Source organism: Rhizobium sp. SG_E_25_P2 (assembly GCF_029892285.1).
Lineage (GTDB): Bacteria > Pseudomonadota > Alphaproteobacteria > Rhizobiales > Rhizobiaceae > Rhizobium_E.
Window position 1 is genome coordinate 346,030 of the sequence record NZ_JARXVM010000001.1, and the last position, 111,471, is coordinate 457,500.

111 protein-coding genes, 1 tRNA gene and 2 pseudogenes (1 of these 114 only partly in view) are annotated in these 111,471 nt (G+C 62.5%); 63 read left to right on the top strand and 51 right to left on the bottom strand.

What is annotated here, in order from left to right; genetic code table 11:
- Window positions 1–186: 186 nt before the first annotated feature.
- Genes M2360_RS01555 through M2360_RS01565 form a run of 3 tightly spaced genes read right to left on the bottom strand, consistent with a single transcriptional unit; the run spans window position 187 to window position 2,289 of the window.
- A complete protein-coding gene (locus M2360_RS01555; RefSeq protein ID WP_280772608.1) occupies window positions 187–1,134 on the bottom strand; it encodes an acetyl-CoA carboxylase carboxyltransferase subunit alpha in 948 nt (315 codons plus the stop codon).
- Window positions 1,135–1,186: 52 nt separating this feature from the next.
- Window positions 1,187–2,128 carry a site-specific tyrosine recombinase XerD gene (locus tag M2360_RS01560; RefSeq protein ID WP_280772609.1) on the bottom strand — a complete coding sequence of 314 codons (942 nt, stop codon included), beginning with the start codon at window positions 2,126–2,128 and terminating at the stop codon, window positions 1,187–1,189.
- An 11-nt stretch (window positions 2,129–2,139) separates the two neighbouring features.
- The gene (locus M2360_RS01565) at window positions 2,140–2,289 is read right to left on the bottom strand and encodes a hypothetical protein (protein WP_280772610.1); all 150 of its coding nucleotides are present in this window, start codon (window positions 2,287–2,289) and stop codon (window positions 2,140–2,142) included.
- A 180-nt stretch (window positions 2,290–2,469) separates the two neighbouring features.
- On the opposite strand from M2360_RS01565, the gene M2360_RS01570 reads away from it, so the two are divergent.
- The 7 genes and pseudogenes from M2360_RS01570 (at window position 2,470) to M2360_RS01600 (ending at window position 10,804) form a co-directional block, all read left to right on the top strand.
- Window positions 2,470–3,066, top strand: a complete 597-nt coding sequence (locus M2360_RS01570) for a shikimate kinase (RefSeq protein WP_280772611.1) — start codon at window positions 2,470–2,472, stop codon at window positions 3,064–3,066.
- Window positions 3,063–4,181, top strand: coding sequence for a 3-dehydroquinate synthase (aroB, locus tag M2360_RS01575; protein WP_280772612.1), 1,119 nt, complete (start codon window positions 3,063–3,065; stop codon window positions 4,179–4,181). The genes M2360_RS01570 and aroB overlap by 4 nt, the downstream gene beginning before the upstream one ends.
- A 135-nt stretch (window positions 4,182–4,316) precedes the next feature.
- Window positions 4,317–5,051 (top strand): annotated as a pseudogene (locus M2360_RS01580) (transporter associated domain-containing protein); the annotation flags it as partial.
- 54 nt (window positions 5,052–5,105) lie between these two features.
- Window positions 5,106–6,719: a glucose-6-phosphate isomerase gene (gene pgi / locus M2360_RS01585; protein WP_280772613.1), complete on the top strand. Its 1,614-nt coding sequence runs from the start codon at window positions 5,106–5,108 to the stop codon at window positions 6,717–6,719.
- A gap of 52 nt (window positions 6,720–6,771) precedes the next feature.
- A complete protein-coding gene (locus M2360_RS01590) occupies window positions 6,772–7,650 on the top strand; it encodes a LysR family transcriptional regulator (RefSeq protein ID WP_280772614.1) in 879 nt (292 codons plus the stop codon).
- Between the two features lie 148 nt (window positions 7,651–7,798).
- Window positions 7,799–9,700 (top strand): hypothetical protein, encoded by a 1,902-nt coding sequence (locus M2360_RS01595; RefSeq protein ID WP_280772615.1) that lies wholly within the window; start codon window positions 7,799–7,801, stop codon window positions 9,698–9,700.
- 108 nt (window positions 9,701–9,808) lie between these two features.
- Window positions 9,809–10,804: an adenosine kinase gene (locus tag M2360_RS01600; RefSeq protein ID WP_280773060.1), complete on the top strand. Its 996-nt coding sequence runs from the start codon at window positions 9,809–9,811 to the stop codon at window positions 10,802–10,804.
- Here M2360_RS01600 and M2360_RS01605 read toward each other — a convergent pair.
- Window positions 10,794–11,336 (bottom strand): SH3 domain-containing protein, encoded by a 543-nt coding sequence (locus M2360_RS01605; RefSeq protein ID WP_280772616.1) that lies wholly within the window; start codon window positions 11,334–11,336, stop codon window positions 10,794–10,796. The genes M2360_RS01600 and M2360_RS01605 overlap by 11 nt on opposite strands.
- Window positions 11,337–11,502: 166 nt before the next feature.
- Here M2360_RS01605 and M2360_RS01610 point away from each other — a divergent pair, with 166 nt between their 5' ends.
- Window positions 11,503–12,507, top strand: coding sequence for a D-glycerate dehydrogenase (locus M2360_RS01610; protein ID WP_280772617.1), 1,005 nt, complete (start codon window positions 11,503–11,505; stop codon window positions 12,505–12,507).
- On the opposite strand, the gene M2360_RS01615 is transcribed toward M2360_RS01610, so the two are convergent.
- Window positions 12,508–13,110, bottom strand: coding sequence for a DNA-3-methyladenine glycosylase 2 family protein (locus tag M2360_RS01615; RefSeq protein ID WP_280772618.1), 603 nt, complete (start codon window positions 13,108–13,110; stop codon window positions 12,508–12,510).
- Between the two features lie 199 nt (window positions 13,111–13,309).
- On the opposite strand from M2360_RS01615, the gene M2360_RS01620 reads away from it, so the two are divergent.
- On the top strand, window positions 13,310–14,014 hold the full coding sequence (locus M2360_RS01620; RefSeq protein WP_280772619.1) for a L,D-transpeptidase: 705 nt from the start codon (window positions 13,310–13,312) through the stop codon (window positions 14,012–14,014).
- Window positions 14,015–14,045: 31 nt separating this feature from the next.
- On the opposite strand, the gene phaZ is transcribed toward M2360_RS01620, so the two are convergent.
- Complete coding sequence (gene phaZ / locus M2360_RS01625; protein ID WP_280772620.1) at window positions 14,046–15,260, bottom strand: polyhydroxyalkanoate depolymerase; 1,215 nt, start codon at window positions 15,258–15,260, stop codon at window positions 14,046–14,048.
- Between the two features lie 114 nt (window positions 15,261–15,374).
- Between phaZ and M2360_RS01630 the strand changes: the two genes are divergently transcribed.
- On the top strand, window positions 15,375–16,028 hold the full coding sequence (locus M2360_RS01630) for a glutathione S-transferase (protein WP_280772621.1): 654 nt from the start codon (window positions 15,375–15,377) through the stop codon (window positions 16,026–16,028).
- A 31-nt stretch (window positions 16,029–16,059) separates the two neighbouring features.
- On the opposite strand, the gene M2360_RS01635 is transcribed toward M2360_RS01630, so the two are convergent.
- Together M2360_RS01635 and rirA are read right to left on the bottom strand one after the other, a co-directional pair.
- Window positions 16,060–16,986: a carbohydrate kinase gene (locus tag M2360_RS01635; protein WP_280772622.1), complete on the bottom strand. Its 927-nt coding sequence runs from the start codon at window positions 16,984–16,986 to the stop codon at window positions 16,060–16,062.
- Between the two features lie 114 nt (window positions 16,987–17,100).
- The gene (gene rirA / locus M2360_RS01640) at window positions 17,101–17,556 is read right to left on the bottom strand and encodes an iron-responsive transcriptional regulator RirA (RefSeq protein ID WP_280772623.1); all 456 of its coding nucleotides are present in this window, start codon (window positions 17,554–17,556) and stop codon (window positions 17,101–17,103) included.
- A 207-nt stretch (window positions 17,557–17,763) separates the two neighbouring features.
- Between rirA and M2360_RS01645 the strand changes: the two genes are divergently transcribed.
- Window positions 17,764–18,777 (top strand): Fe(3+) ABC transporter substrate-binding protein, encoded by a 1,014-nt coding sequence (locus M2360_RS01645; RefSeq protein WP_280773061.1) that lies wholly within the window; start codon window positions 17,764–17,766, stop codon window positions 18,775–18,777.
- Window positions 18,778–18,868: 91 nt separating this feature from the next.
- Here M2360_RS01645 and M2360_RS01650 read toward each other — a convergent pair whose 3' ends face one another.
- From M2360_RS01650 to M2360_RS01665, 4 genes are all read right to left on the bottom strand, one after another.
- On the bottom strand, window positions 18,869–20,365 hold the full coding sequence (locus tag M2360_RS01650) for a CoA-acylating methylmalonate-semialdehyde dehydrogenase (protein ID WP_280772624.1): 1,497 nt from the start codon (window positions 20,363–20,365) through the stop codon (window positions 18,869–18,871).
- Window positions 20,366–20,470: 105 nt separating this feature from the next.
- Complete coding sequence (locus M2360_RS01655; protein ID WP_280772625.1) at window positions 20,471–20,992, bottom strand: GNAT family N-acetyltransferase; 522 nt, start codon at window positions 20,990–20,992, stop codon at window positions 20,471–20,473.
- A 9-nt stretch (window positions 20,993–21,001) separates the two neighbouring features.
- Window positions 21,002–21,562, bottom strand: a complete 561-nt coding sequence (locus M2360_RS01660; protein ID WP_280772626.1) for an XRE family transcriptional regulator — start codon at window positions 21,560–21,562, stop codon at window positions 21,002–21,004.
- A gap of 42 nt (window positions 21,563–21,604) precedes the next feature.
- Window positions 21,605–22,084 (bottom strand): hypothetical protein, encoded by a 480-nt coding sequence (locus M2360_RS01665; RefSeq protein WP_280772627.1) that lies wholly within the window; start codon window positions 22,082–22,084, stop codon window positions 21,605–21,607.
- A 145-nt stretch (window positions 22,085–22,229) separates the two neighbouring features.
- Here M2360_RS01665 and polA point away from each other — a divergent pair, with 145 nt between their 5' ends.
- Complete coding sequence (polA, locus tag M2360_RS01670) at window positions 22,230–25,217, top strand: DNA polymerase I (protein ID WP_280772628.1); 2,988 nt, start codon at window positions 22,230–22,232, stop codon at window positions 25,215–25,217.
- 13 nt (window positions 25,218–25,230) lie between these two features.
- Here the strand turns inward: polA and M2360_RS01675 are convergent, their stop codons facing one another.
- Window positions 25,231–26,649: a helix-turn-helix transcriptional regulator gene (locus M2360_RS01675; RefSeq protein WP_280772629.1), complete on the bottom strand. Its 1,419-nt coding sequence runs from the start codon at window positions 26,647–26,649 to the stop codon at window positions 25,231–25,233.
- Between the two features lie 171 nt (window positions 26,650–26,820).
- Between M2360_RS01675 and M2360_RS01680 the strand changes: the two genes are divergently transcribed.
- From M2360_RS01680 to M2360_RS01695, 4 genes are all read left to right on the top strand, one after another.
- On the top strand, window positions 26,821–28,353 hold the full coding sequence (locus M2360_RS01680; RefSeq protein WP_280773062.1) for an acyl-CoA carboxylase subunit beta: 1,533 nt from the start codon (window positions 26,821–26,823) through the stop codon (window positions 28,351–28,353).
- Between the two features lie 154 nt (window positions 28,354–28,507).
- Window positions 28,508–28,816 carry a hypothetical protein gene (locus tag M2360_RS01685; RefSeq protein ID WP_280772630.1) on the top strand — a complete coding sequence of 103 codons (309 nt, stop codon included), beginning with the start codon at window positions 28,508–28,510 and terminating at the stop codon, window positions 28,814–28,816.
- Between the two features lie 24 nt (window positions 28,817–28,840).
- The gene (locus tag M2360_RS01690; RefSeq protein ID WP_280772631.1) at window positions 28,841–29,185 is read left to right on the top strand and encodes a hypothetical protein; all 345 of its coding nucleotides are present in this window, start codon (window positions 28,841–28,843) and stop codon (window positions 29,183–29,185) included.
- Window positions 29,182–31,185 carry an acetyl/propionyl/methylcrotonyl-CoA carboxylase subunit alpha gene (locus tag M2360_RS01695; RefSeq protein WP_280772632.1) on the top strand — a complete coding sequence of 668 codons (2,004 nt, stop codon included), beginning with the start codon at window positions 29,182–29,184 and terminating at the stop codon, window positions 31,183–31,185. Before M2360_RS01690 ends, M2360_RS01695 begins: the two co-directional genes overlap by 4 nt.
- Before the next feature lie 121 nt (window positions 31,186–31,306).
- Here M2360_RS01695 and M2360_RS01700 read toward each other — a convergent pair whose 3' ends face one another.
- A complete protein-coding gene (locus tag M2360_RS01700) occupies window positions 31,307–31,657 on the bottom strand; it encodes a type II toxin-antitoxin system RelE/ParE family toxin (RefSeq protein WP_280772633.1) in 351 nt (116 codons plus the stop codon).
- The gene (locus M2360_RS01705; protein ID WP_280773063.1) at window positions 31,647–31,916 is read right to left on the bottom strand and encodes a type II toxin-antitoxin system ParD family antitoxin; all 270 of its coding nucleotides are present in this window, start codon (window positions 31,914–31,916) and stop codon (window positions 31,647–31,649) included. The genes M2360_RS01700 and M2360_RS01705 overlap by 11 nt, the downstream gene beginning before the upstream one ends.
- Before the next feature lie 111 nt (window positions 31,917–32,027).
- Here M2360_RS01705 and scpA point away from each other — a divergent pair, with 111 nt between their 5' ends.
- Together scpA and mce are read left to right on the top strand one after the other, a co-directional pair.
- Complete coding sequence (gene scpA / locus M2360_RS01710; RefSeq protein ID WP_280772634.1) at window positions 32,028–34,166, top strand: methylmalonyl-CoA mutase; 2,139 nt, start codon at window positions 32,028–32,030, stop codon at window positions 34,164–34,166.
- An 8-nt stretch (window positions 34,167–34,174) separates the two neighbouring features.
- Window positions 34,175–34,591, top strand: coding sequence for a methylmalonyl-CoA epimerase (gene mce / locus M2360_RS01715; RefSeq protein WP_280772635.1), 417 nt, complete (start codon window positions 34,175–34,177; stop codon window positions 34,589–34,591).
- 215 nt (window positions 34,592–34,806) lie between these two features.
- On the opposite strand, the gene M2360_RS01720 is transcribed toward mce, so the two are convergent.
- Entirely contained in the window at window positions 34,807–35,238 is a 432-nt protein-coding gene (locus tag M2360_RS01720) for a MarR family transcriptional regulator (protein ID WP_280772636.1), read from the bottom strand.
- A 289-nt stretch (window positions 35,239–35,527) separates the two neighbouring features.
- Here M2360_RS01720 and M2360_RS01725 point away from each other — a divergent pair, with 289 nt between their 5' ends.
- Together M2360_RS01725 and M2360_RS01730 are read left to right on the top strand one after the other, a co-directional pair.
- The gene (locus tag M2360_RS01725; RefSeq protein WP_280772637.1) at window positions 35,528–36,718 is read left to right on the top strand and encodes a polysaccharide biosynthesis/export family protein; all 1,191 of its coding nucleotides are present in this window, start codon (window positions 35,528–35,530) and stop codon (window positions 36,716–36,718) included.
- Between the two features lie 82 nt (window positions 36,719–36,800).
- A complete protein-coding gene (locus M2360_RS01730) occupies window positions 36,801–38,288 on the top strand; it encodes an MFS transporter (protein WP_280772638.1) in 1,488 nt (495 codons plus the stop codon).
- A gap of 76 nt (window positions 38,289–38,364) precedes the next feature.
- Here M2360_RS01730 and M2360_RS01735 read toward each other — a convergent pair whose 3' ends face one another.
- Together M2360_RS01735 and argB are read right to left on the bottom strand one after the other, a co-directional pair.
- Window positions 38,365–39,099, bottom strand: a complete 735-nt coding sequence (locus tag M2360_RS01735; protein ID WP_280772640.1) for a glycoside hydrolase family 16 protein — start codon at window positions 39,097–39,099, stop codon at window positions 38,365–38,367.
- Between the two features lie 61 nt (window positions 39,100–39,160).
- Window positions 39,161–40,048, bottom strand: a complete 888-nt coding sequence (argB, locus tag M2360_RS01740; RefSeq protein ID WP_280772641.1) for an acetylglutamate kinase — start codon at window positions 40,046–40,048, stop codon at window positions 39,161–39,163.
- A gap of 146 nt (window positions 40,049–40,194) precedes the next feature.
- Here argB and M2360_RS01745 point away from each other — a divergent pair, with 146 nt between their 5' ends.
- The 5 genes from M2360_RS01745 (at window position 40,195) to M2360_RS01765 (ending at window position 42,825) form a co-directional block, all read left to right on the top strand.
- Complete coding sequence (locus M2360_RS01745; protein ID WP_280772642.1) at window positions 40,195–40,728, top strand: sigma-70 family RNA polymerase sigma factor; 534 nt, start codon at window positions 40,195–40,197, stop codon at window positions 40,726–40,728.
- Window positions 40,725–41,447 carry an anti-sigma factor gene (locus M2360_RS01750; RefSeq protein WP_280772643.1) on the top strand — a complete coding sequence of 241 codons (723 nt, stop codon included), beginning with the start codon at window positions 40,725–40,727 and terminating at the stop codon, window positions 41,445–41,447. The genes M2360_RS01745 and M2360_RS01750 overlap by 4 nt, the downstream gene beginning before the upstream one ends.
- A gap of 75 nt (window positions 41,448–41,522) precedes the next feature.
- Window positions 41,523–41,804 carry a type II toxin-antitoxin system RelB/DinJ family antitoxin gene (locus M2360_RS01755; RefSeq protein WP_280772644.1) on the top strand — a complete coding sequence of 94 codons (282 nt, stop codon included), beginning with the start codon at window positions 41,523–41,525 and terminating at the stop codon, window positions 41,802–41,804.
- On the top strand, window positions 41,716–42,099 hold the full coding sequence (locus M2360_RS01760) for a type II toxin-antitoxin system YafQ family toxin (RefSeq protein WP_280772645.1): 384 nt from the start codon (window positions 41,716–41,718) through the stop codon (window positions 42,097–42,099). Before M2360_RS01755 ends, M2360_RS01760 begins: the two co-directional genes overlap by 89 nt.
- 165 nt (window positions 42,100–42,264) lie before the next feature.
- The gene (locus M2360_RS01765) at window positions 42,265–42,825 is read left to right on the top strand and encodes a fasciclin domain-containing protein (protein ID WP_280772646.1); all 561 of its coding nucleotides are present in this window, start codon (window positions 42,265–42,267) and stop codon (window positions 42,823–42,825) included.
- Between the two features lie 98 nt (window positions 42,826–42,923).
- On the opposite strand, the gene yihA is transcribed toward M2360_RS01765, so the two are convergent.
- From yihA to rpmH, 5 genes are all read right to left on the bottom strand, one after another.
- Entirely contained in the window at window positions 42,924–43,580 is a 657-nt protein-coding gene (gene yihA, locus M2360_RS01770; RefSeq protein ID WP_280772647.1) for a ribosome biogenesis GTP-binding protein YihA/YsxC, read from the bottom strand.
- Window positions 43,581–43,635: 55 nt separating this feature from the next.
- A complete protein-coding gene (locus M2360_RS01775; RefSeq protein ID WP_280772648.1) occupies window positions 43,636–44,604 on the bottom strand; it encodes a DMT family transporter in 969 nt (322 codons plus the stop codon).
- Window positions 44,605–44,710: 106 nt separating this feature from the next.
- Complete coding sequence (gene yidC / locus M2360_RS01780) at window positions 44,711–46,501, bottom strand: membrane protein insertase YidC (protein WP_280772649.1); 1,791 nt, start codon at window positions 46,499–46,501, stop codon at window positions 44,711–44,713.
- A complete protein-coding gene (gene rnpA, locus M2360_RS01785) occupies window positions 46,485–46,880 on the bottom strand; it encodes a ribonuclease P protein component (protein WP_280772650.1) in 396 nt (131 codons plus the stop codon). Before rnpA ends, yidC begins: the two co-directional genes overlap by 17 nt.
- A 23-nt stretch (window positions 46,881–46,903) precedes the next feature.
- Entirely contained in the window at window positions 46,904–47,044 is a 141-nt protein-coding gene (rpmH, locus tag M2360_RS01790) for a 50S ribosomal protein L34 (RefSeq protein ID WP_280772651.1), read from the bottom strand.
- Window positions 47,045–47,303: 259 nt separating this feature from the next.
- Here rpmH and M2360_RS01795 point away from each other — a divergent pair, with 259 nt between their 5' ends.
- Both M2360_RS01795 and M2360_RS01800 read left to right on the top strand, forming a co-directional pair.
- Complete coding sequence (locus M2360_RS01795) at window positions 47,304–48,761, top strand: HAMP domain-containing sensor histidine kinase (protein ID WP_280772652.1); 1,458 nt, start codon at window positions 47,304–47,306, stop codon at window positions 48,759–48,761.
- A gap of 143 nt (window positions 48,762–48,904) precedes the next feature.
- Window positions 48,905–48,981, top strand: a tRNA-Arg gene (locus tag M2360_RS01800).
- Window positions 48,982–49,841: 860 nt separating this feature from the next.
- Here the strand turns inward: M2360_RS01800 and mutS are convergent.
- A complete protein-coding gene (gene mutS, locus M2360_RS01805) occupies window positions 49,842–52,556 on the bottom strand; it encodes a DNA mismatch repair protein MutS (RefSeq protein WP_280772653.1) in 2,715 nt (904 codons plus the stop codon).
- A 135-nt stretch (window positions 52,557–52,691) separates the two neighbouring features.
- On the opposite strand from mutS, the gene M2360_RS01810 reads away from it, so the two are divergent.
- On the top strand, window positions 52,692–54,977 hold the full coding sequence (locus M2360_RS01810) for an NADP-dependent malic enzyme (protein WP_280772654.1): 2,286 nt from the start codon (window positions 52,692–52,694) through the stop codon (window positions 54,975–54,977).
- Here M2360_RS01810 and M2360_RS01815 read toward each other — a convergent pair.
- The 6 genes from M2360_RS01815 to M2360_RS01840 all read right to left on the bottom strand — a co-directional run bounded on the left by M2360_RS01815 (window position 54,959) and on the right by M2360_RS01840 (window position 62,098).
- A complete protein-coding gene (locus tag M2360_RS01815) occupies window positions 54,959–55,885 on the bottom strand; it encodes a LysR substrate-binding domain-containing protein (RefSeq protein ID WP_280772655.1) in 927 nt (308 codons plus the stop codon). The two genes, M2360_RS01810 and M2360_RS01815, sit on opposite strands and share 19 nt — an antisense overlap.
- Before the next feature lie 384 nt (window positions 55,886–56,269).
- Entirely contained in the window at window positions 56,270–57,148 is an 879-nt protein-coding gene (locus M2360_RS01820) for a GNAT family N-acetyltransferase (protein ID WP_280772656.1), read from the bottom strand.
- 96 nt (window positions 57,149–57,244) lie between these two features.
- Complete coding sequence (locus tag M2360_RS01825) at window positions 57,245–59,503, bottom strand: ATP-binding protein (RefSeq protein ID WP_280772657.1); 2,259 nt, start codon at window positions 59,501–59,503, stop codon at window positions 57,245–57,247.
- Between the two features lie 138 nt (window positions 59,504–59,641).
- Window positions 59,642–60,142 carry a signal peptidase II gene (lspA, locus tag M2360_RS01830; protein ID WP_280772658.1) on the bottom strand — a complete coding sequence of 167 codons (501 nt, stop codon included), beginning with the start codon at window positions 60,140–60,142 and terminating at the stop codon, window positions 59,642–59,644.
- 1 nt (window position 60,143) lies between these two features.
- Complete coding sequence (locus M2360_RS01835; RefSeq protein WP_280772659.1) at window positions 60,144–60,995, bottom strand: RNA methyltransferase; 852 nt, start codon at window positions 60,993–60,995, stop codon at window positions 60,144–60,146.
- A complete protein-coding gene (locus M2360_RS01840) occupies window positions 60,992–62,098 on the bottom strand; it encodes a class I SAM-dependent rRNA methyltransferase (protein ID WP_280772661.1) in 1,107 nt (368 codons plus the stop codon). The genes M2360_RS01835 and M2360_RS01840 overlap by 4 nt, the downstream gene beginning before the upstream one ends.
- A 116-nt stretch (window positions 62,099–62,214) precedes the next feature.
- On the opposite strand from M2360_RS01840, the gene M2360_RS01845 reads away from it, so the two are divergent.
- Window positions 62,215–62,688, top strand: coding sequence for a carbon monoxide dehydrogenase subunit G (locus M2360_RS01845; protein WP_280772662.1), 474 nt, complete (start codon window positions 62,215–62,217; stop codon window positions 62,686–62,688).
- 25 nt (window positions 62,689–62,713) lie between these two features.
- Here M2360_RS01845 and M2360_RS01850 read toward each other — a convergent pair whose 3' ends face one another.
- The 3 genes from M2360_RS01850 to sppA form a co-directional block, all read right to left on the bottom strand.
- Window positions 62,714–63,055 carry a DUF1049 domain-containing protein gene (locus tag M2360_RS01850; RefSeq protein ID WP_280772663.1) on the bottom strand — a complete coding sequence of 114 codons (342 nt, stop codon included), beginning with the start codon at window positions 63,053–63,055 and terminating at the stop codon, window positions 62,714–62,716.
- A 114-nt stretch (window positions 63,056–63,169) separates the two neighbouring features.
- Window positions 63,170–63,478: an integration host factor subunit beta gene (locus M2360_RS01855; RefSeq protein ID WP_280772664.1), complete on the bottom strand. Its 309-nt coding sequence runs from the start codon at window positions 63,476–63,478 to the stop codon at window positions 63,170–63,172.
- A gap of 35 nt (window positions 63,479–63,513) precedes the next feature.
- Complete coding sequence (gene sppA, locus M2360_RS01860; RefSeq protein ID WP_280772665.1) at window positions 63,514–64,476, bottom strand: signal peptide peptidase SppA; 963 nt, start codon at window positions 64,474–64,476, stop codon at window positions 63,514–63,516.
- Window positions 64,477–64,651: 175 nt separating this feature from the next.
- Between sppA and lptC the strand changes: the two genes are divergently transcribed.
- From lptC to ptsN, 6 genes and pseudogenes are all read left to right on the top strand, one after another.
- Window positions 64,652–65,317 (top strand): LPS export ABC transporter periplasmic protein LptC, encoded by a 666-nt coding sequence (gene lptC / locus M2360_RS01865; protein WP_280772666.1) that lies wholly within the window; start codon window positions 64,652–64,654, stop codon window positions 65,315–65,317.
- Between the two features lie 4 nt (window positions 65,318–65,321).
- Window positions 65,322–65,858 carry an LptA/OstA family protein gene (locus M2360_RS01870; RefSeq protein WP_280772667.1) on the top strand — a complete coding sequence of 179 codons (537 nt, stop codon included), beginning with the start codon at window positions 65,322–65,324 and terminating at the stop codon, window positions 65,856–65,858.
- 88 nt (window positions 65,859–65,946) lie between these two features.
- Window positions 65,947–66,675: pseudogene (gene lptB / locus M2360_RS01875) on the top strand (LPS export ABC transporter ATP-binding protein); the annotation flags it as partial.
- 198 nt (window positions 66,676–66,873) lie between these two features.
- Entirely contained in the window at window positions 66,874–68,418 is a 1,545-nt protein-coding gene (gene rpoN / locus M2360_RS01880; RefSeq protein ID WP_280772668.1) for an RNA polymerase factor sigma-54, read from the top strand.
- Between the two features lie 364 nt (window positions 68,419–68,782).
- Window positions 68,783–69,367, top strand: coding sequence for a ribosome-associated translation inhibitor RaiA (raiA, locus tag M2360_RS01885; RefSeq protein WP_280772669.1), 585 nt, complete (start codon window positions 68,783–68,785; stop codon window positions 69,365–69,367).
- 71 nt (window positions 69,368–69,438) lie between these two features.
- A complete protein-coding gene (ptsN, locus tag M2360_RS01890; protein WP_280772670.1) occupies window positions 69,439–69,903 on the top strand; it encodes a PTS IIA-like nitrogen regulatory protein PtsN in 465 nt (154 codons plus the stop codon).
- A gap of 13 nt (window positions 69,904–69,916) precedes the next feature.
- Here ptsN and M2360_RS01895 read toward each other — a convergent pair whose 3' ends face one another.
- Window positions 69,917–70,861, bottom strand: coding sequence for an AEC family transporter (locus M2360_RS01895; protein WP_280772671.1), 945 nt, complete (start codon window positions 70,859–70,861; stop codon window positions 69,917–69,919).
- 152 nt (window positions 70,862–71,013) lie between these two features.
- On the opposite strand from M2360_RS01895, the gene M2360_RS01900 reads away from it, so the two are divergent.
- From M2360_RS01900 to guaA, 3 genes are read left to right on the top strand one after another with little or no spacing between them, the layout of a single operon-like run.
- Complete coding sequence (locus M2360_RS01900; RefSeq protein ID WP_280772672.1) at window positions 71,014–71,457, top strand: PaaI family thioesterase; 444 nt, start codon at window positions 71,014–71,016, stop codon at window positions 71,455–71,457.
- Window positions 71,454–72,092 carry a 5'-methylthioadenosine/S-adenosylhomocysteine nucleosidase gene (locus M2360_RS01905; RefSeq protein ID WP_280772673.1) on the top strand — a complete coding sequence of 213 codons (639 nt, stop codon included), beginning with the start codon at window positions 71,454–71,456 and terminating at the stop codon, window positions 72,090–72,092. Before M2360_RS01900 ends, M2360_RS01905 begins: the two co-directional genes overlap by 4 nt.
- 56 nt (window positions 72,093–72,148) lie before the next feature.
- Window positions 72,149–73,711: a glutamine-hydrolyzing GMP synthase gene (gene guaA, locus M2360_RS01910; RefSeq protein ID WP_280772674.1), complete on the top strand. Its 1,563-nt coding sequence runs from the start codon at window positions 72,149–72,151 to the stop codon at window positions 73,709–73,711.
- Window positions 73,712–73,781: 70 nt separating this feature from the next.
- On the opposite strand, the gene M2360_RS01915 is transcribed toward guaA, so the two are convergent.
- A complete protein-coding gene (locus M2360_RS01915) occupies window positions 73,782–74,624 on the bottom strand; it encodes an alpha/beta hydrolase (RefSeq protein WP_348529521.1) in 843 nt (280 codons plus the stop codon).
- Between the two features lie 266 nt (window positions 74,625–74,890).
- On the opposite strand from M2360_RS01915, the gene M2360_RS01920 reads away from it, so the two are divergent.
- Window positions 74,891–75,877 (top strand): GlxA family transcriptional regulator, encoded by a 987-nt coding sequence (locus tag M2360_RS01920; RefSeq protein WP_280772676.1) that lies wholly within the window; start codon window positions 74,891–74,893, stop codon window positions 75,875–75,877.
- Window positions 75,878–75,902: 25 nt separating this feature from the next.
- Here M2360_RS01920 and M2360_RS01925 read toward each other — a convergent pair whose 3' ends face one another.
- A complete protein-coding gene (locus M2360_RS01925) occupies window positions 75,903–77,108 on the bottom strand; it encodes a GGDEF domain-containing protein (protein WP_280772677.1) in 1,206 nt (401 codons plus the stop codon).
- Window positions 77,109–77,265: 157 nt separating this feature from the next.
- Here M2360_RS01925 and M2360_RS01930 point away from each other — a divergent pair, with 157 nt between their 5' ends.
- Both M2360_RS01930 and ybaK read left to right on the top strand, forming a co-directional pair.
- A complete protein-coding gene (locus M2360_RS01930) occupies window positions 77,266–77,616 on the top strand; it encodes an arsenate reductase (protein ID WP_280773065.1) in 351 nt (116 codons plus the stop codon).
- A gap of 3 nt (window positions 77,617–77,619) precedes the next feature.
- Complete coding sequence (gene ybaK, locus M2360_RS01935; RefSeq protein ID WP_280772678.1) at window positions 77,620–78,093, top strand: Cys-tRNA(Pro) deacylase; 474 nt, start codon at window positions 77,620–77,622, stop codon at window positions 78,091–78,093.
- An 11-nt stretch (window positions 78,094–78,104) separates the two neighbouring features.
- Here ybaK and grpE read toward each other — a convergent pair whose 3' ends face one another.
- A complete protein-coding gene (gene grpE / locus M2360_RS01940) occupies window positions 78,105–78,710 on the bottom strand; it encodes a nucleotide exchange factor GrpE (protein ID WP_280772679.1) in 606 nt (201 codons plus the stop codon).
- 114 nt (window positions 78,711–78,824) lie between these two features.
- Window positions 78,825–79,880, bottom strand: coding sequence for a heat-inducible transcriptional repressor HrcA (gene hrcA, locus M2360_RS01945; RefSeq protein WP_280772680.1), 1,056 nt, complete (start codon window positions 79,878–79,880; stop codon window positions 78,825–78,827).
- Between the two features lie 170 nt (window positions 79,881–80,050).
- Between hrcA and rph the strand changes: the two genes are divergently transcribed.
- The 5 genes from rph (at window position 80,051) to M2360_RS01970 (ending at window position 84,153) form a co-directional block, all read left to right on the top strand.
- Window positions 80,051–80,767, top strand: coding sequence for a ribonuclease PH (gene rph, locus M2360_RS01950; protein ID WP_280772681.1), 717 nt, complete (start codon window positions 80,051–80,053; stop codon window positions 80,765–80,767).
- 11 nt (window positions 80,768–80,778) lie between these two features.
- Window positions 80,779–81,186: a VOC family protein gene (locus M2360_RS01955; RefSeq protein ID WP_280772682.1), complete on the top strand. Its 408-nt coding sequence runs from the start codon at window positions 80,779–80,781 to the stop codon at window positions 81,184–81,186.
- 13 nt (window positions 81,187–81,199) lie between these two features.
- Window positions 81,200–81,844 carry an RdgB/HAM1 family non-canonical purine NTP pyrophosphatase gene (rdgB, locus tag M2360_RS01960; RefSeq protein WP_280772683.1) on the top strand — a complete coding sequence of 215 codons (645 nt, stop codon included), beginning with the start codon at window positions 81,200–81,202 and terminating at the stop codon, window positions 81,842–81,844.
- 7 nt (window positions 81,845–81,851) lie between these two features.
- Entirely contained in the window at window positions 81,852–83,024 is a 1,173-nt protein-coding gene (gene hemW / locus M2360_RS01965) for a radical SAM family heme chaperone HemW (RefSeq protein WP_280772684.1), read from the top strand.
- 157 nt (window positions 83,025–83,181) lie between these two features.
- Window positions 83,182–84,153, top strand: a complete 972-nt coding sequence (locus M2360_RS01970) for a fatty acid desaturase (RefSeq protein ID WP_280772685.1) — start codon at window positions 83,182–83,184, stop codon at window positions 84,151–84,153.
- Here the strand turns inward: M2360_RS01970 and M2360_RS01975 are convergent.
- The 6 genes from M2360_RS01975 to M2360_RS02000 form a co-directional block, all read right to left on the bottom strand.
- Window positions 84,135–84,950, bottom strand: coding sequence for a PhnD/SsuA/transferrin family substrate-binding protein (locus tag M2360_RS01975; protein WP_280772686.1), 816 nt, complete (start codon window positions 84,948–84,950; stop codon window positions 84,135–84,137). The two genes, M2360_RS01970 and M2360_RS01975, sit on opposite strands and share 19 nt — an antisense overlap.
- Window positions 84,951–84,957: 7 nt before the next feature.
- Window positions 84,958–86,517 carry a chromosomal replication initiator protein DnaA gene (gene dnaA, locus M2360_RS01980; RefSeq protein WP_280773066.1) on the bottom strand — a complete coding sequence of 520 codons (1,560 nt, stop codon included), beginning with the start codon at window positions 86,515–86,517 and terminating at the stop codon, window positions 84,958–84,960.
- Between the two features lie 808 nt (window positions 86,518–87,325).
- Window positions 87,326–87,592: a 30S ribosomal protein S20 gene (gene rpsT / locus M2360_RS01985; RefSeq protein ID WP_280772687.1), complete on the bottom strand. Its 267-nt coding sequence runs from the start codon at window positions 87,590–87,592 to the stop codon at window positions 87,326–87,328.
- Between the two features lie 211 nt (window positions 87,593–87,803).
- A complete protein-coding gene (locus M2360_RS01990; protein ID WP_280772689.1) occupies window positions 87,804–88,577 on the bottom strand; it encodes an enoyl-CoA hydratase in 774 nt (257 codons plus the stop codon).
- Between the two features lie 15 nt (window positions 88,578–88,592).
- Window positions 88,593–89,480 (bottom strand): bifunctional DNA-formamidopyrimidine glycosylase/DNA-(apurinic or apyrimidinic site) lyase, encoded by an 888-nt coding sequence (gene mutM, locus M2360_RS01995; protein WP_280772690.1) that lies wholly within the window; start codon window positions 89,478–89,480, stop codon window positions 88,593–88,595.
- Between the two features lie 76 nt (window positions 89,481–89,556).
- Complete coding sequence (locus tag M2360_RS02000; protein ID WP_280772691.1) at window positions 89,557–90,555, bottom strand: murein L,D-transpeptidase family protein; 999 nt, start codon at window positions 90,553–90,555, stop codon at window positions 89,557–89,559.
- Window positions 90,556–90,804: 249 nt separating this feature from the next.
- On the opposite strand from M2360_RS02000, the gene ubiE reads away from it, so the two are divergent.
- On the top strand, window positions 90,805–91,581 hold the full coding sequence (gene ubiE / locus M2360_RS02005) for a bifunctional demethylmenaquinone methyltransferase/2-methoxy-6-polyprenyl-1,4-benzoquinol methylase UbiE (protein WP_280772692.1): 777 nt from the start codon (window positions 90,805–90,807) through the stop codon (window positions 91,579–91,581).
- Between the two features lie 4 nt (window positions 91,582–91,585).
- Window positions 91,586–93,169: a 2-polyprenylphenol 6-hydroxylase gene (gene ubiB / locus M2360_RS02010; protein WP_280772693.1), complete on the top strand. Its 1,584-nt coding sequence runs from the start codon at window positions 91,586–91,588 to the stop codon at window positions 93,167–93,169.
- Here the strand turns inward: ubiB and M2360_RS02015 are convergent.
- On the bottom strand, window positions 93,139–93,729 hold the full coding sequence (locus M2360_RS02015; protein WP_280772694.1) for an isochorismatase family cysteine hydrolase: 591 nt from the start codon (window positions 93,727–93,729) through the stop codon (window positions 93,139–93,141). The genes ubiB and M2360_RS02015 overlap by 31 nt on opposite strands.
- 81 nt (window positions 93,730–93,810) lie before the next feature.
- Window positions 93,811–94,734 carry a pca operon transcription factor PcaQ gene (gene pcaQ, locus M2360_RS02020; RefSeq protein WP_280772695.1) on the bottom strand — a complete coding sequence of 308 codons (924 nt, stop codon included), beginning with the start codon at window positions 94,732–94,734 and terminating at the stop codon, window positions 93,811–93,813.
- Window positions 94,735–94,825: 91 nt separating this feature from the next.
- Between pcaQ and pcaD the strand changes: the two genes are divergently transcribed.
- The 4 genes from pcaD to pcaG are packed head-to-tail and all read left to right on the top strand — an operon-like array spanning window position 94,826 to window position 97,398.
- A complete protein-coding gene (pcaD, locus tag M2360_RS02025) occupies window positions 94,826–95,614 on the top strand; it encodes a 3-oxoadipate enol-lactonase (RefSeq protein ID WP_280772696.1) in 789 nt (262 codons plus the stop codon).
- Window positions 95,615–95,619: 5 nt separating this feature from the next.
- Window positions 95,620–96,033, top strand: a complete 414-nt coding sequence (gene pcaC / locus M2360_RS02030) for a 4-carboxymuconolactone decarboxylase (protein ID WP_280772697.1) — start codon at window positions 95,620–95,622, stop codon at window positions 96,031–96,033.
- A complete protein-coding gene (gene pcaH / locus M2360_RS02035) occupies window positions 96,030–96,773 on the top strand; it encodes a protocatechuate 3,4-dioxygenase subunit beta (RefSeq protein WP_280772698.1) in 744 nt (247 codons plus the stop codon). Before pcaC ends, pcaH begins: the two co-directional genes overlap by 4 nt.
- 1 nt (window position 96,774) lies before the next feature.
- Complete coding sequence (gene pcaG / locus M2360_RS02040; RefSeq protein ID WP_280772699.1) at window positions 96,775–97,398, top strand: protocatechuate 3,4-dioxygenase subunit alpha; 624 nt, start codon at window positions 96,775–96,777, stop codon at window positions 97,396–97,398.
- A 37-nt stretch (window positions 97,399–97,435) separates the two neighbouring features.
- Here pcaG and M2360_RS02045 read toward each other — a convergent pair whose 3' ends face one another.
- Window positions 97,436–98,200, bottom strand: a complete 765-nt coding sequence (locus M2360_RS02045; protein ID WP_280773067.1) for an IclR family transcriptional regulator C-terminal domain-containing protein — start codon at window positions 98,198–98,200, stop codon at window positions 97,436–97,438.
- A gap of 140 nt (window positions 98,201–98,340) precedes the next feature.
- On the opposite strand from M2360_RS02045, the gene M2360_RS02050 reads away from it, so the two are divergent.
- The 8 genes from M2360_RS02050 (at window position 98,341) to nadS (ending at window position 105,802) form a co-directional block, all read left to right on the top strand.
- Window positions 98,341–99,048, top strand: coding sequence for a 3-oxoacid CoA-transferase subunit A (locus M2360_RS02050; protein ID WP_280772700.1), 708 nt, complete (start codon window positions 98,341–98,343; stop codon window positions 99,046–99,048).
- Window positions 99,045–99,734, top strand: a complete 690-nt coding sequence (locus tag M2360_RS02055) for a 3-oxoacid CoA-transferase subunit B (protein WP_280772701.1) — start codon at window positions 99,045–99,047, stop codon at window positions 99,732–99,734. Before M2360_RS02050 ends, M2360_RS02055 begins: the two co-directional genes overlap by 4 nt.
- 10 nt (window positions 99,735–99,744) lie before the next feature.
- Window positions 99,745–100,947 (top strand): 3-oxoadipyl-CoA thiolase, encoded by a 1,203-nt coding sequence (gene pcaF / locus M2360_RS02060; protein WP_280772702.1) that lies wholly within the window; start codon window positions 99,745–99,747, stop codon window positions 100,945–100,947.
- Between the two features lie 58 nt (window positions 100,948–101,005).
- Window positions 101,006–102,067, top strand: coding sequence for a 3-carboxy-cis,cis-muconate cycloisomerase (locus M2360_RS02065; RefSeq protein WP_280772703.1), 1,062 nt, complete (start codon window positions 101,006–101,008; stop codon window positions 102,065–102,067).
- 66 nt (window positions 102,068–102,133) lie between these two features.
- A complete protein-coding gene (locus tag M2360_RS02070) occupies window positions 102,134–102,835 on the top strand; it encodes a type 1 glutamine amidotransferase (protein WP_280772704.1) in 702 nt (233 codons plus the stop codon).
- Between the two features lie 59 nt (window positions 102,836–102,894).
- Window positions 102,895–104,031, top strand: a complete 1,137-nt coding sequence (gene recF / locus M2360_RS02075) for a DNA replication/repair protein RecF (protein ID WP_280772705.1) — start codon at window positions 102,895–102,897, stop codon at window positions 104,029–104,031.
- Window positions 104,032–104,418: 387 nt separating this feature from the next.
- Window positions 104,419–105,276, top strand: coding sequence for a hypothetical protein (locus M2360_RS02080; RefSeq protein WP_280772706.1), 858 nt, complete (start codon window positions 104,419–104,421; stop codon window positions 105,274–105,276).
- A gap of 241 nt (window positions 105,277–105,517) precedes the next feature.
- Complete coding sequence (gene nadS, locus M2360_RS02085) at window positions 105,518–105,802, top strand: NadS family protein (protein ID WP_280772707.1); 285 nt, start codon at window positions 105,518–105,520, stop codon at window positions 105,800–105,802.
- Between the two features lie 142 nt (window positions 105,803–105,944).
- Here the strand turns inward: nadS and M2360_RS02090 are convergent, their stop codons facing one another.
- From M2360_RS02090 to pxpB, 4 genes are read right to left on the bottom strand one after another with little or no spacing between them, the layout of a single operon-like run.
- Window positions 105,945–106,979, bottom strand: coding sequence for a proline racemase family protein (locus tag M2360_RS02090; protein WP_280772708.1), 1,035 nt, complete (start codon window positions 106,977–106,979; stop codon window positions 105,945–105,947).
- Window positions 106,980–107,007: 28 nt separating this feature from the next.
- The gene (locus M2360_RS02095) at window positions 107,008–108,252 is read right to left on the bottom strand and encodes an FAD-dependent oxidoreductase (RefSeq protein ID WP_280772709.1); all 1,245 of its coding nucleotides are present in this window, start codon (window positions 108,250–108,252) and stop codon (window positions 107,008–107,010) included.
- 9 nt (window positions 108,253–108,261) lie between these two features.
- The gene (locus M2360_RS02100; RefSeq protein ID WP_280772710.1) at window positions 108,262–109,218 is read right to left on the bottom strand and encodes a biotin-dependent carboxyltransferase family protein; all 957 of its coding nucleotides are present in this window, start codon (window positions 109,216–109,218) and stop codon (window positions 108,262–108,264) included.
- Entirely contained in the window at window positions 109,215–109,874 is a 660-nt protein-coding gene (gene pxpB, locus M2360_RS02105) for a 5-oxoprolinase subunit PxpB (protein ID WP_280772711.1), read from the bottom strand. The genes M2360_RS02100 and pxpB overlap by 4 nt, the downstream gene beginning before the upstream one ends.
- 144 nt (window positions 109,875–110,018) lie before the next feature.
- On the opposite strand from pxpB, the gene M2360_RS02110 reads away from it, so the two are divergent.
- The 3 genes in view from M2360_RS02110 to M2360_RS02120 are tightly spaced (at most 6 nt apart) and all read left to right on the top strand, a layout consistent with a single transcriptional unit that may run on beyond the window.
- Window positions 110,019–110,777, top strand: a complete 759-nt coding sequence (locus M2360_RS02110) for a 5-oxoprolinase subunit PxpA (protein WP_280772712.1) — start codon at window positions 110,019–110,021, stop codon at window positions 110,775–110,777.
- A gap of 6 nt (window positions 110,778–110,783) precedes the next feature.
- Window positions 110,784–111,215 (top strand): biotin/lipoyl-containing protein, encoded by a 432-nt coding sequence (locus M2360_RS02115; RefSeq protein WP_280772713.1) that lies wholly within the window; start codon window positions 110,784–110,786, stop codon window positions 111,213–111,215.
- A protein-coding gene (locus tag M2360_RS02120) for a hypothetical protein (RefSeq protein ID WP_280772714.1) crosses the window boundary here: on the top strand, window positions 111,212–111,471 show its 5' portion. The gene runs 76 nt beyond the window's last position; 260 of the gene's 336 nt are visible here — the first part of the coding sequence; it begins with the start codon at window positions 111,212–111,214; its stop codon lies off the right edge, out of view. The genes M2360_RS02115 and M2360_RS02120 overlap by 4 nt, the downstream gene beginning before the upstream one ends.

The following is a 111,471-nucleotide window of genomic DNA, read 5'->3' on the forward strand; positions in this document are numbered from 1 at the left end:
CACTTCAAGGGCCCTGTCAGGGCCGGGAATCACGTCAGCTACGCCTTATAGGACAGAATTCGTTAACGGAATATTCACATCCCGTTAATCATATCAAAGCCCTAGCGCGGACAGGCCGCATTTTCGGCGACGCCATGACAGAGCGGCGCGAATATGGCCGAGTTTTGGCGGCCCTCGACGAAAAGCTTACAGATTGCGGCCCATTTCGAGAAATTTCTGCCGACGCTCGGCGCGCAGGTCGTTTTTCTGCGCCAGATCGGCCAAGGCGGCGGCGATCACGTCGCCGGTCGCGGCGATCACCCGCTCGGGATCGCGATGGGCGCCGCCCACTGGCTCAGGGATGATGCCGTCGATCACGCCGAGCGCCTTGAGGTCTTCGGCGGTGATCTTCATGTTGGACGCGGCTTCCTTGGCGCGCGCTGAATCGCGCCACAGGATCGAGGCCGCGCCTTCTGGCGAAATCACCGAATAGATCGAATGCTCCAGCATATAGACTCGGTTGCCGGTGGCGATCGCGATCGCGCCGCCGGAGCCGCCTTCGCCAATCACCACGGACACAATCGGCGAACGCACATTGAGGCACATTTCGGTGGAGCGGGCGATGGCTTCGGCCTGGCCGCGCTCCTCGGCGCCAACGCCGGGATAGGCGCCCGCCGTATCGACCAGCGTCACCACCGGCATGTTGAAGCGGTCGGCCAGCTCCATGATGCGGATCGCCTTGCGATAGCCTTCCGGACGGGCCGAGCCGAAATTATGTTTGAGGCGAGCCTTGGTGTCGCTGCCTTTTTCCTGACCGATCAACGCCACCGGCTGACCGCGAAACCGGGCGAAGCCAGCCTGGATGGCGTCGTCATTGGCGAATTTCCGATCGCCGGCGAGCGGCGTGAATTCGGTGAACAGCGCCTTCTGATAGTCCATGAAATGCGGACGCTGCGGATGGCGCGCGACCTGCGTCTTCTGCCATGGCGTCAGCTTGGAATAGATGTCGGCCATGGCGTCCCGGGCGCGGGTTTCCAACCGGGCAATCTCTTCCGACGTGTCGATGCTTTCGTTCTCGGTCGCGATATTCTTCAGTTCGAGAATCTTGCCTTCGAGATCGGAGATCGGTTTTTCGAAATCGAGATAATTGTACATCAGCTTCCGTTCCGGCTTTCCAGTTCAGCGTCTGGCCGTGGGTTTTGCGGGTCTAATCCCTGTTTTTGGCCTGTTTGGCAAGAGGGTGATGCGTTTCCACCAGTTCCCTGAGCTTTTCATCCAATACATGGGTATAGATTTGTGTCGTGGAAATGTCGGAATGTCCCAACAGTTCCTGCACCACGCGCAGATCGGCGCCATGGGCCAGCAGATGGCTTGCAAAGGCGTGGCGGATCACATGCGGAGACAGCTTGTCGGCGGAGATGCCCGCGCGCGCGCCGAGCGCCTTGAGATCCCTGGCGAAGACCTGGCGAGCGAGATGGCCGGACGCGCTGTCGGCCGGAAACAGCCAGTCGAATTCCCGGTCGCCGTGAACGCGTCGCAATTCTTCTCCGAAAGCCGCGATCGCCGCAATCGCCGGCTTGGTCAGTGGCACCAGCCGCTCCTTGTTACCCTTGCCCCTGATGATGAGAAAACGGCCCTCTTCGGCCAGCACCCGCGCCGGCAGCGAGACCAGTTCGCTCACACGCATGCCTGTGGCGTAGCAGAGTTCCACCAGAGCCAGCAGCCGGAGCCGCTCCAGCCGTCCCGGCCCCTCCGCCTTCGCCTCTTCGGCAGACAGCGCGAGCAGCCTGACAACGTCCTGTTCGCTCAGCGTCTTGGGCAGAGGGCGGCCCTTTTTCGGAGCGTCGAGAATGCCGGTGGGATCGTCGCCGCGCAGATTTTCGGCATAGAGAAACTTGTAGAATTGCCTCAGCGCCGAAAGCCGCCGCGCCTGCGAAGACGCCTTATAGCCCTCCTGGGCCATATAAGCGAGAAAGGCCTTGAGATCCTCTGATGTCGCCGACAACAGCGTCACGCCGCGACTCTTCAAAAAGGACCTGACTTCCTCGATATCCTTTTCATAGGATATCAGCGTGTTCTGGGCGGCGCCGCGCTCGGCGCTCATCATTTCGAGAAAGGCTTCCGCATGCGCCGCCGATAAATCCATCATGCATTTACGTCCTATGGGGCGGGATTGGTGCGGGCGGCAGGTATCTCGATCACCGCCGCCCGCTCGCGCGGTTCAACCAGATAGGCGAGCGAAAACAGAATGGCGTAGACGAATCCGACGAGAATGGCGCACCAATAGAGAAATCTGAAAAGGGTGGGCATGGGCCTCGACATCCGGCGGACTTGGATACAAGCCGCGAAACTAGTTCCCCAACTCTTTACAGACTCCTTCGAAATTGAGCAAATCCCTGTCGTCCTTTCCCGCCGCCGCTTGACGCCAGCGCCAGTTTTTCCGATAGGAACCAAGGATGATGGCGGCCGTGAGGCCGGAGAAAGGGTCAGATGGACGTGTTCAGCCACGCCGGCGACGACAGCGCCGAACGCGCGCGCCGTGCGCTCGGCAAGCGCAATCTCGTTCTCGTCGGCCTGATGGGCGCGGGCAAGTCGGCGATCGGCAAGATCGTCGCCCATGAACTCGCCATTCCCTTCGTCGATTCCGACCACGAGATCGAGCGCGTCTCGCGCATGACGATTTCAGAATTGTTCACCGCCTATGGCGAGCCGGAATTTCGCAAGCTCGAAAGCCGGGTCATCCGGCGCCTGCTTCGCACCGGGCCGCGGGTGCTATCGACCGGCGGCGGCGCCTTCATGACCGCCGAGACCCGCGACGCCGTCCGGCAGAACGGCTTGTCGCTCTGGCTCGACGCCGATCTTGACACGCTGTGGGACCGGGTCAGCAAACGCGACACGCGCCCGCTGCTGCGCACGGAAAATCCGAAGAAAACGCTCGAAGACCTGATGATCGCCCGCTATCCGATCTATGCCGAAGCGCATCTGAGGGTAAAATCGCGCGACGTCAAAAAAGAACAGGTTGCCGACGAAGTGATCGCCGCCATCGCCGGGACCCTTGTCGAGCCCGAGAACGGAAAAGACATATGAGCATTGAAGCTGCCAGCACCGTCCATGTCGATCTCGGCGAGAGGTCCTATGACATCCTGATCGGGCCAGGGCTGATCGGCAATGCCGGCGAGGCCATCGCCAGCCGCCTCAAAGGCAAGCGCATGGCGGTGATCACCGACGAGCATGTCGGCGCGATCTATCTCGGCCCGCTGACCGAAAGCCTGGCGGCCCAGGGGATTTCGGTGCATCCGCTGACCCTGCCGGCCGGCGAGAAGACCAAGAGCTTCGCGCATCTGATGACGGTGACCGATCATGTGCTCGACGCCAAGATCGAGCGCAATGACGCGGTGATCGCGCTGGGCGGCGGCGTGATCGGCGATCTCACCGGCTTTGCCGCCGGCATTGTGCGCCGTGGAACCCGCTTCATACAGATCCCGACCTCGCTCTTGGCCCAGGTCGATTCCTCCGTCGGCGGCAAGACCGGCATCAATGCCCGCCAGGGCAAGAACCTGATCGGCGTGTTCCACCAGCCCGATCTGGTGCTGGCCGACAGCGACACGCTGACCACGCTGTCGCCGCGCGAATTCCGCGCCGGCTATGCCGAAGTCGCCAAATACGGTCTGATCGACAAGCCCGATTTCTTCGAGTGGCTAGAGACGAACTGGCGCGACGTTTTCGCCGGCGGCGACGCCCGCATCCACGCCATCGCCGTCTCCTGCCAGGCCAAGGCCGATGTCGTGGCCAAGGACGAGCGTGAAAACGGTTTGCGCGCGCTTCTCAATCTCGGCCACACCTTCGGTCATGCGCTGGAAGCCGCCACCGCTTACGATTCCGCCCGGCTCGTGCATGGCGAAGGTGTGTCGATCGGCATGACGCTCGCTCACCAGTTCTCGGCGCGCATGAATTTGGCCAGCCCCGATCTCGCCGCGCGCGTCGAGGCCCACCTCAGGGCGGTTGGCCTGCCGACGCGCATGGACGAGATCCCCGGCGAACTGCCGCCGGCCGAGATACTGCTCGAGGCGATCACCCAGGACAAGAAGGTCAAGAGCGGCAAGCTCACTTTCATCCTGACGCGCGGCCTGGGCGAAAGCTTCGTCGCCGACGACGTTCCGGCGTCAGAGGTGCTTACCTTCCTCCGGGAAAAGCGAGGCTGAGGCATGAGCGATACCGGCTTCTGGCGACGCTTTTGGTCGTCCCTGTTGGGACGGCCCGACCCTGTCGCGGAAACCGAACGCCATGACGACGGCGGATCGCCGGCCCAGAACGGGCGCAACGGAGCGCAGAACGGCCGCGACAGACCGCATGGCTGGGCGGAACTCGACGAGCGCGAGATCGCCGACATCCTGATCCATCGCACCCGGATGAAGGCGCTGAACGCCGACGATCCGCCCGAGGTCAATATCAGGGCGATTCTCGACAGTCCCTTCACCCGCATGCCCGTCTGGCGCGGCTCGATCGACAATATCATCGGCGTCCTGCATTCCAAGGATCTGCTTCGAGCGCTCGCCGAATCCGGCGCGACGCCCGAGACGCTCGACATCGTCAAAATCGCCGACAAGCCCTGGTTCGTGCCCGAGACCACCAGCCTGCGAGACCAGCTCGGCGCTTTTCTCAAGCGCAACACGCATTTCGCCATCGTCGTCGACGAATATGGCGACATGCAGGGCATGGTCACCATGCAGGACATTCTCGAAGACGTGCTCGGCGACATGACCGACGACCGCGATATCGGCCTGCAGGGCGTGCGCAAGGAGGCCGACGGCTCGATCGTCGTCGATGGCGCTGTTACGGTGCGCGATCTCAACCGCGCCATGGGCTGGAGCCTGCCGGACAGCGAAGCGACCACCATCGCCGGCCTTGTCATCCACGAATCCCGTTCGATTCCTGACGAACGTCAGGCCTTCACCTTTCACGGCAAGCGCTTTATCGTGATGAAACGGCTTAAGAACCGCGTGACCCGCCTGCGAATCCGCCCTGCCGAGGCAGTTTCGACGCCCAAGGCAAAGCCCGCCGCGCAGCCTTGATTTAATCGATTGAAATAACTAGTTTCCGGCCAGCATGAACATCGGGAGAAGACCGTGCAGACCATCCTCGCCAAGTTGAAGGACGTAGCCCACGCCACCCAGGCCACCGATATCCGCGCCGCCTTCGCCGCCGACGCCGGACGATTCGACGCCTATCACGCCTGGTTCGAAGACCTCTTGATGGATTATTCGAAGACGGCTGTGAATCAGGAGATCATGGCGCTCCTGACCGAGCTCGCCGCCGCCGCTGATGTCGCGGGCAAGCGCGAGGCGATGTTCAAGGGCGAGATCATCAATTTCACCGAAGGCCGCGCCGTTCTGCACACCGCGCTGCGCAACCGATCCAACGCCCCCGTGCTCGTCGACGGCCGGGATGTGATGGGCGACGTCAACGCCGTCATCGCCGCCATGGGCAAGTTTGCCGAAGGCGTGCGCTCGGGCGCGATCACAGGCGCCACCGGCAAGAAGATCACCGATGTCGTCAATATCGGCATCGGCGGCTCCGATCTCGGTCCCGTGATGACAACGCTGGCGCTCGCACCCTATCACGACGGCCCGCGCCTGCATTACGTCTCCAATATCGACGCCGCCCATATCGCCGACACGCTGAAGCTTCTCGATCCCGAGACCTCGCTGTTCATCGTCGCGTCCAAGACCTTCACCACCATCGAGACGATGACCAACGCGCAGACCGCGCGGGCCTTCATCGCCAAGGCGCTGGGCGAAGGCGCCGTGCAGCATCATTTCGCCGCCGTGTCGACCGCGCTCGACAAGGTCGCCGCCTTCGGCATCGACGCTGCCCGTGTATTCGGCTTCTGGGATTGGGTCGGCGGTCGCTATTCGATCTGGTCGGCCATCGGCCTGCCCCTGATGCTCGCCATCGGCGAAAAGGCGTTCGGCGAATTCCTCGACGGCGCGCATGCGATGGACAACCATTTCCGCTCCGCGCCGCTCAACAAGAATATCCCGATGCTTCTCGGCCTGATCGGCTATTATCAGCGCAACGCGCTCGGCTACACATCGCGCGCCGTCATTCCCTATGACCAGCGCCTCAGCCGCTTCCCGGCCTATCTGCAGCAGCTCGACATGGAATCCAACGGCAAGGGCGTGACCATGGACGGCAGCCCAGTCGCCGGTTCTTCCGGCCCCGTCGTCTGGGGCGAACCCGGCACCAATGGCCAGCACGCCTTCTTCCAGCTCCTGCATCAGGGCACCGACACGATCCCGGTCGAATTCATGATCGCCAAGACCGGCTTTGAGCCGGAGTTGCGCTATCAGCACGAGTTGCTGATGTCGAATTGCCTGGCGCAGTCGCAGGCGCTGCTCAAGGGTCGCAGCCTTGAAGAGGCCAAGGCGCAGCTGTCGGGCATGGGCTGGGATCAGGCCAAGATCGACCATATCGCGCCGCATCGCGTCTTCACCGGCAATCGTCCGTCGATCACCTTCGTCTATGACCGGATGACGCCGTTCGCGCTCGGCCGGCTGATTGCGCTCTATGAGCATCGCGTCTTCGTCGAAGGCGTGCTGTTCGGCATCAACTCGTTTGACCAGTGGGGCGTCGAGCTCGGCAAGGAACTCGCGACCGGCCTCCTGCCGGTGGTGCAGGGCAAGAAGGCAACAGACGGCCTCGATTCCTCGACCGCCGGCCTCGTCGCCGCTCTGTCCTGATCATGATCACGCGCGGGAGCATCCTGTTCCCGCGCCATTCCGGTGAGCGCCGATGAATTGGGACGACATCCGCATCTTCCTCGCCGTCGCCCGCACCGGCCAGATCCTCGCAGCCTCCCGGCGCCTCGGCCTCAATCACGCCACGCTGTCGCGGCGGTTGACATCGCTGGAAGAAGCGCTGGAAACCCGCCTTTTCATCCGCCGCACCAATGGCTGCGAGCTCACCGCCGAAGGCGAGACCTTCCTTCTTTCCGCCGAGCGGATGGAAAACGAAATGCTGGAGGCGCAGGCCCGGCTCGGCCGCACCGACGCGGCGATCGCCGGCACGGTGCGCATTGGCGCGCCCGACGGCTTTGGCGTTTCCTTCCTCGCCCCGCGCATCGGACGTCTGATCGAGCGGCATCCGGAACTGCGCATCCAGCTCGTGCCGGTGCCGCGCTCCTTTTCGCTGTCGAGCCGCGAGGCCGATATCGCCGTCACGCTGGAGCGACCGGAACAAGGCAGGCTCGTTTCCTCAAAGCTCACCGACTATACGCTCGGGCTCTATGCGTCGCGCGGCTATATCGAACGCTTCGGTCTTCCGACGAGCGCCGATGACCTCAAGGCGCACCGGCGCATCGGCTATGTCGAGGACCTGATCTTCTCGCAATCGCTGAACTTTACCGGCGAAGTCATGCGCAATTGGTCGGCAGGCTTCGAGATCTCCTCGGCGATCGGCCAGACCGAGGCTGTCAGGGCGGGCGCCGGCGTCTGCATCCTGCACAATTATATCGCTCGCCATCATGCCGATCTCGTGCGGGTTCTGCCTGAAATCGCCATCACCCGAAGCTACTGGACGATCTTTCACGAAAGCGTTCGTGATCTCGCCCGTGTCCGCATTGTCGCAGACTTCCTGCACGAGATCGTGCGGGAGGAAAAAGGCGCATGGTGAGACAATTGATGCCTCAAAAAGCTCTTAGCCGGCGAATAAACCTTCGCCATTAACCGTCATTTTTGGGTATGGTTTCAAAAGTCTTGCGCTTTCGTCGGCGATAGTGCTGTAAGGCCGCAAGAGCCGCAGTCGTTTTCCGGGGGCACACGTGAAAAACAACGTCAAATTCACCAGCAAACTTCGCTACTGGTTCGACCAGACCATGGCGGCGGGCACGGGCGCGCTGATCGGCTGGCTCGGCATCATCTCGCTTGTTATCATCATGGTGTTCGGTGCGATCATCGCGCTGACCGGTCTGACGCAGGCCGATGGCGAATCGTTGACTTTCAGCGAAGCCATGTGGGCATCGCTGATGCGCACGCTGGACGCTGGCACCATGGGCGGCGACACCGGCTGGGTGTTCCGCTTCGTGATGCTGCTCGTCACGCTCGCCGGCATCTTCGTCGTCTCCACCCTGATCGGCATCCTGTCCTCCGGCATCGAGAACAAGCTCGACGAGCTGCGCAAGGGCCGGTCCCAGGTGCTGGAAGAAGAGCACACCATCATTCTCAACTGGTCGCCGTCGATCTTCGACGTGATCGCCGAACTGGTGATCGCCAATGAGAGCCGCCGCAATCCGCGTATCGTCGTCATGGCCGACCTCGACAAGGTCGAGATGGAAGACGAGATTGCCGCCAAGATCGATGATCTCAAAAATACCAAGGTCATCTGCCGCTCGGGCGATCCGACCGATCTCACCGATCTCGCCATCGTCAATCCCAATGCCTCGCGTTCGATCGTCATTCTCTCTCCGGATGCGACAGATCCCGATTCCAGCGTGATCAAGACCATTCTGGCCATCACTCAGAATCCCCATCGCCGCACCGAGAAATACCGGATCGCGGCGGAAATCCGCGACGTCCACAATGCCGAACTCGGCGCGATCGTCGGCGGCGACGAAACGCAACTGGTGCTGGCCGACGATCTGATCTCGCGCATCGTCGTTCACTCCAGTCGCCAGCCAGGTCTCAGCGCCGTCTATACCGAACTTCTCGATTTCGACGGATCGGAAATCTACACGATCCCTGCCGAGCCGCTCTCCGGCCGTTATTACGGCCAGGGCTGCCTCGCATTCGAAACCTCGACGCTGATCGGCCTGGTCACGGTTGACGGCAAGGTGGAGCTGAACCCGGCCAAGGATCGCAAGATCCTCGCCGAGGAACGCCTGGTCGTCATCGCCGAGGATGACGACGCCATCGAGGTCAAGGGCTTGCAGGGAACTATCGACACGTCGATGTTCAACGCCGCCCGCTCCAATGTGATCCAGCCGGAACGCACGCTGCTGCTAGGCTGGAACCGTCGCGCCCCGCTGATCGCCACGGAATTGTCGCGCTTCGTGGCGCCGGGCTCGGTCCTGACCATTGTTGCCGATACGCCTGATCTCGCTGGCAAGACTGCGGGCATCCGCCTCGCCTCCGACAATCTCACGCTCGACATCCGCAACGCCAATTCGTCATCGCGGGCCGAAATTCGCGCCCTCGATCCGCTCTCCTACGATCATATCCTTGTCCTCGGCTATAACGAGGATCTCGACCCGCAGCCGGCAGACACGCGCACATTGGTCACGCTGTTGCATCTGCGACAGGTCGCCGAGGAGGCCGGCCGCCGCTCGAGCGTCGTCTCGGAAATGATCGACGTGCGCAACCGCGAACTGGCCGAAGTCTCCAAGGCCGACGATTTCGTGGTCAGCAACAAGCTGGTCAGCCTGATGCTGGCTCAAGCCGCCGAAAACGAATTCATGTCGCGCATCTTCGGCAGCCTGCTCGACGAGGAAGGCGCAGAACTCTATCTCCGTCCGGCTTCCAACTATGTGCAACCGGGCGCGACGGTGGATTTCTATCAGCTGACGCTGGCCGGCCTGATGCGCGGAGAAACGGTGATCGGCTATCGCCAGCGCGGCGTGACTGTGGATGAGCGCCGCCTTGGGGGCGTAAAGATCAACCCGTTCAAGTCCCAGAAGGTAACCTTCTCCGAGGGCGATCAGGTGGTCGTGCTGGCGTCAAACGGCTGAGACGACGATATTTCTGCGGAGGGCGGGTGTTCGCGCCGCCCTCCACCCTTTTCCAGGTCCTGGAAATAGGCCATAGCTTGCGTGAAAAGAACAATGCAAGGCTTGGCAATGACCGCTTTCGATGTGCTCACGATCGGCAACGCGATCGTCGACATCCTCTCCCGCTGCGAAGAAGATTTCCTCGTCGACAATGAAATCGCCAAGGGCGCGATGAATCTCATCGACGCCGAACGATCGGCGCTGCTCTATTCGCGCATGGGACCGGCGATCGAAGCCTCCGGCGGCAGCGCCGGCAACACCGCCTCGGGCGTGGCCAGCTTCGGCGGCAAGGCCGCCTATTTCGGCAAGACCAGCCGCGACAAACTGGGCGAGATCTTTGCGCATGACATGAAGGCGCAAGGGGTGCATTTCGCCACTCCGCCGCTCGGCGGCACGCCGCCCACCGCAAGCTCGATGATCTTCATCACGCCGGATGGCGAGCGTTCGATGAACACGTTTCTCGGCGCCTGCGTCGAATTGGGCGTCGAGGATGTCGAGCCAGAGGTGGTTGCCACGTCCAAGGTCACCTATTTCGAAGGCTATCTCTGGGATCCGCCGCGCGCCAAGCAGGCGATCCGCGAATGCGCCCGCATCGCCCATGAAAACGGTCGCGAAATGTCGATGACGCTGTCGGACAGTTTCTGCGTCGATCGCTGGCGCGATGAATTTCTCGAACTCATGCGCTCCAAGACCGTCGACATCGTTTTCGCCAATCGCGCCGAACTCCTGGCGCTCTACCAGACCTCCGATTTCGACGGCGCGCTCGACATGATCGCTAGAGATTGCGACCTCGCCGCCGTGACGCTCAGCGAGGAAGGCTCGATCATCGTCGCCAAGGGCGAGCGCATTCCGGTTCAGCCGCTTGCGGTGGACAAGGTGGTGGATACGACGGGCGCCGGCGATCTCTATGCGGCCGGCTTCCTGTTCGGCTACACCAACGGCTTCGGTCTTTCCGATTGCGGTCGGCTCGGCAGCCTGGCCGCTGGCCTGGTGATCCAGCAGATCGGTCCGCGCCTGCAAACCTCGCTGCGGCAGGCCGCCCGCGACGCCGGCTTTATTTTGTGAAGGCCTCGCCCGGATAAGCGCCCCAGATCTCGGCCTGGCTCACCCAGCCTTCGACACCCTGCGCCTCGCCGTGGCACCATTGGCCATTGCATTCGTCGATCTTGAGAACCACGCCCGGCTGGAGCCGGGCGACGACGGATGCGCTGTCGCGCGAATCACTGCGCATGTTGACAAACACGTCATCGCCCTTGTTGCGCATCCAGGGAGCGGCGAGCGCGCTGCGGTCGCCAGACAGCAGCGAGTGGAACACCCAGCCTTCGGCCCCTTCGGCGTCGCGAATGCGCCGCCAGTTGTCATATTCCTGGATCACTTCGACCGGCAGGCCGGACTTGGTGTAGAGCCAGGACACCGCGTAATCCTGCCCCGGCCCGACCCGAAGATTGACTTTCTTGGCCTTGAGCGACACGAAGCGCGGCAAAGGCAGGCCGCTCGACCCCTTGGCCGCCTGGGCAAGCGCATCCATCGGCGCGCCGATGCCGGTGAGAAGGGCGAGCACGCCTGCGATGAAAACAGCTGATTTGCGCTTTGTCATATCAATGCTCCGGCCAGACCGAACGCCGGGGAAGAACAGGGCCATGCGCTATCCCCCGAGAAGGAAGCGATTGTTTTCACAGGCGGGTCTGATTAAGACTATGCTTACCGCTGGGAGCATCGCCCAACTTGGTTAACGGGCCGTCAACAGGATCGCGGAAGCAGGCATGTCGAACAAGAAAAAGCCTTTGGTCTATATCACCCGAAAGCTGCCGGATCCGGTGGAAACCCGGATGCGCGAATTGTTCGAGGCCGAACTCAATATCGACGATACGCCGCGGACGCGCGGGGATCTCGCCGCCGCCATGGCGCGCGTGGACGTGCTGGTTCCGACCGTGACCGACCGGATCGACGCAGAACTGATCGAGGCCGCCGGCCCGCAATTGAAGCTGATCGCCAGTTTCTCCAACGGCATCGACCATGTCGATGTCGAGGCCGCCGCCCGCAAGGGCATCACCGTCACAAATACGCCCAACGTGCTCACCGAAGACACCGCCGACATGGCGATGGCGCTGATCCTCTCCGTGCCGCGCCGGCTGGCCGAAGGCGCGCGCATCCTCACCGATCGCAAGGGCGAATGGGGAGGCTGGTCGCCGACCTGGATGCTGGGCCACCGGATCTGGGGCAAGCGGCTGGGCATTATCGGCATGGGCCGCATCGGCACGGCGGTGGCGCGCCGCGCCAAAGCCTTCGGCTTGGCCATCCATTATCACAATCGCCATCGCGTCAGCCCACAGACCGAAGCGTCGCTCGAAGCCACCTATTGGGACAGCCTTGACCAGATGCTGGCCCGCGTCGACATCGTCTCGGTCAATTGCCCCTCGACGCCCGCCACCTATCACCTGATGTCGGCGCGGCGGCTGGCCCTGATGCAGCCGACCAGCTATCTCGTCAACACCGCCCGCGGCGGCGTGGTCGATGAGACGGCGCTGATCAAATGCATCCGCGAAGGCAAGATCGCCGGCGCCGGCCTCGACGTGTTTGAAAACGAGCCGATCGTCAATCCCAAGCTGTTGAAACTCGCGCATGAAAACAAGGTGGTGCTCTTGCCGCATATGAGTTCGGCGACGATCGAGGGTCGCATCGATATGGGCGAAAAGGTGATCATCAATATCCGCACCTATTTCGACGGCCACCGGCCGCCCGACCGCGTGTTGCCACGCCGGACCTGATCAGGGATCGATCGGCGCCGCATCGAGATGGCGCCAGAGATACCAGGACGCGATGGAGCGATAGGGACGCCAAGGCTCGGAGACATCGGCCAGCGTCTTGTCCGGCCCGAACAGCAGCCGCACCGCCCGCTGCAGGCCCGCATCGCCATGCGAGGCGACGTCGGGTCGTTGCAATCCGAAGATCAGGAACATTTCCGCCGTCCATTTCCCAACCCCGGGCAACGCCGTCAGCGCTTTGGTCACAGCCTCTTCATCCGGCTCGGCGGCGAGCGCGACGAAATCGAGTTGGCCAGCGGCGACCTTGTCGGAGAGCGCGCGGAGATATTTCACCTTGGCGTTGGAAAGGCCGCAGGCCCGGAGCGCTTCGGCTTCGACGGCCAGAATGGCGCTCGGCTCCAGTTCGCCGCCGATCACCGCGAGCACCCGCCGCTCGATCGTATCCGCCGCCTTCACCGACAATTGCTGGCCGATGATGGAGCCGGCAAGCGTCCGAAACGGATCGAAGGCCTGATCGAGCAGCACACACCGTCCATGACGGGTGACGAGCGCGGCCATGACAGCGCAATTTTCTTTCAGATGGCGTTCCGCGGCGCTGAGGGTCATGATCGCACTCCCGGCGCCGACAGTAACGCGCAATATACTGATGCGGCAACCGCAAAGATCCGCCTGTCGCGCGGATGTAACAGCCATCCCCGGAAGCGGCGTGATGCCGAAATTGTGATGGCGATTGGCAAGACGTGGGCGGAAGCACGGGTCTAGACAAGGACATTCATCCTCCCCCGGAAATCGCATCGAGTCCGCCATGCCTACAGAGATCATTACCACACGCCGCGCCATGCTTTTCGGCATGGCCTCCGCCACCGCGGTCCTTGCCGGCTGCGCCACGGACCGTAGTCGCATTGCCAATCCGCCCGCGCCGCAGCCGGTCATGCGGCCGATCACCGCTCCTGGCGACGCCGATCTCGCAGTGATGTACGGCCCCGTCTCCGACGGCGGCTTCCTGATCCCGGCCATCCCCTACCAGCAGATGGACGCGAAATTCTATCGCCAGCGTGTCATCGACCCCACCGGCGAGGCGGCTGGCACGGTGGTGGTCGATACGCCCAACCGGTTCCTCTATGTCGTCGAACCCGGCGGCACCGCCATGCGCTATGGCGTCGGAATCGGCCGCGAAGGTTTTGCCTGGCAGGGCGAAGGCGTGATCCATTGGCGCCAGCCCTGGCCGCGCTGGAAGCCGCCAGTGGAAATGGTGGCCCGCCAGCCAGAACTTGAGCAGTATTCGATTGAGAACGGCGGCATGGAGCCAGGCCTCAAAAATCCGCTCGGCGCCCGCGCGCTCTATATCTTCCAGAACGGCCAGGACACGCTCTACCGGCTGCACGGCAATCCGGATTGGCGCTCGATCGGCAAGGCGGTGTCATCTGGCTGCGTCCGGCTGATCAACCAGGATGTCATCGATCTCTATGAACGCGTGCCCTATCACGCCCGCATCGTGGTGTGGCAGTAACGCCAAAACAAGCCCTCGCCTGTCGCGGGGGCTATTCCATCATCAGGATGTGGTTGCGAACGACAGGATAGATCTCGTTGTCCCAGCGGCGGCCGTTGAAGACGCCGTAATGACCGACATTGGCCTGCAGATGATGTCGCTTGAGGTGCGGGCGCAGCGACGAACACAGGTCATGCGCCGCCGCCGTCTGGCCGAGCGCGCAGATATCGTCGCGCCCGCCCTCGACGGTGAGCAGCGCCGTGCGGCGGATCTTGCCGGGATCGACCTTGCGGCCGCGATAGTGGAACTCGCCGGTCGCCAGTTCGGCGCGGTGAAAGATCCGGTCGATCGTCTCGATATAGAATTCCTCGGTCAGATCGAGCACAGCGAAATATTCGTCATAGAATGTCTTGATCTTCTCGGCCGCCTCGACCTCGCCGGCGGCGAGATGATCATAGAGCTTCTGATGCGCCGTCTTGTGCCGGTCCATGTTCATCGCCATGAAGGCCGTCAATTGCAGAAAGCCGGGATAGACCCGCCGTCCGCCGCCGCCATAGCGATAGGGCACCGGCGAAATCACCGATTGTTCGAACCAGGCGAGCGATTTCGACACCGCGAATTCATTGACCTCGGTCGGGCTTTCGCGCGGATCGATCGGGCCCGCCATCAACGTCATCGATCGCGGCGTGGCGGGATTGTTGTCCTCCGACATCACCGCCACGGCGGCGAGACCCTGCACGCAGGGCTGACAGACCGCAAGGATATGGGCGCCGGGGCCGATTTCCTCCAGAAAGCGAATGATATAAGCGATGTAATCCTCAACCCCGAAGGAGCCCGCCGACATCGGCACGTCGCGCGCGTTCTTCCAGTCGGTGATGTAGACGTCGTGATCGCGCAACAGCGTCTCCACCGTACCACGCAACAAGGTCGAGAAATGCCCAGACAAAGGCGCGATCACCAGCACCTTGGGCTGCGGCATCTCGATATCCTTGCGAAAATGCAGGAGATCGCCGAATGGCAGGCTAAAGCTTACCTCTTCGCTCACGGCGGCGTCGGCATTGCCGGTTCGCACGCGCCGGATCTCGAAGGGCGGGCGGGCATGGCTTATCTCGAAACGAGACACCATTTCCAGAGCCGCCAGCCAATGCCGGCCAAGCGCCTGTTCGCGGACGGGGAAATTGGCGGAGAGCCAATCCATCCATCCGCGCGCCATCATTCGGAGCGGCGCGACCATATCGTCTTGGAGCTGGTAGGCTTGATAGAGCATCGCGATACCCCTGCTTCGGCTGCGAAAGCCATTGTGCATTGCAAAAAACTAGTGCATTTCTACTGGTAAGACCAGCAAATACTGCGTGCAGCAATGCACGGGCGGGAGGCCGTGATGAGCGAGACGACGCTGACGATATCCTCTAAAAACTATTCCTCATGGTCCATGCGCGGCTGGCTTCTCTGTCGTATGGCCGGCCTGGAGTTTCTCGAGCGACCCGTCGATATCGACGAGTCGGCGCGGCGTGAGCTGCTGCTGCTTTCGCCGTCGGTCCTGGTGCCGCGTTTGAACCACAATACGGTCAGCGTCTGGGATACGCTGGCAATCGCGGAATATCTGGCGGAGATCAAGCCGAAGGCGGGCCTGCTGCCCAAGGATGTCGCGGCCCGGGCTCATTGCCGGGCCGTTTCGGGCGAGATGCATTCGGGCTTTCACAATCTGCGCTCAGCGCTGCCGATGAACATCAAGGCCCGTCACGAGCGCTTCAAGGTGTTCGCCGGGGCGCGGCCCGACATCGAGCGCATCAAGGCGATCTGGACCGAATGTCTCGCGGCATATGGCGGTCCCTGGCTGTTCGGCGACAAGCCGACCGTGGCCGACGCCATGTATGCGCCGGTCTGTTCGCGCTTCCTCACTTACGCCGTGGATCTCGAAGCGCCGCTCGCGGCCTATCGCGACCGAGTGATGGACTGGTCGCTGGTGAAGGACTGGATCGAGGGCGCCCGGGCCGAGGCCGACGAGATCATCGAACTCGAAGTCGAGTTCTGAGACGCCGGGTCAGGCGTCTCAGTCGTTAAGGTCACAGTCCGATTTCATGCGCCCAGGGCGGATTGGCGCCGGCGCGCGACACGGTCACCGCCGCCGTCTTGGCGCCCAGCGCGAGCGCATTGCGCACCGCCTGTTCCGAGAGATTGGCGACCGACGCTTTGGTCAGCAGTCCATCGCGCTTGAGAGAGGCGAGAACGCCCGCGTCGAACGTGTCGCCGGCGCCGATCGTGTCGACCACCGTCACCTTCTCGCTGGGAACCTCGACTTTGAGCGTGTTGGTGTAGCCCACCGCGCCGTCGGCGCCCTTGGTGATCACCACCAGTTTCGCGCCCATGGCAATCCATTCCTTGGCGAGCATGTCGTGATCGCCGGGCATGCCGAACCAGTCGAGATCTTCATCGGAAAATTTCAGAATGTCGGATTTGGCCGCCATGCGCAGGATGCGCGCCATATGGTGCTGCTTGTCATTGATGAAGCCGGGGCGGATATTCGGATCGAGCGAGATCACGCGGCTGTCCGTCTCCCGCATCAGCAGCGCTTCATAAGCTGCGCCACAGGGATCGGGGATCAGGCTGATCGCGCCGAAATGCAGCGCTTCGCAATCATCTCCCAATGTCGGCAGGTCATTGACCGAGAGCATGCGGCCGGCGGTGTTTTCGTCATAAAAGGCATAGGTGGCCGAACCATTGACCAGCTTGACGAAAGCGACTGTTGTCGGCCGCGCGGAAATCGCGCAATGACTGAAATCCACCTTGGATGCGACCAGCGTCTCACGAAGGACGTCGCCCAGCATATCGCTGGAAAGGCCGGTGAAGAAGGCGGTGTCGACGCCCAATCGGCCCAGCGCGATCGCTGTATTGAAGATCGCCCCGCCCGCATAAGGCGCATAGGCGTTTTCTCCGAGTGTCGACTGCCTCGGCAGCATGTCGATCAGGGCTTCACCGCAGCACAGGATCATGTCTCTTCCTCCCAAGGTCGCGCTATCACTTCAAACGATTTAGATGAGCGCGCAAAAAAAATCCAGATCCTTTGGACCTGGATTTTAGCATTTGCTCACCATGTGAGTATTTGCTCAGGCTGCGGCTGTCGGCATTTCTTCCAGGCCAAGCAGGAAGTTGATCTGGGGACGCGCCTTCACGAGATCGTCGATCGTGTATTCAGACAGAACTTCGAAAAAGGCGTTGAGCGCGCGGCGTAGGGCTGAATTCAGGCCGCAGCTGTCGATCAGCGGGCAATCCGCCGCGCCATCGTCGAAACATTCGGCCATCGAGAAATTCTCCTCGGTGACACGGACAACATCGAGAAGCGTGATCTTGTCGGCCGCGCGGCCCAAGCGAACGCCGCCATTGCGGCCACGAACCGTGTCGACCAGACCAGCCTTGTGCAATGGCTGCAGGATCTTGAAGAGAAACAGTTCGGAGACATTATACGCCCTGGCGATCTCCGGAATGCGGCTCAAATTGGGTTGATTGGCGGCGCAATACATCATGATGCGCACTGCGTAATTCGTCTGCTTGGTCAGCCGCATGCATAGGCTCCCTGGCCGGTTTGTTTGCCTTATATAGACCCTCTCGTAGTTTGGAACAATTCCAAAAACGTGAAAATCACAATCATGTTATAAACATTTCGCCGTATTGACAGGCTCCTCCGCCCGGCATTACCGAAGCATGCTAAAATAAACGCAAATAGTCAACTTTAGGAGGAAGCCTTGCGCGGGAAATTGAAACTTGCCGGAATGCTCACGGGTCTTGCGACGGCGCTCAGCGCGGGCGCAGCCTATGCCGATGGCGAGGTCAACATCTATTCCTATCGTCAGCCGGAGCTTATCCAGCCGCTGCTCGACGCCTTCACCAAGGAAACCGGCGTCACCGCCAATGTGCTATTCCTCGACAAAGGCCTGGTGGAACGCATCCAGGCGGAGGGCGAAAATTCACCGGCCGACGTGATCCTCACCGTCGACATCGCCCGGCTGACCGAAGCCAAGGATGGCGGCGTGACGCAGGCCGTCGTCGACGAGACGATCAACAAGGACATTCCCGCCAAATATCGCGACGCCGACAATCAATGGTTCGGCCTGACCACGCGCGGTCGCGTTGTCTACGCATCGAAGGATCGCGTCGCCCAGAACGACATCACCTATGAGGAACTCGCCGACCCCAAGTGGAAGGGCAAGATCTGCATTCGCGATGGCCAGCATTCCTACAATATCGGCCTGTTCGCCTCGATGATCGCTCATCACGGCGCCGACTATACCGAAAAATGGCTGACCGGCCTCAAGAACAATCTCGCCCGCAAGCCGAACGGCTCGGATCGCAGCCAGGCGAAATCCATCGCCGCTGGCGAATGCGACATCGCGCTCGGCAACACCTATTATGTCGGCGTCATGATGACCAACGACAAGGAGCCGGAACAGAAGGAATGGGTGAAGGCGATGAAAGTGCTCTTCCCCAATGCCGGCGATCGCGGCACCCATGTCAACATTTCCGGCATGGCGCTGGCGAAATACGCCCCCAACAAGGACAACGCCATCAAGCTGATGGAATTCCTGTCCTCCAAGCCCGCCCAGGAAATTTATGCCGAGCAGGTCTATGAATATCCTGTGCTGCCGGGCGCCGAACCCTCGGCGGTGGTCAAGAGCTTCGGGACCATCAAGCCCGACCAGATGCCGCTGACCGATGTGGCCAAATATCGCAAGCAGGCGTCCGAACTGGTCGACAAGGTCGGCTTCAACGACGGACCGTCGCAGTAAGGGCCTCGGCTTTTCAAGCTTGAACCCCAAAGAAAAGCCCGCCGGAAACGCATTTCCGGCGGGCCTTTTCATTGTGTCGCGATAACAGCGATTATTTCATCGTCGGCATGACGAATTCGGCGCCATCCTTGATGCCCGAGGGCCAGCGGCTGGTGACCGTCTTGGTGCGGGTCCAGAACTTGATGGAATCCGTGCCGTGCTGGTTGAGGTCGCCGAAGGACGAGGACTTCCAGCCGCCGAAGGAGTGGTAGGCGAGCGGAACCGGGATCGGCACGTTGACGCCGACCATGCCGATATTGATGCGCGAAGCGAAATCGCGGGCGGCATCGCCGTCGCGGGTGTAGATGGCGACGCCATTGCCATATTCATGCTTCATCGGCAGGTCGAGCGCTTCTTCATAGGTCTTGGCGCGCACGACCGAGAGGACGGGTCCGAAGATTTCGGTCTTGTAGATGTCCATGTCGGGCGTGACGTTGTCAAACAGGCAGCCGCCGACGAAGTAACCGTTTTCATAGCCCTGCAGCTTGAAATCGCGGCCATCGACGACGAGCTTGGCGCCGGCCTCGACGCCGCTGTCGATCAGGCCGAGAATGCGGTCGCGCGCTTCCTTGGTGATGACGGGACCCATATCGGCCTTGTCATCGGTATAGGGGCCGATGCGCAGCGATTCCACCATCGGCGTCAGCTTTTCGATCAGGCGGTTGGCGGTGTCTTCGCCAACGGGAACAGCCACCGAGATCGCCATGCAGCGTTCGCCGGCCGAACCGTAGCCCGCACCCATCAGCGCGTTGGCGGCCTGGTCGAGATCGGCGTCCGGCATAATGATCATGTGATTCTTGGCGCCGCCGAAGCACTGAGCGCGCTTGCCGTTCATTGCCGCCGTGCCATAGACATAGCGGGCGATCGGGGTCGAGCCGACAAACGAGATCGCGCTGATATCGGCATGGGTGAGCAGGCCGTCGACGGCCGACTTGTCGCCATTGACGACGTTGAGAATGCCGGCCGGCAGACCAGCCTCGATCATCAGTTCAGCCAGACGGATCGGCACGGACGGGTCGCGCTCTGACGGCTTCAGGATGAAGGCGTTGCCGCAGGCGATGGCCGGCGCAAACATCCACATCGGGATCATGGCCGGGAAGTTGAACGGCGTGATGCCTGCGCCGATGCCGACAGCCTGGCGGATCGAGTACATGTCGATATTGGGGCCTGCGCCTTCGGTAAACTCGCTCTTGGAGAGATGCGGAATGCCGATGACGAATTCGCACACTTCAAGGCCGCGCACGATGTCGCCCTTGGCGTCTTCAATGGTCTTGCCATGCTCGGAGGACAGGAGAGCGGCAAGCTCATCCATGTTGTCGTTGAGCAGCTGCACGAATTTCATGAACACGCGGGCGCGGCGCTGCGGGTTGGTCGCGGCCCATTTGGGCTGCGCCGCCTTGGCGTTCTCGACGGCGGCGTTCAGTTCTTCAGCGCTGGCAAGCGAGACTTCCGCCTGGATTTCGCCGGTGGCGGGGTTGAAGACGCCCTGTTTGCGGCCCGAAGTTCCGGCGACCTGCTTGCCGCCAATGAAATGTCCGATCTGACGCATGGATGTTCCTCCGTGATTATTGATGGCGGCATCATGCGCTATAATTTCGACAAAACAAGACGATGTTTTGCGCATCCATTGTGCGTATTTTATAGCCCTGTGACGTCAGGCGAGCTGCTTGTACATATAGGTGCAGGCGTCATAGACATCCGCGAAAGGATCGCGGCTATAGGCGGGAATGACGCCCGCGACCTCGAAACCCGAGGCGCGATAGAGCGGTTCGCCCTTGTCGCCGGAGCGGGTGTCGAGCGTCAGAAGCGTCAGCCCCTTGTCGCGCGCCGCCTGCTCCACCGCCGCCATCAAGGCCTTGCCGATGCCGCGGCGCTGGAAGGCGGGATGAACCAGCATCTTCTTGACGTCGGCGCGATGGGCCTGGTTGGGTGGCGTGTCCGCGTCGAGCTGCACCGAGCCGACCACGCGGCCGCCCTCCATCCAGCCGAGAACGGTCAGCAAGCCGTCGTCCATCCGCGCCAGCACTTTCTTGCGCCAGAAGCGCTCGGCGTCCGCCATCGCATAGGGCATGACGAAATTGACGCTGGCGCCATCCATCACGCAGGCATGCAGGAGGTCGGACAACTCATTGATGCGAGCCTCGATATCGGCGGCGGAGAGAGGAACAATGCTCATGTGAAAACCTCAGACGATAAACAGGAAATAATGCGCGCCTTCAGTGTCCGAGGCGCGGAAGCTGGAAGGGCCCGATATCTTGTAACGAAGGCAATCGCCGGGCCCGATGTCATAGGTGCGGCCTTCGATGGTCAGCGCCAAGCCGCCCGCAATCATGATCAGGTGATGTTCGAGGCCGGGGCGCGGCGGCAGCTGGTAATCGATGCGGGCGGCCGGCTTCAGCCGGCATTCCACCGCCTCCCCCGAAAGGCTCGCAGCCGGCGGCGAGACCGAACGGCGTTCGAAGCCGAGGCTGGCGTCGGTCCAGACCGGCTGATTCTCCGGCCGGACCAAAGGCGTGAACGCGTCCTCCACCATGCGCATCAGCCGCGACATCGGCATGCCATAGGCGCCGCAGAGGCGGCCGAGCACATTGGCGGTCGGGCTGACCTCGCCCTTTTCCAGCCGTGACAGCGTCGCGCGGCTGACCCCGCTTCTTTCCGCGAGATCGTCGAGCGACCAGCCGCGCTCTGTGCGCAGCAGCTTCAGACGTTGGGCAAGTTGGGCGTCGAGCGGATCAATTTCTTCCATAAACGAGAAATAATCTCATTTATGAGAAGTCGTCAAGTCTGATCACATCACCAGATGGGCGAGCCTGTCCGCATAGGCTTTAGCCGCATCGTCATCGGCAAAGCCGACAAACAGCATGGCGTAGCGAGTTTCCTTGGGCTCGCCGCGCCTGCGGCTGGTCATGTCGATCTGGAAGGTGGGGTGAGCGAAATTCTCGCTCAGCGCCTTCATCGGCGGCACGCCGCGAGCAATCGGCGCGCGACCGTTCCAGGCCAGAAACTGGCCATTGGCCATGAAGGCGTCGAAAGCCGCGAAGAAGGCCTCGCGATCGGAGGCGAACTTGCCCTTATAGACGACATCACCGATCTGGAAACGCTCGTCGCGCATGGTCGGCTTGACGGTGACGCGGCTGATGATCGGGGCGCGGTTGAGCGCCACGCCGCATTCCATGGCGAATTTCACCAGAGCGGGCGAGCCCGAACGATAATCTTCGACCGTCTCGGCGATCGTTCGAACCAGTCCCGCCTGCAGTGCGAAGGCCATGCGTCTTCCCCTTTTGTGATGGGCAAGGACATAGCACACCTGATGGACCGGGCAAGAGCGCGGCGCTTCTCGCCGCCACCCATTTATCGCCGCCCCGGGCGGCTGCTTCTTTCCGACTCTGTCGCCGCATGCTAACAGCAGACCCATGAAAAACGGTGATCATCTTTTCCTCGTCGACGGGTCCGGCTTCATCTTCCGGGCCTTCCACGCGCTGCCTGCGCTGACCCGCAAGTCGGACAAGCTGCCGGTGGGCGCGGTGTCGGGCTTCTGCAACATGCTGTGGAAGCTGCTGGTCGACGCGCGCAACACAGATGTCGGCGTCACGCCGACCCATTTCGCGGTGATTTTCGACTATTCCTCGGCCACCTTCCGCAAACAGATCTATCCCGACTACAAGGCCAACCGTTCGGCCCCGCCCGAGGATCTGATCCCGCAATTCGGCCTGATCCGCGAGGCGACTCGGGCCTTCAACCTTCCCTGCATCGAAACCGAAGGCTACGAGGCCGACGACATCATCGCCACCTATGCCCGCCAGGCCGAAGCGACCGGCGCCGAGATCACCATCATCTCCTCCGACAAGGACCTGATGCAACTCGTCACCCCGCGCGTGCATATGTATGACGCGATGAAGGACAAGCAGATCTCGATCCCGGAAGTGATCGAGAAATGGGGCGTACCGCCCGAAAAGATGATTGACCTGCAGTCGCTCACCGGCGATTCCACCGACAATGTGCCCGGCGTGCCCGGTATCGGCCCGAAGACGGCGGCGACGCTGCTCGAACAGTTCGGCGATCTCGACACGCTGCTCGCCCGCGCCTCCGAGATCAAGCAGGAGAAGCGCCGCGAAAGCATTCTCGCCGCCCGCGATCTCATCCAGGTTTCGCGCCAGCTGGTGACGCTGAAGACCGATGTGCCCGATCTCGCGCCGCTCGAGGATCTCGTGCTGCATCCGCAGGACGGGCCGCGCCTCGTCGCCTTCCTCAAGACGATGGAATTCACCACGCTGACCCGCCGCGTCGCCGAGGCGACTGGTGCCGACGCCGCCGAGATCGAACCGGCGCCTGTCAAGATCGAATGGAACAACGCTGCCCACGGCCCGGATCTCGATCCGACGGCCGCCGACGGCAAGCCCGCAAAGGCCTCCGCTGCGGCCAAGCCTGCGAGCGACGCGTCGGCCACAGGCGTCGGCGGCGACCCCGTCTTCACCCCGAAGGCGCTGGCGGACGCCCGCATCCAGGCCTTCGCCTCAAGCCCGATCGATCCGTCCACCTATGAGACCGTGCGCGACACGGCCCGACTGGAAGCCTGGGTCAAGCTCGCCCGCGACACCGGCCTCGTCGCCTTCGACACCGAGACGACCTCGCTCGATCCGATGCAGGCGGAACTCTGCGGCGTCTCGCTCGCCGTGGCCGACAATGCCGCCAATTCATCAGGCGCCGTGATCCGCGCATGCTATATTCCGCTCGGGCACAAATCCGGCCGCGGCGACCTGCTTGGCGGCGGCATCGCCGAGGGCCAGATCCCGCTGCGCGACGCGCTCGCCATCTTGAAGCCCATGCTCGAGGATCCCGCAATCCTCGTGATCGCCCAGAATATCAAATATGACTGGCTGATCATGAAGCGCCACGGCATCGAGGTCGCCCGTTACGACGACACGATGCTGATGTCCTATGTGCTCGACGCTGGCGCGACGCTGCACAATATGGACACGCTGTCGGAGCGCTGGCTCGGCCACAAGCCGATCGCCTATAAGGATGTCACCGGCTCCGGCAAAAGCGCCGTGACCTTCGATATGGTCGACATCGACAAGGCCACGGCTTATGCCGCCGAGGACGCCGATGTGACGCTGCGCCTCTGGCATGTGCTAAAGCCGCAGCTCGCCGCCAAGAGCCTGACGCGGGTCTATGAACGGCTGGAACGGCCGCTCGCCACCGTGCTCGCCAGCATGGAAGCGCGCGGCATTTCCATCGACCGGCAGATTCTCTCGCGTCTGTCGGGCGAACTCGCCCAGTCCGCCGCCCGCATCGAGGACGAAATCTATCAGCTCGCCGGAGAGCGCTTCAACATCGGTTCGCCCAAGCAGCTTGGGGAAATCCTGTTCGGCAAGATGGGTCTGGATTCCGGCGGCGGCAAGACCAAGACCGGCCAATGGTCGACCTCGGCGCAGGTGCTGGAAGATCTCGCCGCCGCAGGCCATGACCTGCCGCGCAAGATCGTTGACTGGCGCCAGATCACCAAACTCAAGAGCACCTATACCGATGCGCTGCCGTCTTACGTGAACCCTGAGACCAAGCGGGTGCACACCTCCTACGCCATGGCCGCCACCACCACGGGCCGGCTGTCGTCGTCGGAACCGAACCTACAGAACATCCCGGTGCGCACCGCCGAAGGCCGCAAGATCCGCACCGCCTTCGTGGCCGAGCCCGGCCATGTGCTGATCTCGGCCGACTATAGCCAGATCGAACTGCGCGTTCTCGCCCATGTCGCCGATATTCCGCAGCTCAGCCGCGCCTTCGCCGAAGGCATCGACATTCATGCGATGACGGCGTCGGAAATGTTCGGCGTGCCGGTCGAAGGCATGCCGTCGGATGTGCGCCGTCGCGCCAAGGCCATTAATTTCGGCATCATCTACGGCATTTCCGCTTTCGGCCTCGCCAATCAGCTCAGCATCGAGCGGTCGGAAGCCGGCGATTACATCAAGCGCTATTTCGAGCGTTTCCCCGGCATCAAGGCCTATATGGAAGAGGCCAAGGCCAAGGCGCGCGAATTTGGCTATGTCGAAACCATTTTCGGCCGCCGCATTCATTATCCCGAAATCCGCTCGTCTAACCCGTCGGTCCGCGCCTTCAACGAGCGCGCCGCGATCAACGCGCCGATCCAGGGCTCTGCGGCCGACGTCATCCGCCGCGCCATGATCAAGATGGAGCCGGCGCTGGACGCGGCGAAGCTCAAGGCGCGCATGCTGTTGCAGGTGCATGACGAACTGATCTTCGAGACCACCGAGGACGAGGCCGACCGCGCCATCCCCGTCATCCGCGAGGTGATGGAAAACGCCGCCTTCCCGGCCATCGAAATGAGCGTGCCGCTCGCCGTCGACGCCCGCGCCGCGAAGAACTGGGACGAGGCGCATTGAAGGTGAGACGCCTTCAATTCTCCCTGAGCGCGTAAGGCAACGCGGCGCGGCGGTCGTGATCGATCACCAGCCGCCCCTTGAGCGGCGGCATGGCGCGGCTGGGACACTGGCCGCGCGCGCAGATCCGGCAGGAGATGCCGATCGGATCGAAGGCTCCTCTGTTGTCCAGATCGAGATCGTCGGCATAGACGAAGCTGTCGGCATAGGAAATCTCGCAACCCAGCGCGAGCGCGTAATGCTGTTGCGGCTTGCGGAAACCCCGTCCGCCCTTGGAGATCTGCGTGGCGAAACAGAGATAACGCACGCCATCCGGTGTCTCCGCCAATTGCCTTATGATGCGGCCCGGCTGCTCAAAGGCCTGATGCGCGTTCCATAGCGGACATGCGGCGCCGAAACGGGCAAATTGCAGCTTGGCGGCGGAATGGCGCTTGGTGATGTTGCCGGCCCGGTCGATGCGGGCAAAAAAGATCGGCACGCCCTTGGCCCCCGGCCGCTGCAGCGTGGACAGGCGATGACAGACCTGCTCGAGGCTCGCGCCGAAGCGCATGGCCAGCAGATCGAGATCATGCCTCAGCGCCCGCGCCGCCTCCATGAACACCCGATAGGGCAGGATGAGCGCGCCGGCGACATAGTTCTGCAGGCCGATGCGACAGATCTCGAAAGCTTCCGTGGTGCGGAAGCCGGCATTGCGGGCGATCTGGTCGATCATGTCGGGCAGAGACAGTTGGGCGATCTGCAGCGCCATCTGGAAATCGCGGGTGGCGGCGGGCAGATAGGCGTTGAGTGTCAGGATCTTGGCCTGCCGGTCATAGCTGCGGATCATGTCGTCTTCGGTGAGCGCCTTGCGAATGCGCACTCCATGCGCCCGCTCCAGAAAAGCGGCGAGCGGCGCGCTCGGATCGGCTTCGCCGAGCCCGATCTCTGCGGCCAGCTGTTCGGCGGCGATATCGAGATCATGAATGTAATTGTCGACGAAGTGAAAGAAGTCCCGCACTTCTTCATAGGGCGTGTTTTCGGCGATGCCAGGCGAACGTCCCAGCGTGTCGTCGATGCTCGCCAACTGTTCGGAGTTGTGGCGGTAGGCGCGATGACAGGCGATCAGCGCATGCGCGACGCCAGGCGCATTCTGCGCCACCAGCTTCAACTCCTGCAGGCTCGCCGATTGCGCCTCAAACAGCGGATCGTTGAGCGCCTCGGTCAGCGCCGAGAGCAGCCGGTCGCCTTCGCCCGCCGAGAGATCGGAAAGATCGACACGGAATTTCTCGGCCAGCGCAATCAGCACGGCGGCGGAGACCGGGCGTTGATTGTTTTCGATCTGGTTGAGATAGCTGACGGAGATGCCGATGCGCTCGGCGAATTGCGCCTGGGTGGCCTTGTTGATCTGCCGCAATTCGCGAACCTTGCGGCCGATATAGAGTTTTCCGATCGCCATAGTCGCATCTCTCCGCCATTGTCCGTGTCAGACTTGCGCATTTTTCGCAAATTCGCAATTCTCAGTTCGTAGTATTGCAAACCGCACAAGTTCGCCTGTTCAACTCTAGGCCCAGGCGCGGTTCGGACGTAAAGGAAAATGAGTATGCCGAGCGGGAAGGATGGGAGCCATATGCGCGAAATTCTCGAACAGCTGGAAGACAGACGGACCGCAGCGCGGTTGGGCGGCGGCGAACGCCGCATCGCCACCCAGCATTCCAAGGGCAAGCTGACTGCGCGCGAGCGGCTGGACGTGCTGCTCGACGAAGGCTCCTTCGAAGAATACGACATGTATGTCACCCATCGCTGTGTCGAATTCGGCATGGAGCAGGACAAGATCCCCGGCGACGGCGTCGTCACCGGTTGGGGCACCATCAATGGCCGCCTCGTCTATGTCTTCAGCCAGGATTTCACCGTGTTCGGCGGCTCGCTATCGGAAACGCACGCCCAGAAGATCTGCAAGATCATGGACATGGCCGCCCGCAACGGCGCGCCGGTGATCGGGCTTAACGATTCCGGCGGCGCGCGCATCCAGGAAGGGGTGGATTCGCTGGCCGGTTACGCCGAGGTGTTCCGCCGCAACGCCGAAGTCTCCGGCGTCATTCCGCAAATCTCGGTGATCATGGGTCCCTGCGCCGGCGGCGCGGTCTATTCGCCCGCCATGACCGATTTCATCTTCATGGTGCGCGACAGTTCCTACATGTTCGTGACCGGCCCCGACGTGGTGAAAACCGTCACCAACGAGATCGTCACGGCGGAAGATCTCGGCGGCGCGAAAACCCATACGTCAAAATCCTCCGTCGCCGACGGCGCCTTCGACAATGATATCGAAGCGCTCCTCAAGATCCGCGATCTCTTCGATTTCCTGCCGCTCAACAACCGCGAAAAGCCGCCGGTGCGGCCCTTCCACGACGACCCGAGCCGGCTGGAAGCGCGGCTGGACACGCTGATCCCCGACAGCGCGGCCAAGCCCTATGACATGCGCGAACTGATCCTGGCGATCGCCGACGAAGGCGATTTCCACGAGATCGGCGAGGCCTTCGCCCGTAACATCCTCACCGGCTTCATCCGCATCGAAGGCCAGACCGTCGGCGTGGTCGCCAATCAGCCGATGGTGCTGGCCGGCTGCCTCGATATCGACGCTTCGCGCAAGGCGGCGAAATTTGTGCGCTTCTGCGACGCTTTCAACATTCCGCTGCTGACGCTGGTCGATGTGCCGGGCTTTCTGCCGGGCACGGCCCAGGAGTATAACGGCATCATCAAGCATGGCGCCAAACTCTTGTTCGCCTATAGCCAGGCCACTGTGCCAATGGTGACGCTGATCACCCGCAAGGCTTATGGCGGCGCCTATGACGTCATGGCCTCCAAACATATCGGCGCCGATGTCAATTATGCCTGGCCGACCGCCGAAATCGCCGTGATGGGCGCCAAGGGCGCGACCGAAATCCTCTATCGCGCCGAGCTTGGAGACCCCGAAAAGATCACTGAGCGCACCCGCGCCTATGAAGAGCGGTTCGCCAATCCCTTCGTCGCCGCCGAACGCGGCTTCATCGACGAGGTGATCTGGCCGCATTCCTCGCGCAAACGCATCGCCCGCGCTTTCGCCATGCTGCGCTCCAAGAAGCAGGAGAGCCATTGGCGCAAGCACGACACGATGCCGCTCTGAGGTATCAGCCCGATGAGCCCCTCCCCCCGCATGGCCGCCCAGGGAATTGACAAGCGTCAAGTCTTTGATGCGCCTACAGGTTTTTTAAGCGAACGCTTTACAACAGCGGCATTCCGCCGCACACTGTCCTCCTGCTGCTCTCGGGAGGATGGCGATGGCGGAGAGAAAAATCCTGACGCGCGAGGAGGCGCGAAAGGACCACGAGGCCATGTTGCGTTTCATGGCCCTTCGGTTCGCGCTGGGGCTGTTGGTCGGCCTTGTCTGTGCGAGCTTGATATTCCTGCTGGACATCGGCAGCCTCGGCTCGCGGCTGGCGCGCGCTTCGGATCCGATCATTCCGGTGTTTCTGATCGCGGTTCCCATGGGCCTCACATTCGGGGCTGTGGCCGTCTGCATCGCCATCTGGGTGTTGCCCTATGAAGCGAAATATCAGGAACGCGAAACCGGCCGGGACCCTTTCTGACGGCGCACCGCAAGGCGGGTCGCGATGAGGACCGCCATCATGGGCATCAAGCCAAAACTGACACCGACGGAAGCCCGCGCCGATCACTGGCGCATGCTGCGTTTCATGGGCCTGAACGCCGCCTTCGGCGTGTTTCTGGGCCTGATGATCGCGGCCCTTCTCATTATACTCGATATCGGCGGGATCGGCAGCCGCATCGCGCGCTCCGAGACGCCCATTCTTCCCATCATCCTGATCGCCTTTCCGCTCGCGCTGACCTTTGGCGCGGCTGTATCAGCGTCGGCGATCTGGATGATGCCCTATGACAGCAAGTTTCGCGCGGAAAACGACAATAAGCCCGACCGCGGCGAGGGAGACAAAGACGCATGATCAAGAAAATCCTCATCGCCAACCGGGGCGAGATCGCCTGCCGCGTCATCCGCACGGCCAAGAAGCTGGGCATCGCCACCGTCGCCGTCTATTCCGACGCCGATCGCGACGCCATGCATGTCAAACAGGCGGATGAGGCGGTGCATATCGGCGCAGCGCCGTCCGCCCAATCCTATCTCGTCATCGACAAGATCATCGAAGCCATCAAGGCGACCGGGGCGGATGCGGTGCATCCCGGCTACGGCTTCTTGTCGGAAAACCGCGCCTTCGCCGAACGGCTGGAGAAGGAAGGCGTGACCTTTATCGGCCCGCCGGTCGGCGCGATCGAGGCGATGGGCGACAAGATCACCTCCAAGAAGCTCGCCGCCGAGGCCGGCGTCTCCACTGTTCCCGGCTATATGGGCCTGATCGCCGACGCCGACGAGGCGGTGAAGATCTCCAACGAGATCGGTTATCCCGTGATGATCAAGGCCTCTGCCGGCGGCGGCGGCAAGGGCATGCGCATCGCCTGGAACGAAGCCGAGGCGCGCGAAGGCTTCCAGTCGTCGAAGAACGAGGCGCGCAATTCCTTCGGCGACGACCGCATCTTCATCGAGAAATTCGTCGACCAGCCGCGCCATATCGAAATCCAGGTGCTGGGCGACAAGCATGGCGAGGTGATCTATCTCGGCGAGCGCGAATGCTCGATCCAGCGCCGTAACCAGAAAGTCGTCGAAGAGGCTCCCTCCTCCTTCCTCGACGAGACGACCCGCCGGGCGATGGGCGAACAGGCGGTCGCTCTGTCGAAAGCCGTGGGTTACCATTCCGCCGGCACGGTTGAATTCATCGTCGATGGCGCGCGGAATTTTTACTTCCTCGAAATGAACACCCGCCTGCAGGTCGAACACCCTGTTACCGAACTGATCACCGGCATCGATCTGGTCGAGGAGATGATCCGGGTCGCCAATGGCGAAAAGCTGCGGCTGACCCAGGAGGATGTGAAACTCAATGGCTGGGCGATCGAAAGCCGCCTCTATGCCGAGGACCCCTATCGCGGCTTCCTGCCGTCGATCGGCCGGCTCAGCCGCTACCGGCCGCCGCAGGAAGGCCATCTCGCCGACGGCACGATCACCCGCAACGACACCGGCGTGTTCGAAGGCGGCGAGATCTCGATGTATTATGATCCGATGATCGCCAAGCTCTGCACCTGGGCGCCGAACCGCGGCCAGGCAATCGAGGCTATGGCCCGGGCGCTCGACGATTTCGAGGTCGAGGGCATCGGCCACAACCTGCCCTTCCTATCAGCGGTGATGGCGCATCCGCGCTTCTATTCCGGCAATATCACCACCGCCTTCATCGCAGAGGAATGGCCTGAAGGTTTCCAGGGCGTCGAGCCCAACATGGATCAGGCCCGCATCCTCGCGGCCATCGCCACCTTCGCCCATCTCACCGACGAACAGCGCAAGACGAAGATCTCCGGCGCGCTCGCCAATCACAGCCGCGCCGTGGGGACGAGCTTCGTCGCCACCGGCGGCAAATATTACTGGCCGGTGGGCGCCAGCCTCGAGGCCGGCGTGATGGCGCTGAACTTCGATGACGACGTCGCCTTCACCGTGCAATCGGACTGGACGCCCGGCGATCAGCATGGCCGCTTTTTCATCAACGGCCAATCCTATGGCGTCAAGATCGCCAAGTCCTCCACCGGCTGGCGATTGCGCTTCCGCGGCATCGATCTCGTGCATCAGGTGATGACGCCGCGCGTCTTCGAACTCTCGCAATTCATGCCGGTCAAGAAAGCCGCCGACACCTCCAAGCAGTTGCTCTGCCCGATGCCGGGCGTCATCACCCAGGTGCTGGTGAAGGACGGCGACACGGTGGAAGCCGGCCAGAGCCTCGCCACCGTCGAGGCGATGAAGATGGAGAACGTGCTGAAGGCGGAGCGCCGGGCCGTGGTCAAGGCAGTCAAGGCGTCGGTCGGCCAGAGTCTGGCGGTCGACGAGGTGATCATGGAGTTCGAGTGAGATGGGATTTCGGATGACTGGGCTGACGGCGCCGTTGCATTCTTCCCTCTCCGTCGCAGTGACACTGAACCTCAGGTCGGGCGATAAGCAGGGTCTGCGTCACGGATTGGACTCGCACAGATCAAGGCGTTTGATGGAGGCGCTTCACGATGTGTTGCGCATGGTCCTGCCCTCCAAAAAAGACCGCAAGCACCTGGATCTGGCGAAGTTCGGCCTGGACCGAAAAATAGAATATCGCGCGGTCTTTGGTGACGCAGCGGAGATCAGGCAGAAGTTCGGGCAACAATGTTCCCTGGTGCGGAGCCGCGCCGAGGCGCATCATCTCGGCTTCAATGCGGCGCACGCGACGCTCGGCATTTTCAATAGCATCCGAAATGGGTTCGCCCAACGCGGTATAAGACGTCACCAGAAACCGCAATATCGACACGAGGTCTCGGTCGATCTCTTTGGTTCTGGTGACTTCAAAGACCATAAGTCGCCCGCTGTGCGGCAATCAACTCGTCCAGATGCTTCTTGCTTTCTTCGGCGTTCAAGAAGGGTCCTTTTTGCCTCTCAAGGAGCAGGTCCCTCAGGGCCGCAAGCTCAGCCTCATGCGACTCGTGCCGTTCACGCAGCAGCTCAAGGCCCCTTTGCACAACGGCGCTCACACTGGAATACTGACCTTCTTCGACCAGCCGCCTTGCAAAGCTGTCTTGCTGCTCGGAAATCGAGACCGACGCTTTCACCGACATTTCGCCGTCCTCCTGTTGAGAGGCCAAATTACTACTCCATAGCAAATGCGTCAATTCGGACATGGTTTTGCGCCGCTTGTCCTCGCTTGACGCCTGTCGAGGATTGATCTCATGTCCGCCAAGACCATCGACGACTGGAACCGTCTCGCCGAGCGCGAACTCAAAACCTCGCCCGAGACGCTGACCTGGAAGACGCCCGAAGGCATCGACGTCAAGCCGCTCTATACCGAGGCGGACACCGAAAATCTCGGCCATCTCGGCACGCTGCCCGGCTTCGCTCCCTTCACGCGCGGCCCTCGCGCCACAATGTATACAGGGCGGCCCTGGACGATCCGGCAATATGCCGGCTTTTCGACCGCCGAGGAATCCAACGCCTTCTATCGCAAGGCGCTGATGGCGGGTCAGAAGGGTCTGTCGGTGGCCTTCGACCTCGCCACCCATCGCGGCTATGACAGCGACCATCCGCGCGTCACGGGCGATGTCGGCAAAGCGGGCGTGGCGATCGACAGCGTCGAGGACATGAAGATCCTGTTCGACAAGATCCCGCTCCAGGACATGTCGGTGTCGATGACCATGAACGGCGCGGTGATCCCGATTCTGGCCAGTTTCATCGTCGCGGGCGAGGAACAGGGCGTGGCCCGGGCCGATCTGTCGGGCACGATCCAGAACGACATTCTCAAGGAGTTCATGGTCCGCAACACCTATATCTATCCGCCCGAGCCCTCGATGCGGATCGTCGCCGACATCATCGAATATACGGCGCGGGAAATGCCGAAATTCAACTCGATCTCGATCTCCGGCTATCACATGCAGGAGGCCGGGGCGACGCTGGTGCAGGAACTGGCCTTCACGCTGGCAGACGGCCGCGACTATGTGCGCGCGGCGCTGGCCAAGGGGCTCGATGTCGACGAATTCGCGGGGCGCCTTTCCTTCTTCTTCGCCATCGGCATGAATTTCTTCATGGAGGCGGCCAAGCTGCGCGCGGCGCGGCTGCTCTGGTCGCGGATCATGGCGGAGTTCAATCCGAAGAAGCCGTCGTCGTCGATGCTGCGCACCCATTGCCAGACCTCGGGCGTGTCGCTGCAGGAGCAGGACCCGTATAACAATATCATCCGCACGGCCTATGAGGCGCTGGCGGCGGCGCTGGGCGGCACGCAATCGCTGCACACCAATTCCTTCGACGAGGCGATCGCACTGCCGACGGAATTCTCGGCCCGCATCGCCCGCAACACCCAGCTGATCCTGCAGCATGAAACGGGCGTCACCAAGGTCGTCGATCCCCTAGCCGGCTCCTATTATGTCGAAAGCCTGACCTCGGAGCTGGCGGAGAAGGCCTGGGCGCTGATCGAGGAGGTCGAAGGCCTCGGCGGCATGACCAAGGCGATCGAAACCGGCCTGCCCAAGCGGCTGATCGAGGAGGCCGCCACCCGCCGCCAGGCTGCGGTCGATCGCGGCGAAGAGGTGATCGTCGGCGTCAACAAATACCGGCTCGCCGAGGAAGCCGATATCGACACGCTCGACATCGACAACCGCGCCGTCCGCGAGGCGCAGATCCGCCGGCTTGAAAAGACCCGGCAGCTGCGCGACGCCAAGGCCTGCGAAGCCGCGCTTGCCGCGCTCGAACAGGTCGCCAGATCGGGTCAAGGCAATCTGCTCGCGGCGGCCGTGGACGCGGCGCGGGCGCGGGCCAGCGTCGGCGAGATTTCCGACGCCATGCGCCGCGTCTTCGGCGATTACGAGGCGGTTCCGGAAGTCGTCTCCGACATCTATGGACCGGCGAGCGCCGAGGATCCCGAATACCGGCAGATCGCCAGCCGGCTGGCGGAGCATGTGGCCAGACAGGGTCGCAAGCCAAAAATCCTCGTCGCCAAGCTCGGCCAGGACGGCCATGATCGCGGCGCGAAAGTGATCGCCTCGGCCTTCGGAGATATCGGCTTCGACGTGGTCGCGGGTCCCTTGTTCCAGACGCCGGGGGAAGCCGCCGATCTCGCCATCGGCAAGGGGGTTGACGTGGTCGGCGTCTCCTCGCTTGCGGCCGGGCATAAGACACTGCTGCCGGAACTGGTCGCGGATCTGAAAGCCAAGGGCGCCGGCCATATCATCGTGGTCTGCGGCGGCGTCATTCCGCGCAAGGACTATCAGTTCCTCTATGGCGCCGGCGTCGCCGCCGTCTTCGGCCCCGGCGCCAATGTCGTGGATGCGGCCCGCGCCGTGCTCGACCTCGCCGAAGGCAAATTGCGCAACGAATAGGACCTGCCATGCTCGGACGAATCAATCATATCGCGCTCGCCGTGCCCAATCTGGACGTGGCGGTCGCGCGCTATCGCGACAGCCTCGGCGCCAAAGTTTCTGAGCCGCAGGCGCTGCCGGAGCACGGCGTCACCGTGGTCTTCGTCACTTTCGAGAATTCCAAGGTGGAACTGCTGGAGCCGCTCGGCGAGGCCTCGCCCATCGCCGCCTTCCTGACAAAAAATCCCGATGGCGGCATGCATCACATCTGCTACGAGGTCAGAGACATCAAGGCGGCGCGGGATCATCTGATGGCGGCGGGCGCCCGCGTGCTCGGCGGCGGCGAGCCGAAGATCGGCGCGCATGGCAATCCGGTGTTGTTTCTGCACCCGAAGGATTTCTTCGGGACGTTGATCGAACTGGAGGAAGTCAGGGCTTATACCTAGGATCAACGATAAGAACGCATGCGATGAGCCGGAAGCGGGCATCCGGGCCGGAGAACCGCAGCGGTGGACAATTTCGACGCCGTCCGGCAACCGATTTCCTGCTCACCCTTGGGGTCGGTCGCTTTTGGCTCCCGGGTGGCGTCGGGATCGAAGGGAGCTGCGAAACCGGGATCGCGCCGCCTGTTCCGCTGTTCCCGGTTCAAACCGATCCGCGATCACTCTTTGTCGGAATTGGCGAGCGCCCAGCGCATATATTCGAGCAGCAACTCCTTCTCGAAGCACCGAAACCCCTTGAACAGATCGGCATCGGCGGCCAGCGCCGCCGTGATCGCCGCCTCCTCGATATCGCGGCCGCGCTCGGTCAGGAAATTTTGCATGGCGCGCCGGTCGGTCGGGTGAACCTGGCGACGGATCAACCCATCGCGCTCCATGCGCTGCAGCGTGTTGGCGAGCGTCGCCTGCTCGATCGCCAGCCGGTCGAGGATCTGTCTCTGGGTCAAGCCGTCTTCTTCCCACAGCGCGCAGAGAACGGGAAACTGACCGGGCGAAAAACCGAGCGCCGCGCCGCGCTCCTGCAGGCCGCGTGAAAACGCTCTGGCCAGCAAGCTCGTCAGATAGGTTGCGGATTCCGTCAGCTTGTAATCCATGACCGCCGCTGTGACATTGTGCTTTCGCGACACTAGCAGCTTGCGACTGTGCGAGGCTTTCGCGTCGGCGTTCTACGCACCCAATTCATCACGATTTTTGCCGCTTGGACCGTTGTGAACCGTGACATCGAAAATATATCTTGAAATTGTGGCGCAACCATCTACACTTATTCCGTGAGCGCTCCATGAACGCCGCGGCATTGGATGCCAGCCGACGCTGTTTTGCGACGTAATACTTTCATTCCTAACGGACAGTTCTGTGGTTTAACTCGGTGTGTGGAGCGCGGCCATGCGGCCTTGCGTGCGTGTTCAGCCTGTCTCTGTTTTACTTCTCGGCGTCCTCCTGCTTGCCAATTGCGCGCGGCTGCCGTCTTCCGGTCCCTCCTATCGACAGATTGAGGCGCAAGCCTTCGCCCAGATCGAGACTCCCGCGCAGAGCAACTATGTGCTGACCAATCTGTCGCTCGATCTTGCGGACAGACTGAACAAGGCGCAGGTCGCGGCGCCGGCGGCGTGGACGTCGCCACGCATCGCCCCGCAACCCACGCTGGGCGTCGGCGACCTCGTTGATGTGACCATCTTCGAATCCCAGTCCGGCGGCCTGTTCATTCCGGAAGACGCCGGCAGCCGGCCCGGAAACTACATCACGCTTCCGCGTCAGGCGGTCGATGCCCGCGGTGCGATCATGGTGCCCTACGCAGGCGCCGTCGCCGCCGATGGCCGGACGATTTCCGCTGTCCAGGAGGATGTCGAAGCGAAACTGTCCAACCGCGCCATCGAGCCGCAAGTTATCATCAGCCTGGCCGAAAGCCGATCGAAGCGGGTTTCGGTGCTGGGCGTGGTTCGGCAGCCCGGCCAGCTAGACCTCAATCCCTCCGGCGAAAGAGTGTTGGACCTGATCGCCCGGGCGGGCGGTGTGGACGGGCCGCAGCAGGAGGCCTGGGTGCGGATCGAAAGCGGCCGTCGACAAAGCGCGATGCGGTTGACGGACCTGATCAACAATCCGGATGGGAATATCTTTCTGCGTCCCGGCGATATCGTCTCCGTCAGTCGCGACCGACGCAGCTATCTGGTGCTCGGCGCGGCGAGCCAACAGGGCCAGTTCGATTTCGAAGAAGACGCCCCAAGCCTCGGCGAGGCCATCGCCCGCGCCGGCGGATTGCGCGACGACCGGGCCAGCGCCGCGCAGGTTTTCCTCTATCGCGATATGGCGCGGGAGGATCTCGCCTTGGCCGGCCTGAAGGCGGCGCCGGCGCAAGCCGCAAGCGGGGCCGCGATTTTCCACGTCGATCTTTCCGACCCCGCAATGCTGTTTGCCGCCCAGCGTCTCGTGCTGCGCGACAAGGATGTGGTCTACATCGCCAATGCCGATGCAGTCGAGATGCAGAAATTCCTGGCGCTGGTCTCTGGTTCGACGGCGACCGGCTCATCCGCGCTGGCCGATGGCGCCGCCATCGATCGCTCCCTGCGGCGGCTGTGACACGACGCCGAAGCGTGTCCGGCGCCTTGACGAGGGCTGCGATCCCCTGTCATCTGCCCGCGCTGAGGAGAGGACGCCCGCCATGAAAACTGCGACACGATCTGGGCCCGCTGGCCCCGCGGAGGCCCGCGCCCACGACCGTCGTTGGGCGGCGATGGCCGTGCTGCTGATGGCGAGCTTTATGAACATGATCGACGTCACCATCGTCAATGTGGCGCTGCCCAGCATGCGCGCCGACCTGGGCGCCACGGAAAGCGGCATCGAATGGGTGGTGGCGGGCTATATTCTATCCTTCGCGCTCGGGCTGCTGCCCTTCGGCCGCTATGGCGACATCATCGGCAAGAAGCGCATGTTCATGCTCGGCGTCGGCGGCTTCACGCTCGCCTCTGCCTTTTGCGGGCTGGCTTCCAATATCGAGATGCTGATCGTCGCCCGCATCATTCAGGGCGTGGGCGGAGCAGTGATGACGCCGCAGGTGCTGGCGATCGCCCAGGTGATGTTTCCGCCTAAAGAGAGGGCGATGGCTTTTTCGCTGTTCGGGCTCACCGCCGGTCTCGCCTCGGTGGCCGGCCCCGTCGCTGGCGGCTCGCTGATCCATGCGGATTTCTTCGGCCTCGGCTGGCGGCCGATCTTCCTGATCAATCTGCCGATCGGGGCGCTCGCGCTCTGGGCCGGCTGGAAGATCATCCCGACGATCCCCGGCAATTCTGGCCTGCGCAACGACTGGGGCGGCATCGCGCTGGCCGGCGGCGCCATTCTCTGCCTGATCTTTCCGCTGATCGAGGGCCGCGGCTTCGGCTGGCCCGCCTGGATCTTCGTCGTGATGGCGCTCGCCCTCCCGCTCGCGGCCGCCTTCGTATGGTGGGAACGGCGACAGAACGCCCGCGCTGCGGCTGAACTGGTGCCGCTCGGCCTGTTGGGCAACCGCAACTTCATCGCCGCCTCCCTGGGCGCCATGGTGTTCTTCTCCGCCCTGCCAGGCTTCTTCTTCATTCTCGCCGTGTTCCTGCAGAGCGGCTATGGCCTCGACCCCCTGGCCTCTGGCGTCACCACCATCCCCTTCCCTGTCGGCGTGCTGGTCGCTTCAGTGATTTCGGGCCGCTCAGGCGGAAAATTCGCCCGCAGCCGTATCATTTTGGGCGCGCTCTCGCTGATCGCCGCCATGGCGCTTCTGCGCCAGAGCGTAAGCGGGCTTGGCGATACGCTCGATCAGATGCGCTTCATCCTGCCGCTCGCGCTGGGAGGGCTCGGCACGGGCCTCGCCATCTCGCCCTTGTTCCAGACGGCGCTGGCCGGCGTGCCGCCGAAGGATGCGGGCTCCGGCTCGGGAGCGCTGCAATCGATACAGCAAATCGGCGGCGCTTTCGGCGTGGCGATCATCTCCCAGATATTCTTCGCCACGCTCGGCGGAAGCCTGGCTGGCGGCGCGGTGCAGCACGCCGCCTATCGCGAGGCGCTGTCAACAGCCGTGCTTTACAACATCGCCTGTTACGCCGTCGTCGCTCTGCTCGCACTTCTGCTCAAACCCGCGCCGCTAGGCCGGCATGCAGGGCCGGTGGCGGTGGAGTGAACAGCAAAACCCGCCCGTCGTCGGATCCCGTTCGTCGGCGCGGCGCTACCCGAAGAGACTTCCGACAGCCGATTTCTCACTTCGCCGGCGTGAACGTGAACTTGCGCACGATCGCCTCGACGGGCTTTCCATCGCTCGGCGACTTGCCCCGGAAGCCCCAGAGATTGAAGAAAATCGACATGGGTTTGGAGCCGATGCGGCTCTGATAATCGGTCGGCGCATAGCGCCAGGACACGGTCTTCAGCGCGTCGCCGTCGCTGTTGAGAAGGACCGACGTGTATTCCACCGATTTGCGGCTCCAGACGAATGTGTGGCGGCTAAGGGTGACGCCGCGCGGCCAGGCGAAGGCCTTGCCTGTCTGGTTGAGCGCATCGTTGGCGGGCCAGACCGTGAAGTTGAGCGGTTTGTTGGCGCGGTCGGCCCAGCGGGCGAATTCGATGTCGATCTCGTTGGTGGTGTCGGGGCCGACATCGGCCGAGGGATAATTGAAGAAACCGAAGACGACATTCTTGTCCTGGCCGCCGATATCGCCTTCAAACTCCATTTCATAGGTCCCATAGCCGAAGCGGCTGACGCTCTGTATTTCTCCCGCCGTCCAGCGGCCCTCGTCATTCTTGGAAAAATGCAGATGCAGCCGTCCCTGGCCGTCGACCTTCACCTGGCTCGCCGCCCAGCGATTGGGGCCGGGGCCGAGGCCTGCGCCGGCCTTGATGGTGAAATCATAACCGGAAAAGCGGATGCGCTTGGCGGCGTCCGCGGGCGTCGCGGCAATCGCGGCCATGAGGCAGACGGCGAGAAAGAAAGTCTTCATGGCGTTTTCTCCAGCGGCGGATGCCGCCGCTGGATAGCCGAGATCGCTGAAGCGAGGCTGATCAGGGGACCAGCAGCGTGCCGGCGCCAGTCTCAGTGAACAGTTCGAGCAGCACCGAATGCGCCGTCTTGCCGTTGAGGATGACCACGCCCTGCACGCCGGCCTGGATGGCTTCGATGCAGGTTTCGACCTTGGGGATCATGCCGCCCGAAATCGTGCCGTCCTTGATCAGCGCATGCGCCTCGGCGACCGACAATTCCTTGATGAGATTGCCGTTCTTGTCGAGAACGCCCGGAACGTCGGTGAGGAACAAGAGACGCGAGGCGTTGAGCGCGCCGGCGATGGCGCCCGCGAATGTGTCGGCGTTGATATTGTAGGTCGCGCCGTCGCGGCCCGGCGCCACGGGGGCGATGACCGGGATCATTTCCGAACGCGCGAGCAGGTCGAGCAGCGTGCGGTCGACTTCGACGACTTCGCCGACAAAGCCGAGGTCGAGAATCCGCTCGATATTGCTGTCGGGATCCTGGACCTTTTTCTGCGCCTTTTCGGCGAAGACCATGTTGCCGTCCTTGCCGCAGAGGCCAATCGCCCATTCGCCGGTCTGGTTGATCAGCGCGACGATCTCCTTGTTGATCGAGCCGGCCAGCACCATTTCGACGATCTCGACCGTCTTCTGGTCGGTCACGCGCAGACCGTTCTCGAAGCGGGATTCAATCCCCATCTTGGCGAGCATCGCGCCGATCTGCGGGCCGCCGCCATGCACGACGATCGGATTGACGCCGGATTGCTTGAGAAGCGCGATGTCGGCGGCGAAGGCCTTGCCCAGCTCTGGATTGCCCATGGCGTGGCCGCCATATTTCACCACGATGGTTTTGTTCTCGTAACGCTGCATGAAGGGCAGCGCCTGGACCAGGAGCCGCGCCTGGATCTCGCTTTCGGTGTGGGACATGAAAGGCCTCGCATGGACTGGAAACGAGCCTCTTTAGCTCAACTTCGTGACAGATGGAATGATCCGCACCGTGCATGAATGCGTAATTTCGTCAGGCGTCGCGCGGGGGAGGCGCATCCGGTTCACCATCACCAATGGACGAGATGATGCATGATCTGAACGGATTGCTGGGTCGCGTCGCCCTCGGGGACCGCAAGGCGTTCTCGGCGATTTATGAAACCGCGGGCCCGAAACTTTTCGGGATCCTGCTGCGTATCCTCAAAAACAGGCAGGAAGCCGAGGATGCGTTGCAGGATGTGTTCGTCAAAGTCTGGCGCCGCGCCGATCGTTTCAACCGTGACGCCGGCTCCGCCGAGATATGGCTGGCGGCCGTGGCGCGCAATCATGCGATCGACGCGCTGCGGGCGCGGCGGCCAGAAGCGAGTTCAATCGACGAAGTCTATGATCTGGCCGGCTCAGATCCAGATCCGGAAAAGCTTGCCGTGCTCAGAAGCGAAGGGGTGAGAATTCACAGATGCATGCAGACCCTCGAATCGGATAGGAGAGACGCCGTCCGAAAAGCCTATGTCGATGGGCTGAGTTATCAGGAATTGGCGGAACAGTATAATGTGCCGCTGAACACGATGCGAACCTGGCTGCGCCGCAGCCTTTTGAAATTGAGAGAGTGCCTCGGGCAATGAGCGAGAAGCCGCAGGATTGGGACCGCGGCCGGGATGAGATCATCTCGGGCGAATATGTGCTGGGCGTCCTGTCCGAAGCCGATCGCAAGCGCGTCGAAGCCCGCATGGCCACCGATGCGAAATTCGCCATGCAGGTGCGCCGCTGGCAGACCAATCTCGCCGATTTCAACGACGACTATGAAGCAGCGCCCCCGCCTTCGCATGTATTCCGCCGCATCGAGGCGCAATTGTTCGAAGACGAACGCGCCAATGGCGCCAGCCTCACATCCCGCGCCTGGAATTCGCTGCTGCTCTGGCGCGGGCTCGCCGTTGCGGGCGTGCTCGCCGCCGCCTGGATCGGCCTTGCGCCTCGCCTTCAGCCTCTGGGCCCGGGGCAACCGCCGCGGCCGCTGGTGGCGGAGCTGACCAGCGAGAAAAACGGGTTTAATCTCGTCGCCACCTATGATTTCGGCACCGGCCGCCTGAGCGTCATTCCGGCGGCGCTGCGACAGAACGGTCCGAAATCGCTGGAAGTCTGGGTGATCGAGGACGGCAAGCCGCCGCTGTCGGTCGGCGTGCTGCCCGAGACAGGCCGCGGCGACATTGTCATCCCGACTTCGCTGCGCGCCAGCTTCACCGCCGGCCGCACCATCGCCATCACGGTGGAACCGCTCGGCGGCTCGCCCGATGGCAAACCCACCGGGCCGGTGATCGCGGCGGGGCGCGCGGTCACGCTTTAGGGCTGACGGGCCAATTGCGGACGCCATTTTGCCGTTTCGAGGAAGCGTGATATCATTCCGCCAACAACAACGGGAATGGACATGGCCTCTACTTCATCCGTGCGCGCCGACGTTGATGCCAACATCAAGACCGAAGCAGAAACGATCCTCTCCGATATGGGGCTAACGGCATCCGACGTGCTCCGGATGGCGCTTATCCGTATCATCGAGGACAAAGCGCTGCCGGCCGAGTTCAAGCGTCCGAACGCCGAAACCCGATCGGCCATCGATGAGTCGCGGTCCATCATCGAATCTCGTAAATCCCGCTTCGCCGAGGCCAAGGAGCTTTTCGAGCAGCTTGACAAAAACGCCGGGTGACAAACGCGGCGCCATACCGCCGCGATCGGTGGATTTCACCAGCGCCTTCCAAAAGGATTGGCGGAGGTTAGCGCGCGCCGGTCGTCACGATATGCGGCGGCTAAAGCTCGTGATGATGCATTTGATTGGCAATGAAAGACCGCCCGATCCGGAATGGCTGGATCACCCCCTGAAGGGCAACTGGTCTGATCATCGCGAGTGCCATATCGGCGGCGATTTCCTCCTGATATACAGGGCAACAGAGCACATGATCATCTTCGTACGGTGCGGCTCCCATAGCGATCTTTTTGGTTGAAGCCGGAAGCATCGGGGCGGCAATCAATAAATCTTTCAGCAAAGCCGAAATTTTCTCACTCACCCTGAAACTCATTTTTCTCCCTTCCGTAGTTCGCAGTGTCCCCCAATGAGGGACGACGCCGGCGGGACATCCGGCGTGATGTTCAACAGGAAGGAAAGATCCATGCTCAAGACCACGTTTCGCACTGCCGCCCTCCTCTCCGCCGTGATCGGAGCGGGCGCCGTGGCCTATGCCTCTTCCAACCCGGAAGTCGGCGGCGCGCCGATGTATGACAACAAGACGATTGTCGAAAACGCTGTCAACTCCAAGGATCACACCACGCTGGTCGCCGCCGTCAAGGCAGCCGGTCTGGTCGACACGCTGAATAGTGCAGGCCCCTTCACCGTCTTCGCCCCCACCAACGAAGCCTTCGCCGCGCTGCCGGCCGGCACGGTTGACACCCTGCTCAAGCCCGAAAACAAGGATCAGCTGGTCAAGGTGCTGACCTGCCATGTGGTGGCCGCCGACGCCATGGCGGCGGCAATCGACAAGATGATCAAGGATGACGGCGGCAGCCACGACGTAAAGACCGTGGGCGGCTGCACGCTCAAGGCCACCGAAATGGGCGGCAAGATCATGCTGACCGACGAGATGGGCAATATGGCCACCGTCACCATCGCCGACGTCAAGCAGAAGAACGGCGTCATCCATGTCATCGACAAGGTGCTGCTGCCGAAGGCGTAAAGCCTGAGCAGCCGCGCGCGGGTCCTCCCTTTGGGGTTGCGCGCCCCGGACTCGCTTCCTGCCGCCCGGGCCTCCCGGGCGGCTTTTTTATGCGTTGTTCAGCCCAGAGACAGAAGATACTGGATCGCCGCCCGCATCTCTTCGACGCCCACGCCCTTTTCGGAGGAGGTGGCGAGAATTTCCGGATAGGACGCCGGATGCTTGGCGAGCTTGGCGAGGGTTTCGACCTTGAGCGTCTCCAATTCCGAGGGCTTGATCTTGTCGGTCTTGGTCAGCACGATCTGATAAGAGACGGCGGCGAGGTCGAGCAGCTTCAGCACATCCTCGTCATTTTTCTTGATGCCATGGCGGCTGTCGATCAGCACATAGACGCGCTTGAGCGTGGTGCGGCCGCGCAGATAATCGAAGACCAGCTTGGTCCAGGCGTCCACCTGCGCCTTCGGCGCCTGCGCATAGCCATAGCCCGGCATGTCGACCAGCGCGCAGGGCGGCAGGTCGCCCGCCTCGCCCGAATACCCGTCCGGCACGAAATAATTGAGTTCCTGCGTGCGGCCCGGCGTATTGGAAGTGCGGGCAAGCCCGTTCTGGCCGACAAGCGCATTGATCAGCGAGGATTTGCCGACATTGGAGCGACCGGCGAAAGCGATTTCGGCTGGTCCCTCAGGCGGCAGGAACTTCATCGCCGGCACGCCGCGAATGAACACCCAGGGCCGCGTGAAGATGCGGCTGAGTTTGTCGGCTTGCGTGTCGGCCATGGTTCTATCCTGTCTTGCGGCTAAACCTCGCCTTTTGGGCTATTCCCCGCATAAGTCAAGGCTTAGCGGCGATCGCGGGCGCCGGAGCCTGCCGTTTCAGCGCTTTCGAAAGGTAGAAGATCAGCGCCGCCAGGATGATCAGGCCGCCGACCACGGTTTCCGGCCCCGGCACTTCGCCATGAAAGATCGCCACCCAGACCGGGCCGAGCATGGTTTCGGCGGTCCCCAGGAGCGCGGCGAAAGCCGAGGGGATCAGCCGCGCGCCGGTGACGAACAGCGCCATGCCCAGGCCGAGATTGAGCGCGCCGAACACGAACAGCACCCCGAATTCGCCCGGCGTCACCGCAAAGCCCGAGGCCTGGGTTGCGGCAAAGGCGCAAGCCGCAAAACAGCCGAGGCTTGCGCCCGGCGTCTGCCGGACATTGGGAAAGCGCCGGGTGACAACGGTGGTCATGGCGAAGACGATGGCGATGGCGAGCGCCAGGAGATTGCCGAACCAGGCATATGGATAGGCGGCGTCAGTACCCGCGCCTTGCGCCTCATCCCCCGTCAGCACAGCCAGCAGCGGCCCGCCGGCCACCATGATCGCCACGCCGGCGATCACCGCGACAATGGCGAGCCAGGTGGCGAGGGTGACGCGCTCGCGAAACAGCAGCCAGGCGATCAGCGCCGCAAACAAGGGCACGCCGGCCTGGATCAAGACGACATTGGCGACCGTGGTGTAGGAAATGGCGATGACGAAGCAGGACGAGGCGACGGCGAAGCCGAAAGCCACCAGCAGGCCGGGAACGCCCATATTGCGATAGAGCGACAGCGTCTTCAGCGGGCCGTCGCGCAAAAGCAGAAAGCCAAGCAGGAACAGCCCGGCGAACAGGCCGCGCCAGAACACCACGGTCCAGCTGTCGTCGATATCCAGATAGCGAGCCAGCGCGCCGCCAAAACTCCAGGCCACGGCCGAGAGAAACACCAGAAGCGCGCCCATTCCCTCCTGCTGCGCCGGCGCGGTCGCCATGCTCTTGTCCATTCGTCGCCCCTGCCCTTCGCTCGTTTACGCCCAGTCTAAACGAAAGCAACCGGGGCGAAGCCCCGGTTGCGACATTTGCGACTTATCAATTCTTTTCAAGACGCATTCACGCCGATGATGGCTTTCGCTTGAACAGTCCCTTGAGATTGTCGAACAGCTCGATCTTGGCGCCGTGACGCTTCATGATGATGCCCTGCTGCAGCACCGACAGCGTGTTGTTCCACGCCCAGTAGATCACCAGACCCGCCGGGAACGAACCGAGCATGAAGGTGAAGATCAGCGGCATCCAGTTGAAGATCATCGCCTGCGTCGGATCGGGCGGCGTCGGGTTCATCCGCATCTGCACGAACATGGTGATGCCCATGATGATCGGCCAGACGCCGAGCATCAGCGCATGCGGAGGCGTCCAGGGGATCAGGCCGAACAGATTGAAGATCGTGGTCGGATCCGGCGAAGACAGGTCCTGAATCCAGCCGAAGAACGGCGCATGCCGCATTTCGATCGTCACATAGATGACCTTGTAGAGCGCGAAGAACACCGGGATCTGCAACAGCACCGGCCAGCAACCGGCCACCGGATTGACCTTCTCTTCCTTGTAGAGCTGCATCATCGCCTGCTGCAGCGCCATGCGGTCGTCGCCATGCTTGGCTTTCAGCTCTTCCATCTTCGGCTGCAGCGTCTTCATCTTGGCCATCGAGGCGTATTGCCGGTTGGCGATCGGGAAGAAGATCAGCTTGACGATGACGGTCGTGCCAAGGATGGCGAGGCCGAAATTGCCGAAATAGTGGAACAGCCAGTCCATCAGATAGAACATGGGCTTGGTGAAAAAGTAGAACCAGCCCCAGTCGATCAGCTTGTTGAAATCCTGAACGCCGTATTTCTCTTCGTAACCTTCGATCACGGGCACCTGCTTGGCGCCGGCGAAAATCATCGTCGAGAAACTTTTGGTCTCGCCCGCGGCCACCGCCGTGGCGGCGTTTTCGCGATAATCGGCCTGATACAACGGCTGGCCGGTCTCGACATGCGAAAACTGCGAGGTGAAGGCGGAGTTCTTCTGGGGAACGATGGCCGCAGCCCAGTATTTGTCGGTAATGCCGAACCAGCCGCCCTGCGGCGCCTCGAACTTGGCGGGCTCGCTGCTGGCGCCGCTGAAGGTTTCTTCCTTCAGGCTGCCATCCATGACCCCGACATAACCTTCATGCAGAACCCATGCGGACGCATGCGTCGGCTGATTGTAGCGCACGACGCGACCGTAAGGGGTCAGAGACAGCGGCGCGGCCGAGCCGTTCTTCACGCTGTCCTCGATCTGGAACATATATTTTTCGTCGACCGAGATCCGGCGGGTGAAGGTCACGCCTTCGGGATTGGTGTAGGTCAGCGTCACCGGCGTGGTCTGGGTCAGACGATTGTTGCCCTCCACAGTCCAGTTGGTCGTCATGCCGGGCAGGTTCTGCGCGCCGAGGAAACCGAGTTCGACGAAATAGCCGTCCTTGGTGTTGCCAGGGCTGAACAGCGTGATGATCGGGCTGTCCTTGTCGATCGTCTCGCGGTAATTCTTGAGCCGGAGATCGTCGAGCCGCGCGCCGGCCAGGCTGATCGAGCCGGTGAGCGAGGGCGTATCGATGATGATGCGGTCGGTCTGGGAAAGCGCCTGCTCGCGCGTCACCACGGCCACCGTCTGGCCATTGGCGCCGGGGATGGGCTGGCCGGACTGATCGAGCGCGGGCGCCTGCGCCGCAGCCGGATTGGCCTTTTGCTGCAGGGCGATTTCAGCCTGGCGCTGCTCCTCGATCTTCTGCTGGGCCTCCATTTTCGGACCCATGTAGAAGAACTGCCAGGCAAAGACGATCAGGACCGACAGAACGATCGCGACATAATAATTACGGTTGTTTTCCATCACTCTTTCCCGGTGGCCGGCTTTTCTTGTCCTGCCGGCTGGAGATGCGCGCGATAAGGGTTTTGCTCAAATCATCGAAGGAAGCGGACATTGCCTCTCGATGGGCCACAATCACATAGTCGTGTCCCGGCTGCATTGCAAACTGCGCCTTCAGCCTGACCGCTTCTTTCAGGCGGCGGCGGATGCGATTTCGCTCCACCGAATTGCCTTGCTTCTTGGTGACGGTGAAGCCGACGCGCGGCGCGTCTTCGGGAGATTTGCGATCCAGGACCTCGACGATGAAAAAACGGCCTCTGCGCCGCTCGCCCTCGCGCACACGCAAAAATTCCGGCCGGCTCTTCAGCCGACCGGCAGTACGAACATCTTTTTGGTTCGTCATCAGTCCTTCGGGTCCGTCGCGCTTTACGCGGACAGAACCTTGCGGCCGCGATTGCGGCGAGCGCTGATAACCTTGCGGCCACCCTTGGTGGCGATGCGGGCGCGGAAGCCGTGACGACGCTTGCGGACGATCTTGGACGGCTGGTAGGTACGCTTTGTTGCCATTTATTTAATTACCGCGGAGTGCGGCCCTTCTTGATGAGCGTGTTTTGGATGTCGCACGGAAACGCGTTGGCCGCTTGCGCGGACCCGGCCATCCCGAACGTGGCCGGGCTTATAGGGAGAGACGCCGAGGAAGTCAACCTTTCGGCCGCATTTCAGCTCCGTTGCGGGGTTGCGGAATTCGCGCGGACCTTTACATGATGCTTAAGCATGAGGGGCGCTCGAAAGGCCCCGAAGGTAACTCCAGAGGACGGAGCGGCGATTGGCCCGGGATGGAATGATTGCACAGGCGCCCGTCCGCGGCCTCGCTTTCGATGCGACGGCGGAAACGCCGCCCGCCGCCCGCCTGTCCACCCGCATCCTCCTGCTGACCGTGATTTTCGTGATGCTGGCCGAAATCATGATCTTCGTGCCCTCGGTCACCGATATGCGGCTGTCCTGGCTGCGCGACCGGCTCAACACCGCCGCCGCCGCCGCCATCGTCATCGACGGCCTTCCGAACATCAAGCTGCCGCGCTCGCTCGAGGATTCGACGCTGATGGCCACCGGCACCAAGGCCATCGCCCTGCACAAGGAAGAACTGACCCGGATGATCGTGGTCTCCGAAGTGCCGCCGGCGGTCAACGCGCAATATGACCTGTCGGCGGGAAGCTTCCTGACTAACGCCTATGACGCTTTCGCGACACTCGCCTGGGGCGGCGAGCAGGTGGTCAGCGTGCGCGGTCCGATCGGCGCGTCCGGCATGGAGATCGAACTGGTGATGAGCGACCGGGCGTTACGCCAGGCCATGCTCGTCTATTGCCGCGAAATTCTGTTCTTCTCGATCGTCATCTCGCTGACCACGGCGGCGCTGATCTTCTTCACCATCAACCGCATCCTGATTCGCCCGATCGGCCGGATGACGGCAAGCATGCAGGGTTTCGCCGCCGATCCCGGCAATCCCGGAGCCATCATGGCGCCGCCCGAGGGCCGCGACGAATTGTCGGTCGCCGCCCGCCATCTCGCCGCCATGCAGACGGAATTGCAGCGCACGCTGAAACAGCAGAAAAATCTCGCCGATCTCGGCCTCGCCGTCTCCAAGATTAATCACGACATGCGCAATATCCTGTCGTCGGCGCAATTGATGTCGGACCGCCTGACCGAACTCGGCGATCCCGTCGGCCGCGGCCTGTCGGCCAAGCTGGTGCGCACGCTCGGCCGCGCCATCAGCTACTCTTCGGACGTCCTCGCCTATGGCAGGGCGAGCGAAGCCGCCCCGCAGATCGGCCGGTTTGCGCTTGGCCCGCTCGTCGACGATGTCGGCGAAATTCTCGGCTTGGCCATGGAGGGGCCGATTCGCTTCATGAGCGACATCGACCCTTCGCTCGAAATCGAGGCGGATCCCGAACAGATGTTCCGGGTGATCTACAATCTCTGCCGAAATTCGCTGCAGGCGCTCGAATCGCATGAGGCTGACGACAAATGCATCCGCATCGGCGTCGCCGTCGTCGACAACCGCCTGAGGCTGGATATCGACGACAACGGTCCGGGCATGCCCGCCAAAGCGCGCGATCATCTGTTCTCCGCCTTCCGCGGCTCAACCCGCGCCGGCGGCGTCGGCCTCGGCCTGGTCATCGCCCGCGATATCGCCATCGCGCATGGCGGAACGATCGCGCTTGTGGAAAAAAACGCTCCCGGCTGCCTGTTCCGGGTGGAAATCCCGCATCGCGCAGGGCTTTGAGCCGTCCCGGAGCCGGTTTTTCGACCCCGCTCCGGAGACCCCCTCCCCGCTTTTATTGCATTTTTTTGAAAAAGACGCTTGCAATCCCAAAAGCCTCGCAGTAGTAGAGCCGCACACCGCCGGACACGGCGGCGGATTGGCAAGCACCCGTAGCTCAGCTGGATAGAGCACCAGACTACGAATCTGGGGGTCAGGAGTTCGAATCTCTTCGGGTGCGCCACTTCCCTTCTTCTTTTCAATGAAATCAAAGTGTTGAAGGTCCTACAGCGTTGCTGACGCTGGCCTCTGGCTTTTGAGTTTCCCTTCCCCTGCTACGATTTCGCGTGTTGCGACACGCCGTTAACGACAGACGAAAAAATCCCCACCGCCGTCCTGCTCGGGCCTGTCCCGAGCATCTGCAACGGCTTGATTTTGTTCACTGTCTTGGATCCTCGATGACGACGGAGCGGGGCGAAACCCCTCCCCAACCCCTCCCCACAAGGGGGAGGGGCTTGCGCTGCCGCCCCCTCCAACCCCAAGAAACCTCGCCTCCGCTAGGCTGAACTGTGGGACGCCAGCGGCAGCTCCAAGTTAAGCCCCTCCCCTTGTGGGAGGGGTGGGGGAGGGTCTTCCTCAAAAAATCACCCTCCCGAAAATTTTTTCATCCCCCACCATCCCACGCCGCTTATCCTCATCTCGTCCCATCATCGGCTACACCGCGAGGCGTCGCGGCGAGATGGGGCCGGCGCTGGGGAAAGGGGGACGACGTGAACTCTCTTTCTCCGGGGCTTCGAGAAACGACGACCCCCGAACACTGGGGACTTGGCGTGAAAGCGTCCCCCCAGGGTGGCGTCTCGAAAGGGACGTTACAGTAAGGCCCGCTTTAGAGGCGGATTACCCGTAGGCTCGACCTGCGGCGACGAGCGTCAAGTTCGAGGCACAAACCGCCGAATGCGGGGCGCGATGAGCGTCATACTAACACTAAACAAACGAGGCGTTCTTCGCGCCCCGGCCGAGCCCGCATGGGCGAAGCGAGAAAATCATGCGGAACTCTGGGCGTGATGACGCGGCGGAGCGATTTGGCGCGTCCGCCGCTTGCCCTCACCCCAACTGCTTCTTCAGCGCATAAAGCGCCTCCAGCGCCTCGCGCGGGCTCATGTCATCGGGATTGAGCGCCTTCAGCGCCGCCTCGACTTCAGAGGCCTTTTGCGCCTTGGGCTCATCACGCCTGACAGCCGCCTGAAACAGCGGCAGGTCATCGATCAGCGTGGTCGCCGGGTTCTTGCGGTCGGCGTCTTCGAGGATAGTCAGCACGTCGCGGGCCCGCGCCACCACCGAATCGGGAAGACCGGCGAGACGCGCCACCTGGATGCCATAGGAGCGGTCGGCGGCGCCGGGGCCAACTTCATGCAGGAACACCACGTCGCCATGCCATTCCTTGACGCGCATGGTGACATTGGCGAGACGGGCGAGCTTTTCCGACAGCACGGTCATTTCGTGGAAATGGGTGGCGAACAGCGAACGGCAGCGATTGACCTCGTGCAGATGCTCGACCGCCGCCCAGGCGATCGACAACCCGTCAAAGGTCGAGGTGCCCCGGCCGATTTCATCGAGGATCACCAGCGAGCGCGGCGTCGCCTGATTGAGGATCGCCGCCGTCTCGACCATTTCCACCATGAAGGTGGAGCGGCCGCGCGCCAGATCGTCGGACGCCCCGACGCGGGAAAACAGCCGGTCGACCACGCCGATGCGCGCCTCCTCGGCCGGCACATAGGAGCCCATCTGGGCCAAAATGGCGATCAGGGCATTCTGGCGCAAGAAGGTCGATTTACCGCCCATATTCGGGCCGGTCAGCAGCCAGACGCCGCCATTCTTCTCGCCGGCAAGCGGCGAGAGATCACAGTGATTGGCGACGAAAGGCGACCCTTGCGCCTTCTTCAGCGCCTGCTCGACCACCGGGTGGCGGCCGCCGCGAATGCAGAAATCGAGCGTATCGTCGACATGCGGCCGGCAATAGGCCTGCTCGTCGGCGAGCGTCGCCAGGCTTGCGGAGACATCGAGGACCGACAGAGCATTGGCCGCAGCCTTGATCACTTCGGCGGCGTCCACCACCGCCTTGACCATGCGATCATAGGCGGCAAGCTCGATCGAAAGCGCCTTCTCCGCCGCGTTGGCGATACGGCTTTCGAGATCGGAAAGCTCGATCGTGGTGAAGCGCATGGCGCTGGCCGTGGTCTGGCGATGAATGAAGCGGGCGCGGCGCTCGGGCGTCTCGGTCAGCGCGCCTGAGGTGCCCGAGGTCAGTTCGATGAAATAGCCGAGGACATTGTTATGCTTGATCTTCAGCGACTTGACGCCGGTCTCCTCGGAATAGGAGGCCTGCAGTCCCGCGATCACCCGGCGCGACTGGTCGCGGAGTTCGCGGAGTTCGTCGAGTTCGGGGATGGCGCCATCGCGCAGGAAGCCGCCGTCGCGTTTCAACAGCGGCAGGTCTTCAGCCAGCAGGCCGGCGAGAAGATCCTCAAGCGCGAAAGGCACGCCGCCAAGAGCTGCGACAGCCTGCATGAGTTCCGCCGGCAGCGCCCGTCCGGAAAGATGCGCGGCGGCGCCCCGCGCTGCGGCGAGGCCTGCGAGAATGGCGGCGAGATCGCGCGGGCCGCCGCGATCGAGCGCCAGCCGCGACAGAGCGCGCGGCATGTCGGGCGCGCGCCTCAATTCCGTGCGGAGCTCGTCGCGCAGCCGCGCCTCGTCGAGGAAGAAGCCAACCGCGTCAAGCCGCCCATTGATGATGTCGGGCTTGGTCAAGGGCGACATCAGCCGTTCGGTCAGAAGGCGCGCGCCCCCGCCGGTTACCGTGCGGTCGATGGCTTTGACCAGCGATCCCTCGCGAGAACCGGAAAGGGTGCGGGCAAGCTCGAGATTGGCGCGGGTGGCGGGATCGATGAACAGGGTGGAGGCGGTGCTTTCGCGCTCGGGCCGGCCGAGCGGCGGGCGTTCAGCGATCTGGGTCTTCTCCACATAGGCGATGGCCGCAGCGCCAGCAGCGAGCTCGGCGCGAGTAAAGCCGCCGAAGCCATCGAGCGTGCCGACAGCGAAATAGCGGGTGATGCGGGTCTCCGCCGTTGCGCTGTCGAACAGCACCGAAGGCTGCGGGCTGACGACGCGGCCGAGCACGTCGAACACGCCGCGCAGATCGACATCGTGGAACAGCTGGTCCGAAACGATCAGCTCCTTGGGGTCGATGCGCAGGATATCGGCCAGAAGACGCTGCAGCTCGCTCTCCGTGACGCGGAAGACGCCGGTGGAAATATCGATCCAGGCCAGCGCATAAACAGGCCTGTCGCCGCCCTTGATGCGGGCAAGCGCCATCAGGTAATTGCTGTCGCCGGGATTGAGAAGTTTCTCCTCGGTGATCGTGCCGGGCGTGACCAGCCGCACCACGTCGCGGCGCACCACCGATTTCGCCCCACGCTTCCTGGCTTCGGCGGGATCCTCGATCTGCTCGCAGACGGCGACGCGATAGCCGAAGCCGATCAGCTTCTGCAGATAATCATCGGCGGCATGCACCGGCACGCCGCACATCGGAATGTCCTGGCCGAGATGCTGGCCGCGCCGCGTCAGCGTGATGCCGAGCGCGCGGGAGGCTTCGAGCGCGTCCTCGAAGAACAGCTCGTAGAAATCGCCCATGCGATAAAACAGCAGGCTGTCTGGATTGGCGGCCTTGATCTCGATGAACTGTTCCATCATCGGCGTGGCGGAAAGGCGGCTTTCCTCCGACGCCAGCTGGGCGACCGTGAGCGCGTCGGTAATCGTCATGCTGTTCTTTTTGACAAAGTTGGTCTGTTGTTCAATAAAGCTTTTGTCAAAGACTCTAGACGGATTGAGAACAAAGACAATAAGCGGCGCCGGCAAAACGGAACGCGCCCACAGAAGCCTTGAGGGAGGAACTTCATGCCATCCGAGACAAAGCGCGACCGGACTCTGCCCACCGTCACCCGGCAGGAGGCGCTGGATTTCCATTCCATGGGCCGACCCGGCAAGCTGGAGATCACACCGACCAAGCCGATGGCGACGCAGCGCGATCTTTCGCTGGCCTATTCACCGGGCGTCGCGGAACCCGTCAAGGCGATCGCCGAAGATCCCGCCACGGCTTATGACTATACGGCGCGCGGCAATATGGTGGCGGTGATCTCCAATGGCACCGCCATTCTCGGCCTCGGCAATCTCGGCGCGCTCGCCTCCAAGCCGGTGATGGAAGGCAAGGCGGTGCTGTTCAAGCGCTTTGCCGACGTCGATTCCATCGATCTCGAGATCGACACCGAGAATGTCGACGAATTCATCAATTGCGTGCGCTTCCTCGGCCCCTCCTTCGGCGGCATCAATCTCGAGGACATCAAGGCGCCGGACTGTTTCGTCATCGAAAGCCGGCTGCGCGAAATGATGGACATTCCGGTTTTTCATGACGACCAGCACGGAACCGCCATTATCGCCGCCGCCGGCCTGATCAATGCGCTGGATCTGACGGGCCGCGACCTTAAGACCACCAGGCTGGTCTGCAATGGCGCGGGCGCCGCGGCCATCGCCTGCATCGAGCTGATCAAGGCCATCGGCTTCAATCCCGCCAATATCATCCTTTGCGACACCAAGGGCGTGGTCTATCAGGGCCGCACCGAAGGCATGAACCAGTGGAAATCGGCGCATGCGGTGAAGACCGACAAGCGCACGCTGATCGAAGCGATGGACGGCGCCGATGTCGTGCTCGGCCTGTCGGCCAAGGGCGCGTTTTCGGCCGAGATGATCCGCTCCCTGGCCGACAAGCCCATCATTTTCGCCATGGCCAATCCGGATCCGGAAATCACCCCGGAAGAGGTCGCCCGCATTCGCGACGACGCGATCATGGCCACGGGCCGGTCGGACTATCCCAACCAGGTCAACAATGTGCTGGGCTTTCCCTATATCTTCCGCGGCGCGCTCGATGTGCGCGCCTCGACCATCAACGAAGCGATGAAGATCGCCGCCGTGCGCGCGCTCGCCAATCTCGCCAAGGAAGACGTGCCGGATGACGTGGCCGCCGCCTATCAGGGCAACCGGCCGCGCTTCGGCGCCAATTACATCATTCCCGTGCCGTTTGATCCCCGGCTGATCTCATCGATCCCGGTGGCGGTGGCGCAGGCGGCGATGGACACCGGCGTGGCGCGCAAGCCGATCGCTGACCTCGACGCCTATGCGCGGTCGCTCAACAGCCGACGCGACCCAATCGCCTCGACGCTGCAGCAGATCTATGAGCGCGTGCGCCGCCATCCCAAGCGGGTGGTGTTCGCCGAGGCCGAGGAAGAGCAGGTGATGCGGGCGGCCATCGCTTACGTCAACCAGCGGCTCGGCACCGCCATTCTGCTCGGCCGCGACGATGTGATCCTGGCGAATGCCGAACGCGCCGGCATCGATCTCGCCCGGCCCGGCATCGAACTCATCAACGCCCGCACATCCACCCGCCGCGAGGTCTATGTCGACTATCTCTATGCACGGCTGCAGCGGAAGGGCTACCTGCATCGCGACGCCCAGCGGCTGATCAACACCGACCGCAACCATTTCGCCGCCTGCATGGTGGCGCTCGGCGACGCCGATGGCATGGTGACGGGGATGACGCGCAATTATTCGACCGCGCTGGAAGACGTCAGGCGCTGCATAGACGCCAAGCCTGGCCATCGCGTCATCGGCGCGTCCTTGGCGCTGTGCAAGGGCCGCAACGTGCTGGTGGCCGACACCGCCGTCCATGACATGCCGTCTTCAGAGGAACTGGCCGATATCGCCGAGGAAGCGGCCGGCCTCGCCCGCCGGCTGGGTTACGAGCCGCGCGTCGCCATGCTCGCTTATTCCACCTTTGGCCATCCCGAAGGCGAACGTTCGGAACGGCTGCGCGAGGCGGTCAAGATTCTGGAAAAGCGTCGCGTCGATTTCGAATTCGACGGCGAGATGGCCGCCGATGTCGCGCTCAATCCGAAGCTGATGGAGCAGTACCCGTTCTGCCGTCTCTCCGGCCCGGCCAATGTGCTGGTGATGCCCGCCTTCCACTCGGCCTCGATCGCGACGAAGATGCTGCAGGAACTCGGCGGCTCGACGGTGATCGGCCCATTGCTCGTCGGTCTCGACAAATCGGTGCAGATCGTCTCGATGGGCGCGAAAGACACCGATATCGTCAATATGGCGGCGATCGCCGCCTACAACGCCGGCTCCTGACGGCCAATGGCGGCGTCGAGCGCCGCCATGCTGTCGGCGAGTTCGCCCTTGAGCCAGGCCTTGAAGGCCTTGGCCTTGGCGGTTTCGCGCCCGCCTTTCGCGGTCACGATATAATGGGCGAAACCGGTGCGGGCGCGGATGGGAAAGGGGACACACAGGCAGCCGCCGAGAATGGCGTCGACAGTAAGCGTCTGCCAGCCCAGCATCACGCCCTGACCTGAAATCACCGCGTCCAGGCAGAGCGAGGCTTCGCTGAGCCGGTGGCGTGGGGTGATAGCCTCGCCGTGGAGATCTGCGGCGTTCAGCCAGATGTCCCAGCCGAACATGGCCTGGCTGTCGATCACGGCGGGCAGAGCTAGGATATCGCGCGGCTCTGTGAGGTGGGTTGTGAGCGCGGGAGCGGCGACGGGAAAGATCTCCTGCTCCAAGAGCAATTCGGCCTCGACGCCGGGCCAGTCGCCACGTCCGACGCGGATGGCGAGATCGATATCGGAGGCTGAGGGATCAACCAGCCGGCTGGTGGCGTCGATGCGGATATCGATCTCGGGATGCAGACGGAAAAAGCCGTCGAGCCGGCGCACTAACCAGCGAGCGGCAAACACGGGAGCGACGGAAATCGTCAGCGTGCGATCGTCATCGCCGCGCACAGAGGCCACCGCTTGAGACAGAAGACCGAACCCTTGCGTGAGTTTCGGCAGAGCGACGCGGCCCGCCTCGGTGAGCGCGAGCCCCTTGGGACGACGCTCGAAGATCTGTTTGCCGAGCTGCGCCTCGGCCTTGGCGAGCTGCTGGCTGATCGCGCCGGGCGTCACGCCCAACTCATCAGCTGCCGCCTGCAGCGTTCCGGCGCGACCCACCGCTTCGAGCGCGCGCAGGCCGTTGAGATGGACGAGGTTGAGGTTTCTCATTTAGAAAACCTATAGTGACAGCTTGAAGAGCTGCATTGAAGCTTAGACTGAGAAGGAGAATATCTAAATCATCACGTCAATGCCAGATGGAGGACGACAGGATGATGGACATCAAGCAAAATAGGCGGATGACCTTGGCGAGCGCCATGTGGAGGGTGCTTTCGAACGCTGCGGCGTGGCTCAAGGAGAGCGACGCGACGGAGGAAGATCCCTTCCTTGATCCGGTTTTTCGCAGCATGAGCCCGCGCGAGCTTGCCGACCTCCCGCTTACGAGATGGCCGGCCGAAAAAGAAGCCTCCCCGGCGCAGACGCCGGAGAGGCTGAAGAAAATGCCGGAGCGAACGGCCAGTTCGGCCCCGGGCCTACCGAAGGATGGGTGGATGTTCAGCAGGCAAAACGCTGGGCGTCGGCCCCGTAGTAATTAAGATAACGGGTGGAAATGCTCTCGACCGGCAGCACGATCAGCACATCCGTGGTGCCGAAGGCGTGATCGACCACCGCGCCATCGCCAACCATGGCGCCGAGACGCAGGTAACCCTTGATCAGCGGCGGCATGGCCATCAGCGCCCGCTTGGCGTTGACGGCTTCCGGCGGCATCAGGTCCATATCGCGGTGATGCTGCGGCAGGGCGCGAACGGACCATTCGTCCTTGGCGAGATTGTTGTGATGCAGGAAAGACAGGGCCAGCGCATGCAGTTCGGGATAGCGTCCCGGAAACGAGCCGCAGCCGAACATGACCTCGAGGCCATGCTTCAGCGCATAGGCCCAGTTGCCCTGCCAGAGCAGTTCGACGGTGCGCTTGGTGCGGTAGGCGGGCAGCACGCAGGAACGGCCGAGCTCCATGAACTTCTTGCCGGGATGGCGAGCAAGGAACGGAGCGATTTCGAATTCGGAGGCCGAGTAGAAGCCGCCATTGGCGAAAGCGACGTCATGACGGAGAATGCGATAGGTCGCGACGATCTGCTCGTGGCTCTGGCCGTCGATACCGGTGTCGAGCACGATCAGGTGGTCGCAGATCTCGTCGAACGCGTCGATGTCGCGGCCCAGCCGCATGGCCTGCGGCGGCAATTGGGCGCCCATTTCCTCGACGAAAATCCTGTAGCGGATGGTCTGCGCCGCCTCGATCTCCCGGCGGGACACCGCAAGGCGGGTCTCAAGCGCGCCGATGCGGCCAAGCGCCGGCTCGCGGGCTGAATACAGCGAGGACGAAGGGTCGAGCGGCGGCGCGATGTCGGAATTGATCTGTAAGAGCTCCGCAGTCATGGCATGCATCCTTCACGTCAAGATGCAGCTCTATAACCATATGTGTGAGACAATATGATGACGTGTATCCGCCTCGCCGCATGGCGGCGAGACACGCTAGACCGCGATCTCCAAGGCCGGTTTTCCCAGAAGCCGCAGGATCGCGCCATTGAGAATATCGGGATCGGCCGGCTTCAACAGAACGAGATCGGCGCCGCGCAGGAGAAGCTCCCTGCGGGTGGCGTCGGAGGCGTCGGCGGTGAGCACGATAACGGGCGTCACCGGCAAACCCTCTGCAGCCTCGGTGTCGCGCAAGCGGGCGATGAAATCCAGGCAGACGCCATCGGACATGTGATGGTCGGTCAGGATGAGATCGGGCTTCTTTTCTAAAAACGCCGCATCCAGCTTGTTGAACGTATCCGCCAGACGGGCGCGATGGCCGGCCTTTTCGAGAATGGCCTGGCAAATCATCGCATTGACCGGATCATCCTCGCCGATCAGGATTGAGAAGCCGGAGCCAGCCCCCGGACGCGCCGCAGCTTGCTCGTCCTCTTGCGCCTCGGCCGCGAGAACGGGGAAATCGTCATTGGCGGCGTCGCGGGCTTCCAGGCCCTTCAGCCGGCCGGTGAGCACGTCGATCAGCGACTGTTCACGCAGCGGACGAATCAGCCAGCCGTCATAGGCGCCGCCGGACATCTGGGCGGGACGCGATTCGGGATTGACGAGATAGACGCGCTTGGCGCCGGCCAACCGTGGATCGCGGCAGAGGCCCGCAGTGAATTCGGCGTCCAGGCGGTGGTCGACGATGATGCCGGTGAATTTTTCGCGCATGGTCAACAGCGTTTCGGCGTCGATGATCGCGGAGGCGGCATGGGTTTCGGCGCCCAGGCCCTGCAGTGTTTCGGCCAGCGCCCTTGCGGCAGGGCCGACTGGCGCGAGCAGCAGGATACGTCCGCCAGCGAGTTCGCGGCCGCTGCGCATGGGCCGCGTCTCCATATCGGCGGGCATGCGGATGGTGAACACGCTGCCTTGACCGAGCTCGCTTTCAACCGTCACCCCACCGCCCATTTCGGCCATGATGCGCGCAGAGATCGCCAGGCCCAAACCGACGCCGCCTTCGCGGGCGCGGCTCAGATCGCCCTGTTCGAAAGCGTCGAAGATCCGCTTCATCTCGCCTTCGTTCATGCCGGGGCCGGTGTCGCGCACCGTGACGACCAGATGGCCCGCCTCGACGCCCACCGAAACGACGACGCCGCCCTGTTCGGTGAATTTCACGGCGTTGCCGACGACATTGTAGATCACCTGCTTGAGGCGCGCCGGATCGATGGTCAGGATCTCCGGCAGATCCGGCGCCATGACGGCGCCGATCTCCACGCCCTTTTCATGGGCGCGGCTCGACAGAAGCTCGACGATGCTTTCGACCAGCGGGCGAATGGGCTCGGCGCGCGGCCGCAGCCGGAACCTGCCAGCCTCGACCGTGGAAAAATCAAGCAGATCCTCGACCAATTGGGCGAGCGCCACACCGGAAGAACGAATGCCGGCGAGGTAATTGGCCTGCGCCGGCGTCAGTTCGGTATCGGACAGCAACTGGCCCATGCCGAGCAGGCCGCTCAGCGGCGTGCGGATTTCATGGCTGACGGTCGCAATCAGTTGCGATTTCAGCTGGCTTTCCTCCTCTGCCCGCGCCCGGGCCTGCTCCCGGCTTTCGGCGTCGAAGCGTTCGGAGGTGACGTCGCGGGCGATGCTCTGGACGACCATGTCGCCCATCACCGGATCGCGGGTGACGATGTCGTGCCAGAGATAAGTGCGCAGACCATCGCGCGTGCGGAAGCTCACGTCATAGCAATGCTTGATCTTGCCCGGCTCGAACCGGATGCCGAGACTTTCGCAGGTCCGGCCCTCGGGCGTCTCGCAACCGCTGACGCGGCGAAAGGTGTTGTTGGCGGACAGAATCACGCCCTTCAGGCTGCGGCAGACGGTGATGTCGCCGAGCGCATCGTGGATCGCGCCCATGAGCACGCCGGCGGCAAGGCGGCTGTCGCCCTGGCTGGTGGAAAGCTCGTCGGCGACCTGCGTCGTTTGGGCGGCGGTTGCGGGCGATTGCGTCCGCTGCTGCGGCGAATTGCGCGCGGAGGAACGCAGGAACAGGCTGCCAATCGCGACAGCAGCGAGAAATCCGCCCATCGCCAGCAGGCCGACCTCAAGACCGGATGACAGCGCCAGCGCCGCAGCCACCAGCGCGCTGCCGGCGATCCAATATTTCATCGAGCCCGGCCCCTCCATATCAGTGGAGGCCAAAAGCTCATCCGGATCGGGCTCTAGCGGCGGCGAGAAGTCCCGCCGCGACGGGTCTCTGACGGGATAACGCAAGTCCATAGGCTCCTCCTTCAGGCGAGGAGCCTCGGCCAGGAATTCCATCGCGAGGCGATGTTGGAGTTTTTGCGGTTCGCTCATGACACATGGGCTAACACGCATCCGCTTTCAAAAGCCTTGCGGGTTATTCTTAAGGCGCAGTTAATTCCCGTTCCGGGACGCTTTTGGCTGAAAAAAGATCTCCCAGACGCCGACGCAAGCGGCGCCCACCGAGATCAGCGCATCCGCCAGGTTGAAGACGGCGAAGGACCATGTCTCAGTATGAAACAGCACATAGTCGATGACATGGCCATAAACGAATCGATCGATGATATTGCCGATGGCGCCGGCGACGATCATCGCAAAGCCGAGATTGAGCAGGAAGGCCCGCCGATCGGCGCCGCGCCACCACCAGAGCACCACGCCAATGATGACGAAGCGCATGACGACGATCACCCATCCGTCCATGTCCGACAGGAAGGAAAAGGCGACGCCCTCGTTCCAGGTGCGATAGAGCGCCAGAAACGGAATGACCGGCAGGGCTTCATGCAGCGGCAGATAAAGCTCCACCAGCGCCTTGATCAGCTGATCGAGCGCGACAGCAACGAGGATGAACGGCAGGAAGGCGCGCGGCCGCGCCAAGAGGCTGGCTTTCTCCTCCATATCAGGCGTCCAGTTCGAGCAGATGACGGCGCGCCTCAAACAGCATAACGGCGGTGGCGCAGGCGAGATTGAGCGAATCGGCCTTGCCCTGCTGGGGGATCTTGACCCTGACATCGGCGGCTTCCGCCAGTTCGTCGGGAATACCGGACTGTTCATTGCCCATCAGCAGCACCACGGGGCGCGCCTTGTAATCGGCGCGGCGATAGTCGATCGCGCCCTTGAGATGGGTGGCGATCAGGCTCGCGCCCGAGGTCTTGCGCCATTTGAGAAAATCGGCCTGACTGGCGCGAGCCACGGGCATGGTGAAGATCGAACCCATGGTGGCGCGCACGGTTTCCAGCCCATAGGGGTCGGTGGTCTCGCCGACCAGGATCACGCCAGAGGCGCCGGCGGCATCGGCGGTGCGGATGATGGTGCCGAGATTGCCGGGATCGCGAACGCGATCGAGCGCTACCCAGGTCTCCCCGGCCTTGGGCTTGATGGCGGAAAGGGAGGTCCAGCGGGCGTGGAAAATGCCAACCACCATCTGCGGATTGTCGCGGCGGGTGACGGAGGACAAGACTTTTTCGCTGACTTCGAGCACGAGGCCGCCGGCGGCGACTGCGCGCGAGGCGGCTTTTTCGACCAGGGGCTTGTCCTTGGCGGATTTGGCGAAAATCAGCGTGTCGATCTTCCAGCCGGTCTCCAGCGCGTCGAGAACCAGTTTCAGCCCCTCGGCCATGAACAGGCCGCCGGCTTCGCGGTTCTTCTTCTGGCTGAGCGCCTTGATGTCCTTGATGATGGGATTGGCGAGCGAAGTGATTTCCTTCACCTGCCCGGGACGGCGCGGGCCGTCGTCATGGCGTTCGGTCATGGTCTGGTCCAACGGCTGAAGAGCGAGGTGGAGAGCGCGCGGGCGGCTTGTCCGGGTTCGGTCGGCGTTTCGCGAATGATGAGTTCGCCTGATTCCACCAGCCCGCCCATGCCGCGCATGGTCTCCATCATCAGTTCATGCATGGAATAAAAGCTCGCCCGGATCGAATAGGCCGTCAACACCAGGCCGATCGGCTTGGGCGACAGGAGATCCCGGCAGATGTCGAGCATCACAGGCAGATGGTCGAAAAGCTGCCAGACTTCGCCATCGGGGCCGCGGCCGAATTTCGGCGGATCAGTGAGGATGATGTCGTATGTGTTGCCGCGCCGGCGCTCGCGCTCGATGAACTTCATCGCATCGTCGAGGATCCAGCGGATTGGCTTGTCGGTCATGCGCGCCAGCTGCTGGTTTTCCTTGCCCCAGCCGATGGCTTTTTTGGAGGCGTCGACATGGGTCACCTCAGCGCCGGCGGAGGCGGCGATCAGCGAGGCGACGCCGGTATAGCCGAACAGGTTGAGCACCTTGGCCTTGCCGCCGCGCCTGATGACCTCGTCGCGCATCCAGCTCCAATGGACGATCTGTTCGGGGAAAACGCCAGTATGGCGAAACGAGGTGAAGCGGCCGAAGAAATCGACGCCGAGCAATTGCATCGGCCAGGTTTCGCCGATCGCCCGGCGCGGAAAGCGCCAGCGGCCCATGCCTTCCTCGTCAGTGTCGCCGGTGAAAACCGCGTCGGCCTTGTCCCAATGCGCGTCGCTCAGCGATTTCGGCCAGAGCGCCTGCGCTTCCGGCCTGACAACGGTAATATCGCCATAACGTTCGAGCTTGAGGCCTGCGCCGCTATCAAGCAGGCGATAGCCGTCTTCGCCCGATGTTTCCAGAATGAGCGGCGCGCGCTCGGCTGGCCTTTCGCCCTCGCGCAGGACAAGCTGCGGCTGCGGCTGCGATACGGGCTTGGCCTCGCGCTTTTCCCGCGGGACTTCTCGGACCGTCTCGTTGCGCGCCGGGCGAGCATGCTCTGGGCGTCCGCCCGGTTTTGCGGCGCGCGAGGGAGCGCGATCAGCGGATGCTCGGGGGCCGCGGGGCGGATTCTTGCTCTTCACTCTCTGCCTTTTCTCAATTCTGCGACAAGCGGGTGGAATAGCATCCTTGCGCCTCTTGGCAAAGATGTTTGAGGACTGCATTAAGTGCAACAAAAACCCGCATGGAGGAGAGCCGCATGGATCTGACTGGAGAAGAACGCATTCCCGCACGCCGTGAAGCCGTCTGGGCGGCGCTGAACGATCCGGATATTCTCTGCAAGTGCATACCGGGTTGCCAAAGCCTGGAGAGCACCGGCGAAAACCAGATGGCGGCCGTGAGCAAGCTGAAGATCGGTCCGGTGTCGGCGACCTTCAAGGGCACGGTGACGCTCAGCAATATCGTCGCGCCGGAAAGCTACACGATCACCGGCGAAGGTTCGGGCGGCATCGCCGGTTTCGCCAAGGGCGGCGCCGATGTGAAATTGACCGAGGATGGCGATCACACCGTCCTGACCTATTCGGTCAACGCCAAAATCGGCGGCAAGCTGGCCATGCTGGGTTCACGCCTGATCGATTCCTCGTCCAAGAAACTCGCGGAGAAGTTTTTCCGCAAACTCAAAAAGGCGGTGACCAACCAGGCGATCACCGACGACGAGGAGGACGAAGGCTGATAGCGGCGATTGCCCGGCATCAGCCTCAACGAGAGGCGGAAATCAGTTTCTGCGTGGTGAGATCTTCGATGCGTCCACGCTGGCGATCCGCCTCCTCACGCCATTTGCGGGCTTCGAAAGCCTCGTCGCGGGCCCGCTTGCGATGACGCCCCTGGGCAAACCATGTGGCGAAGGAGCCGATCACGACGCCGACCATGACGGCGATCAGCAAGAAAATGAAAAACGGCAGCGTCAGCGACAGCGTCTGGTCGGCCGGCTCGAACGGATTGAGCGCGAGCGTCGCGGCATGCCGGTTGGCGACCGCAAGCAGGATCAGCACCAGAGCGACGGGGATCAAAATTACCAGTTTCAGGATGCGCATGATCATCCGGCCAGTCTCCTTCACGCTTTACCGCGCCTTGAGCGCGCGGCACCATAAATCCCGCTGGCCCGCAAGATCAAGCCGCGACGGCGCCGCAGGGCGCGGGAAGGCCGATGAAGATCAATCGTCGTCGTCTTCCTGGTCGGCCAGGTCGGGATTGAGGCGCTCGCGCAACTCCTTGCCGGTCTTGAAGAACGGCACCCATTTTTCCTCGACGAAAACAGCATCGCCAGTCCGCGGATTGCGACCCGAGCGCGACGGACGGTTCTTGACCGAGAATGCGCCAAAGCCGCGCAATTCGACGCGATTGCCACCGGCCAGCGCATCGGTGATTTCGTCAAGCACCGCATTGACGATGTTTTCCACATCGCGGTGGTACAGGTGCGGATTCTTCGCAGCGACAATCTGCACGAGTTCGGACTTGATCACGGACGCCCCCTCTGACGGACTTTGAATTTTCCCTATTATTTCTGATCAAACTGCCAAACCGATACAAGACCGTCAAGCAACATCTTGTCATTGCTCAGCTTCCCGAAGGATTTGAGCTCAAGCGCCCAATCGAGACCGACCATGCCCAGCAGTTGGCGCGCCATGGCCCCGACGCCGAACAACGACGTTTCTTTCCTTGCGGTCCATTCGACGATCGGCAGATCGACGGCGACTTTCTTCGCCTCGAAGAAATCTCGAATCTCCGCTTCGCCGCCCAATGCGTCGACCAGCTTGGCCTGCTTCGCCTGGCGACCGGTGAAAATGCGTCCGTCGGCGAGTTTCAGCGTCTCCTCGCGGCTCAACTTGCGCCGTTCGGACACCAATGTAGCGAACCAATCGAAAGAGTCCATCACCGTGCCGCGAATGGCCGCGAGCGATTCGGGCGGCGGGGCATGGAAGGGCGACGGCTCGGCTTTGAGCGGCGCCGACTTGATTTCCTCCAGCGAAACGCCGAGTTTGTCGAGCAGCGGCTTGATCTGGCCGTACTGGAAAATCACGCCGATCGAGCCGGTCAGGGAGGTCTCGCCCGCAACGATATGGTCGCCGGCGATCGCGATCATATAAGCGGCGGAGGCGGCGAGCGTGCGAATATCGGTAACGACAGGCTTCTTGGCGGCGACGCGGCGGATGGCTTTGTAGATGACCTCGCCGCCATAGGTTGTGCCGCCGGGCGAATTCAGCGAGACGATCAATCCCTTGACCGCATCATTTTCGGCGATGGCGTCCAATCGTTCGATCAGTTCAAGATCATCGGTGATCACGCCGCCGATCGACACACGGGCGATATGGGCGCGACCGGTGGGAGCCGCGCCATCTTCTTCCTGCCAGACAGTCCAGGCAAAGCCCAGCAAGAGCGCCAGGAACAGAAAAGCGAAGATGCGCCAGCGGCCAAGCTTGCGGCGGAGGCTCCGCCTTTCCAGGATCTGCGACGCGTCCATCAGTCTTCCTCCATCATTGATGTCGTCCTGACATAAATGCGCCGGCGCGGCAAGGAAACCGCAACGCGGCCATTTAAGCCGCTTTGATCAAAGTTTTTCATTGCCGGAGGCTTGATTGTAATTTTAAGGCCAGCCGCCTATGTGATAAGGCTGATATGACCCATTCAGGAATTTCATGAAGATTCGCTCCACATTCGACGCGCCGTTTGCGGACCCGCAGCTTGCCTATCGGCGGGCGCTGTCGCATTCCGGACGCGTGAAGCGGCTGAAAATCCTGCTGCCGGCGTTGGCGGTGGCCATTTCACTCGCCTTCATCGCGGTGTCCTGGGTGCGGGCGATCTTCCCGGATAATCTCACCATTGGCGGCGCGCGGATCGAAAACGGCCGGGTGGTGATGGAGAAACCTGCGATCTCGGGCCGCAACGACGAGGGCATCAGTTATTTCATGAATGCGGCGCGCGCCTTGCAGTCGATCGCCAATCCCTCCGATATCGCGCTCGAGACAATCGAGGCGGCAGTGCCGATCCGCAGCGACCTGATCGCGCGGGTGACGGCGACGGCGGCGAACTTCGACCGGGACACGGACCGTCTTGACATGACCGCGCCCTTCGTGGTGACGCTTTCTTCAGGCATCACGGCTAACTTCAAGTCAGCGCATCTCGACGTGCATGCCGGAATTCTCGCGTCCAAGGAACCGGTGACGGTAACCGCCAAGGAATCGACCCTGGTTGCGAACAGCATGAATATAACCGATAAAGGCCGGGTGATCGGGTTTTCGGGTAATGTCCGACTGACCCTCAATCCAGCCGCGTTTCGTTCCAAAGAAAACCAAGGACAATGATCCGATGAGATTGGCCCGCACTCTTGCAAGTCTGTCCTTCCTGGCGGTTCTGGCCGCGATCTCGTCGGGCGCTTACGCGCAAACGGCTGAGAAAAAGGGCTTCGCGCTGTCCAACAACAAACCGATCCAGATCGAGAGCGACAATCTCGAACTGCGCGAGCAGGAAAAGCGGGCGCTGTTTAACGGCAATGTCAAGGTGGTGCAGGGCGAGATGACGCTGACCGCGAACCACATGATCGTCCATTACAAGGGCCAGGGCGGCTCACTGGCGGCCGGCGGCGGCGATATCGACCGCATCGAGGTGGACGGCAATGTGTCGATCGTCTCGGGCACGCAGAGCGCGCGCGGCGACAAGGGCGATTTCGACATGCGTTCGGAAGTGCTGACGCTGTCGGGGAAACAGGTGGTGCTGGTGGACAGCGGCAATGTGCTGACCGGCTGCAAGCTCACAGTCCAGATGAAGAGCGGCCAAGCGAACATGGGCAATTGCGGCGGCCGCGTGAAGATCCTCATCGATACGCAATCCAACAAGTCCAATTGATCCGGTTGCCGTTTTGAAAATCCCGTTTCTCACCAAGGCGCGGCCCGTCGCCATCGAGGCCGAGCCGGACGATCTCTCGGCGCGCGAACGCTATCGCGGCACGCTGATCGTGCGCGGCATAACCAAAGCCTATCGCGCCCGCCGCGTCGTCAATGGCGTGTCGATGGTCGTGCGCCGCGGCGAAGCCGTGGGCCTGCTCGGCCCCAACGGCGCCGGCAAGACCACCTGCTTCTACATGATTACCGGACTGGTGCCTGTCGACCAGGGTCGCATCGAGATCGACGGCAATGACGTCACCTGGATGCCGATGTATCAGCGCGCCCGGCTGGGCGTGGGATACCTGCCGCAGGAGGCCTCGATCTTCAGAGGCCTGACCGTGGAGCAGAACCTGCGCGCGGTGGTCGAGATCCACACCAAGGACAAGGCCGCCCGCGAGGAGAAGCTCAACTCTCTGCTCGGAGAATTCGGCATCACCCATCTCAGGGAGTCGCCGGCGGTGGCGTTGTCGGGCGGCGAGCGGCGGCGGCTGGAAATCGCTCGCGCACTGGCGACCGATCCGTCCTTCATGCTGCTCGACGAACCTTTCGCGGGCGTCGATCCGATTTCGGTGGCCGACATCCAGAATCTCGTCCGACACCTGACAGCCCGCGGCATCGGCGTGCTGATTACCGACCACAATGTCCGCGAGACGCTGGGGCTGATCGACCGCGCCTATATCATCCATGCCGGCGAAGTGCTGACCCATGGCCGCGCCTCGGAAATCGTCAGCAATCCGGATGTGCGCCGATTGTATCTCGGCGACAATTTCAGCCTCTGAGCGGAGAGATGAAAAATCAGGCTGCGGCAGCGCCTGTGTCCGCCCGTCGCGAACAATTTGCATAATTTCGCGTCTGGAGCCTTCCGTCTCTTGACCCGGAAGAATTTCTAAGCAATTTTTGGGCCAGTTCGTCATCGTTTGCATCAAACTGCCACTGTCCCGCTTGGTCGGGGACGAACAGGGAGTATAGCGTAAGCCATGGCCTTGTCTGCAAGCCTCCTGTTGCGACAGACCCAATCGCTGGTGATGACACCCCAGCTGATGCAGTCCATCCAGCTTCTGCAAATGAATTTTCTGGAACTGAACAATTTCATCGCCCAGGAAGTCGAAAAAAACCCGCTGCTGGAGCTGGCGACCCCGGCTAACGCTGACCAGGGCGATTTCGAGCCGCAAGGCTTTGACGGAGCCGATGGCGGCAGGCCCCCTGACCGCGGCGACCGCAGCGACGACGCGCCGCTTCAGCCCAGCCGGGCGGAGAGACTGTCCGAGGCCCTGGACACCGGCGTGGAAAACGTCTTCCAGGACGATGCCGGCCCCCGCAAGGCCGATGCGCCGGAATTGCTGCAGCAATGGAAGTCGATGCCCGGCGGCGCCGGCGAAAGCAGCGAAGCCTATGATCTCGACGATTTCGTCGCGGGACAGGTGACGCTGAAGGATCATCTCGAGCGCCAGATCCCCTTTACGATCACGACGGCCACCGAACGGCTGATCGCCCGGCACCTGACCGACATGCTGGACGAAAACGGCTATATCGGCCTTGAGGCCAGCGAACTGGCGGAACGGCTCAAGGCGCGGCCGGAAGATGTGGCGGCTGTTCTGGCGAAACTTCAGGAGCTCGATCCTCCGGGCGTCTATGCCCGTTCGCTCGCGGAATGCCTGGCGATCCAGCTCCGGCTCAAGAACCGGCTCGATCCCGCCATGCAGGCGCTGCTGGCCAATCTCGAGCTTCTCGCCCGGCGCGACTTTTCCTCGCTCAAGAAGATCTGCGGCGTCGACGAGGAAGACCTGCTCGACATGCTGGCGGAAATCCGCGCGCTCGATCCAAAGCCGGGCAGCAGCTTTGAAAGCGCGCCATCGGAATCGATCATTCCCGACGTGATCGTGAAAGCGGCGCCCGATGGCGGATGGACCGTGGAGATCAATCCCGACACGCTGCCGCGCGTGCTGGTCAACCAAACCTATTACGAAAAGGTCGTGGGCTCCGTGGCCCGGCAATCGGCCGACCACGCCTTTCTCAACGAATGCCTGCAGAACGCCAACTGGCTGACGCGCAGCCTCGACCAGCGCGCCAAGACCATCATGAAGGTCTCAACCGAAATTGTGAGGCAGCAGGACGCGTTTTTCGCCCAGGGCATCGCTCATCTCAGGCCATTGAACCTGAAAACAGTGGCGGAAGCGATCAAGATGCATGAATCGACGGTCAGCCGAGTCACGTCGAACAAATATATGCTGACCCCGCGCGGCCTGTTCGAACTCAAATACTTCTTCACCGTCTCGCTCGGCTCCAACGAGGGCGGCGACGCTCACTCGGCAGAGTCGGTGCGCCACCGGATCAAGGCGATGATTCTGGAGGAAACCGCCGACAAGATCCTCTCGGATGACGACATCGTCGAGGCCTTGGCCGGCGCCGGCATCGAAATCGCCCGCAGGACCGTGGCGAAATATCGCGAAGCCATGAACCTGCCCTCCTCGGTGCAACGCAGACGGGAGAAGAGAGCGATGGCCAAAGCCGTCCCAGCCTGAAGACAGCTGATTTTCCAGCAGACGCCGACAATCTCTATTTGTATGATTTATCGCCTATACACAGCCTGCCGACGCAGCGCCGCTTGACTTCACCACAAGCGAGCGTTAGAGCCCGCGCCCAATCGGAGCAAAAACGCGCGTTCGAAACTCCTTAAGCACGCCGCGAGAAAAGCTTGGATGGCGGACCGGCTTGGAATAGACTGACCCGAATGGTTTGCCGAAGCAGAACAGGCGCCCGCCCGCCCACATGGCGCGGAGCCACCGGTTCTAGCAACGGCGAAGGCCTCACGGGAACAGAGGTCCCTCCCGGAAAGGTCGTGACCATGCGGACTTCGGAAACGAAAGTGCAGGAAGGGAAAACACCATGAGTGTGCGTGTGACCGGCAAGCAAATGGATATTGGCGATGCGTTCCGCACCCGTATCACGGGGGCGATCAACGACGGCGTGACCAAGTATTTTGACGGAGGCTTTTCCAGTCAGGTGACTGTGACCAAGACCGGATCCCGTTTCAACGCCGACTGCCGTGTCCACCTCGATTCAGGCGCGGACCTGCATGCCGCCGGCGACGCCAACGACCCGCAACTCGCCTTCGATTCGGCGCTGGAAAAAGTCGAGAAGCGCCTGCGCCGCTACAAGCGCCGGCTGCGCGACCACCACATCGGCGGCGACTCGCGGCTGCATATGGAAGTGGCCTATTCGGTGATCGACGCCCCGTTCGAGGACGATGACGACGAACAGGAAGTGTCGGAAGATTTCGCCCCGGTGATCGTGGCGGAAACCACCAAGAAGCTGTCGACCATGTCGGTGGCCAACGCCGTGATGGCGCTTGATATGACCGATGAACCCGTTGTGATGTTCCGCAAACCGGGATCGGAAGAGTTAAACATTGTATATCGCCGCAACGATGGCAATATTGGCTGGATTGATTCTGCCAGTATCAAGGGTTGATCCCGCGATAGAGACCACGCGGGTCGGCCGAGGCCGACCCGCCGATACCAAGCCGGAAAAGGACAGTGTTTATGGCTTTGGCGGATATCCTGCACCCGGAAGCAATTCTTCCGGGCTTGCGCGTACAGTCCAAGAAGCAGCTCCTCATGGAGCTTGCGACATGCGCCTCCACTCTCACCGGCATTTCCGAGCGGGAAATCTTCGACGTGGTGCTGCAGAGGGAAAAGCTCGGCTCCACGGGCGTCGGCGCAGGCATCGCCATTCCGCATGGCAAGCTGAAATCGATCGACAAGATCACCGGCGTTTTCGCCCGGCTGGAGACGCCTGTCGATTTCGAGGCGCTCGATGACCAGCCGGTTGATCTGGTCTTCATGCTGCTGGCGCCGGAAGGCGCTGGCGCGGATCATCTGAAGGCTCTGTCGCGCATTGCCCGCGTGCTGCGCGACCAGGATCTCGTGGCGCGTCTGAGATCCTCCGACACGGCGCAGGCCCTGCATGCCTGCCTCAACCAGGAACAGACCTCCAACGCCGCTTGACGGCCCCGGGGCGTCACGCCAGCAGAAAAGCCCAGAATGTGACGCTGACCACGCCGAAACCGGTGGTCAGCGTGATGGTGGACGCCGCCAAGGGTTCGCCGGTGCGAAACTGCGAGGCGATCAGCCAGGCATTGACGCCGGTGGGAACGGCGGCGACCAGCACCAGCGCGCGCCGCCATTCGTCGCTCAGCCCGAGCAGGGTTGCAAACAGCAGCACCAGCGCCGGCATGGCGACAAGTTTCAGCAATGTGGCGGTCAACGACAAGGGCAATTGCCCCGCAAAACCGTAGCGGCGCATGGCCATGCCGAGCGCAAGAAGCGCCGCCGGTCCGGCGATCTGGGAAATCTGCTGGATCACGGTTGCCGGCACGCCCTCCAGTCTGACGCCGAGGAGATGCCAGAGACCGCCGCCGATAATGCCGAACACCAGGGGATTGCGCGCGAGATTGCGCCAGAGAGAGGTCAGCAGGCCGATCCAGCCACTTTTCGGCTTGCCCGTGTCGCGCTGCTCCGCCTGCTCGATCAGAAGCGACGAGGCGATCATCATCACCGGCAGATGGATGGCGATGAGAATTGACAGCGCAACCAAGCCTTCCGGCCCGACAATGCGATCGATCAGCGGCAGGCCGACGAACACGGTGTTTGCGAAGGCGGAGGATACGCCCACCACCGTGGCCATGCGATGATTGACCGCAAAGACCGTGATGGCCAGCGCGTAAGCGATGGCCCAGACAATCGCGACGGCCGAAAAATAGGCGATCCAGAGCCGCACCGGAAAGGCGCCGTGGAAATCCGCCTCGGCGATGGTGCGGAACAGCAGCACGGGCACGGCCACCTTGAAGACGAAATTCGACAACGCATCGCCGGCTTCAGCCCTGAGATAGCCGGTCGCCACGGTCAGCCAGCCGGCAAAGATCAGGATGAAGACCGGCAGGACATTTTGCGCGGTGGCGAGCATGGTTCGGGTCTCCTTGAGTTCGCGCCCTGCATATATGCCGCATGCTGGCTCGCAAAGCCTATCTTGCTTCAGGAAAAGCCTTTCCATGCTCCTGGGGCCGCTTGTGTCTTGGGGGAAGTGATGGCAGTTTCGCAACCGCGAAAGGGCTCATCATGACAGAACCGACGGATTTCCGGGAGAGAATCGAGGCTTCCTTCGCCTCCCAAGGCGCGATGGCGCTGATCGGGGCGGAGCTCACCCGCATCGAGCATGGCTCGGTGGAAATCGAACTGTCCTACCGGCCAGAGCTCACCCAGCAGCACGGTTTCCTGCATGCGGGCGTGATATCGGCCGCGCTTGATTCTGCCTGCACCTATGCGGCCTATACGATGATCGAGCCTGAGACCTCGATCCTGACGATCGAATTCAAGGTCAATCTGATGTCGCCCGGCAAGGCGCCGCGTTTTCTGTTTCGCGGCGAGATCACCAAGCCGGGCTCCAACATCATCGTCGCTGACGGCCGCGCTTATGCGCTGGGCGACGGACCCGCCAAACTGATCGCCTCGATGACCGGGACCAAGATGGCCCTACGCGGCCGGGAGGATATTCGCGGATGACAGACAGGCTGAAACAGGCGCACGGCAAATCCATTCTCTATGTGATGGCGGCGGAGGCGGAATATGGCCCGGCGCTGAAAGCGCTTTTTACACCCGTGATGACCGGCGTGGGGCCTGTTGAAGCCGCCGTTCAGCTGACGCGCGCGCTGACCGAACTGACGCTGGATGGGCGCAAGCCCGATCTCGTCGTATCTCTCGGCTCGGCAGGCTCGGCGACGCTGGAACAGACCGAAGTCTATCAGGTTTCCTCCGTGTCCTATCGCGACATGGACGCCTCCGCCTTCGGCTTCGAGAAAGGCCGCACGCCCTTCCTCGACCTGCCGGCGACGATCCCCCTGCCCTTGCGCATTCCCGGCCTGCCGGACGCGCGGTTGTCGACCGGGGCCAATGTCGTCTCCGGCGCGGCCTATGAGACAATCGACGCCGACATGGTGGAGATGGAAACTTTCGCGATCCTGCGCGCCTGCATGAGCTTCGGCATTCCGCTGATCGGCCTGCGCGGCATCTCCGACGGCAAGGAGGAGGTTCGCCATGTCAGCGACTGGACCGAATATCTGCATGTGATCGACGAAAAGCTCGCCCACGCCGTCAAGACGCTGGAAGCGGCAATCGCCGACGGACGCCTGGTTTTTTGAGCGACGCGGCGGCGCAACCGCTTGCGCGATCCCGAGAGATTCTTTAAAGGCTCGCCATGACCCAGCAAGCTCCTTCCGACACCATTCTCATCATCGATTTCGGCAGCCAGGTGACGCAGCTCATCGGCCGGCGCGTCCGCGAGGCGGGCGTCTATTGCGAGATCGTCCCTTTCCAATCCGCCGAAGAAGGCTTTCACCGCCTTCGCCCGAAGGCGATCATCTTCTCGGGCGGCCCGGCTTCGGTGCTCGACGAGGGCAGCCCGCGCGCGCCGCAGGCGGTGATCGACAGCGGCTTGCCGATCCTGGCCATCTGCTATGGCCAGCAAACGCTCTGCACCCAGCTCGGCGGTAAAGTGGAAGGCGGCCATGCCCGCGAATTCGGCCGCGCCGATGTCGAGATCCTCAAATCCAGCCCGCTGTTCGAAGGCTTCTGGGAGGTCGGACAGAAATATCCCGTCTGGATGAGCCATGGCGACCGCGTCACCGTGGCCCCCGAAGGCTTTGAGATCATCGGCACATCCGAAAACGCGCCGTTTGCGATCTGCGTCAACGAAGCGAAGAAATATTACACCACCATGTTCCATCCGGAAGTGGTGCATACGCCTGATGGCGCCAAGCTGCTGTCCAACTTCGTGCACAAGATCGCGGGCGTCACAGGCGACTGGTCGATGTCGGCCTATCGCCAGCGCGCCGTCGAGACGATCCGCGAACAGGTGGGCGATGGCCGCGTGCTCTGCGCGCTTTCGGGTGGCGTTGACTCGTCTGTGGCGGCGCTTCTCATCCATGAAGCGATCGGCGACCAGCTGACCTGCGTGCTCGTCGATCACGGCCTGATGCGCAAGAACGAGGCGCGCGATGTCGTCGCCATGTTCCGCGAGCATTACAATCTGCATTTGATCCATGTCGACGCCTCCGACCGCTTCATCTCAGCGCTCGAAGGCGAAAGCGATCCGGAGACCAAGCGTAAGACCATTGGTCGGCTGTTCATCGAAGTGTTCGAGGAAGAAGCCAAGAAGCTTGGCGGCGCCGACTTCCTGGCCCAGGGCACGCTCTATCCCGACGTCATCGAAAGCGTTTCCTTCACCGGCGGCCCGTCGGTGACGATCAAGAGCCACCACAATGTCGGCGGCCTGCCTGACCGCATGAACATGAAGCTTGTCGAGCCCCTGCGCGAACTGTTCAAGGACGAAGTGCGCGTGCTTGGCCGCGAACTCGGCCTGCCCGACAGTTTCATCGGCCGCCACCCCTTCCCCGGTCCGGGTCTTGCGATCCGCTGCCCGGGCGGCATCAGCCGTGAAAAGCTCGAAATCCTGCGCGAAGCCGACGCCGTCTATCTCGACGAAATCCGCAAGGCCGGCCTCTACGACAAGATCTGGCAGGCGTTTGCCGTGCTGCTGCCGGTGCAGACTGTCGGCGTGATGGGCGACGGCCGCACCTATGAATTCGTCTGCGCGCTGCGCGCTGTGACGTCTGTCGACGGCATGACAGCGGATTTCTACCACTATGACATGAACTTCCTCGGCCGCGCTGCGACCCGCATCATCAACGAAGTGCGCGGCATCAACCGCGTGGTCTATGACGTGACGAGCAAGCCGCCCGGCACGATCGAATGGGAATGATTTCGGCTCTCTGATGAGCGTGAAAAACCGGCTGCGGCAAGCAATTGCCGCAGCCGGTTCGTTTTGAGCCTTAGGCCCGGACGAAAGCCAGCAGGTCTTCGTTCAACACATCGGCATTGACGGTGAGCATGCCGTGCGAAAAGCCCGGATAGGTCTTCAGCGAACCATTCTTCAGGAGCTTTGCAGACTTCAGGGCCGAATCCGCGATCGGAACGATCTGGTCGTCTTCGCCATGCAGCACCAGCGTCGGCACGGTGATGGCCTTCAGGTCTTCCGTCTGGTCGGTCTCGGAAAAGGCCTTGATGCCGTCATAATGGGCTTTTGCGCCGCCCATCATGCCCTGGCGCCACCAATTCTGGATGACCCCTTCGTGAACCTGGGCGCCATCCCGGTTGAAACCGTAGAAGGGACCGGCCGGCACGTCGCGGAAGAACTGGGCGCGATTGGCGGCCAGAGCGGCGCGGAAGCCATCAAACACCTCGATCGGCAGGCCTTCCGGATTGGACGCCGTCTTGAGCATCAGCGGCGGGACGGCCGAGACGAGAACGGCCTTGGCGACGCGGCCGGCGGGCTGGCCGTGCTTGGCGACATAGCGGGCCACTTCGCCGCCGCCGGTGGAGTGGCCGATATGGACGGCGTTCTTCAGGTCCAGATGTTCTGCGACGGCGAAGGCGTCGGCGGCGTAGTGATCCATATCATGGCCATCGGCCACCTGCGCAGAGCGGCCATGGCCGCGACGATCATGGGCGACGACGCGGAAGCCCTTGGACAGGAAAAAGAGCATCTGGGCGTCCCAATCGTCCGAGGACAGCGGCCAGCCGTGGTGGAAGACGATCGGCTGCGCGTCTTTCGGACCCCAATCCTTGTAGAAGATGTCAACGCCGTCCTTGGTGGTGACGAAACTGCTGGTCATGTCGGTGTCTCCTTGGTTTTTGGAAGCGGTTTGGCTGTTGGCGAATACGGGAATATTAAGGGCTGCGAGCGACACGGCTGCGCCGCCGGTGATCAGCAGGCCGCGGCGGGTGGCCATTGGGCTGTAGCCCTGTTCAATCGATGCCATGGTCGTTCCTTTCTCTGGCGGTTTGCGCTCTGTCGTCGTTTCGACATGGACAGATGTAGGCCATTCGTGCTTTCACCGCAGGTGGCGCAACTGACATTAATCATGCAGAAAGTGACAAGATGATGAGGCCGGTGAATTGGGTGTCGGAAGTCGGATTGCTGATCTATCCCGACTGCCAGTTGTCAGCTGTCTATGGGCTGACAGATCTCTTCCGCATCGCCAGCCAATGGGCGCCGCAGCAATCCGGGCAAGTGAAAGCCATTCGGGTCTCGCATTGGCAGGTCGAGGCTGACGACGTGGTCTGCGTTTGGGATAGCCAGCCGGAACAGCCGCATCGGCTCGGCTATATCATTGCTCCGCCAAGCATCGTCATGCCCGCGCAGATGCAGCCGATGCCGGCGGCGGCAAGCTGGATCGTGGACATGCACGCCAAAGGCGCCACAGCGTGTTCGATTTGCGCCGGCGCCTTCGTTCTCGCGGAGACAGGTCTGGTCGATGGCCGGCGGGTGACGACCCATTGGGCGTTCAGCGACGAATTGGCGGCGCGCTTTCCGAAGGTGGATCTGGCCGCCGAGCAGATGGTGATCGACGACGGCGACGTCATGACCGCAGGTGGAATCCTGGCATGGACGGATCTCGGCCTAACGCTGGTCGAAAAGCTGATGGGCGTCGGGACGATGCTGGCGACGGCGCGCTTTCTTCTCGTGGATCCGCCCCGCCGCGACCAGGACCTCTACAAGGCGTTCATTCCCAAATTCGATCACGGCGACGCCGCCATCCTTGGCGTCCAGCACCACATTCAAGCGCAGGCGTCGGAAGCGCATGATATTTCCGAACTGGCGCGCCGAGCGGGCCTGGCCGAACGCACCTTCCTGCGCCGCTTTACAAAAGCGACGGGGCTGCGCCCAACGGAATATCTCCAGCAGATCCGGGTAATGAAAGCGCGCGACGCCCTAGAAACGACCAATCGCTCCGTCGAACAGATCTCCTGGGATGTCGGCTATTCTGACGCGACGGCCTTCCGGCGGGTGTTTCAACGGCTGACCAGCCTGACGCCAACGCTTTACCGGCAACGTTTCGGGGTGCGGCGCGGCCACGAGCAGTGAGCGCTTCGCCGCATTCAGGCCCCGTTCACCCCCCGGCGGACTTGAGCGCCGTCAGCGCCGCCTGGAGATCCGCGATCATGGCCTCGCCGGTTTCGAAGACGCCGCCTTCCACCACCACCATGTTGCGGCCCGCCCCCTTGGCCTCGTAGAGGCACTGGTCGGCGCGATCGAGGGCAGCCTGGAGGTTGTCGTTCTCCGCTTGCATCTTGGCGACGCCGAAGCTGGCGGTAATCTGGCGGTCGATGCCGAACTGGCGCCAATCGCGACCGGCGAAACGCAGGCGAATGCCATGCGCCAGCACGCCGGCTTCGGCGAGTCCCGCATTAGGAATGCAGATGACGAATTCTTCGCCGCCCAAGCGTGCGGCGACCGCGCCGGCCGGAATCGACGTCCTGATCTCCAGCGCGAACGCCGCGATCACCCGGTCGCCGGCGGCATGGCCGAAGCGGTCGTTGACCTGCTTGAAATGATCGATATCGGTCACCACGATCACGCCGGACCAGGCTTCGCGACCTTGTGCGGGTCTCAACGCCTGGTCGAGACCGCGCCGGTTATAGAGACCGGTCAACGGGTCGATCTCGGCGGCGCGGCGATAATTCAGCATCACCCGCATGACCATCGAGCCAAAGGCGGCGGCGGCGAGCAACACGCCGAAACAGCCGCCGGTGATCTGAATGACCACGGCGTAAACCGACTCGCCGAAGGCTGCGAGGTCGTCATTGTCGCCGACAAGATAGTTGATGGCGATCACCCGGCCCAGCGTTTCGATGACCACCAGCGAAGCCGCGGCGACGACCAGCCGGTCCGCCGGCGTAAAAGCCTGCTGGACCACCGCCGTCAGCGGCAGACCGAGCAGGAGCGCGGCGACGAGATCGTTGAGCAGCAATTCCGAGCGGAGGTCAGCCAGACCAAAAACAAGATAGACATCAACGGCGAAATACAGCCCGATCAACAAAAGGCGATAGCGGAGGGCATAGGTCGCGCCGAAATGGGTGAGCAGAGCCTGGCCATAGGAGAGAAATCCGAAGACGAACAGCATGTCGCCCGCCATCGCCATGACTTCATCCGACGCCAGCGGCAGACTGGTAAGGAAACCCAAGCCGGAACAGCCGAAGCCAAGGCCCCAGAACAAGGCCGCCTTCAGCCCGAACCGCCACAGCACCATGAAAACCGCAGACACGGTCAGCGCCATGATCGGCAGGGTCAGGGCAAAACTATCGAAGGTTTCCATGACATTCCCGGCGACGAACTCACTCTTTGTCCAGAGCTACACGGGCAGCCTTAAAATTCGTTTTAAATCCGTGGCGTTTGTCGGTTTTCGCCCGCCACGGGCCGGTTGCGGGCGAGCCGTCGGCTGGATAAAACCAACAAAAAGGGATGCAAGCCACATGAACGCAACGATTTACGGAATCAAAAACTGCGACACGATGAAGAAAGCCTTCGCCTGGCTCGACGGCCATGGCGTGGACTACCGCTTCCACGATTACAAGAAAGAGCCGCCCGCTCCCGAGGCCATCGCAGCCTGGGTCGACGCGCTGGGCTGGGAGACGGTGCTGAACCGCGCGGGAACCACGTTCAAGAAATTGCCGGAGGAAGATCGGACGGATCTCGACCGCGACAAGGCCATCCGGCTGATGGCGGCGCAACCTTCAATGATCAAGCGGCCGATTCTCGACAGGGACGGGAGCGTGACGGCGGGGTTCAAGCCCGACCTGTATGCAGGCGTCTTCGGGGGCTGACCGATGTCGAAGTCCACGCGCGCCACGCTTTCGCTCGCCAAGGCCGGCGTCGCCTTCGAGACGGTGATCTATGACTATGATCCCGACGCCGATCGCATCGGGCTGCAGGCGGCTGAGGCGATCGGCGCGGCGCCATCGATCGTGCTGAAGACGCTGATGGCGGAAGTGGACGGCAAGCCGGTTTGCGTGGTGCTGCCGTCGGACGAGGAAGTGAGCATGAAAAAGCTCGCCAGCGCCTTCAAGGGCAAATCCGCCAACATGATGAAGCCGGCGCAGGCGGAGAAGACGACGGGCTATGTGGTCGGCGGCATCTCGCCGTTCGGCCAGAAGAAGCAGGTTCCGACCGTGTTCGAGGAGCAGGCGCTCGCCCATCGCCTCGTCTATATGAATGGCGGCCAGCGCGGGCTTCAAGTGAAGCTTTCGCCGCAGGACGCAATCAAGGCGGCGAATGGCTTCGCCGCCTCGGTGATCGCCTGAATCCCAGGCTATCAGGCCGTCTGTTCTGAAGTCGGCGCGGCGTCGGCCTTGGGGCCGCCCTTGGAGACGCCGACCATGGCGGGGCGCAGGACGCGGTCGCCAATGACATAGCCGTCCTGCACCACCTGGATGACGGTGTTGGCCGGGATCTCCGGATTGGGGACTTCGAACATCGCCTGATGGAAATTGGGGTCGAATTTCTGGCCGGTCGGTTCGATCTTCTTGACGCCATGGCGTTCGAGCGCAGACAGCATGGAGCGCTCGGTCATTTCCACGCCCTCGACCAGCGCCATGAAGCCGGCGTCGCCGCCTGCCCGCGCCTCGGCCGGAATGGCGTCGAGCGCACGGCGGAGATTGTCGGATACTCCCAGCATATCGCGTGCGAAGGACGCAGCCGAATAGGTTTTGGCGTCCTTCACGTCGCGCTCGGTGCGGCGGCGCAGATTGTCCATCTCGGCGGCGAGGCGCAGATATCTGTCCTTGAGGTCGCTGTTTTCGGCCCTCAGGAGCTCGACCGGATCGGGTTCGGCGGCGGGCTGGGCCGTTTCGGCGTTTTCATGAGCGGCGGCGGCGGCTTCGGCGTCCGTCTGCGGCGCGGTCTTGGTCTCGTCGGTCATTACGGTCTCCGCATAAGTGAATGCATCATGGTGAGCTGATTTGATCGGGGATATCGAGGTTCGGGGCGAAAAAATCAAGGCATAGCGGCAAGATTCACCGCCTGAGCGGCGGCCCTACACAGTCTTGCCGGCAAGTTTCGACATCAATTGCGCGGTGTAGTCGACCATGGGCACAATCTTCGAATAATTGAGCCGTGTGGGGCCGATGACGCCGACCGCGCCGATGATCCGGTCCTCGCTGTTGCGATAGGGCGCAACGACCAGCGACGAGCCGGACAGCGAGAACAGCCGATTTTCGGACCCGATATAGATGCGGACGCCCTGGCCGCCTTCGGCGAGGTTGAGGATGTCGCTCAGCGATTCCTTCCGTTCGAGATCATCGAACAACATGCGCAGGCGGTCCAGATCTTCCGCGCCATCGACGCCTTCGAGGAGATTGGAGCGCCCGCGCACGATCAGGCGCGCCGGTCCATCGTCATCAACGGCGCCAGACCAGGTCGCGAGGCCCCGCTCGACCAGATCGCGGGAGAGCTGGTCGAGTTCGGTGCGGATCGTCTCTTTCAGCTTCTGGATGCGGTCGCCCGCTTCCGTCAGCGTCAGCCCCGACATATGGGCGTTGAGAAAATTGGCGGCGGCCACGAGCTGCGAGGATGTAATGCCCGCCGGCAAGGAGATGATGCGGTTTTCGACCTCGTCGCGATCCCCGACCAGCACCGCCAGCGCCTTTTCCGGCGACAGCCGGATGAATTCGACATGTTTGACCTGCGCGTCGTTCTTTGCGGTGATGACGAGGCCAGCGCCACGCGAGGCTGACGACAACAACTGGCTTGCGCCATGAAGCGCGTTTTCGACCGGCGTGTCCCTGTCGTCGGGACTAATCTGCCGGTCGATCTGCCGGCGCTCCTCCTCCGACAACGCGCCGATCTGCATGAAGGCGTCGACGAAAAAACGAAGGCCTTGTTGCGTGGGCAGCCGCCCCGCCGATATATGCGGCGCGTAAATCAGACCGAGTTCTTCGAGGTCACTCATCACATTGCGGATGGAGGCCGGCGACAGCGACATCGGCAAAAGACGAGAAAGCGACCGCGACCCCAGCGGCTCGCCCGTGCCGAGATAGCTTTCGACAATGCGCCGGAAGATTTCGCCAGACCGATCGTCGAGCATTTTCATCTAGCATTCCCTGTCGATGAGGCATTCCACCATGGCCGGCACAGGCCGCGCCTAGGAGAAATATAAGGATTTGAAGGCGCTGCGCAAAAGAAAAAACATCCCTTTTCCTTTGCAAATCCACCCTAGCGCCCTTAATACGGCTCAAGACAAGCACAGCAGGAGTTATGACGATGCGGCCATCCGGACGGAAAACCGATCAAATGCGCAAGGTGACGTTCGAACGCGGCTTTTCCAAGCACGCCGAAGGCTCCTGTCTGGTCAAATTCGGCGACACGCATGTGCTGTGCACGGCGAGCGTCGAGGAAAAGCCGCCGGCATGGCTGCGCAACACCGGCAAGGGCTGGGTGACGGCGGAATACGGCATGCTGCCGCGCTCGACGGGCGATCGCATGCGCCGCGAGGCCACGTCCGGCAAGCAGGGCGGACGCACCCAGGAGATCCAGCGGCTGATCGGCCGTTCGCTGCGCGCGGTCGTGGACCTGCAGGCTCTCGGCGAGCGCCAGATCACCGTGGACTGCGACGTCATCCAGGCCGATGGCGGAACCCGCACAGCTTCCATCACCGGCGGCTGGATTGCGCTGCATGATTGCCTGAAGTGGATGGAAAACCGCAACATGCTGAAGGTCGAGAAGGTCCTGAAGGACCATGTCGCGGCGATTTCCTGCGGCATCTTCGCCAACCAGCCGGTTATCGACCTCGATTATCTCGAAGACTCCTCGGCCGAGACCGACGCCAATTTCGTGATGACCGGAAAGGGCGGCTTCGTCGAGATCCAGGGCACCGCCGAAGGCGCTCCGTTCAGCGAGGAAGAGCTTTTGACGCTGATGGGTCTCGCGAAGAACGGCATTGCCGAACTGGTGACGCTGCAGAAACAGGCAATCGTCTGAGGAGATTCGCGATGAAGGCCGGCCGCGTGCTCGAAACCGCCGTCTATGCCGCCGATCTCGATGCGGCCGAAGCCTTTTATCGCGACATTCTCGGGCTCGACCTCATTTCGCGCGGCGGCGCGCGGCATGTGTTCTTCCGGGCGGGAGACGGGGTGCTCTTGGTGTTCAACCCCGAGGAAACCGTCACTGCGCCCACGCCCGATCAACTGCCCGTGCCGCCGCATGGCGCGAGAGGCGAAGGCCATCTCTGTTTCGCCGCGAGCGGTGCGGAGATCGACGCTTGGGAACGGAAACTGACTGCGGCGGGCGTGGCGATCGAATCCCGCGTCGCCTGGCCGAATGGCGGCCGCTCCATCTATTTTCGCGATCCGGCGGGCAATTCGCTGGAATTCGCCGAGCCCCGCATCTGGGGCGTCTGAACCAGAGGCAATCATGCGCAAGCTCGACAGCAAGACTATCATCGTCGCCAGCCACAATGCCGGCAAGATCGCCGAGATCAACGATCTCATCGGCCCCATGGGCTTCACCGCCAAATCCGCCAAGGAATTGAACCTCGCCGAGCCCGACGAGACTGGTACGACCTATGAAGAGAACGCCCGTATCAAGGCGCTGGCCTCGGCCATGGCGTCGGGGCTTCCGGCGCTCTCGGATGATTCTGGTCTCGCCATCGACGCGCTCGGCGGCGCGCCGGGCGTTTATACGGCCAATTGGGCCGAGCGCGAGGATGGCAGCCGCGATTTCGCCTGGGCGATGGAGAAGGTCGAGCGCGCACTGGAAGACAAAGGCGCCGTCGCGCCCGACCAGCGCAAGGGCCGCTTCGTCAGCGTTCTCTGCCTCGCCTGGCCGGACGGCCATACCGAGACCTTCCGCGGCGAAGTCGAGGGCGAGATCGTCTGGCCCCCGCGCGGAACCGCCGGCTTCGGCTATGACCCGATCTTCAAGCCCGACGGCTATGAAACGACCTTCGGCGAAATGACCGCCGAGGAAAAGCATGGTTGGCGGCCTGGCGACGCAGAGGCGCTGTCGCATCGCGCCCGCGCCTTCAAGCTGCTGGTGGAAACGGGGCTGACGCTCTGAGATGGACGTGAACGCCGCCCTGCTTCCGGATACGGGCGAACCGGGTTTCGGCGTTTATCTGCATTGGCCTTTCTGCGCGGCCAAGTGTCCCTATTGCGATTTCAACAGCCATGTTCGCCACCAGCAGGTCGACCAGGACGCCTTCGTCGTGGCCTTCCTCAAGGAAATGTCGGTGATGCGTGACATCAGCGGCCCGCGGACGGTGACATCGGTCTTCGTCGGCGGCGGCACGCCGTCGCTGATGAGACCCGAGACAATCGACGCCCTGTTGACCGGGATTTCCCGGCTCTGGCACATGCCTGACGGCATCGAAATCACCATGGAGGCGAATCCCTCCAGCGTCGAGGCCGAGCGCTTCAGGGGGTATCGCGCCGCCGGCGTCAACCGGGTGTCGCTCGGCGTGCAGGCGCTGAACGACCGCGACCTCAAATTCCTCGGACGGCTGCACAATGTCGAGGATGCGCTGAAGGCGGTGCGGCTAGCGCGGGAGATCTTTCCGCGCATGAGCTTCGACCTGATCTATGCCCGGCCCGGCCAGAGCGAAGAGGCGTGGATCCGCGAACTCAACGAGGCGATCGGCTATGCGGTCGATCATCTGTCGCTCTACCAGCTCACGATTGAGGAGGGCACGCCGTTCTTCGGCCTGCACCAGAACGGCAAGATATCCCTGCCCGATACCGACACTGCGGCGCGGCTTTACGAGATCACCCAGGAGGTGACGGAAGCGGCAGGCATGCCTGCCTATGAAGTGTCCAACCACGCGAAGCCGGGCGCAGAGAGCCGCCACAACCTTACCTATTGGCGCTATGGCGATTATGCCGGCATCGGACCAGGGGCGCATGGGCGTCTCAGCCGTCAAGGGCATAAATACGCCACCGCCACCGAGCGGCATCCGGAAACCTGGCTCGCCGCTGTCGCGGCCAAGGGCCAGGGCATGGTCGAGCAGGAAAGCCTGGAGCGCGACGAGCAGGCCGACGAAATGCTGCTGATGGGCTTGAGGCTGCGCGAAGGGCTCGATCTGGCGCGCTGGAGCGAACTCGCCGGACGCGGCCTCGATCCAGATCGGGAAGACTTCCTCATCCAGCATGGACTGATCGAACGGCTGGGCAATTCGCGGCTGCGCTGCACGCAATCAGGCATGCTGGTTCTCGACGCCGTGGTCGCCGATCTCGCCGCCTGACATCCTCATGCCTTGCGTGAGCCTTGAAGGCGACGTGATCCGTCGCCAGCAAGGTCTTGACGCGGCGCGAATTTCGCTTTCCTAATAGGGATCTAGGTAGCGCCAGGATGATTTTGCTCTCCGCGTTCGGAACCTGATTTCTAGACTATCGATTTTCATGTCATCCCACACACTCGAAGGCGCCTCTGCGGGCGGCGCGAAACGTATCCGCAAATCCATCGAATGGCCCACCATGCTCCTCGCTGTCGTCATATATGGCGGCTGGGGGCTTTTGACCTTCTTCTGGGCCGCTCTCCCCTATCCCCTGCTCTTCGCGCTCGGCGGCTGGATCATCGCCTGGCACGGCTCCCTTCAACATGAGGTGCTGCATGGGCACCCCACCCGCTTCAGGGTGATCAACGACGCCATAGGCTGGCCGCCGATCTCGATCTGGCTGCCTTACCGGCTCTACAAGCGCTCGCATCTCAAGCATCACAACGACGACTGGCTCACCGATCCGATCGAGGATCCGGAAACCTATTACTTCACCGGCGAGCACTGGGCGCGGACCGGCGCGGCGGGACGGCTGCTCGCCACGCTCAACAACACCTTGCCGGGGCGGTTGATCCTCGGCCCGCTGATCGCTGTCGCAGCCTTGTTCGGCTCGGAGACAGCGCTGATGGTCAAGGGCGATCGGCGCAATCTCGGCCTGTGGCTCCGGCATATGGTGGGCGCGGCTATCGTCTTCGTCTGGGTGATCAGCGTCTGCGGCATGCCGCTCTGGATCTATCTCACCGCCTTCGTCTATGCCGGCCTCGCTTTTTCCAGGCTGCGCTCCTTTGCGGAGCACCGCTATGCCGGGGAGAAAGAGGAGCGGACTGCGATCGTGGAGAATACGCCGGCGTTCGGATTGCTGTTTCTGCACAACAATCTCCACATCGTGCATCACAGCCGTCCGCAACTGGCCTGGTACAAGATCCCGGCGCTGTACAAGGCCGAGCGCGACGCCTTCATCCGGCTGAATGGCGGCCTTGTTTATAACGGCTATTGGGAAGTGGCGCGGCGCTATTTCTTCCGCGCGCATCATGAGCCGGTGCATCCGCATCATCCGGAGAGGGTGATCGTGGGCGATCAGGCCAGGGTCGGGTAGCCCTGCTCTTCGGCCTGACGACGGAAATCGTCGAGCCTCTGGTAGTCGCCGTCCGTGAGGATGGCGACGCCCTTCAGACCGAGCGCCGCGAGTATGGCGGCATTGGCCGAATCGCCGATGACATCGGCAAGAGCCGATTGGATCAGAGCGAGTTCCTCGTCGCTCGTCGCGCCGCGCGTGATGAAGGGAAGTCCGGGGCCGCGGGGCGTCTCCGCCACGATTCGCACGCCAGCCAGCCGTTCCGGCGCATGCTTCTCAAGCAACCCCCAGGTGACAGTGTCGACCGAAGCAATCTCGGCCAGGCCGTCGCGCACGGCGTCGATGGAGGCGACATGACCGCCGCTGACCATGATCGAGCCGAGAAAGGGCTGGCCCTTCGCCAAGGGCGCGAGCGCGGCGCGAAACAGGTTCATGCCGGAATTCGACATCCAGTCATTGATCGCAGCGCGGCGTCCACGGAAATCCTCAAGCGTCCGACCCGGATGGGCCTCATGGGCGATAACGAAGCTGGCGCGCTCCGTCCCCTCACCACCCTTGAACTCGTAAATCGGCGTGGCGACCAGGCGCACCCTGTCCCGGAGCTCCATGACATAGGGATAGCCGCAGGTCTGTGAGAAGATCAGGTCCGGCTCGCTCCAGACCGCATGATAATGCGACTTGCGATCCAGCGCGTCTGAGACGGAAAGACCGCCCTTGCGAAGTCTCTGCGCAAGGGCGGTCCAAAGCCGGTCATTGGCCTCGCGCACCGGGCCTTCCATGTCATACATCGACAGGGTGGCGCGGAGCGTCGAAGCCAAGGATTGATCACTCATTGATAAGGCGGCGCAGCAGTTCGACTTCCTGCGACAATTTCTGGTCGGAGGACAGAAGTTCTTCGATCTTGCGCACGGCGTGCAGAACCGTCGTATGGTCGCGTCCGCCAAAGCGACGACCAATTTCCGGGAAGGAACGCGGCGTCAGGGTCTTGGACAGATACATCGCCACCTGGCGCGGCTTCACGATCACGCGGGTGCGGCGGTTGGACACCAGTTCCTGGCGCGAGACATTGTAGTGCCGCGCGACGATGCGCTGGATGTCTTCGATTCGCACCCGCTTGGGCTCGCCGGCCCCGACAAGATGCGCCAGCAGTTCGTCGACTCGCTCAAGCGACAGGTCCGGCTCGAAGGAGCGGCGGAAAATCAGCTGGTTGAAGGCGCCTTCCAACTCGCGGCCAGAGGCGGTGACGTTTTCGGCGACATGGCGAAGAATATGTTCGGGAATGTCGATGCCCGGATCTTCGGTGCGGGCCTGGGCCAGCCGGATCTTCATCATTTCCAGACGCATTTCAAAATCGGGACCTTCGATCTCGATGGCCACACCGCCCTGCAGGCGGGAGCGGACGCGCGGATCGAGCGATTCGAGTTCCCAGGGCGCGCGGTCAGCGGCCACGACCACCTGCTTGGCGCTGTCGAGCAGCATATTGAGCAGATGGCAGAACTCGTTCTGGATCAGCTTGCCCTGCAGGAACTGCATGTCGTCGATGATCAGAATGTCGATGTTGCGGAGCGATTCCTTCAGCGTCAGCGCGTCGTTGTCGCGGATGGCGGTGGCGAAACGCCACATGAAATATTCGGCCGTCAGATAGACCACGCGCGGATTACGCGGGTTCGACAGCGCCGCGGCGGCAATGGCCTGCAAGAGGTGAGTCTTGCCGAGACCGACGCTCGAATGAATGAAGAGCGGATTGAAGCGCACTGCGCCCGCGCCCGATTCGGCGATCGTCTTGGCGGCGGCGAGCGCAACGCGGTTGGACGAGCCTTCTACGAAGCTCTGGAATGTGTAGCGGCTGTCGAGGGGCGAGCCAAACAGCGTGCTCTGCTGGGCGGGGGCCGCGCGGCTGGCGGTTTGCTGGGCCTGCGGCGACGTCATGTGCAGCGGTTGGGCAGGGTAGGAACTGGAGCCCCGGCGCTGCGGCTGGGCAGCGGGCGACGGATCGGCAAGGTTCGCGCCAGCTTCATCCGCCATAATCGGGCGAGAGGGACGTGCGGCGGACCTAACGAGAATTTCGACCTTGAGGATGTTGGCGTCTTCTTCCTGAAGAAGGGTCGTCATCATGTCGAGATAACGATTGTTGATCCACGACTTCAAGAAGGTCGTCGGCACCGAGAGGCGCACAACGCTCTTCGAAACCGAATGGATCTTCAGCCGGCCAAACCAGCTGGCATAGACCTCGGGCCCGACCTTGGCCTTGAGTCGCGCGCTGAAACGCTCGAACAAGGCGTCGCTCTTCATGCCGGTGTCCCCCGCATCCGCGCCAGCATTGGCTGCTGTTATGAGAGCGTCTCCCGATGAGAACGCGCCCTTTTCTGTCATTGTCATTTGCATGTCGCCGCCTTTTTTCACGCCAAGAACGACGGCCACGGAACACTCCGCGACTCATCGTCCGTCCTCCTGAAAGTCAGGCTCATCCGCCAATTCGCAGCCATTTCAGGACGCGAAAAGTTTGACGGGCCTCGTTGGGCTTGACGATCAGGATCTAACGCTCATTTACTCACACTGTTCCCTGCATTCCCTGTCCCTGGAAAATGCGGGATTTACGCACTCGCCTCGTCGAAACACTCTCCGCGACATGTCGACAGAATAGCGCGGGATGACTCGGATGAGTCGACCCTTGGCATGCCTGTCGGTCGAGGATTGAGCGATGCTTCCGCCCGAGGCCGGAGCTTGGTTTACCGATGCGTCCTAACTGTCTTCACCGGTTTTTCCTGTCTCCGTGGATTTCATTTAGGCAAGATCGGCCGGCAAGATCAATCGCCTTTTTTACCCAATCTTAAGAGAAAACCGTTGACTTTCGCGAAGCTCAATCCGCACCCGGGACCCCCAAAAGAGAATCGCAGCCAAATCAATAGGATTCCCGAAAGAGCCAGTTTTGGGGGCGTCACAAACAAAAAAATAAAAAATTCACTTGACTCGATTTATTCGGACGCTGCCGCAGGGAAAGGCGCGAGCAACAAAAGACACCTCCCGCAAGCCATTGAAATTCATATATTATTTACGCCTCTCACAAGCTCTCCGAAATGTTACAAATGTCAGATCTCGTGACAATTTGACGAACTTCGGACGACGATTCCGGAGAACGACAAAAGGCCCGGCGCGAACGCCAGGCCATTTTAGAAAGCAATATTTGCTGTGATCAGGCGCCGATCGAGTTCACGCGCTGGGCAAGACGAGAGACCTTGCGGGATGCGGTGTTGCGATGAACGACACCCTTGGTCGCGGCGCGCTGCAACTCAGGCTGAGCAGCCTTGAGAGCGGCTTCCGCTGCGGTCTTATCGCCAGAAGCGATTGCTTCCTCGACCTTGCGGATGAAGTTGCGCATACGCGAGCGACGCGACTTATTAACGTCCGTGCGGCGGGCGATCTTGCGGGTCGCTTTTTTCGCCGAAGTGGTATTGGCCATGTATGCCTCTCTAAATTCGATCCTGTCCGACATGCCCCTTTGCCGTGGACCCTTCCGGGGTACGGCCTCAATGCCGGGCAATGAGGGAGCATCCAGAAAAGCCGAATAGACGGCTTTTCAAACTGTGGGCGGCGTATAGCGCCAAACCGCCCGTGCGTCAATGATCCCGGCAAAAGAATCTGTGGCGGTTGCGCGCATGACGAGTCCCGTTTCAGCGATGCCGGAAGGCCGGCTTACGCTTCTCCACAAAGGCCGTCATGCCTTCCTTCTGGTCATCCGTCGCAAACAGCGAATGGAACAGGCGCCGCTCGAAGCGCAACCCTTCGGCGAGCGTGGTCTCGAAGGCGCGGTTGACGCTCTCCTTGGCCATCATCACCGAAGGACCAGAGAAGGACGCGATCTTTTCGGCCGCCGCAAGCGCCTCGTCCAGGAGGCGGTCGGCTGGCACGACGCGCGCCACAAGCCCAATGCGCTCGGCCTCCTGAGCGTCAATCAGGCGGCCCGTCAGGACCATGTCCATGGCCTTGGCCTTGCCGACAGCGCGCGCCAGGCGCTGTGTGCCGCCCATGCCGGGCAGGATGCCGAGCGTGATTTCCGGCTGGCCGAATTTGGCGGTGTCGGCGGCGATGATGAAGTCGGCCATCATCGCCACTTCGCAACCGCCGCCAAGCGCAAAGCCTGCGACCGCGGCGATCAACGGCTTGCGGAAGCCGGTGACGCGATCCCAGCCGGCGGCGTAGTCGGCGCCATAGGCTTCCGTGTAAGTAAGGTCCTTCATCTCTTTGATGTCGGCGCCTGCCGCAAACGCCTTTTCGGAGCCGGTCATCACCACGGCGCGCACAGCGTCATCGACGGCAAACGCAGAGAGCGCGTCGACAAGCTCTTCGAGCAGCTTTGCATTCAGCGCATTCAGCGCCTGGGGTCGGTTGAGTGTCACGAGGCCGACGGCTCCGCGGGTTTCGACGATCAGCGTTTCATAAGCCATGTGATGTTCCCGATTTTAAATCTGGCATTCAGAGCAAAAGAAGGTCGAGCGGCCGGCCTGGACGATGCGGCCGACAGTTCCCGCGCAGCCCGGCGTCGGGCAAGTCTGCCCCTCACGGTCATAGACGCGGAAACGATGCTGGAAATAGCCAAGCGAGCCGTCGGTCTGGATATGGTCGCGCAGCGACGAGCCGCCCGCCTCGATCGCCTCGGCGATCACCGCGCGGATGTCGTCCGACAATCTCGACAACCCAGCTTTCGGCGCGCCTCTGGCGTCGACAAGCGCGCCGACCGGGGTCTCCGGCGACAGACCGGCGCGGTGCATGGCCTCGCAAACATAGATATTGCCGAGGCCGGCGATGATCTTCTGGTCGAGGAGCGCGCTTTTCAGCGGCTGCTTGCGCCCCTTGAAGCGGGTGGCGAGATAATCCGCCGACAAGAGATTGCCTGTCGGTTCCGGCCCCAGCCCCTGGAAAGATGGGTAATCGTCAAGCAGCGGCGCGCTCCATAGATGCATGAAGCCGAACCGCCGGGGATCGTTATAGACGATACGGACCGGCCCCGCCTCGCCCGCGAGGTCGAAGACCACATGATCATGGGCCGCGTCCTTAGAGCGGGGATGATGGAATTCGCCGGGCGCTGCGCGCTCTTCCGCCTCGATCCGGAACGAGCCGGACATGCCGAGATGGGCGATGACAGTTGAGCCGCCCTCGATATGAATGAGAAGATATTTGGCTCGTCGCCCCAACGCCTCGATGCGGCGTCCCTGAAGAGTGTCGACGAAGCCTTCGGGAAAAGGAAATCGGAGATCGGGCCTGTTGAGCGTCACGCGGTCGATGCGCGCCTTTTCCATGAAGGGCGCGAGCCCGCGGCGCACGGTCTCCACTTCAGGCAATTCGGGCATGGTCGGCGGCTTTCTCGGGCAGGTGACTGTCGCCGTCTATATAGACAAGCCGAACGCCCCCCGCCAGCCCGGCCGATCAATCGGTTGCGGGCTGATAGGGATCGGCGAGCGCCGCGCCGGGACGGCTGATCGGGTATTTGCGAACCGATATCTTGGCCGCCATGCGTTTTTCGCCGTAGCGCGACAGGAGTTCGCGGAAACTCTTATGCATGCCGCCGTCCTGATAGGCATACGCAGTCGACGCCGCAGGCATGGAGAGCGGGGCGGACGCCAGCGCCGGTTCGGTGAGGCAGGGCGCGAGCGGATTGGCGGGCAGGCTTTCGGCCGGCTGGTTGAACACGTAGCGGCCGGAGCAAGCGCCGACAGCAGGTTCGCGACGCGTTGTCTCGAAGGAATCATAGCCGAGTTTGATCGCCCGCCAGAACGCCATATTGGGATCGCCCGCATGCCGGGCCATATTGTCAGGCGTCATGCGGAATGGGTAGGACTGGACCTGGAAGGACGGCTGGCCAGCTCTCAGCGCCGCCTTCACGAGCGGGTAGATTTCCGCCATCTGCTGGTCGGTGAGCGCGAAACAACCCGACGACGAACAGGCGCCATGCACCATGAGCGCTTCACCCGTATAGCCCAGCGCACTTTCCAGCCGGTTGGGGTAGCCGAGATTGAAAGACAGGTAGAACTGCGACTTCGGATTCAGCAGGCCGAGGGAGACATTGTAAAAGCCCTCCGGCGCCTGCCTATCTCCGATCTTCTTCTTGGGGCCCAGTTTCCCCGACCATCGACAGATCGGATAGGTCTTAAACAGCGCATATTGGCCGGACGGTTTCTTCTTCCAGACCTCGAATTCGCTTTCCGCCTTGAAGATGCGGATGAGCACCGGATCCTCCTCGCGAAAACCTTTGGCGCGGATCTCGCGGGCGAGCTTGGGCGAAATGGACGTGTCCGGCTCGATGTCGAGCGCTGATGTCGTGCAGCCGGCAAGCGCCGCAAGCGAAAGAAGGCCGAAAGCGGCCAGAGCTGAGCGGAACGGGGACGACAATGTGCTGGCCATGAAGTGGTTACTCAGAAATTCCAATATCGGTTATCCCGGGACGATCTTTCCGTTCCGTTAATCACCTATCGCGATCAGGGAAAGCGACAGCCTCAACACGACAACGTGACCGCAATATGCCCGGCAAAGCCTGTGCGAAGCCTTTTTGTGTCGCGCGCAACAATCTGCCCGCGACCATTTTGCGCCGCTCGGCTATGGCGTCGGCGGGACCGATCCGGTATGGTTCGACCATTGTAAAGCAAAAAGACAAAAAAGACAGAAGTGGAGCGCCACATGACGACGGAACGCGCAAGCGCCGATGGCGGCATGGAAACATCCTATGGTTTTCGCCAGGTCAATCCCGGCGAAAAGCAGAGCCTGGTCAATGACGTGTTCCACAAGGTTGCCAAACGCTATGACATCATGAACGACCTGATGTCGGCCGGCCTGCACCGCGTCTGGAAGGACGCGATGATCTCAGCCCTCAATCCGCGCAAAAGCGCAGACTACAAAGTGCTGGACGTCGCCGGCGGCACCGGCGATATCGCCTTCCGCATCATCGAGGCTTCCGGACGGCTGGCGCAGGCGACCGTGCTTGACATCAACGGCTCGATGCTCGGCGTGGGCGCGGAACGCGCCGAGAAAAAGGGACTGGCGGGCAATCTGACTTTCGTCGAGGCGAACGCCGAGGAACTGCCGTTCGAGGCCAACACATTCGACGCCTATACGATCGCTTTCGGCATCCGCAATGTGCCGCGCATCGATGTCGCGCTGTCGGAAGCCCATCGCGTGCTCAAGCGCGGCGGTCGCCTGCTGGTGCTCGAATTTTCCGAAGTCGAAATGCCGCTGCTCGATCGGGTTTATGACGCCTGGTCGTTCAACGCCATTCCGCAGATCGGCAAGGCGGTGACGGGCGAGGCCGAACCCTATCAGTATCTGGTGGAATCGATCCGCAAATTCCCCAATCAGCGGGATTTTGCCGAGATGATCACCAAGGCCGGCTTCTCGCGCGCTGCCTACACCAATTATTCCGGCGGCATCGCCTGCCTGCATTCCGGCTGGAAGCTTTGATCTCATGAGCACTGCCGGAGCTTATCTGCGCCTGATCAATCTCGGTTGGGTGCTGACGCGCGAGGGCGTGATCTCCGCCCTGCCCGCCGATCACCTGCCAGCCATTCTGCGCTTCGGCCATTCGCTGGCCGGACTGCTCGCCAAGAAGCGGGCGAAGACGTCGGCGCAATCGGACAATCTTGCCCGCGCCGTCGACCGGCTGGGCCCGTCCTATGTGAAGATCGGTCAATTCCTCGCCACGCGCCCCGACGTGGTGGGCAAGGATTTCGCCGCCGATCTGGCGCTTTTGCAGGACCGGATGTCGACCTTTCCGATGGAGGCCGCCAGGCGACAGATCGAGGATTCGCTCGGCCGCAGCATCGAGGATCTGTTTGAGGAATTCCTGCCGCCGGTCGCCGCCGCCTCGATGGCGCAGGTGCATCCGGCCATTGTGATCGACAAGGACGGAGGGCGCCGCAAGGTGGCCGTCAAAGTCATCCGACCGGGCGTGCGCGAGCGCTTCGCCCGCGACCTCGAAACCAATTTCGTGGTGGCGCATCTGCAGGAGCGATTCTATCCGCCCGCTCGCCGCCTGCGACCAGTGGAAGTCGCCAAGACGCTCGAGCAGACCACCAAGATCGAGATGGATCTCCGGCTTGAGGCGGCCGCGCTCTCCGAACTCGACGAGAATACGGTCAATGACCCCGGCTTCCGGGTCCCCAAGGTCGATTGGGAACGCACCGGCCGCGACGTCGTGACCATGGAATGGATCGACGGCGTCAAGATGTCCGATATCGCCGGGCTGAAGGCGGCAGGCCATGATCTGTCGACGCTGGCCCAGACTTTGATGCAGAGCTTTCTGCGCCATACGCTGCGCGACGGCTTTTTCCATGCCGACATGCACCAGGGCAATCTGTTCGTCGATCCCGAGGGAGTCGTCGTCGCCGTCGACATGGGCATTGTCGGACGGCTCGGAAAGAAGGAACGTCGCTTCCTCGCCGAAATCCTGTTCGGCTTCATCACCCGCGATTACCAGCGCGTGGCGGATGTGCATTTCGAAGCCGGCTATGTGCCTGCCCATCACAATCACGCCTCCTTCGCGCAAGCCATCCGCGCCATTGGCGAGCCGATCCACGGCCAACCGGCCGACACGATTTCCATGGCGAAACTGCTGACGCTGCTGTTCGAAGTGACCGAACTGTTCGACATGGAGACGCGCTCCGAACTGATCATGCTGCAGAAGACCATGGTCGTGGTCGAAGGCGTGGCCCGTTCTCTCGATCCGCATTTCAATATGTGGAAGGCGTCCGAACCGGTGGTCGGATCCTGGATCCGCGACAATCTCGGTCCCAAGCGCATTGTCGGCGACTTGAAGGACGGTTTGAAGGCGGCGATGCGCATCGCCGAAGCCGTGCCGGAGATCGCCGCCCGCGTCGAGAAGCTCGCCGTCAACATCACCGACATGACTGAGCATGGACTGAAATTCGACGCCGAGACCGCCGAAAAGATCGGCAGGTCCGAAGCGCGACACTCCCGCTCCGGCCGCGTCGCGCTCTGGGTGATCGCCGGCGCTCTTCTTTACATTGCCTGGCGTATTTCAGAGTTCTGACTGGTCATCCAGGCCGGCAGCGCGGCGATCGCGCTATCGGCGCTCATGACGGCGGCGATCTTGTCGGTCATATAGCGCAGCGACACCGAGGCGTGCTGATCGTCATAAGACGCCACAGCGTCCTCGACGATGACCACATCGAGATCGCGCTGATAGGCGTCGATCGCGGCCATGCGGATACAGGCATGGGTGTTGACGCCAGTCAGCACCAACCTGGTGACGCCGCGTTCGGCGAGGATTTCGTCGAGATTGGTGCGGAAGAAGGTGCTATAGCGTTTTTTGACAATCTCGATATCGCCAGCGTCGCGCTCAAGCGCCGGATGAAGGGCTACGCCGGGCGTTCCCTCGATCGAAACCGAAACCTGCTTGCGCCGCATTTCCAGGAACGCGTCGCTGAGATCGGCCTTGAACTCGCCGCCGACCATGATCACTGCCAGACCGCGCGCGCGAAAAGCGCCAGCAAGCCGGTTCTGCCGCTCGACCAACTGCTCCACGCGCGTGGACGGCAGCGCCTCAAGCGCATCAATCTGCATGTCTATGATCATCAGGGCTACGGTCATGGCGTCGTCTCCAAATCGCGCCCGATCCATGACGCTCGCGGGCGACAGGCCAATGACAGAAATCAGACGTTTTCGCGGCGCTCAGAAGCGATCCACAGCCGATCGCACATGGTCGCGGATCGTGGTGATCATGATCGACAGCGCGAGGCTCGGGTCACGGTCGGCGCGCTTGGTCAGGCCGACGGCGCCCCGCGTCTCGGACGTGTCGATATCGAGCCGCGCAAGACGCCCCGCCGCGATATCGGGCGAGGCGACGCCGCGCGAGATGATCCAGACAGCGTCGAAACGATCGAGAAAAGCGCGGGCGAAACTGTCCGACACGGTCTCGACCGATTGCGGCAGGTCGGCGATGCCATTGGTCAGGAGGAAGCGGTCGACCAGCGGCCGGATGACGGCGCCCGAAGGGGGGATCAACACCGTGTAATGTACGAGTTCGGTGAGCGAGAAGTGGGGACGCGCCGTCAGAGGATGGTCGGCGCGAACCACGAAGCAGACCTCCTCCGTATACAGCGGTTCGAAATGCAGGCCGGTCATGCGCTCGGGCGCTGCGAGACGCCCGACGACGAGATCGAGATCGCCGAGCCTGAGCGCATCGAGAAGCACGCGATTTTCGCCTGAAACAATGGTCACGGAACTGCCGGTGTCGGCCTCCAGAAAGGCATGGACTGCGTCCGGCAGGAACGTGGCGGAGGCGGTCGGCAGCGCGCCGATGCGGACCGGCGGCCCGATCGACTTGCGGGCGAGCGAGATCGAATCGACGCCCCGCTGAACGGCGGCGACGCTTTCGCCGGCATGGCGGAGAAAGACCTCGCCGAACCGGCTGATGCGAATGCCGCGGCCGTCCTTTTCAAACAGGTCGACGCCGAGCGCGTCTTCCAATTCGCGGATGGTGCGGGTGACGGCCGGCTGGGTGATCGCCAGCACACCGGCGGCGCGGCCAACGCTTTTCTGTCGCGCGACCTCTATAAAGGTCTGCAGATGGCGAAATTTGATTCGGCTGTCCAATTCATAGCTCCCTGCTTATGAATAGCGCCGTAAATATCATTTTTCTTGTCAAAAACCATTCGATATCTTTTGTCCCAGTGAGGAGCGCATCATGGCATTCGCCAAAATCAACGGTCAGGTTCTGCATTACGAATTCCTGACGGAATCCAAGGACGATCCCGTCGTCGTGCTGATCAATTCGCTGGGCACGGATTTCCGCATCTGGCTGCCGTTCATCGACGAAATCGCCGAGGAATGGTCCTTTCTGCTCTATGACAAGCGCGGCCATGGCCTGTCGGAGACCGGCTCCACGCCCTATTCGATCAGCGATCACGCCATGGATCTGATCGGCCTTCTCGACCACCTGAAGGTCAAGAAGGTTACGCTGGTCGGTCTTTCGGTCGGCGGCCTGATCGCCCAGGAGGTCTGGCGGCAGCGCCCAGGCCTTATCGAAAAGATCGTGCTTTGCGACACCGCCCATAAGATCGGCACGGCCGACGGCTGGAACCAGCGGATCGCGGGCGTCACCGAAAAGGGCATTGCCTCGCTCGCCGATGGCGTGATGAAGCTTTGGTTCACGCCGGATTTTCACGCCAAGCGCGCCGATGATCTCGCCGGCTACAAGACCATGCTCACGCGGCAGTCGGTCGAAGGATACGCCGCGACCTGCGCAGCGATTCGCGACGCCGACTTCACCAGTGTGGCTCCGACCATCACCGTTCCGGTGCTGACAATCGTCGGCGACCAGGACGGCTCGACGCCGCCGGATCTGGTGCGCTCGACGGCCGCTCTCATTCCCGACGCCCAGTTCGAGATCATCGAGGGCTGCGGCCATATTCCCTGCGTCGAACAGCCGGCGGCGCTCGCCGAACTGATCGTCGATTTCATCAACGAGGACTGACAACAGTGACGGACGCTTCCCAGACGGAACGGTATCGGCAAGGCATGGCGACGCGGCGCTCGGTGCTCGGCGACGCGCATGTGGACAGGGCCGAGGCGGCCAAGACCGCTTTCGACGAACCCTTTCAAGCGCTGATCACCGAAGCCGCCTGGGGGCATGTCTGGTCGCGGCCGGAATGGACCAAGCGCGAGCGCTCGATGGTGACAATCGCGCTTCTGGCCGCGCTCGGTCAGGACGAGGAAGTGGCGATGCATGTGCGCGCCACCGCCAATACCGGCGCGACGCCCGAAGATCTGCGCGAGGCCATGCTGCATGTGGCCATTTATGCCGGCGTGCCGGCCGCCAATCACGCCATCAAAATCATAAAAAAAGTGCTGGATGAGATGAACGCCACTCAATCTCATGGAGGAAAAGCATGAGCAGCAATCAGAGGCCCGAAACAGGCGCCTTCTACGCCCGCGACCGCGCCTGGCATCCGCCGGCGCTGACGCCGCTTTACAAGACATCGGTGGCGCGCTCGCCGCAGCGCGCGCTGCTGTCGCTCGACGGCACCAAGAGCGAAATCACCGGCCCCGTCTTCGGCCACAACATGCTCAACGAGCTGGATAACGACCTGATCGTCAATTTCGCCAAGCCAGGCGAAATGGCGATCGGCCAACGCATTCTCGTGCATGGCCGGGTGCTCGACGAGCGCGGCAAGGGCGTGGCCGGCGCGCTGGTGGAATTCTGGCAGGCCAATGCCGGAGGGCGCTACCGCCACAAGAAGGAAACCTATCTCGCCCCTCTCGATCCCAATTTCGGCGGCTTCGGCCGGACGATCACCGACGAGGACGGTTACTACTGGTTCAAGACCATCCAGCCCGGCCCTTACCCCTGGATGAACTGGGTCAATGACTGGCGGCCCGCCCATATCCATTTCTCGGTGTTCGGCCATGGCTTTGCCCAGCGGCTGATCACGCAGATGTATTTCGAGGGCGATCCGCTGATCTGGAAATGTCCGATCGTCAAGACGATCCCGGATGAGGAAGCCATCAAGCAACTGATCGCGCCGCTCGACATGAATTCGACCATTCCGATGGACATGCGCGCCTATAAATTCGACATCGTGCTGCGCGGCCGCCGCTCGACATTTTTCGAGAACCGCAAGGAGGGCAACTGACATGGTGCAGAGGCTCGATTATCTCAAAGAAACCGCCTCCCAGACCGCAGGCCCCTATGTGCATATCGGCTGCACGCCGAATTTCACCGGCATTCACGGGGTCTATGACAGCGATCTCGGCTCCGGTCCGCTTTACAACGACAAGACACGCGGCGAGCGCATCACCATCAAGGGCCGGGTGATCGACGGAACCGGCACGCCGTTGCGCGATGCGCTGGTGGAGATCTGGCAGGCCGACGCCGACGGCTTCTACAACAGTCCGTCCGAGACGCGCGGCAAGGCCGACCCGAACTTCTTCGGCTGGGGCCGCTGCCCTGCTGACATGGACAGTGGCGAATTCTCCTTCCAGACGATCAAGCCGGGCCGCGTTCCCTTCCGCGACAAGGATCCGCGCCTGATGGCGCCGCATGTGACCTTGTGGATCGTGGCGCGCGGCATCAATATCGGGCTTAATACGCGGATGTATTTCTCCGACGAACCCGAGGCCAATGCGGAAGACCCGATCCTCAAGACGATCGAGCATCGCGTGCGCGTGCCGACCCTGATCGGCCAGCGGGATGGCGATGTCGTGACGTTCGACATCCATCTTCAGGGCGAGAAGGAAACGATCTTCTTCGATATTTAGGCGGCTTACTATCGGAAGCGCGCGCGAGCGCGCTTCTTCACGTCAACACGCGGGCGAGTTCAGCCTGCACAGCGAGAAGCGACGGCAAATAGCGGTCCTCAAGCGCCTTCGCTGTCTCCGCGCCTGCCGCCAGTCCGACATTGACGGCCGCAACGACATGTCCTCGGGTATTGCGCAGGGGGACCGCGATCGAGCGCAGACCGATCTCGACTTCCTGGTCATTGAGCGCGAAGCCGTCGCGGCGGACGCCACCCAAGAGCGTCATCAGCGCCTCAATGTCCGTCACCGTTCTCTCGGTCCGCTGCGTGCGGGTAGACGCGTCCAGAATACGCCTGGCCTCGACCGGATCCAGCGCCGCGAGCAGAATACGGCCCATGGAGGTGCAATAGGCGGGTAGGCGCGAGCCCGGCATCAGCGCGATCGACATGACCCGCCGTTGCGCGGCGCGCGCCACATAGACGATTTCAGTCTCGTCCAGAATACAGACGGAACTGCTTTCGCCGATTTCCTGGCTGAGCCGGTCGAGCACCGGCTGGACGATGCGGGGAAGCGGCATGGCGGCGAGGCTGCCGACGCCCAGACGCAACACCCTTGGCGTCAGCGTGAAGAATTTTCCGTCATAATCGGCATATCCGCCTTCGGCCAAAGTTAGCAGGCAGCGGCGCGTGGTGGCGCGATCCAACCCTGCAAGCGTGGCCGCTTCGGTGATCGACAAGCGGGGACGCTCGGCGCTGAAGGCTTCGATGACCTTCAGCCCCTTCATCAAGCCGCCCATGATGTCGCGCGGTTCCGCCATAGCGATGCCCCTCTTCATTGTCTATTTGTGCGATAATCGTACAAATATCTTATATCGCACAATTTGATGGACGTCGATCCGGGACGGGATTATTTCTTCTCTGCAAGCCGACCGGTTATCCCGTGCGGTCGGGATGGAGGTTCCGAATGGACAAGACAGTTTCCAGCGCGGCTGACGCCGTCGCCGCGATCGGCGATGGCGCGACCGTGATGATCGGCGGTTTCGGCGGCTCCGGCGCGCCGATCGAACTCATTCACGCGCTGATCGACCAGCGGCCCATGGGGCTGACGGTGATCAACAACAATGCCGGCAATGGCCGCATCGGCATCGCCGCGATGATCGACGCCGGCATGGTCAAAAAGATGATCTGCTCGTTTCCGCGCTCGTCGGATCCGCGCGCCTTCACCGACCGCTATCTGGCCGGCCAGATCGAACTGGAGCTCGTGCCGCAGGGCACGCTTGCCGAGCGCATCCGCGCCGGCGGCGCCGGCATTCCGGCCTTCTACACGCCGACCGCCTATGGCACCGAGCTTGCCAATGGCAAGGTGATCGCCGAATTCGACGGTCGCTCTTACGTGCAGGAGCGCTGGCTGAAGGCGGATTTCGCCATCGTCAAGGGCCATATCGGCGACCGCCACGGCAACCTGACCTACAACAAGGCCGGACGGAATTTTAATCCGCTGATGTGCATGGCGGCCAAGACCACGATCGTGCAGGTCTCGAAGATCGTCGAGGCCGGCGAGATCGATCCCGAACAGGTCGTGACCCCCGGCATCTTCGTCAATCAGGTCGTCGAAATCCCCAACCCGCAACAGGAAGAAGAGCTCATCCGAGCCGGAGTGGCCTATATATGAGCATCGACACACGCGAAGACATCAAGCTCTCCAACGCCCAGATCGCCTGGCGCGCCGCACAGGATATCGAGGACGGCGCCTATGTCAATCTCGGCATCGGCTTTCCGGAAATGGTCGCCAAGTTCCAGCCGCCGGGCAGGCAGGCGATCTTCCACACCGAAAACGGCATTCTGAATTTCGGCGAGGCGCCCAAGCCTGGCGAGGAAGACTGGGACCTGATCAACGCCGGCAAGAAGGCCGTGACGCTGAAGCCGGGCGCCGCCTTCTTCCACCATGCCGACAGTTTCGCCATGGTGCGCGGCGGCCATCTCGATGTGGCCATCCTCGGCGCCTATCAGGTGGCCGAGAACGGCGATCTGGCCAATTGGCGCGTCGGCTCCAAGGGCGTGCCCGCCGTGGGCGGCGCGATGGATCTGGTGCACGGCGCCAAGCAGGTTTTCGTCATCACCGAACATGTGACCAAGACCGGCGAACCGAAGCTGGTGGAGCGCTGCGCCTTCCCGCTGACCGGCGTCGGCTGCATCACCCGCGTCTATACCAGCCATGCGGTTGTTGACATCCGGAACGGCCATTTCGTGGTCCGCGAAAAGCTCGCGGGCATGACCATGGACGAATTGCAGGCCATGACCGGCGCCCCCCTCCATGTCGAGGGCGAGGTCGCCGATCTCATCGTGCCGGAACTCTGAGGAACCTCTTATGTCAGACGCTTACATCTGCGCCTATATCCGCACGCCCATCGGTCGCTTCGGCGGCTCGCTGTCTTCCGTCCGCGCCGACGATCTCGGCGCCGTGCCGCTCAAGGCGCTGATGGCGGCGCATTCCTCGGTGGATTTCGCCGCCGTGGACGAGGTGATCTTCGGCTGCGCCAACCAGGCGGGCGAAGACAACCGCAACGTTGCCCGCATGTCCTCGCTGCTGTCAGGCCTGCCCGTCTCCGTGCCCGGCACGACGATGAACCGGCTCTGCGGCTCCGGCATGGATGCGGTGATCACCGCTGCCCGCGCCATCAAGGCCGGCGAAGCCGAGTTGATCATCGCCGGCGGCGTGGAAAGCATGAGCCGCGCGCCCTTCGTGATGCCGAAAGCCGAGAGCGCCTTTTCGCGCGCGGCCGAAATCCACGACACGACCATCGGCTGGCGCTTCGTCAATCCGCTGATGAAGAAGCAGTATGGCGTCGATTCCATGCCGGAGACGGCGGAGAACGTCGCCGACGACTATCAAGTCAGCCGCGAAGACCAGGACGCTTTCGCCGTGCGCTCGCAGGCCAAGGCGTCGGCCGCGCAGGCCAATGGTCGTCTCGCCCGCGAAATCACGCCGGTGACCATCCCGCAGAAGAAGGGCGACGCCATCGTCGTGGACAAGGACGAGCATCCCCGCGCCACGTCGATTGAGGCGCTCGGCAAGCTCCGGCCGATCGTGCGCGCCGACGGCACGATCACCGCCGGCAACGCCTCTGGCGTCAATGACGGCGCCGCCGCCCTGATCATCGCCTCGGAAGCGGCGGCGAAAAAGCATGGCCTGACGCCGATCGCCCGTATTCTCGGCGGGGCGACCGCCGGCGTGCCGCCGCGCATCATGGGCATCGGGCCTGCGCCCGCGACCCAGAAGCTTCTCGACCGGCTGGGCCTGACCCAGGACCAGCTCGACGTGATCGAGCTCAACGAAGCCTTCGCCAGCCAGGGACTCGCCACGCTGCGCCAGCTGGGCGTCGCCGACGATGACGAGCGCGTCAACCGCAATGGCGGCGCCATCGCGCTCGGCCATCCGCTCGGCATGTCCGGCGCGCGCATTGCCGGCACGGCGGCGCTGGAACTCACGCTGACCGGCGGCCGCTATGCAGTGGCCACGATGTGCATCGGCGTCGGCCAGGGCATCGCCATCGCGCTCGAACGCGTCTAAACTCCAGAGGCGGGCGTCACAGCTCGCCTTTCGCCTTTGCCAGTATCGGACTGTTCTCATGAGCCAGATCGCCCTCGCTTTTCTCGACGCCCTCCTGACGGATCAGGAGATGGCGCAGCTGATGGGCACGAAGGCCGATCTCGCCGCCATGCTGCGCTTTGAGGTCGAACTCGCGGCAGCCCAGGCTGAACTCGGCATGATCCCTGCCGATCACGCAGAGGCGATCCGTGCAAAGACCGCGACGTTTTCCCCCGATGTCGCTTCGCTCACCCGCGCCGTTCTGAAAGACGGCGTCGTGCCGCCCGATCTTATCCGGCAAATGCGCGCCCATATCGGCGGCGAGGCGGCCAAGAGCCTGCATGTCGGCGCCACCAGCCAGGATGTGATCGACACGGCGCTGGCGCTGAAGCTGAAGCCCGCGCTCGAGCTGCTGGAGAGCCGGCTGGGCGCCGTCTCAGCGGCGCTGTCCGCTCTCGTCGCCAGCCAGGGCGATCATGCGCTGATGGGCCGGACGCGGATGCAGGCGGCGATCCCGATCACCGCGCGCGACCGCATCGAGGCCTGGCGGGCGCCGCTCGCCCGGGCGCTCCACGATGTCGCTGATGTCAGCGCCAGAAACCTGATCCTGACGCTCGCGGGCGCGGCGGGGACATCGGATAAATATGCCGACAAGGCCGAGGCGCTGCGGGCCTTGCTGGCGGCGAGACTTGGGCTTTCTGCGCCCGATTACACGCCGCATGCCCAGCGCGACCGTATAGTCGCGCTCGGAAGCTGGCTGTCGCAGGTTACCGGCGCGCTCGGCAAGATGGGCCAGGACGCAGCCCTGATGGCGCAGAACGAGATGGCCGAGATCGTGATGTCAGGCGGCGGCGCTTCCTCCGCCATGGCGCATAAGCAGAACCCGGTGCTGGCCGAGACGCTTGTTGCGCTCGCCCGCTTCAACGCCGTGCAGATATCGGGCCTGCATCAATCGCTGGTGCATGAACAGGAGCGGTCCGGCGCCGCCTGGACGCTCGAATGGATGATCCTGCCGCCGATGTTGAACGCGACCGCAACGGCGCTCGCCCATGCCGGCACACTGGTCGCCTCGATCCGATCAGTCGGCAAACCCAATCCTTGAGCCGGATTGTGGCTGGCATTCCCGAGCGAATCCGCTAGCGTCTGCGAAACTCAGTTGGAAATCCGCATGCGCGTCCTGATCGTCGAGAATATTCATTCCACCCCCTGGGGCAATGTGGGCATCGCGCTCGAAGAGGCGCAAGCGGACATCGAGCTCTGCCGCGCCTGGCAGGGCGATCCGCTGCCCGAGCCGGATGGCTATGACGCGGTCGTGGTGCTGGGCGGCGAACAGAGCGCTCTCGACGACGAAAAGCACCCTTATCTGCCGCATCTCGCAGCGCTGATGCGGCGCTTCGGCGAGGCGGACAAGCCGGTGCTCGGCATCTGCCTCGGCAGCCAGTTGCTGGCGCGCGGCCATGGCGCAACCAATCTTCTCAACCAAGCTAAGGAAATCGGCTGGCGCGAAGTGCGGCGCACAGAAGCGGCCGCCGATGATCCCGTCCTGTCGGTCGCGGATGAGGCCTTCCCGATCTTTCAATGGCATTCCGACACCTTCACCCTGCCCGAAGGCGCAGTGCGGCTGGCGACCAATGAGACGGCGACCAATCAGTGCTTCCGGGTGGGACGGGCGAGCTACGGCATGCAGTTTCATTTCGAAGCCAACCGCGATGTGGTCGCGACCTGGGTGAAGACCTTTCCCGAAGCCGTGGCGCGCATGGACCCGGACTGGCTGCAGAGCTATCCAGAACGCGCCGAGATCGAAGGCCGGACGGCCGATGCCATGGGGCTGGCGCTCGCCCGCGCCTGGGTGCGGCTGATCGGCGCCTGATCGCTTCCCATGCATTGTTGCGGCTTTCTGCCAGCTGCGAATTGCTCTAAAGGCAGGGCATGCCTCAGAAAGTGTTCATCCGGCGTCTCGCGCTGACCGCCTATCGCAACTACCGCTCCGCCGCTCTCACATTTGATGCGCGGCATGTGGTGCTGACCGGCGAAAACGGCTCAGGCAAAACCAATCTTCTCGAAGCGGTGTCGCTGCTCTCGCCCGGACGCGGATTGCGCCGGGCTGTTTATTCAGACGTGGCGCTGAAGGGCGAAGAGGCGGGCTTTTCGGTGTTCGCCGAAGTCGAGGGCATGGAGGGCGATGTCGAGATCGGCACCGGCGTGCAGCCGGATGCGGCCGCACGGCGGGTGCGCATCAACGGCACCGACGCCAAAAGCGGCGACGAATTGCTCGATCATCTGCGCGTGCTCTGGCTGACGCCAGCGATGGACGGGCTGTTCACCGGCCCGGCCTCCGAGCGCCGGCGCTTTCTCGACCGGCTGGTTCTGTCGCTCGATCCGGCGCATGGCCGCCGCGCCGCCGATTTCGAGCGCAGCATGAAGATGCGCAACAGACTGCTCGAAGACGGACGCTATGACGCCGACTGGATGAGTTCCATCGAGCGGCAGATGGCCGGCCTCGGCGTCGCCATCGCGCTCGCCCGCACGGAAGTGGTGGCGCTGATCGCAAGGCTTGCGGAACGGGCCGAGGAGGCGAGCCGCTTTCCGCAATCGCTCTTGACGCTCGAAGGCTTTCTCGATGGCGGGCTGGACCGGCCGGCGATCGATCTCGAAGACCATTACGCCAATCTCCTCGAACAGGGCCGCAGGCGCGACCAGGCGGCGGGGCGGACGCTGGATGGACCGCACCGCACCGATCTCATGGTGCTGCACAAGGAGAAATCGATCGAGGCCGCGCTCTGCTCGACCGGCGAACAGAAGGCGCTGCTGGCGGGGCTGGTCCTCTCCCATGCCGAACTGACCGCGACGATGACCGGACACGCGCCCATCCTGCTGCTCGATGAAGTCGGGGCGCATTTCGACCGCCATCGCCGCGCCGCGCTGTTCGACCTCATGGATAGAATTGGCGCCCAGGCCTTCATGACCGGCACTGACGCGCATCTCTTCGAAGCGCTCGGCGACAGGGCCCAATACTTCCATGTGAACCAGGCAAGACTGGAGCCGCAGGCCCGTCCCATAGTGTGACGGCGCGCTCAGTATGTCTTTACATTAACAAGAATTAACATTTCTTTGCCTGGCCGATCCATTGAAATGCCACAAAGTCGGGGCCATCTCTTGGTCATAGCAGCCACGCCCCTAAGGCTGCGAAAACCCGGCAAAAGGCAAGTCCCCCGCCCGGCCGGGCACGCGGACCAAGACGCCCCTAACTCTTGTCCGCATCACAGAGACCGTCATGGCGCCGCCCTCCGGCCATGACGGTCTTTCTGTTTGTGGGGGGAGCGTCAGCGGGTTGAAGCGAACTCTTTTACGCCAAAGTCAAAAGTTCCCGGCTTGATTATTCGTACATTTAGAGTTGTATGATAGTTTTTCTTTCGTTGCTGTAAAAGCTGCCCGACACGTTGGAGATAGATTTTGGATCGAGTTACTGCCCATATTGCCGAACCCATATCTGGTGAAAGTCTGTATCAAGAAAGAGCCCGACGAGCCCTGCCGATGCTCGTACGTCAGGCTGAATCAGGAAACAGTATCTTCTATTCCGATCTAGCAGACGAACTTGGCATGTCGAATCCGCGGAACCTAAATTTTGTCCTGGGAAGCATTGGCCGGACATTAGAAAATTTAAGCAAACGTTGGAAGCAAAAAATCCCTCCGATCCAGTGCCTAGTACTCAACAAAAACACACATCTTCCAGGTGAAGGCATCGGGTGGTTTTTGATTAAGAAGGAAGACTTCAGCTCTTTGTCGACAGTTAGAAAACGAGCAATCGTCGATGCAGAATTGGCGCATATCTATGGGTATCCGCGTTGGCGGGAAGTACTACAAATTTTGGATCTACCTCCGGTCAACCAATCCTTTGCAAAAGTCAATGAGGCCGCTGCTGGTCGCGGAGGAGGAGAAAGCGAAAGTCATCGAAAGATGAAGGAATTCGTCGCAGTACATCCAGAGGTCGTTGGCCTCCCAGCTTCGACAGCCGGCGGCAAGTGCGAGCACCCCCTGCCCTCAGGGGATAAGCTCGACGTGTCTTTCGTCACGAAAGCGGGCTGGATCGCAGTGGAAGTCAAAACAGAAATTTCCAACGAAGCAGATATCGTTCGCGGCCTCTACCAATGTGTAAAGTACGTAGCAGTTATGCAGGCAGTTGAGGCATCAGAAAATCGTGAGATTAGTGCGCAGGCTTTCTCGGCTATCGCAGGAAAATTGCCAAAAAACCTACTTCCTTTAAAGAACATGCTTGGTGTCGCAGTGATTGAGGACGTGTCTTACCAATAGAAATACTTTGTTAACGAGTCTGGAACCGGCGGGGCGCGCAAGCTGCGTCATGCCCGTAAAGGTCAAGGAAAAGCGGTAGATTCCGGACTGTTCATTACTTCGAGGGCGGAGATATTCCGGTTTTCGCCTAGGCGATCTACGTGAAGAACGAAAAGGGCAACCTCTCGAAAGCGGAACGGAACGAACTGGCCCGCATCCTCCCCAAGCTGGTGGATGCCTATAGACAGAGAAAGAATACGGTGTGACTTTCGGAAAAGAGCTTATCCAGAGCGCACATGAAGCACTGGCGATCGCAAAGGGCCGCGCAGAACCCGCCGCTGTTTTCGTTCCTGAAACGATCGACGTGGCGGCCATTCGCAAGCGCCAGAGGCTTTCGCAGGCGGAGTTTGCGAAGCGCTATGGCCTATCCGCCGGCACGATCAAGGATTGGGAGCAGAAGCGCCGCCAACCGGATCGCGCCGCAATAGTGCTGCTGAAAGTGATCGAGCAAGCCCCCGAGACTGTGGCGCAGGCAATCCGCGCCTGATCATTTTTACCCCTCGTTCGAAGGGAAGGGGCAAACAACCGGAGGAGTCGCGAAACCTAGGATTTCGCGACTTTTTCGTTGCAGGTCAATGACAGCAAGGGGCCAGAGGCAACCATCTCGCTGACCAAGCCCACGTAGACCCTCACCGTATCTCCCCCGCCTGCGGCCCCCATACATCCGTGACCGCAAATCCCTCCGCAGTGGGGTCGAAGGGATCGAGCGCCACCTGGGTCATGCCGAAGGTCCAGGCGCGGCCGGAGATGGTGGGGATGATGGCGGGGCGGCCGGCGATGGTGGTGACGTCTTTCAGGCCAACGCGGAATTCCGTGCCGATGGTGGAGCGCGAGATGAAGGTGTCGCCGATCTTGGCCTTGCCGCGCGCATGGAGCGTTGCGAGATTGGCGGAACTGCCGGTGCCGCAGGGCGAACGGTCGACGCGGCCGGGCCACATGGTGGTGCAGGTGCGCACCGCGCCATCGGGCTCCTCGCCCCGGAACATCACATAGGCGACGCCGCGGATTTCGGGGATTTCCGGATGTACGACCGGGATCGTGCGGTTGATGAGATCCTTGAGCGCCATGCCGGCGGCGACGAGCTCGCGGGCGTTCGCCTTGTCGATGGTCAGGCCCACGGCGCTCGCGTCCGCTATGGCGTAGAACACGCCGCCATAGCAGAGATCGACCTTCACCTTGCCCCAGGTCCCCGTGTCGACCTCGACATCGAGATCGAGCACGAAAGAGGGCGTCATGGTCAGCTCCACCCGTTCGCAACGGCCGTCGCGGCAGGTGGCGGTGGCCTTGACGAGGCCGGCGGCGGTGTCGAGTATGACCACCGTTTCCGGCTCCTTCATCTCGATGATGCCGGTCTCCAACAGCGCCGTGGTGACGCAGATCGAATTGGAGCCGGACATGGCGTGCGCCTGATCGGCCTGCAGGATGATGAAGCCGGCGTCGGCGCCCTCGCGCTTGGGCGGCAACAGCAGATTGACCGAGCCCAGCGGCCCCTGTCGGGGTTCGAGGCAGAGGAAACGGCGCAGGCTGTCATCCACCGTGTTGATGTAGTTGAGCTGCTCGGCGATGGTTTTGCCGGGGATGTTCGGCACGCCGCCGGTGGCCAAGCGGCCGATTTCGCCTTCGCAGTGAACATCCACCAGTTGGATCGTACGTTTCCAGCGCATGGGTCTTCCTCTTGTTCGGGGCCGCGTGTCAGTAGCGGTTGATGCGATAAGGCGTCAGATCGATCGGCGGCGTCTGGCCTGTCATCAGATCGGCCATGGCGAGCGCGGTTGTGGCGCAATAGGTCAGGCCGAAATGGCCATGGCCGGTCGAATAGTAAAGGCCGCGCGTGGTCGAAGACGCCGAGAGGACCGGGATCGTATCCGGCAGCGCCGGGCGGTGCCCCATCCATTCGGTGGCCTCCTCCACCTTGAGACCCGGCAGCGCATAGCGCGCATGCTCGACCAGGAAACGGGCGCGACGCCAGTTGGGCGCGCGCTCCAGCCCCGCCATTTCCACCGAGCCGCCGACGCGGACGCCGCCCGCCGTGGGGGTGATCATGAAGGCCCGCTCCGGCCAGATCAGTGACCATTTGAGATCGACGCTAGGGGCCATGATCTGGGTGTGGTAGCCGCGTTCGGTCTCCAGCGGAATGGGTTCGCCCGCCGCTTTGGCGAGATCGCGGCTGTGCACGCCCATGGCGATCAGCACCCGGTCGGTCTCGATGCGCTTGCCGTCAGTGAGAATGACGGCGGTGACGCCGCGCTCGTCGCGCTCCAGTCTCGTGACCTCGCCCTTGAGGAAAGCGCCGCCACGGGCGCGCATGGCCTCGACCAGACGCAGCACAAGGCCGTGGGGGCTGGTGACGAAATGATTGTCCGGCAGCAGCACCGCCTTCGGCAGAGCCGGGTTCAGGAGCGGCTCGACCTCGCGCAGGCGCGGGCCGGAAAGCACCTCGTATTTGAGGCCGAAATGATCCATCAGCGCGAGATTGGCGCGGCCGGCCGCGAATTCGGCTTCGGTGCCGAACAGCTGCAGGCAGGCAGTGTCGCTGAGCATATCCATAGACCCGACGCGGCCGAGCAGTGTCTTGAGATCGGCAAGCGAGCGAAGGGCCAGATTGGCGCCGGCCTCCTCGATCTCCTTGATCCGGTCTGGACGGCCGGCGGCGAGAAAGCGCAGGAACCAGGGCAGCATCTTGAAGGCATAGACAGGATTGACCGCCACCGGCGCGACGGGATCGGCGAGCCAACCGGGGATCTTTTTCCAGACCGCCGGCCGCGACACGGCCTCGAAGCCATTGACGGCGATGCTGGCCATATTGCCGAAAGAGGCCCCGAGGCCCGGCTCCTGGCGATCGATGAGCAGGACAGGCTCGCCGCGCAGCGCCAGTTCCGCCGCGGTCGATGCGCCGACAATGCCGGCGCCCAGAATGATGATCGGCTTTTTGGACATGCTTCCCTCTCAGGTCTTCAGCGCGAGCGGCGCGAGATGGGCGATTTTGGTTTCAAACATCCGGGCGGCGCGCTCGGCGGCCAGCGCTTCCGCGCGGTCTATGAGACGAAAGCGCAGCCGGTCGCCAGCGCGGGCCTGGGCGAGCTTCCACTGATCAGCGCCAATGACATGGGCGATCTTCGGATAGCCGCCGCAGGTATTGGCCTCGGCGAGCTGGATCACCGCCTGTCCCGACGGAGGCACCTGCACCGTGCCCGGCATGATGCCGTGGGAGTGCAGTTCGAGCTTGCGCGTGAGGATCAGCGGATCGCCTTCCAGCCGCATGCCCTGACGATTGTTTTGCCGGCTGACGATAAAGTCGGAGCCGAGCAGGACAGACCGAGCCTCGTCGGTAAAATCAGCATATTCGGCGCCAGCCATGATGCGCAACAGCGCGGGATCGTCGCGGCCGAGCAGCACTGGATCGAGGCCATGGCCAGCGGGTTGTTTCGCGCGGATGCGGCTGGGGCCGAGAGCGAGGCGATCACCGCGCTTCAGCGCCCTGCCCTCCAGCCCGCCGAAGCCGCTTTTCAAATCCGTGGCGCGGGAGCCGAGAACGAGGGGCAGGTCGATGCCGCCCGAGAAAGCCAGCATCACGCGCGCGCCGGCGCTGGGAGCGTCTATGCGAAGCTCGTCGCCCGCCTGCGCCTGCCGCGCCCACCAGGCCGGAAAGGTGCGATTGCCGAGTTGGGCGAAAGCGACAGCGCCTGTCATCGCCACGAGACAGGGCGCGTGAAAGCGCAGGCGGAACGGGAAGACGGCGATTTCCAGCCCTGCCGCGCCAGCCTCATTGCCAACAAGCAGATTGGCCGCCGTCAGCGCCTGCCGGTCCATCGCGCCGCCGCGGCCGACGCCCTGATCGAGATAAAGCGGACGGCCGAGATCCTGGACGCTGTTCATCAGGCCCGAGGTGAGGATTTCGATCATCGCCGCGCCTCCGGCACGAAACGCAGGCGATCGCCGGGGGCAAAGAGCGCTGGCCTGTCGCGGGTCGCGTCGAACAGGCCGAGATCGGTGCGGCCGAGAATATGCCAGCCGGACGGCGCCGTCACCGGCATGATGCCCGCCTGCGCGCCGCCGACAATGACGGAGCCGACCGGCACGCCGTCGCGCGGATTGGAGAGGCGCGGGGCGGCCAGTTGCGGATCGAGCCCGGAGAGATAGACGAAGCCCGGCATGGCGCCGACGGCGGCCACCGAATAGAGCGGCGCCGCATGGCGTGCGATCACCTCGTCTGCGGTCATGCCCTTGGCGCGGGCGAAATCTTCGAGATCGGGTCCGTCCTCGCCGCCATAGCGAACCGGCACATCGCGAACCACGCCCCGCCTTGCGGCGCCCACGATGCTCCAGCCCGCGAGGATATCCGCCTGCAATTGATCAGCGTCCGTCAGAAAGGGGTCGAAGACGAGGAGCAGGTTGTTCATGCCCGGAACCGTCTCGATCATTCCGGGGAAAGCGCGCAGGCTTTCGGCCAACGCCCAGATCTTTTCCTGCACGGCGTCGGAAAACGCCCCCATCGCGCCGTCGATCAACAGCGCGTCGGGTCCTTCGAAGGACAGGCGGGGTGGGTTTACCTCTATCATGGATGTTCCTGTGTCTCCCGATCTGATATATCAGTCGAGCGAGCTTGCCTACTGGGGCGGAGAAGATTCTTTGTCGCGGGCGCGATGACGACCGCCCCTGCGCATGCTTTAAGGAAGCAACGGTGACGCAGGCAGGAGACGGCGATGAAGGTGGACCTCAATTCCGACATGGGCGAAGGCTTCGGCGCCTGGAAGATGGGCGACGACGCGGCGATGCTCGACATCGTCAGCTCCGCCAATGTCGCTTGCGGCTTGCATGCCGGCGATCCGGAAGTGATGGCGAACACGTTTCGTCTGGCGCGGGAAAAAGGCATCGCGGTGGGGGCGCATCCCGGCTATCCCGATCTCTGGGGTTTCGGACGACGCAACATCCCCTTCACCATGGGCGAGACGGAGCGGCTGATCGCCTATCAGATCGGCGCCGCCCAAGCGATGGCGGCCTATTCCGGTCATGCGATCCGCTATGTGAAGCTGCATGGGGCGCTCGGCAATCTCGGCCAGCAGAACCGCGATATCGCGCTTGCCGCCTGCCGGGCGATCAGGGCCGTCGATCCCACACTCATCTGCCTGACGATCGCGCTTGGGGAGATGGAGAAGGCGGCGGACGAGATGGGCCTCGACTATCGCTCCGAGATCTTCGCCGACCGCGCCTATACCGATGACGGTTTTCTCGTCGACCGCCGCTTGCCCGGCGCGGTGCTGCATGACCCCGACGAGATCGCGCGCCGCATCCTTTCGATGCTGGAGGCGGGAGCGATCGAGACGGTGACCGGCAAGCGGCTGAAGACCGCGATCCATTCGATCTGCGTGCATTCCGACACGCCCTCGGCCGTAGAGATCGCCCGCGCCCTTCGGCAGTCGCTCGAAGCCGCTGATGTCACCATCCAGTCTTTCGTGGAGTAAGCACAGATGGATTTCGACCTGATCGACCGGCTGATGCGGATGCTTGAAGCCTCCGATCTCAACGAGCTCGACGTGACCGAAGGCGGCATGCGCATAAGGCTGGTGAAACAGGCGTCGGAGGCCGAGCCTGCGGCAGCGCCAAAGCCTTCGGCCGTCCCTCAAGCGCCCGCGTCGACGGCGGATGCGCAGAGCGCGACGCGACAGATCAAGGCCGGCATGGCCGGGACCTTCTACCGCTCGCCCGCGCCCGGGGCGAAGCCTTTCGTGGAGCTGGGCGACCGCGTGCGCGACGGCGACCAGATCGCCATCATCGAGGCGATGAAACTGCTCAATCCGGTTGAAGCGGAGTGCGATGGGGTGATCACGCAAATCCTGCCCGCCGATGGCGACGGGGTCGAGCCGGGAATGCTGCTGTTCACGATCGAGGTCGATGCATGACCGACCACAAGGCGGAGCGCCGGTTGATGCGGATGATGGCGGCGCGCGGCATCGGCGCCATGACCTATCAGGACGATGGGATCGATCTGATGATTGCGCTGCCCAAGGATCTCCTGGGTGAAATCAGGGCGCCGCAGGCCGGGCGTTTCACGTTGTCGACGCCAGGTGGCGAGGAACCCGCTTTTCCGCGTCAGGTCCGGGCAGATGAGATCGTCGCTTGTCTGCGCGTGGGGCCGCTGCTCTTGCCCGTTTCAGC

What these genes read in the sequence shown, in the direction of transcription:
- M2360_RS01555 (WP_280772608.1), bottom strand. Translation starts at nt 1,134, where the DNA reads ATGTACAATTATCTCGATTTCGAAAAACCGATCTCCGATCTCGAAGGC.
- M2360_RS01560 (WP_280772609.1), bottom strand. Translation starts at nt 2,128, where the DNA reads ATGATGGATTTATCGGCGGCGCATGCGGAAGCCTTTCTCGAAATGATG.
- M2360_RS01565 (WP_280772610.1), bottom strand. Translation starts at nt 2,289, where the DNA reads ATGCCCACCCTTTTCAGATTTCTCTATTGGTGCGCCATTCTCGTCGGA.
- M2360_RS01570 (WP_280772611.1), top strand. Translation starts at nt 2,470, where the DNA reads ATGGACGTGTTCAGCCACGCCGGCGACGACAGCGCCGAACGCGCGCGC.
- aroB (WP_280772612.1), top strand. Translation starts at nt 3,063, where the DNA reads ATGAGCATTGAAGCTGCCAGCACCGTCCATGTCGATCTCGGCGAGAGG.
- M2360_RS01590 (WP_280772614.1), top strand. Translation starts at nt 6,772, where the DNA reads ATGAATTGGGACGACATCCGCATCTTCCTCGCCGTCGCCCGCACCGGC.
- M2360_RS01600 (WP_280773060.1), top strand. Translation starts at nt 9,809, where the DNA reads ATGACCGCTTTCGATGTGCTCACGATCGGCAACGCGATCGTCGACATC.
- M2360_RS01605 (WP_280772616.1), bottom strand. Translation starts at nt 11,336, where the DNA reads ATGACAAAGCGCAAATCAGCTGTTTTCATCGCAGGCGTGCTCGCCCTT.
- M2360_RS01610 (WP_280772617.1), top strand. Translation starts at nt 11,503, where the DNA reads ATGTCGAACAAGAAAAAGCCTTTGGTCTATATCACCCGAAAGCTGCCG.
- M2360_RS01615 (WP_280772618.1), bottom strand. Translation starts at nt 13,110, where the DNA reads ATGACCCTCAGCGCCGCGGAACGCCATCTGAAAGAAAATTGCGCTGTC.
- M2360_RS01620 (WP_280772619.1), top strand. Translation starts at nt 13,310, where the DNA reads ATGCCTACAGAGATCATTACCACACGCCGCGCCATGCTTTTCGGCATG.
- phaZ (WP_280772620.1), bottom strand. Translation starts at nt 15,260, where the DNA reads ATGCTCTATCAAGCCTACCAGCTCCAAGACGATATGGTCGCGCCGCTC.
- M2360_RS01630 (WP_280772621.1), top strand. Translation starts at nt 15,375, where the DNA reads ATGAGCGAGACGACGCTGACGATATCCTCTAAAAACTATTCCTCATGG.
- M2360_RS01635 (WP_280772622.1), bottom strand. Translation starts at nt 16,986, where the DNA reads ATGATCCTGTGCTGCGGTGAAGCCCTGATCGACATGCTGCCGAGGCAG.
- rirA (WP_280772623.1), bottom strand. Translation starts at nt 17,556, where the DNA reads ATGCGGCTGACCAAGCAGACGAATTACGCAGTGCGCATCATGATGTAT.
- M2360_RS01645 (WP_280773061.1), top strand. Translation starts at nt 17,764, where the DNA reads ATGCTCACGGGTCTTGCGACGGCGCTCAGCGCGGGCGCAGCCTATGCC.
- M2360_RS01650 (WP_280772624.1), bottom strand. Translation starts at nt 20,365, where the DNA reads ATGCGTCAGATCGGACATTTCATTGGCGGCAAGCAGGTCGCCGGAACT.
- M2360_RS01655 (WP_280772625.1), bottom strand. Translation starts at nt 20,992, where the DNA reads ATGAGCATTGTTCCTCTCTCCGCCGCCGATATCGAGGCTCGCATCAAT.
- M2360_RS01660 (WP_280772626.1), bottom strand. Translation starts at nt 21,562, where the DNA reads ATGGAAGAAATTGATCCGCTCGACGCCCAACTTGCCCAACGTCTGAAG.
- M2360_RS01665 (WP_280772627.1), bottom strand. Translation starts at nt 22,084, where the DNA reads ATGGCCTTCGCACTGCAGGCGGGACTGGTTCGAACGATCGCCGAGACG.
- polA (WP_280772628.1), top strand. Translation starts at nt 22,230, where the DNA reads ATGAAAAACGGTGATCATCTTTTCCTCGTCGACGGGTCCGGCTTCATC.
- M2360_RS01675 (WP_280772629.1), bottom strand. Translation starts at nt 26,649, where the DNA reads ATGGCGATCGGAAAACTCTATATCGGCCGCAAGGTTCGCGAATTGCGG.
- M2360_RS01680 (WP_280773062.1), top strand. Translation starts at nt 26,821, where the DNA reads ATGCGCGAAATTCTCGAACAGCTGGAAGACAGACGGACCGCAGCGCGG.
- M2360_RS01685 (WP_280772630.1), top strand. Translation starts at nt 28,508, where the DNA reads ATGGCGGAGAGAAAAATCCTGACGCGCGAGGAGGCGCGAAAGGACCAC.
- M2360_RS01690 (WP_280772631.1), top strand. Translation starts at nt 28,841, where the DNA reads ATGAGGACCGCCATCATGGGCATCAAGCCAAAACTGACACCGACGGAA.
- M2360_RS01695 (WP_280772632.1), top strand. Translation starts at nt 29,182, where the DNA reads ATGATCAAGAAAATCCTCATCGCCAACCGGGGCGAGATCGCCTGCCGC.
- M2360_RS01700 (WP_280772633.1), bottom strand. Translation starts at nt 31,657, where the DNA reads ATGGTCTTTGAAGTCACCAGAACCAAAGAGATCGACCGAGACCTCGTG.
- M2360_RS01705 (WP_280773063.1), bottom strand. Translation starts at nt 31,916, where the DNA reads ATGTCGGTGAAAGCGTCGGTCTCGATTTCCGAGCAGCAAGACAGCTTT.
- scpA (WP_280772634.1), top strand. Translation starts at nt 32,028, where the DNA reads ATGTCCGCCAAGACCATCGACGACTGGAACCGTCTCGCCGAGCGCGAA.
- mce (WP_280772635.1), top strand. Translation starts at nt 34,175, where the DNA reads ATGCTCGGACGAATCAATCATATCGCGCTCGCCGTGCCCAATCTGGAC.
- M2360_RS01720 (WP_280772636.1), bottom strand. Translation starts at nt 35,238, where the DNA reads ATGGATTACAAGCTGACGGAATCCGCAACCTATCTGACGAGCTTGCTG.
- M2360_RS01725 (WP_280772637.1), top strand. Translation starts at nt 35,528, where the DNA reads ATGCGGCCTTGCGTGCGTGTTCAGCCTGTCTCTGTTTTACTTCTCGGC.
- M2360_RS01730 (WP_280772638.1), top strand. Translation starts at nt 36,801, where the DNA reads ATGAAAACTGCGACACGATCTGGGCCCGCTGGCCCCGCGGAGGCCCGC.
- M2360_RS01735 (WP_280772640.1), bottom strand. Translation starts at nt 39,099, where the DNA reads ATGAAGACTTTCTTTCTCGCCGTCTGCCTCATGGCCGCGATTGCCGCG.
- argB (WP_280772641.1), bottom strand. Translation starts at nt 40,048, where the DNA reads ATGTCCCACACCGAAAGCGAGATCCAGGCGCGGCTCCTGGTCCAGGCG.
- M2360_RS01745 (WP_280772642.1), top strand. Translation starts at nt 40,195, where the DNA reads ATGCATGATCTGAACGGATTGCTGGGTCGCGTCGCCCTCGGGGACCGC.
- M2360_RS01750 (WP_280772643.1), top strand. Translation starts at nt 40,725, where the DNA reads ATGAGCGAGAAGCCGCAGGATTGGGACCGCGGCCGGGATGAGATCATC.
- M2360_RS01755 (WP_280772644.1), top strand. Translation starts at nt 41,523, where the DNA reads ATGGACATGGCCTCTACTTCATCCGTGCGCGCCGACGTTGATGCCAAC.
- M2360_RS01760 (WP_280772645.1), top strand. Translation starts at nt 41,716, where the DNA reads ATGAGTCGCGGTCCATCATCGAATCTCGTAAATCCCGCTTCGCCGAGG.
- M2360_RS01765 (WP_280772646.1), top strand. Translation starts at nt 42,265, where the DNA reads ATGCTCAAGACCACGTTTCGCACTGCCGCCCTCCTCTCCGCCGTGATC.
- yihA (WP_280772647.1), bottom strand. Translation starts at nt 43,580, where the DNA reads ATGGCCGACACGCAAGCCGACAAACTCAGCCGCATCTTCACGCGGCCC.
- M2360_RS01775 (WP_280772648.1), bottom strand. Translation starts at nt 44,604, where the DNA reads ATGGACAAGAGCATGGCGACCGCGCCGGCGCAGCAGGAGGGAATGGGC.
- yidC (WP_280772649.1), bottom strand. Translation starts at nt 46,501, where the DNA reads ATGGAAAACAACCGTAATTATTATGTCGCGATCGTTCTGTCGGTCCTG.
- rnpA (WP_280772650.1), bottom strand. Translation starts at nt 46,880, where the DNA reads ATGACGAACCAAAAAGATGTTCGTACTGCCGGTCGGCTGAAGAGCCGG.
- rpmH (WP_280772651.1), bottom strand. Translation starts at nt 47,044, where the DNA reads ATGGCAACAAAGCGTACCTACCAGCCGTCCAAGATCGTCCGCAAGCGT.
- mutS (WP_280772653.1), bottom strand. Translation starts at nt 52,556, where the DNA reads ATGACGATTACCGACGCGCTCACGGTCGCCCAGCTGGCGTCGGAGGAA.
- M2360_RS01810 (WP_280772654.1), top strand. Translation starts at nt 52,692, where the DNA reads ATGCCATCCGAGACAAAGCGCGACCGGACTCTGCCCACCGTCACCCGG.
- M2360_RS01815 (WP_280772655.1), bottom strand. Translation starts at nt 55,885, where the DNA reads ATGAGAAACCTCAACCTCGTCCATCTCAACGGCCTGCGCGCGCTCGAA.
- M2360_RS01820 (WP_280772656.1), bottom strand. Translation starts at nt 57,148, where the DNA reads ATGACTGCGGAGCTCTTACAGATCAATTCCGACATCGCGCCGCCGCTC.
- M2360_RS01825 (WP_280772657.1), bottom strand. Translation starts at nt 59,503, where the DNA reads ATGGACTTGCGTTATCCCGTCAGAGACCCGTCGCGGCGGGACTTCTCG.
- lspA (WP_280772658.1), bottom strand. Translation starts at nt 60,142, where the DNA reads ATGGAGGAGAAAGCCAGCCTCTTGGCGCGGCCGCGCGCCTTCCTGCCG.
- M2360_RS01835 (WP_280772659.1), bottom strand. Translation starts at nt 60,995, where the DNA reads ATGACCGAACGCCATGACGACGGCCCGCGCCGTCCCGGGCAGGTGAAG.
- M2360_RS01845 (WP_280772662.1), top strand. Translation starts at nt 62,215, where the DNA reads ATGGATCTGACTGGAGAAGAACGCATTCCCGCACGCCGTGAAGCCGTC.
- M2360_RS01850 (WP_280772663.1), bottom strand. Translation starts at nt 63,055, where the DNA reads ATGATCATGCGCATCCTGAAACTGGTAATTTTGATCCCCGTCGCTCTG.
- sppA (WP_280772665.1), bottom strand. Translation starts at nt 64,476, where the DNA reads ATGGACGCGTCGCAGATCCTGGAAAGGCGGAGCCTCCGCCGCAAGCTT.
- lptC (WP_280772666.1), top strand. Translation starts at nt 64,652, where the DNA reads ATGAAGATTCGCTCCACATTCGACGCGCCGTTTGCGGACCCGCAGCTT.
- M2360_RS01870 (WP_280772667.1), top strand. Translation starts at nt 65,322, where the DNA reads ATGAGATTGGCCCGCACTCTTGCAAGTCTGTCCTTCCTGGCGGTTCTG.
- rpoN (WP_280772668.1), top strand. Translation starts at nt 66,874, where the DNA reads ATGGCCTTGTCTGCAAGCCTCCTGTTGCGACAGACCCAATCGCTGGTG.
- raiA (WP_280772669.1), top strand. Translation starts at nt 68,783, where the DNA reads ATGAGTGTGCGTGTGACCGGCAAGCAAATGGATATTGGCGATGCGTTC.
- ptsN (WP_280772670.1), top strand. Translation starts at nt 69,439, where the DNA reads ATGGCTTTGGCGGATATCCTGCACCCGGAAGCAATTCTTCCGGGCTTG.
- M2360_RS01895 (WP_280772671.1), bottom strand. Translation starts at nt 70,861, where the DNA reads ATGCTCGCCACCGCGCAAAATGTCCTGCCGGTCTTCATCCTGATCTTT.
- M2360_RS01900 (WP_280772672.1), top strand. Translation starts at nt 71,014, where the DNA reads ATGACAGAACCGACGGATTTCCGGGAGAGAATCGAGGCTTCCTTCGCC.
- M2360_RS01905 (WP_280772673.1), top strand. Translation starts at nt 71,454, where the DNA reads ATGACAGACAGGCTGAAACAGGCGCACGGCAAATCCATTCTCTATGTG.
- guaA (WP_280772674.1), top strand. Translation starts at nt 72,149, where the DNA reads ATGACCCAGCAAGCTCCTTCCGACACCATTCTCATCATCGATTTCGGC.
- M2360_RS01915 (WP_348529521.1), bottom strand. Translation starts at nt 74,624, where the DNA reads ATGACCAGCAGTTTCGTCACCACCAAGGACGGCGTTGACATCTTCTAC.
- M2360_RS01920 (WP_280772676.1), top strand. Translation starts at nt 74,891, where the DNA reads ATGATGAGGCCGGTGAATTGGGTGTCGGAAGTCGGATTGCTGATCTAT.
- M2360_RS01925 (WP_280772677.1), bottom strand. Translation starts at nt 77,108, where the DNA reads ATGGAAACCTTCGATAGTTTTGCCCTGACCCTGCCGATCATGGCGCTG.
- M2360_RS01930 (WP_280773065.1), top strand. Translation starts at nt 77,266, where the DNA reads ATGAACGCAACGATTTACGGAATCAAAAACTGCGACACGATGAAGAAA.
- ybaK (WP_280772678.1), top strand. Translation starts at nt 77,620, where the DNA reads ATGTCGAAGTCCACGCGCGCCACGCTTTCGCTCGCCAAGGCCGGCGTC.
- grpE (WP_280772679.1), bottom strand. Translation starts at nt 78,710, where the DNA reads ATGACCGACGAGACCAAGACCGCGCCGCAGACGGACGCCGAAGCCGCC.
- hrcA (WP_280772680.1), bottom strand. Translation starts at nt 79,880, where the DNA reads ATGAAAATGCTCGACGATCGGTCTGGCGAAATCTTCCGGCGCATTGTC.
- rph (WP_280772681.1), top strand. Translation starts at nt 80,051, where the DNA reads ATGCGGCCATCCGGACGGAAAACCGATCAAATGCGCAAGGTGACGTTC.
- M2360_RS01955 (WP_280772682.1), top strand. Translation starts at nt 80,779, where the DNA reads ATGAAGGCCGGCCGCGTGCTCGAAACCGCCGTCTATGCCGCCGATCTC.
- rdgB (WP_280772683.1), top strand. Translation starts at nt 81,200, where the DNA reads ATGCGCAAGCTCGACAGCAAGACTATCATCGTCGCCAGCCACAATGCC.
- M2360_RS01970 (WP_280772685.1), top strand. Translation starts at nt 83,182, where the DNA reads ATGTCATCCCACACACTCGAAGGCGCCTCTGCGGGCGGCGCGAAACGT.
- dnaA (WP_280773066.1), bottom strand. Translation starts at nt 86,517, where the DNA reads ATGCAAATGACAATGACAGAAAAGGGCGCGTTCTCATCGGGAGACGCT.
- rpsT (WP_280772687.1), bottom strand. Translation starts at nt 87,592, where the DNA reads ATGGCCAATACCACTTCGGCGAAAAAAGCGACCCGCAAGATCGCCCGC.
- M2360_RS01990 (WP_280772689.1), bottom strand. Translation starts at nt 88,577, where the DNA reads ATGGCTTATGAAACGCTGATCGTCGAAACCCGCGGAGCCGTCGGCCTC.
- mutM (WP_280772690.1), bottom strand. Translation starts at nt 89,480, where the DNA reads ATGCCCGAATTGCCTGAAGTGGAGACCGTGCGCCGCGGGCTCGCGCCC.
- ubiE (WP_280772692.1), top strand. Translation starts at nt 90,805, where the DNA reads ATGACGACGGAACGCGCAAGCGCCGATGGCGGCATGGAAACATCCTAT.
- ubiB (WP_280772693.1), top strand. Translation starts at nt 91,586, where the DNA reads ATGAGCACTGCCGGAGCTTATCTGCGCCTGATCAATCTCGGTTGGGTG.
- M2360_RS02015 (WP_280772694.1), bottom strand. Translation starts at nt 93,729, where the DNA reads ATGACCGTAGCCCTGATGATCATAGACATGCAGATTGATGCGCTTGAG.
- pcaD (WP_280772696.1), top strand. Translation starts at nt 94,826, where the DNA reads ATGGCATTCGCCAAAATCAACGGTCAGGTTCTGCATTACGAATTCCTG.
- pcaH (WP_280772698.1), top strand. Translation starts at nt 96,030, where the DNA reads ATGAGCAGCAATCAGAGGCCCGAAACAGGCGCCTTCTACGCCCGCGAC.
- pcaG (WP_280772699.1), top strand. Translation starts at nt 96,775, where the DNA reads ATGGTGCAGAGGCTCGATTATCTCAAAGAAACCGCCTCCCAGACCGCA.
- M2360_RS02050 (WP_280772700.1), top strand. Translation starts at nt 98,341, where the DNA reads ATGGACAAGACAGTTTCCAGCGCGGCTGACGCCGTCGCCGCGATCGGC.
- M2360_RS02055 (WP_280772701.1), top strand. Translation starts at nt 99,045, where the DNA reads ATGAGCATCGACACACGCGAAGACATCAAGCTCTCCAACGCCCAGATC.
- pcaF (WP_280772702.1), top strand. Translation starts at nt 99,745, where the DNA reads ATGTCAGACGCTTACATCTGCGCCTATATCCGCACGCCCATCGGTCGC.
- M2360_RS02065 (WP_280772703.1), top strand. Translation starts at nt 101,006, where the DNA reads ATGAGCCAGATCGCCCTCGCTTTTCTCGACGCCCTCCTGACGGATCAG.
- M2360_RS02070 (WP_280772704.1), top strand. Translation starts at nt 102,134, where the DNA reads ATGCGCGTCCTGATCGTCGAGAATATTCATTCCACCCCCTGGGGCAAT.
- recF (WP_280772705.1), top strand. Translation starts at nt 102,895, where the DNA reads ATGCCTCAGAAAGTGTTCATCCGGCGTCTCGCGCTGACCGCCTATCGC.
- M2360_RS02090 (WP_280772708.1), bottom strand. Translation starts at nt 106,979, where the DNA reads ATGCGCTGGAAACGTACGATCCAACTGGTGGATGTTCACTGCGAAGGC.
- M2360_RS02095 (WP_280772709.1), bottom strand. Translation starts at nt 108,252, where the DNA reads ATGTCCAAAAAGCCGATCATCATTCTGGGCGCCGGCATTGTCGGCGCA.
- M2360_RS02100 (WP_280772710.1), bottom strand. Translation starts at nt 109,218, where the DNA reads ATGATCGAAATCCTCACCTCGGGCCTGATGAACAGCGTCCAGGATCTC.
- pxpB (WP_280772711.1), bottom strand. Translation starts at nt 109,874, where the DNA reads ATGATAGAGGTAAACCCACCCCGCCTGTCCTTCGAAGGACCCGACGCG.
- M2360_RS02110 (WP_280772712.1), top strand. Translation starts at nt 110,019, where the DNA reads ATGAAGGTGGACCTCAATTCCGACATGGGCGAAGGCTTCGGCGCCTGG.
- M2360_RS02115 (WP_280772713.1), top strand. Translation starts at nt 110,784, where the DNA reads ATGGATTTCGACCTGATCGACCGGCTGATGCGGATGCTTGAAGCCTCC.